104 protein-coding genes and 1 pseudogene (2 of these 105 only partly in view) are annotated in these 114112 nt (G+C 64.7%); 50 read left to right on the top strand and 55 right to left on the bottom strand.

Annotation, left to right across the window (positions count from 1 at the left end; translation table 11 throughout):
• The 3 genes from tssM (EJ071_RS33520) to tagH (EJ071_RS33510) form a co-directional block, all read right to left on the bottom strand.
• A protein-coding gene (tssM, locus tag EJ071_RS33520; RefSeq protein WP_189521323.1) for a type VI secretion system membrane subunit TssM crosses the window boundary here: on the bottom strand, positions 1-2725 show its 5' portion. 800 nt of this gene lie to the left of the window's left edge; 2725 of the gene's 3525 nt are visible here — the first part of the coding sequence; the start codon lies at positions 2723-2725; the stop codon falls past the left edge of the window.
• Between the two features lie 25 nt (positions 2726-2750).
• Entirely contained in the window at positions 2751-3995 is a 1245-nt protein-coding gene (gene tssL, locus EJ071_RS33515; RefSeq protein WP_348628120.1) for a type VI secretion system protein TssL, long form, read from the bottom strand.
• 544 nt (positions 3996-4539) lie between these two features.
• Positions 4540-5622: a type VI secretion system-associated FHA domain protein TagH gene (gene tagH, locus EJ071_RS33510; RefSeq protein WP_126101692.1), complete on the bottom strand. Its 1083-nt coding sequence runs from the start codon at positions 5620-5622 to the stop codon at positions 4540-4542.
• A 308-nt stretch (positions 5623-5930) separates the two neighbouring features.
• Here tagH (EJ071_RS33510) and tssI point away from each other — a divergent pair, with 308 nt between their 5' ends.
• From tssI to EJ071_RS33495, 3 genes are read left to right on the top strand one after another with little or no spacing between them, the layout of a single operon-like run.
• Positions 5931-8258 (top strand): type VI secretion system tip protein TssI/VgrG, encoded by a 2328-nt coding sequence (tssI, locus tag EJ071_RS33505; RefSeq protein WP_126101691.1) that lies wholly within the window; start codon positions 5931-5933, stop codon positions 8256-8258.
• A 17-nt stretch (positions 8259-8275) separates the two neighbouring features.
• On the top strand, positions 8276-8701 hold the full coding sequence (locus EJ071_RS33500) for a DUF6484 domain-containing protein (RefSeq protein ID WP_126101690.1): 426 nt from the start codon (positions 8276-8278) through the stop codon (positions 8699-8701).
• Positions 8702-8710: 9 nt separating this feature from the next.
• Positions 8711-9874, top strand: coding sequence for a hypothetical protein (locus tag EJ071_RS33495; protein ID WP_126101689.1), 1164 nt, complete (start codon positions 8711-8713; stop codon positions 9872-9874).
• A 1-nt stretch (position 9875) separates the two neighbouring features.
• On the opposite strand, the gene EJ071_RS33490 is transcribed toward EJ071_RS33495, so the two are convergent.
• From EJ071_RS33490 to tssA, 18 genes are read right to left on the bottom strand one after another with little or no spacing between them, the layout of a single operon-like run.
• A complete protein-coding gene (locus EJ071_RS33490; protein ID WP_126101688.1) occupies positions 9876-10925 on the bottom strand; it encodes a hypothetical protein in 1050 nt (349 codons plus the stop codon).
• Positions 10922-12010, bottom strand: a complete 1089-nt coding sequence (locus EJ071_RS33485) for a DUF2169 domain-containing protein (RefSeq protein ID WP_126101687.1) — start codon at positions 12008-12010, stop codon at positions 10922-10924. The genes EJ071_RS33490 and EJ071_RS33485 overlap by 4 nt, the downstream gene beginning before the upstream one ends.
• A gap of 3 nt (positions 12011-12013) precedes the next feature.
• Entirely contained in the window at positions 12014-12496 is a 483-nt protein-coding gene (locus EJ071_RS33480; RefSeq protein WP_126101686.1) for a hypothetical protein, read from the bottom strand.
• On the bottom strand, positions 12496-12918 hold the full coding sequence (locus EJ071_RS33475; RefSeq protein WP_126101685.1) for a hypothetical protein: 423 nt from the start codon (positions 12916-12918) through the stop codon (positions 12496-12498). Before EJ071_RS33475 ends, EJ071_RS33480 begins: the two co-directional genes overlap by 1 nt.
• A gap of 11 nt (positions 12919-12929) precedes the next feature.
• On the bottom strand, positions 12930-13790 hold the full coding sequence (locus EJ071_RS33470) for a DUF4150 domain-containing protein (protein ID WP_126101684.1): 861 nt from the start codon (positions 13788-13790) through the stop codon (positions 12930-12932).
• Positions 13791-13792: 2 nt separating this feature from the next.
• A complete protein-coding gene (tagF, locus tag EJ071_RS33465) occupies positions 13793-14332 on the bottom strand; it encodes a type VI secretion system-associated protein TagF (RefSeq protein ID WP_126101683.1) in 540 nt (179 codons plus the stop codon).
• On the bottom strand, positions 14314-17856 hold the full coding sequence (gene tssM / locus EJ071_RS33460; RefSeq protein WP_126101682.1) for a type VI secretion system membrane subunit TssM: 3543 nt from the start codon (positions 17854-17856) through the stop codon (positions 14314-14316). Before tssM (EJ071_RS33460) ends, tagF begins: the two co-directional genes overlap by 19 nt.
• The gene (gene tssL, locus EJ071_RS33455; protein WP_126101681.1) at positions 17856-19184 is read right to left on the bottom strand and encodes a type VI secretion system protein TssL, long form; all 1329 of its coding nucleotides are present in this window, start codon (positions 19182-19184) and stop codon (positions 17856-17858) included. The genes tssM (EJ071_RS33460) and tssL (EJ071_RS33455) overlap by 1 nt, the downstream gene beginning before the upstream one ends.
• 4 nt (positions 19185-19188) lie before the next feature.
• Positions 19189-20523, bottom strand: a complete 1335-nt coding sequence (tssK, locus tag EJ071_RS33450) for a type VI secretion system baseplate subunit TssK (protein WP_126101680.1) — start codon at positions 20521-20523, stop codon at positions 19189-19191.
• 37 nt (positions 20524-20560) lie between these two features.
• Entirely contained in the window at positions 20561-21013 is a 453-nt protein-coding gene (gene tssJ / locus EJ071_RS33445) for a type VI secretion system lipoprotein TssJ (RefSeq protein ID WP_126101679.1), read from the bottom strand.
• A gap of 3 nt (positions 21014-21016) precedes the next feature.
• A complete protein-coding gene (gene tagH, locus EJ071_RS33440; RefSeq protein ID WP_126101678.1) occupies positions 21017-22471 on the bottom strand; it encodes a type VI secretion system-associated FHA domain protein TagH in 1455 nt (484 codons plus the stop codon).
• Entirely contained in the window at positions 22471-23532 is a 1062-nt protein-coding gene (tssG, locus tag EJ071_RS33435) for a type VI secretion system baseplate subunit TssG (RefSeq protein ID WP_126101677.1), read from the bottom strand. The genes tagH (EJ071_RS33440) and tssG overlap by 1 nt, the downstream gene beginning before the upstream one ends.
• The gene (tssF, locus tag EJ071_RS33430; protein ID WP_126101676.1) at positions 23496-25370 is read right to left on the bottom strand and encodes a type VI secretion system baseplate subunit TssF; all 1875 of its coding nucleotides are present in this window, start codon (positions 25368-25370) and stop codon (positions 23496-23498) included. Before tssF ends, tssG begins: the two co-directional genes overlap by 37 nt.
• Before the next feature lies 1 nt (position 25371).
• A complete protein-coding gene (tssE, locus tag EJ071_RS33425; RefSeq protein WP_126102822.1) occupies positions 25372-26127 on the bottom strand; it encodes a type VI secretion system baseplate subunit TssE in 756 nt (251 codons plus the stop codon).
• Entirely contained in the window at positions 26114-26596 is a 483-nt protein-coding gene (locus tag EJ071_RS33420; protein ID WP_126101675.1) for an Hcp family type VI secretion system effector, read from the bottom strand. The genes tssE and EJ071_RS33420 overlap by 14 nt, the downstream gene beginning before the upstream one ends.
• A gap of 50 nt (positions 26597-26646) precedes the next feature.
• Complete coding sequence (gene tssC / locus EJ071_RS33415; RefSeq protein ID WP_126101674.1) at positions 26647-28152, bottom strand: type VI secretion system contractile sheath large subunit; 1506 nt, start codon at positions 28150-28152, stop codon at positions 26647-26649.
• A gap of 3 nt (positions 28153-28155) precedes the next feature.
• A complete protein-coding gene (tssB, locus tag EJ071_RS33410) occupies positions 28156-28692 on the bottom strand; it encodes a type VI secretion system contractile sheath small subunit (RefSeq protein WP_126101673.1) in 537 nt (178 codons plus the stop codon).
• A 6-nt stretch (positions 28693-28698) separates the two neighbouring features.
• Positions 28699-29895, bottom strand: a complete 1197-nt coding sequence (gene tssA / locus EJ071_RS33405) for a type VI secretion system protein TssA (protein WP_126101672.1) — start codon at positions 29893-29895, stop codon at positions 28699-28701.
• A 345-nt stretch (positions 29896-30240) separates the two neighbouring features.
• On the opposite strand from tssA, the gene tssH reads away from it, so the two are divergent.
• The 11 genes from tssH (at position 30241) to EJ071_RS33350 (ending at position 41510) form a co-directional block, all read left to right on the top strand.
• Complete coding sequence (tssH, locus tag EJ071_RS33400) at positions 30241-33078, top strand: type VI secretion system ATPase TssH (protein ID WP_126101671.1); 2838 nt, start codon at positions 30241-30243, stop codon at positions 33076-33078.
• A 91-nt stretch (positions 33079-33169) separates the two neighbouring features.
• Positions 33170-33658, top strand: coding sequence for a carboxymuconolactone decarboxylase family protein (locus EJ071_RS33395; RefSeq protein WP_126101670.1), 489 nt, complete (start codon positions 33170-33172; stop codon positions 33656-33658).
• Positions 33659-33717: 59 nt separating this feature from the next.
• Positions 33718-34515, top strand: a complete 798-nt coding sequence (locus EJ071_RS33390; RefSeq protein ID WP_245460375.1) for a sigma-70 family RNA polymerase sigma factor — start codon at positions 33718-33720, stop codon at positions 34513-34515.
• A 94-nt stretch (positions 34516-34609) separates the two neighbouring features.
• A complete protein-coding gene (locus tag EJ071_RS33385) occupies positions 34610-34882 on the top strand; it encodes a hypothetical protein (protein ID WP_126101668.1) in 273 nt (90 codons plus the stop codon).
• A 298-nt stretch (positions 34883-35180) separates the two neighbouring features.
• Complete coding sequence (locus tag EJ071_RS33380) at positions 35181-36383, top strand: ABC transporter substrate-binding protein (RefSeq protein WP_126101667.1); 1203 nt, start codon at positions 35181-35183, stop codon at positions 36381-36383.
• Positions 36384-36567: 184 nt separating this feature from the next.
• Complete coding sequence (locus tag EJ071_RS33375; RefSeq protein WP_126101666.1) at positions 36568-37434, top strand: branched-chain amino acid ABC transporter permease; 867 nt, start codon at positions 36568-36570, stop codon at positions 37432-37434.
• Between the two features lie 7 nt (positions 37435-37441).
• The gene (locus tag EJ071_RS33370) at positions 37442-38422 is read left to right on the top strand and encodes a branched-chain amino acid ABC transporter permease (RefSeq protein WP_126101665.1); all 981 of its coding nucleotides are present in this window, start codon (positions 37442-37444) and stop codon (positions 38420-38422) included.
• Positions 38423-38425: 3 nt separating this feature from the next.
• Positions 38426-39205, top strand: coding sequence for an ABC transporter ATP-binding protein (locus EJ071_RS33365; RefSeq protein WP_126101664.1), 780 nt, complete (start codon positions 38426-38428; stop codon positions 39203-39205).
• Entirely contained in the window at positions 39202-39924 is a 723-nt protein-coding gene (locus tag EJ071_RS33360) for an ABC transporter ATP-binding protein (protein ID WP_126101663.1), read from the top strand. Before EJ071_RS33365 ends, EJ071_RS33360 begins: the two co-directional genes overlap by 4 nt.
• Before the next feature lie 12 nt (positions 39925-39936).
• Entirely contained in the window at positions 39937-40683 is a 747-nt protein-coding gene (locus EJ071_RS33355) for an aspartate/glutamate racemase family protein (protein ID WP_126101662.1), read from the top strand.
• 119 nt (positions 40684-40802) lie between these two features.
• Positions 40803-41510: a GntR family transcriptional regulator gene (locus tag EJ071_RS33350; protein WP_126101661.1), complete on the top strand. Its 708-nt coding sequence runs from the start codon at positions 40803-40805 to the stop codon at positions 41508-41510.
• Between the two features lie 83 nt (positions 41511-41593).
• On the opposite strand, the gene EJ071_RS33345 is transcribed toward EJ071_RS33350, so the two are convergent.
• Positions 41594-42541, bottom strand: a complete 948-nt coding sequence (locus EJ071_RS33345; RefSeq protein WP_126101660.1) for a LysR family transcriptional regulator — start codon at positions 42539-42541, stop codon at positions 41594-41596.
• A gap of 83 nt (positions 42542-42624) precedes the next feature.
• On the opposite strand from EJ071_RS33345, the gene EJ071_RS33340 reads away from it, so the two are divergent.
• Positions 42625-43455 carry a class I SAM-dependent methyltransferase gene (locus EJ071_RS33340; RefSeq protein ID WP_126101659.1) on the top strand — a complete coding sequence of 277 codons (831 nt, stop codon included), beginning with the start codon at positions 42625-42627 and terminating at the stop codon, positions 43453-43455.
• Positions 43456-43468: 13 nt separating this feature from the next.
• Positions 43469-44029, top strand: coding sequence for a hypothetical protein (locus EJ071_RS33335; RefSeq protein WP_126101658.1), 561 nt, complete (start codon positions 43469-43471; stop codon positions 44027-44029).
• On the opposite strand, the gene EJ071_RS33330 is transcribed toward EJ071_RS33335, so the two are convergent.
• From EJ071_RS33330 to EJ071_RS33250, 17 genes are all read right to left on the bottom strand, one after another.
• Entirely contained in the window at positions 43995-45080 is a 1086-nt protein-coding gene (locus EJ071_RS33330; protein ID WP_126101657.1) for a Gfo/Idh/MocA family oxidoreductase, read from the bottom strand. The two genes, EJ071_RS33335 and EJ071_RS33330, sit on opposite strands and share 35 nt — an antisense overlap.
• 50 nt (positions 45081-45130) lie before the next feature.
• Entirely contained in the window at positions 45131-45895 is a 765-nt protein-coding gene (locus tag EJ071_RS33325; protein ID WP_126101656.1) for an ATP-binding cassette domain-containing protein, read from the bottom strand.
• A complete protein-coding gene (locus EJ071_RS33320; RefSeq protein WP_126101655.1) occupies positions 45892-46896 on the bottom strand; it encodes an ABC transporter permease in 1005 nt (334 codons plus the stop codon). The genes EJ071_RS33325 and EJ071_RS33320 overlap by 4 nt, the downstream gene beginning before the upstream one ends.
• Entirely contained in the window at positions 46893-47879 is a 987-nt protein-coding gene (locus tag EJ071_RS33315) for a substrate-binding domain-containing protein (protein ID WP_126101654.1), read from the bottom strand. Before EJ071_RS33315 ends, EJ071_RS33320 begins: the two co-directional genes overlap by 4 nt.
• A gap of 523 nt (positions 47880-48402) precedes the next feature.
• Positions 48403-49494: a sn-glycerol-3-phosphate ABC transporter ATP-binding protein UgpC gene (gene ugpC, locus EJ071_RS33310; protein ID WP_126101653.1), complete on the bottom strand. Its 1092-nt coding sequence runs from the start codon at positions 49492-49494 to the stop codon at positions 48403-48405.
• Positions 49487-50518, bottom strand: a complete 1032-nt coding sequence (locus tag EJ071_RS33305) for an ROK family protein (RefSeq protein ID WP_126101652.1) — start codon at positions 50516-50518, stop codon at positions 49487-49489. The genes ugpC and EJ071_RS33305 overlap by 8 nt, the downstream gene beginning before the upstream one ends.
• Positions 50518-51240, bottom strand: coding sequence for a ribulose-phosphate 3-epimerase (locus EJ071_RS33300; RefSeq protein WP_126101651.1), 723 nt, complete (start codon positions 51238-51240; stop codon positions 50518-50520). The genes EJ071_RS33305 and EJ071_RS33300 overlap by 1 nt, the downstream gene beginning before the upstream one ends.
• Positions 51237-52064, bottom strand: coding sequence for an alpha/beta hydrolase (locus tag EJ071_RS33295; protein WP_126101650.1), 828 nt, complete (start codon positions 52062-52064; stop codon positions 51237-51239). The genes EJ071_RS33300 and EJ071_RS33295 overlap by 4 nt, the downstream gene beginning before the upstream one ends.
• On the bottom strand, positions 52061-52879 hold the full coding sequence (locus tag EJ071_RS33290; protein ID WP_126101649.1) for a sugar phosphate isomerase/epimerase: 819 nt from the start codon (positions 52877-52879) through the stop codon (positions 52061-52063). Before EJ071_RS33290 ends, EJ071_RS33295 begins: the two co-directional genes overlap by 4 nt.
• Positions 52879-53955: a Gfo/Idh/MocA family oxidoreductase gene (locus EJ071_RS33285; protein WP_126101648.1), complete on the bottom strand. Its 1077-nt coding sequence runs from the start codon at positions 53953-53955 to the stop codon at positions 52879-52881. The genes EJ071_RS33290 and EJ071_RS33285 overlap by 1 nt, the downstream gene beginning before the upstream one ends.
• A gap of 3 nt (positions 53956-53958) precedes the next feature.
• Positions 53959-54780, bottom strand: coding sequence for a sugar phosphate isomerase/epimerase (locus EJ071_RS33280; protein ID WP_126101647.1), 822 nt, complete (start codon positions 54778-54780; stop codon positions 53959-53961).
• A 107-nt stretch (positions 54781-54887) separates the two neighbouring features.
• Positions 54888-55730 carry a carbohydrate ABC transporter permease gene (locus tag EJ071_RS33275; RefSeq protein WP_126101646.1) on the bottom strand — a complete coding sequence of 281 codons (843 nt, stop codon included), beginning with the start codon at positions 55728-55730 and terminating at the stop codon, positions 54888-54890.
• A 5-nt stretch (positions 55731-55735) separates the two neighbouring features.
• Positions 55736-56632 carry a sugar ABC transporter permease gene (locus tag EJ071_RS33270; protein WP_126101645.1) on the bottom strand — a complete coding sequence of 299 codons (897 nt, stop codon included), beginning with the start codon at positions 56630-56632 and terminating at the stop codon, positions 55736-55738.
• Between the two features lie 139 nt (positions 56633-56771).
• Positions 56772-58019, bottom strand: coding sequence for a sugar ABC transporter substrate-binding protein (locus EJ071_RS33265; RefSeq protein ID WP_126101644.1), 1248 nt, complete (start codon positions 58017-58019; stop codon positions 56772-56774).
• A gap of 111 nt (positions 58020-58130) precedes the next feature.
• Complete coding sequence (locus EJ071_RS33260) at positions 58131-59276, bottom strand: ABC transporter ATP-binding protein (RefSeq protein ID WP_126101643.1); 1146 nt, start codon at positions 59274-59276, stop codon at positions 58131-58133.
• Between the two features lie 84 nt (positions 59277-59360).
• Positions 59361-60311 carry a PfkB family carbohydrate kinase gene (locus EJ071_RS33255; protein WP_126101642.1) on the bottom strand — a complete coding sequence of 317 codons (951 nt, stop codon included), beginning with the start codon at positions 60309-60311 and terminating at the stop codon, positions 59361-59363.
• A gap of 3 nt (positions 60312-60314) precedes the next feature.
• A complete protein-coding gene (locus tag EJ071_RS33250; protein WP_126101641.1) occupies positions 60315-61115 on the bottom strand; it encodes a class I fructose-bisphosphate aldolase in 801 nt (266 codons plus the stop codon).
• Positions 61116-61277: 162 nt separating this feature from the next.
• Here EJ071_RS33250 and EJ071_RS33245 point away from each other — a divergent pair, with 162 nt between their 5' ends.
• Together EJ071_RS33245 and EJ071_RS33240 are read left to right on the top strand one after the other, a co-directional pair.
• Complete coding sequence (locus tag EJ071_RS33245) at positions 61278-62039, top strand: DeoR/GlpR family DNA-binding transcription regulator (protein WP_126102821.1); 762 nt, start codon at positions 61278-61280, stop codon at positions 62037-62039.
• Between the two features lie 268 nt (positions 62040-62307).
• The gene (locus EJ071_RS33240; RefSeq protein ID WP_126101640.1) at positions 62308-63456 is read left to right on the top strand and encodes a Gfo/Idh/MocA family oxidoreductase; all 1149 of its coding nucleotides are present in this window, start codon (positions 62308-62310) and stop codon (positions 63454-63456) included.
• Positions 63457-63503: 47 nt separating this feature from the next.
• On the opposite strand, the gene EJ071_RS33235 is transcribed toward EJ071_RS33240, so the two are convergent.
• Positions 63504-64526, bottom strand: coding sequence for a LacI family DNA-binding transcriptional regulator (locus EJ071_RS33235; protein ID WP_126101639.1), 1023 nt, complete (start codon positions 64524-64526; stop codon positions 63504-63506).
• 241 nt (positions 64527-64767) lie between these two features.
• Between EJ071_RS33235 and EJ071_RS33230 the strand changes: the two genes are divergently transcribed.
• From EJ071_RS33230 to EJ071_RS33220, 3 genes are all read left to right on the top strand, one after another.
• Positions 64768-65715, top strand: coding sequence for a sugar kinase (locus tag EJ071_RS33230; protein WP_126101638.1), 948 nt, complete (start codon positions 64768-64770; stop codon positions 65713-65715).
• Positions 65712-66998, top strand: coding sequence for a D-tagatose-bisphosphate aldolase, class II, non-catalytic subunit (locus tag EJ071_RS33225; protein ID WP_126101637.1), 1287 nt, complete (start codon positions 65712-65714; stop codon positions 66996-66998). The genes EJ071_RS33230 and EJ071_RS33225 overlap by 4 nt, the downstream gene beginning before the upstream one ends.
• Before the next feature lie 146 nt (positions 66999-67144).
• A complete protein-coding gene (locus EJ071_RS33220; protein WP_126101636.1) occupies positions 67145-67459 on the top strand; it encodes an EthD family reductase in 315 nt (104 codons plus the stop codon).
• A 21-nt stretch (positions 67460-67480) separates the two neighbouring features.
• Here the strand turns inward: EJ071_RS33220 and EJ071_RS33215 are convergent, their stop codons facing one another.
• Positions 67481-68020, bottom strand: coding sequence for an Lrp/AsnC family transcriptional regulator (locus EJ071_RS33215; RefSeq protein ID WP_126101635.1), 540 nt, complete (start codon positions 68018-68020; stop codon positions 67481-67483).
• A 48-nt stretch (positions 68021-68068) separates the two neighbouring features.
• On the opposite strand from EJ071_RS33215, the gene EJ071_RS33210 reads away from it, so the two are divergent.
• Both EJ071_RS33210 and EJ071_RS33205 read left to right on the top strand, forming a co-directional pair.
• Entirely contained in the window at positions 68069-69253 is a 1185-nt protein-coding gene (locus EJ071_RS33210; RefSeq protein ID WP_126101634.1) for an MFS transporter, read from the top strand.
• 60 nt (positions 69254-69313) lie between these two features.
• Positions 69314-69742: a GNAT family N-acetyltransferase gene (locus tag EJ071_RS33205; protein WP_126101633.1), complete on the top strand. Its 429-nt coding sequence runs from the start codon at positions 69314-69316 to the stop codon at positions 69740-69742.
• Here the strand turns inward: EJ071_RS33205 and EJ071_RS33200 are convergent, their stop codons facing one another.
• Positions 69743-70858: an anhydro-N-acetylmuramic acid kinase gene (locus EJ071_RS33200; RefSeq protein WP_126101632.1), complete on the bottom strand. Its 1116-nt coding sequence runs from the start codon at positions 70856-70858 to the stop codon at positions 69743-69745.
• A 215-nt stretch (positions 70859-71073) separates the two neighbouring features.
• Here EJ071_RS33200 and EJ071_RS33195 point away from each other — a divergent pair, with 215 nt between their 5' ends.
• The 8 genes from EJ071_RS33195 (at position 71074) to EJ071_RS33160 (ending at position 79142) form a co-directional block, all read left to right on the top strand.
• Positions 71074-71763: an SDR family NAD(P)-dependent oxidoreductase gene (locus EJ071_RS33195; RefSeq protein ID WP_126101631.1), complete on the top strand. Its 690-nt coding sequence runs from the start codon at positions 71074-71076 to the stop codon at positions 71761-71763.
• A gap of 213 nt (positions 71764-71976) precedes the next feature.
• Positions 71977-72807 carry a transporter substrate-binding domain-containing protein gene (locus tag EJ071_RS33190; protein ID WP_189521322.1) on the top strand — a complete coding sequence of 277 codons (831 nt, stop codon included), beginning with the start codon at positions 71977-71979 and terminating at the stop codon, positions 72805-72807.
• A 77-nt stretch (positions 72808-72884) separates the two neighbouring features.
• A complete protein-coding gene (locus EJ071_RS33185) occupies positions 72885-74174 on the top strand; it encodes a cation:dicarboxylase symporter family transporter (protein WP_245460059.1) in 1290 nt (429 codons plus the stop codon).
• Positions 74171-74968 (top strand): amino acid racemase, encoded by a 798-nt coding sequence (locus EJ071_RS33180; protein WP_126101629.1) that lies wholly within the window; start codon positions 74171-74173, stop codon positions 74966-74968. Before EJ071_RS33185 ends, EJ071_RS33180 begins: the two co-directional genes overlap by 4 nt.
• A gap of 206 nt (positions 74969-75174) precedes the next feature.
• Positions 75175-76026, top strand: coding sequence for a MetQ/NlpA family lipoprotein (locus EJ071_RS33175; RefSeq protein WP_126101628.1), 852 nt, complete (start codon positions 75175-75177; stop codon positions 76024-76026).
• 81 nt (positions 76027-76107) lie between these two features.
• Positions 76108-77199 carry a methionine ABC transporter ATP-binding protein gene (locus EJ071_RS33170; RefSeq protein WP_126101627.1) on the top strand — a complete coding sequence of 364 codons (1092 nt, stop codon included), beginning with the start codon at positions 76108-76110 and terminating at the stop codon, positions 77197-77199.
• Entirely contained in the window at positions 77180-77836 is a 657-nt protein-coding gene (locus EJ071_RS33165) for a methionine ABC transporter permease (RefSeq protein ID WP_126101626.1), read from the top strand. Before EJ071_RS33170 ends, EJ071_RS33165 begins: the two co-directional genes overlap by 20 nt.
• A gap of 286 nt (positions 77837-78122) precedes the next feature.
• Positions 78123-79142 carry an isopenicillin N synthase family oxygenase gene (locus EJ071_RS33160; protein WP_126101625.1) on the top strand — a complete coding sequence of 340 codons (1020 nt, stop codon included), beginning with the start codon at positions 78123-78125 and terminating at the stop codon, positions 79140-79142.
• 261 nt (positions 79143-79403) lie between these two features.
• On the opposite strand, the gene hpaH is transcribed toward EJ071_RS33160, so the two are convergent.
• The 5 genes from hpaH to EJ071_RS33130 form a co-directional block, all read right to left on the bottom strand.
• The gene (gene hpaH, locus EJ071_RS33155; protein ID WP_189521321.1) at positions 79404-80207 is read right to left on the bottom strand and encodes a 2-oxo-hept-4-ene-1,7-dioate hydratase; all 804 of its coding nucleotides are present in this window, start codon (positions 80205-80207) and stop codon (positions 79404-79406) included.
• On the bottom strand, positions 80204-81079 hold the full coding sequence (locus EJ071_RS33150) for a fumarylacetoacetate hydrolase family protein (protein WP_126101624.1): 876 nt from the start codon (positions 81077-81079) through the stop codon (positions 80204-80206). The genes hpaH and EJ071_RS33150 overlap by 4 nt, the downstream gene beginning before the upstream one ends.
• Positions 81080-81323: 244 nt before the next feature.
• On the bottom strand, positions 81324-82304 hold the full coding sequence (gene hpaD / locus EJ071_RS33140; RefSeq protein ID WP_126102818.1) for a 3,4-dihydroxyphenylacetate 2,3-dioxygenase: 981 nt from the start codon (positions 82302-82304) through the stop codon (positions 81324-81326).
• A 13-nt stretch (positions 82305-82317) separates the two neighbouring features.
• On the bottom strand, positions 82318-83835 hold the full coding sequence (gene hpaE, locus EJ071_RS33135; RefSeq protein ID WP_126101623.1) for a 5-carboxymethyl-2-hydroxymuconate semialdehyde dehydrogenase: 1518 nt from the start codon (positions 83833-83835) through the stop codon (positions 82318-82320).
• A gap of 36 nt (positions 83836-83871) precedes the next feature.
• Positions 83872-84258, bottom strand: a complete 387-nt coding sequence (locus EJ071_RS33130) for a 5-carboxymethyl-2-hydroxymuconate Delta-isomerase (protein WP_126101622.1) — start codon at positions 84256-84258, stop codon at positions 83872-83874.
• A gap of 221 nt (positions 84259-84479) precedes the next feature.
• Here EJ071_RS33130 and hpaR point away from each other — a divergent pair, with 221 nt between their 5' ends.
• Positions 84480-84884, top strand: coding sequence for a homoprotocatechuate degradation operon regulator HpaR (hpaR, locus tag EJ071_RS33125; RefSeq protein WP_245460374.1), 405 nt, complete (start codon positions 84480-84482; stop codon positions 84882-84884).
• A gap of 47 nt (positions 84885-84931) precedes the next feature.
• Here the strand turns inward: hpaR and EJ071_RS33120 are convergent, their stop codons facing one another.
• Both EJ071_RS33120 and EJ071_RS33115 read right to left on the bottom strand, forming a co-directional pair.
• On the bottom strand, positions 84932-85441 hold the full coding sequence (locus tag EJ071_RS33120) for a flavin reductase (RefSeq protein ID WP_126101620.1): 510 nt from the start codon (positions 85439-85441) through the stop codon (positions 84932-84934).
• Between the two features lie 12 nt (positions 85442-85453).
• The gene (locus EJ071_RS33115; protein WP_126102817.1) at positions 85454-86998 is read right to left on the bottom strand and encodes a 4-hydroxyphenylacetate 3-hydroxylase N-terminal domain-containing protein; all 1545 of its coding nucleotides are present in this window, start codon (positions 86996-86998) and stop codon (positions 85454-85456) included.
• Positions 86999-87089: 91 nt separating this feature from the next.
• Between EJ071_RS33115 and EJ071_RS33110 the strand changes: the two genes are divergently transcribed.
• A complete protein-coding gene (locus EJ071_RS33110; RefSeq protein WP_126101619.1) occupies positions 87090-87962 on the top strand; it encodes a helix-turn-helix domain-containing protein in 873 nt (290 codons plus the stop codon).
• Between the two features lie 58 nt (positions 87963-88020).
• Here EJ071_RS33110 and EJ071_RS33105 read toward each other — a convergent pair whose 3' ends face one another.
• The 4 genes and pseudogenes from EJ071_RS33105 to EJ071_RS33090 all read right to left on the bottom strand — a co-directional run bounded on the left by EJ071_RS33105 (position 88021) and on the right by EJ071_RS33090 (position 92117).
• On the bottom strand, positions 88021-89379 hold the full coding sequence (locus EJ071_RS33105; RefSeq protein ID WP_126101618.1) for an aminotransferase class III-fold pyridoxal phosphate-dependent enzyme: 1359 nt from the start codon (positions 89377-89379) through the stop codon (positions 88021-88023).
• Positions 89380-89403: 24 nt separating this feature from the next.
• Positions 89404-90068 (bottom strand): annotated as a pseudogene (locus EJ071_RS33100) (HAD-IA family hydrolase).
• Positions 90065-91315, bottom strand: a complete 1251-nt coding sequence (locus tag EJ071_RS33095; protein WP_126101617.1) for a Tm-1-like ATP-binding domain-containing protein — start codon at positions 91313-91315, stop codon at positions 90065-90067. The pseudogene EJ071_RS33100 and the gene EJ071_RS33095 overlap by 4 nt, the downstream one beginning before the upstream one ends.
• A gap of 28 nt (positions 91316-91343) precedes the next feature.
• Positions 91344-92117, bottom strand: a complete 774-nt coding sequence (locus EJ071_RS33090; RefSeq protein WP_126101616.1) for an IclR family transcriptional regulator — start codon at positions 92115-92117, stop codon at positions 91344-91346.
• 165 nt (positions 92118-92282) lie between these two features.
• Between EJ071_RS33090 and EJ071_RS33085 the strand changes: the two genes are divergently transcribed.
• From EJ071_RS33085 to EJ071_RS33075, 3 genes are read left to right on the top strand one after another with little or no spacing between them, the layout of a single operon-like run.
• Complete coding sequence (locus EJ071_RS33085; RefSeq protein WP_189521320.1) at positions 92283-93740, top strand: APC family permease; 1458 nt, start codon at positions 92283-92285, stop codon at positions 93738-93740.
• Between the two features lie 55 nt (positions 93741-93795).
• On the top strand, positions 93796-94983 hold the full coding sequence (locus EJ071_RS33080) for a cytochrome P450 (protein ID WP_126101614.1): 1188 nt from the start codon (positions 93796-93798) through the stop codon (positions 94981-94983).
• 2 nt (positions 94984-94985) lie between these two features.
• Positions 94986-96476 (top strand): aldehyde dehydrogenase, encoded by a 1491-nt coding sequence (locus tag EJ071_RS33075; RefSeq protein WP_126101613.1) that lies wholly within the window; start codon positions 94986-94988, stop codon positions 96474-96476.
• Positions 96477-96504: 28 nt separating this feature from the next.
• Here the strand turns inward: EJ071_RS33075 and EJ071_RS33070 are convergent, their stop codons facing one another.
• Entirely contained in the window at positions 96505-97407 is a 903-nt protein-coding gene (locus tag EJ071_RS33070) for a LysR family transcriptional regulator (RefSeq protein WP_126101612.1), read from the bottom strand.
• 102 nt (positions 97408-97509) lie between these two features.
• Here EJ071_RS33070 and EJ071_RS33065 point away from each other — a divergent pair, with 102 nt between their 5' ends.
• Together EJ071_RS33065 and EJ071_RS33060 are read left to right on the top strand one after the other, a co-directional pair.
• On the top strand, positions 97510-98496 hold the full coding sequence (locus EJ071_RS33065; RefSeq protein ID WP_126101611.1) for a zinc-dependent alcohol dehydrogenase family protein: 987 nt from the start codon (positions 97510-97512) through the stop codon (positions 98494-98496).
• An 85-nt stretch (positions 98497-98581) separates the two neighbouring features.
• Positions 98582-99280, top strand: coding sequence for a glutathione S-transferase family protein (locus tag EJ071_RS33060; protein ID WP_126101610.1), 699 nt, complete (start codon positions 98582-98584; stop codon positions 99278-99280).
• Here EJ071_RS33060 and EJ071_RS33055 read toward each other — a convergent pair whose 3' ends face one another.
• Positions 99281-100027 (bottom strand): IclR family transcriptional regulator, encoded by a 747-nt coding sequence (locus tag EJ071_RS33055; RefSeq protein WP_126101609.1) that lies wholly within the window; start codon positions 100025-100027, stop codon positions 99281-99283.
• Positions 100028-100188: 161 nt separating this feature from the next.
• Between EJ071_RS33055 and EJ071_RS33050 the strand changes: the two genes are divergently transcribed.
• From EJ071_RS33050 to EJ071_RS33000, 12 genes are all read left to right on the top strand, one after another.
• Positions 100189-101580: a transaminase gene (locus tag EJ071_RS33050; RefSeq protein ID WP_189521319.1), complete on the top strand. Its 1392-nt coding sequence runs from the start codon at positions 100189-100191 to the stop codon at positions 101578-101580.
• Between the two features lie 107 nt (positions 101581-101687).
• Positions 101688-102743: a substrate-binding domain-containing protein gene (locus EJ071_RS33045; protein WP_126101608.1), complete on the top strand. Its 1056-nt coding sequence runs from the start codon at positions 101688-101690 to the stop codon at positions 102741-102743.
• A 25-nt stretch (positions 102744-102768) separates the two neighbouring features.
• The gene (locus tag EJ071_RS33040) at positions 102769-104040 is read left to right on the top strand and encodes an ABC transporter substrate-binding protein (RefSeq protein ID WP_126101607.1); all 1272 of its coding nucleotides are present in this window, start codon (positions 102769-102771) and stop codon (positions 104038-104040) included.
• A gap of 93 nt (positions 104041-104133) precedes the next feature.
• A complete protein-coding gene (locus EJ071_RS33035) occupies positions 104134-104979 on the top strand; it encodes a sugar ABC transporter permease (RefSeq protein ID WP_126101606.1) in 846 nt (281 codons plus the stop codon).
• Positions 104980-104992: 13 nt separating this feature from the next.
• Positions 104993-105841 (top strand): carbohydrate ABC transporter permease, encoded by an 849-nt coding sequence (locus EJ071_RS33030; RefSeq protein ID WP_126101605.1) that lies wholly within the window; start codon positions 104993-104995, stop codon positions 105839-105841.
• A gap of 21 nt (positions 105842-105862) precedes the next feature.
• The gene (locus EJ071_RS33025; RefSeq protein ID WP_126101604.1) at positions 105863-106903 is read left to right on the top strand and encodes an ABC transporter ATP-binding protein; all 1041 of its coding nucleotides are present in this window, start codon (positions 105863-105865) and stop codon (positions 106901-106903) included.
• A 16-nt stretch (positions 106904-106919) separates the two neighbouring features.
• Positions 106920-107648, top strand: coding sequence for a hypothetical protein (locus EJ071_RS39760; RefSeq protein WP_245460058.1), 729 nt, complete (start codon positions 106920-106922; stop codon positions 107646-107648).
• The gene (locus EJ071_RS39755) at positions 107555-108196 is read left to right on the top strand and encodes a trehalase family glycosidase (RefSeq protein WP_245460057.1); all 642 of its coding nucleotides are present in this window, start codon (positions 107555-107557) and stop codon (positions 108194-108196) included. Before EJ071_RS39760 ends, EJ071_RS39755 begins: the two co-directional genes overlap by 94 nt.
• A 110-nt stretch (positions 108197-108306) precedes the next feature.
• Entirely contained in the window at positions 108307-109701 is a 1395-nt protein-coding gene (locus EJ071_RS33015; protein ID WP_126101603.1) for an SWIM zinc finger family protein, read from the top strand.
• Positions 109698-111134, top strand: a complete 1437-nt coding sequence (locus EJ071_RS33010) for a DUF5691 domain-containing protein (RefSeq protein ID WP_126101602.1) — start codon at positions 109698-109700, stop codon at positions 111132-111134. Before EJ071_RS33015 ends, EJ071_RS33010 begins: the two co-directional genes overlap by 4 nt.
• A 20-nt stretch (positions 111135-111154) precedes the next feature.
• Positions 111155-112234, top strand: a complete 1080-nt coding sequence (locus EJ071_RS33005) for an AAA family ATPase (RefSeq protein WP_126101601.1) — start codon at positions 111155-111157, stop codon at positions 112232-112234.
• Positions 112235-112237: 3 nt separating this feature from the next.
• Positions 112238-114112 carry the 5' portion of a DUF5682 family protein gene (locus EJ071_RS33000; RefSeq protein WP_126101600.1) on the top strand. Its footprint extends 384 nt past the window's final position, so the window shows 1875 of its 2259 coding nt (coding positions 1-1875); it begins with the start codon at positions 112238-112240; its stop codon lies off the right edge, out of view.

Below are 114112 nucleotides of genomic sequence, written 5' to 3'. Positions count from 1 at the left end.
AAATCTGCAGCTTCAGGTTCGCGTTGACGCGCTCCGTCTGCGAAGGCACGTCCGCCGCGAGCTTCACGCTCTGGTAGACGTCGTGGAAATTCTGCGTCAGCGCATCGAGCGGGCGGCGTCCGCTGGAGCCGCTCACCAGCGCCTGGAACGGCCTGAACTGTGCTTCCACAGTAGCGCCGGCGTTCTGCGTGGCGGACGAGCTTGTCCCGGCACGGCTCTGCGACTTGCCGCCGGCGATCTGCAGGCCGATGCGGGCCAGGCCCTTGGCCATAATAGCTGGATCCTGCTGTGGCGCGCTGGTCTCGGAGACGGTGTTATCCATCGTCAACGCGGTTTCATCCGCGATTGCGGTGAACAGCCGGTCAAGCGGCGAGCCCGGCGAGGCGGCGGCCGAAAGTGCGATATATTGCGGCTTGTCCTTCAGCATCGCCTTGAACTTCAGCCGGTCGAGCGCGCCGTTCCAGGCGGAAGCGAATTCCTTGCCGTAGCGGTCGATGAGCTCGGGGCCGAGCTTGGGCAGGTCCTGGTCGATGCCGCCCTGCTCGCCGCCACCGCCGAGAACCCATTGGTCGTCGACCAGCATTTGCGCCATGCGCGAGAGCTGCGGCAGGTAGAAGCCGTTGAAGCCGGCCCGGGTGTAGAGTCCGGGAACGCGAAGGTCGGAGAGCTCGCTGCCGTCCATGCGTTCGAACAAAAGCTGCGCCTCCGAACCGGCTTTCGCGGCAACGGAAAAGTCCTGGAGTTTTGCAGCGTAGACCGCCGATTTGATCAGCGCCGATGCGCGGTCGGCAAGGCTCATGCGTCCGAGCGAGCGCTGCGCCGCCTCGACCAATGGCTGGTTCAGATCGAAGACCGGGTCGTAGGCGTCGTCGAGCGTGAGCATGGCGCGCAGATGCTTTTCGAGCTGCGCGCGGCCCTCGCGGTTGTTCTCGCCTGGATAGCGGTTTTCCTCCCAGTCCTGCTTCATCCAGGAGATAATCAGCTCGTCGTCGACCTTCGGCGCCTTGCCGCCCAGCATCAGATAGATCTTCAACGGTTCGTAGAGCGCGATCGGATCGGCCATCTTTGCCTGGATCGTCCGTTCCGCCTGAACCAGGAGCCGCGAGCGGAAGCTTCGCTCCAGCGCCTGCCGGTAGGCCGTCTTGGACGCCGATAGAAGTCTCTCCCGCTGGCTGAGCCCAAAACTCTCCTCGACCGGCCTCGTTTGGCCGGCGGTTTCATATCCCGCCGGCAGGTTGCGCAACTGATCGAGCGGCCCGATGACGTTCTCGAGATCGACATCGGTCACCGTCGTGCTCTTGAGCAGCGAATCCGCACTGTCGCGATACTGCGCCATCGCCTGCCGTGTGGAGGCGATCAGCGATTTGTTGGCCGAGAAGCTGAGACCGAGCACGCCGAGCGCCGCCAAAGCCGCCAGCGCGATAGCGGCGAGGCCGCCAAATCTGGCGAGCCTGGCGCGCCGCTCCGCGGCCCTGTCGAAGGAGACCCAGCCGGCCTCCGGGAAGATCACCTTCGCCAGAAGATCATGCAGGAAGAAGCTTTTGCCGGTGCCGGAAAGATGCGCCTGGGAAGCGCTGCCGAAATTGCGGCCGATCGCGCCCAGCACCTGGTCGATCGGCGTTCCTTCCTGGGTGCCTGACGAAAAATAGAGCCCGCGCAGGCTGACATTGACCTGGCTTCGGGACGGGTCGAACAGGCTGGTGACGAAGCGCACGATGCGTACCCTCAGCGCGCCGAACTGCGCCGGGAAGCCGAAGATCGCGATGCGCGCCACCGGGTCGGCCTCGTCCTGGAGGCGGTCGGCGATCTCGTCCGCCAGCTGCCTGGCCAGCGCGTCGAACTCGGCCGGAGCCTCGCCGATCATGTTCCTGTTGCGGTCGGTGGTCTGGAACGTCGCGCCCCACACCTTGCGCCGGCGGGCTTCGTCGAAATCGCCGAAATAGTCCATGAAGCCGGAGATGAGATCGGCCTTGGTGAAGAGCAGGTAGACCGGGAACTGGATCTTCAGCGTCTCGTGCAGTTCCCGCAGGCGGCTTCTTATCTCGGTGACATGCGCATCGAGCTGCTGGTCGTCGAGGCCGATGAGATCGGCAAGGCTGATGGCGAGGATCACGCCGTTGATCGGCTGCCTGGTGCGGTATTTTTTCAAAAGTCCCAAGAAGGCGAGCCAGCTCGCCTTGTCGCGCTTGGCGTCCGACTCCTGCGTCGTATAACGGCCGGCGGTGTCGATCAGCACGGCCTCGTCGGTGAACCACCAGTCGCACGACCGCGTGCCGCCGACACCGGCCACCGGCTGGGCGTTGCCGGAGCCCGCAAGCGGAAACTTCAGACCCGAATTGACCAGCGCCGTCGTCTTGCCGGCTCCTGGCGGTCCGATGATGACGTACCAGGGGATGTCATAGAGGAAATTGCGCTTGCCGCTCGACTGCTTCAGCGACGCGATGGCCTCGCTCATGCGCGCCTCAAGCACCTGCGCATCGTCGTTCCGGTCGTCGCTGTGTACGATCGCTTTCTCGAGCGCCTTCTGCGCCTTGCGTCCTTGCCAGAGGCGGATGCCGTAGAAGAGCGCGAGCAGCGCGACGGTCACGCCGATGATCGTTGCCCTGAGCCAGGCCGGTCCGAGCGGACGGCTATCGGCAAAGCGGATCAGCGGTCCGGCATACCAGACCGCCGCCGCGAAACCGGCGAGCGCCAGCAGGCTGAATATCCTGAGCATCCAGCGCATCAGTGCCGCTTCCCGCCGCGCCCGCTCACAACGTCTCCTCCTTCGGGATCATCACGTCGACGCGGCGGTTCTTGGCGCGGCCTTCAACCGTGCCGTTGTCGGCAATCGGTTCGTCCTCACCCTTGCCGTCGACGCTCAGCCGCGACGGGTCTTTCAATTGCTTGGCCATCATCGTTTGGACGGCCTTGGCGCGAGCGACGGAAAGATCGAAGTTGGATTTGAACTGGCTCGATTTCTTCGGCTTGACATTGTCGGTGTGGCCGACGATGCGGACTGGCCCGGGCTCGGCATCCAGAGCCGCGGCTATATCGGCCGCAACGGGTTGGAATTGCGCCTTCAGCTCCGCCTGGCCGGGCGCGAACAAAAGCTGGTTGCTGACCTCCACGACGATGAAGTTGCCCTTTGTGCCGACCGTCAGCCCGCCGCCGTCGATCTCTTTGGCCAAAGCTGCGCGGATGCGGTCGATCTGTATGGTCGTCGGGACGGTAGACGGCGGCGGAGCGGCTTGCGCGGGTTCGGCCGGCGCCGCAACGCTGGCCCGCTCGATGGTGACCGGCGTCGACGGATTGAGCGCCAGCAATTCGCCGGCCGTCGCATCGCCCTCGTCGGTGATCAATACCCGCAACCCGAAGAACGCCGCCGTCACCAGCGTCGCGGCGGCAGCCGCGACCGCCCATAGCGGCAGCCGCGCCCTTGGCTTCGACAGCGTCGCCGCCATGCCTTGCCAATGGGGCGAGATGTCGTCCCCCGCACGCGGGCTGAAGTAGCGGATCGTGTCGTAGACGTCGCGCCGGATGCGTTCGAGAGTGTCCCGTTCGCCGGCCCGTTCGCGATACTGGCCTTCGAACCCGACCGACAGGCAGGCATGCATCAGTTCGAGCGGATCGTGATGACCCTCCGGGCTGCTTAGGATATTGTTCAGCGCCTCGTAGAAACCGGCGCCGGTGGGTTTGGTGTGGAAGACCTTTGCCACCAGACTGTGGCCGCTCCAGGCATCGTCCTTCGGCCAGGGCAGGTTGCCGACGAGATCGTCGGCCGTCTCGCAAAGGGCGAATTTCGCGATTCTGCCTTCCTCCTCGGCGATGCCGGCTTTCGCCAGCTCCCGGTCGAACGTCTCGATCGCTTCGGCGATGTGCTCCGCCAACGGCGCCGCTTGCCGCTCGACTGGCATTAGTCGCAACTGGCCGAACAGCACGAGCAGCGGCGCCGCAGCCGCGAGAATTGGATTTGCCGCGGCGTATTTCACGCCATCCGTGGCGTGGATCAGCATTTCCTGTTGCAACGCGGGCGTTGACGCAGCGGCTGCGGAACCTTGAACGACCATGGTTCCGGACGACCAGCCGGTCGGCATCTGCCGGCCGATGCCTGGGTCGAATACCGTCGATTCCCGGGCGGCCGGCGAAGCAGGCGCAACGCTGCCCGCAGAGTAGCTTTGAGGAGCCGCAGGCGACCGTTGTTTTGGCCTTGGCGCCCGGATGACAGTCTTGTCCGCCGGCCGGGAGGGATCGTCCTTCGAGCTCATCGGCGGTCCACCGTCGAGGTGCGGCGAACAGGTCTTCGGCGGGGAAAAAGAGCGGCTTCGCGCTTTTTATGCCAACATTTGGCGGCGGGCCGGATGGAAAGGCTCATCTCGCCGAAACATGACATTGCTGCACACGCCCCAAGTCACGCCGCTTTGCCCGCCTGGCAAGCTTCCGTGCGCCATTCTAGCCGCCCAAGCACCTAATTGAAATCGGGCAGCTGATTGGAATTGGAAAGCAGGATGCTCAAAGCGGCGTTTTCTTCTGTGAGACCGGTCACATAGCGCCGGGGTGCTACTTCTGCTTGCCGGCCTTGGCGTAAGCCTCGCTGAAATAGGCCAGGAAGACATCGAGCATGCCGTTTTCGTGCTTCTCCTCCATGGTGCGCCAGGTGGCGACGAGGGCATCCCACGCCTGGCTTTTCTTGGATGAAAAAGAAGCCGGCGGCAGCTTCCTGGCGATCGCCTCCGGCGACAGATCGTCGAGCAGCTTGGAGAGCGCCGCCTGCATGGCGGCGTAAGTGGCCAATTCGTGCGTCTTGAGATCCCGGAAGGCGTCCTCGACGCTGTGCGCGGCGTCGAGATAGCCGGCTCGGCGTTTGGCGAACATGATCTCCAGTATGTCGTCGGTGCCGGGAACGAATTTCAGCGGGTTGTTGTTTTCGGCGCCGATCATCGTGCGGTTCGCGCTTTTGGCCAGCACCTTGGCCGCCGCGCGTGCCTTGAGCAGCAGGGACAATTGCTCGACCGTGGTCCTGAGCACGGTGCCGATCTCGGCGGCCACTTCATGCGGATCGCGCGACTGAAGCAGGTCAGGCGGCATGCCGGCCGCCCTCGCGATATCCCGCAGCAGCCTGTCGGCTTCCTCGGGCCTGGCTGCCGACGCGGCCGGGGCCGGTTGCTGCAGCGCCGAGGACCTCGATACCGGAGCAGCCTGTCCGGTGCGCTGTTCCGTTGGACTGAAAAACGGCTCGTTGCCGAGGTCCAGCGGCCTGCCTGTCGATGGCGGCAGCTCGCGTTGCGTCGACCCGGTCCGGCCTTGCGGATGGTCGGTGGCAATGCGTTCCTCGTCGATCGAAACCGAAATGACATAGCGGCCGATCAGCACCCGGTCGCCAGGGGCCAGCCGGTGCGGACCGGCCATGCGCTGGCTGGAACCGTTGATGAAGGTGCCGTTGCGCGAGATGTCATAGAGCCAGAAGGAGCACGCCTGGAAGCGGACCTCGCAATGCCGGCCCGAGATGAACTTGTCCGGATCGGCAAGCGTCCAGTCGCAATTCTCGCGGCCGATCTCGAAGCTGCGGTCGCGGGCGCCATAGCTCGCCGCCGTGCCCGCGGGCAGCCTGTCGACATTGCTGATCTGGAGCGAGATGAACATCCGGAAGCGTCGCCGAACTTGGTAAATAGATACTTATTTCACGCAATTCCGGACGGAAGACCGCTGCGCGCTTTTCCCGGAATTGCACCGGCATTCTAGCATCTTGCGGGAACGGTGGGAGAGGAGCGTTTCACACCCATGCGTGGGGTATGGTTAAGCTGTCCCTGTTATTTGGCCGCGGTCAAACATGTGCTAGGCTGAATCCGTCCGGTGCGGTGAATTCGAAAACTTCCCGAACGTGATGCAGTTTACAGAGCGGGGGCTTCGATCCATCACACTGGCGGCCGCGTCCAGGAGGGGCACGACCCATGCCGAACGAACGTGCCACGGTTGTGCAGACGCCGGTTGGCGGCGATGTGCTGACCTTCACCCATCTCGTCGGGCGTGACGAGATCAGCCGCTGTTTCGCCTATACCGTCGGCTTCGTCTCGAAGAGCCATGATGTCGATCCGCTGAAGGTGCTGGGCGGCGTCGTTTCGGTCGAAGGAGAATCCGATCCGAAACGCTGGTTCAGCGGCCTCGTCTCGGAGTTCAAGCTCACCCGCATCGAGGACCGGCTGGCCTTTTACGAGGCCGTCGTCAGGCCATGGCTCTGGTTCCTCGGCAACACCACCGACTGCCGCATCTTCCAGAACATGACGGCGGTCGAAATCGTAGAAAAGATCTTCTCGAAATACGGCATCGCGAAATTCGAGAAGCGGCTGCAAGGCTCCTACCCCTCGCGCGAATATTGCGTCCAGTATGACGAGAGCGATCTGGATTTCGTGCAGCGGCTGATGGAGCACGAGGGCATCTTCTATTTCTTCGAGCATGACGAGGGCAAGCACACGCTGGTCCTCTGCGATGCGATGAGCAAGCTGAAGCCGGCGCCTGGCTACGAGAAGGTGCTCTATAATTTCGAGGGGCAGGCTTCGCGGCGCGATGTCGAATACATCACCGAATGGATTCCGGGCAGTTCAGTGCGGCCCGGCGCTTATGCCCACACCGACTATGATTTCGAAAAGCCGGGCGCCGATCTGATGGCGAAGTCCGCCCAGCCATTCAGCCACAAGGAGGCCGCCGGCGAGAATTACCGCCAGCCCGGAGCGCATCTCGATGTCGGGCGAGGCGACGCGATTGCCGGGGTTCGCCGCGAGGAACTTCAGGCGGTCCACCAGCGCAGCACGGCGGTGGGTACCGTGCGCGGGCTCTTTTCCGGCTGCAAGTTCAAGCTGGAAAGCTTTCCGCGCGACGACCAGAACCAGGACTATCTGGTGGTCAGCGCCGAATACCGCCTGTTCGATCCGGGCTATCGGACCCAGAACGAGGCCCATAGCGAAAACTTCAAGGTGGTGCTTGGCATGGCACCCACCAAATTGCCCTACCGCCCGCCGCGCATCACGCCGCGGCCGATCATGCGCGGCCCGCAGACGGCGACCGTGGTCGGTCCTTCGGGCGAGGAGATATTCACCGACAAATATGCCCGGGTGAAGGTCCAGTTCCACTGGGACCGCCTCGGCAAGAAGGACCAGAACTCTTCCTGCTTCGTGCGCGTGTCGCAAACCTGGGCCGGCAGCGGCTGGGGCTTCATCCAGATCCCGCGCATCGGCCAGGAGGTCATCGTCGATTTCATCGAGGGCGACCCCGACCTGCCGATCATCACCGGCCGCGTCTACAACGCCGCCGAGATGCCGCCCTATGGCCTGCCGGGCAATGCGACGCAATCGGGTTGGAAGTCCAATTCCTCGAAGGGCGGCGGCGGTTACAATGAGCTGATGTTCGAGGACAAGGCGGGGTCCGAGCTGGTCAATTTCCAGGCGCAGAAGGACCACCATCTGCTGATCAAGCACGACCGCAACAAGACGGTGCAGCACGACCAGTCCGACCGCATCGACCACGACGCCAAGCACTCCGTCGGCCACAACCTCGACGAGGATGTCGGCAACAACAAGACGGTCAAGATCGGCGTCGACCAGACCACCAACATCGGCAGCAATGATACCGAAACGGTGGGCAAGAACCGCTCGCTGACGGTCGGTGCCAACGAGACAATCAGCATCGGCGCCAATTCCACCGAAACGATTGGTCAGAACCATTCGCAGACCGTCAGCCTTGTGCAGACCATCACCGTCGGGGCGGCTCGTGTCGATACCGTCGGCGCGACCGAGACGCGTAGTGTCGGAGCGGTGCAGACGAACACAATTGGAGCGTCGCGAAGTGTCACGGTAGGGACAGGGCAGAGCCACACAATTGGCGCTGCCGATAGCTGGCAGATCGGCGCGGGCCAGACAGTGGACGTCGCCGCCGATCAGAGCTTTACTGTTGGCGGCGCTCATTCCTCGCAAGTGGGCAAGGCGCGCCTGGCCAAGATTGCGGCGGACGAGGGAATCGAGGTCGGCGGGGGCTATTCGCTAAAAGTTGCCAAGGCAAGCTCTGTCATAGTCGGCGAAGACGGCGTGATGAAATACGGCAAGAAGCTGTACGTCGAGGCGGCCGACGAGATTACGCTGAAATGTGGCGATGCCAGTATCGTTCTCAAAAAGGACGGCACGATCAGCCTCAAGGGCAAAGACATAAGGCTCGACGGTAGCGGCGACATCGACGTGAAAGCAGACGGAAAGACCAAGATCAAAGGCAGCAGTGTTCACAACAATTGAAAGAAGGCGGCCGTGCGATGGACGTAGCGGGGCGTATTGACGGCGTTGTCATAGGGTTGCTCATCGGCTTTGATGACGGCTCGCCGCTTGTCGTTTTCGTCGGCAACCCCAGCGACACGGCGGTCAGAGCCCGCAGCCTCGCTGTCCTCGACGGTTCTTCTGTCGGCTCGGAGGTGGCGCTGCTGTTCGAAGGGGGCGACCCGACCTGCCCCCTTGTTGTTGGACGGATAGTGGACCCACGCCCAGATCAGCGTCACGTCGAAGTGATGCGCGACGGTGAGACGGTGACAGTGGATGCGCGGCGCGATCGTATCGAGTTCAGATGTGGCCTGGCGTCCATCATCCTGGAGAAGAATGGGCGCATCTCAATTCGCGGTACACAACTCAACAGCCACGCGACCGGTACGAACTGGATACGAGGGGCGGCTGTCCACCTGAATTAGGTTGAGCCGATGCAGCGCCTTGCGACGATCCCAGCAATTGTCGACCAGCACGCGGAGGATGCCGCTTTCCTCTGGTCGCGCCGACGCCGGGAAATTGATGGACCGCTTTTGAACGAAATCGATATTGGCCGTATCGACCAGAGGCTCGATGCCGATCTCGAAGGCCTGTTCGCATCGGGCGAAGCCGCGTGGGCAGCGGCGAACGCCCGCTTCTCCGATTATCCGCAAGCCCCCGAACTGTTTGTCATGGCCTGTCTGGCCCTCCACTGGGAAGAGGAAACGAAGCTCGCCAAGGTGTTCGAGGCCGCCGCGGCGCTCGGCGAAACCGGTATCAATGCTATTTCGGGCGCTATCGCCCGAACGCCGCGGGAAAAACTTCGTTCCTTTGTCGCCAGATGGATCGATTCCAAAGAAGCAATGCTCAAATGCATTGCACTTGCGGCGCTTTGGCATCATCGGGCCGATGCCGGGCCGCGCCTGGGCGAACTGGCCGCGAATGGCCATGCCGAGGTCCGGGTCAGGGCACTCCGGCTGGCCGGTGCATTGCGCCGCCGCGATCTCCTTCCCCAGGCAATAGAGCGCCTCGCTGCCGGCCAGCCGAAGGAACGGCTAGCGGCCTCGCTCGCCGCCTGTCTGCTTGACGCCGGCCGCACGGCTTTGCCTGTCCTCGACGAACTGCTCGCCCATACCGATATTCTCCCCGGCGAGGTTTTCGACATCCGGCTGCTAGCCTCGGCGGGAACTTCCGCGAAAACCTGGCTTCAGGAGGGCCTCAACCAACTTTCGTTACGGCGGCCGGCACTGGCTGCCACCGGAGTGCTCGGCGACAGATCGATAGTCCCATGGCTGATCGAACGCATGCGCGAACCTCAGTCCGCTTATGGCGCGGGTCTAGCCTGGCGCGACCTCTTCGACGTCGATTTCAACGATACAGACCTGTTCACTGTCGATCCCGCGTTACTTGGAAAGCCATTCGCCGACATCGAGGAGTCGCCGCTTCCGTTCGCGGATCGAGCGAAGGCATGGTGGGACGAGGGACGGGGACCAGGCAAACACAAAGTATTCCACTCGATGCGCAAACAGCGGCTCGCTGCCATTAGGGCCTCTTTCGAGAACCCCGACCTGCCCTTGGCTAACTGGCGACGGACCCAGCGCTTCCCGGCCTGGATGTAGCTCAGCCGAAATTGACCCGGCTGACCAACGCGGCGGCGCGCAATCCGGCTTCGGAGGCGATCTCGCACATGGCCACCGGACCGGGCGCATAACCGGCAGTGAAACTGTCTGCTGCCACAAGCAGCGCCAAAGCTCCGCTGGCTGCTCCCACGTCGCCAACGGTCATTGCCGGATAGGCAATCGGCAGGATTTCGCGGCGTGTACGGTAGAAGCGAGACCGCGCTATGTTCGCCTCCCATCCGCTATATCGCTCTCCGTTGCCATTGCTGACTACAAAGACGATATCGGGCTCTCGCGGGCCATTGCCAGCTCCATTTAGCGTCCCCTGAAGCGCGCCGAGCAGCGCCTTGCCCTGGCTGTATCGCTCAGTAAGGACGCTATCGGCTTCCTGGGCAAAACCGGCGCCGTGGATGGAGGCGACACCCGGCGACTTCGGATCGGGCCTTGATTGCAGGCAAACAAAGGCGGCTGCTTCTCCCGGAACAACGCCTTGAGCATTGTCGGAGCCCTTTAGCCGCCCCGCGGCACCCAGCCGCGCGATATCCTTGTCGTTGACCAGGCTATCGACTCCGCCGAGCAGGATGCGCTCGACGTCAGGCCGCGCAAGCGTTTCGGACAGTTGATCGAGCACCCCGATGCTAGCTGCTGCACCGCCGTCGATCGCACGCGACGCCTCGTGGAATGGGCCACCGCATGCCTGCATTACGGCATTTAGAAAGCCGGACGGATCAATCTCTTCGAAGGCGGGATGGTTCCTGAACTTCTCGGGCAAAACAAGCATCAGCAAGGTGGTGCGTGGATCCGCCGCTGGCGATGCAAGCGCGTCCATGATGGCGCGCGCCGCCATATTCACTAGCCAGTCCCAATCGGTGGCTCTCAATGACCAGTGAGTAGGAATGCGCGAGACAGTTTGCGACGCACCCATGGGTTCGGACAGCAGGAACTCTTCATAGGCGGAGAGCCCAGCTCGGATCGCGGCCAGCGTTTGCCTCCGATTCAAGCCGCCCGGTGTCACTGCGCCGCCGCCAGTGATGTAGAGTGGCCGTTTCATGGTAGCCATGCCAGACGATTGGTAATGGTACCGTCAGTCCCGCGCAGCGCGAAATAGTCCTTGCCTTTTTGCTTCGCCGCAATCAGCGCTGGCGTGACATGGCCAAAGACGACTTCGCGTAGCGCGGGCCGGTTGCGCCGCGTCGCCACAGCTACCCGCGCCTTCAGCGTCACCCGAAATATGTCAGGCTCGATGATGATCGTATCCGCTTTGAAAATTTGGTCCTCGACGCGGTCATCGAAGATCAGGCGGATGGGCGCGACGACGCGTGGGAGTTTGAAGTTCCACCGGCCGCCTGGAGTGAGTCCTATCAGGGTGACCTGATCGCCGCCGTTGAGATTTGGCAGTTGCTGGTCCGACGGTGCTGCGAGATTGTAACGCGGATCGAAATCCTTCGGAGGTAAGGGCCACTGGGTGTCGATCCAAGCCTGATCATAAGTCCCAGCCAACGGCAGACGCGGCTGCCAGCCGCGTCCGAGCGTTGCGAAGCCTGCCGGCCGCGGCTTGTCCAAGGGACTCATGAATGGCTCGGCCGGGTAGGTTATGTTTGGCGCTTGCGTCTTGACTGCTGGATCAGCCGAGCGGGCATGCGCGAAACCCACTCCCAGCGGATTGCGAGGATCAGTCTTCAGGTCGGCCGTGGTACCGCCATAAGCGCGTTCGTAGACGATAGGCATCCGCGTGAACGGATGTGGAGCGCTGTAGCTGCCGGCATCGTAGATGCGGTCACCTACAATATTGAGCACCTTTTGCAGTGGTCCGAGCTTCAGTCCCACTTGCATTTCTCGAACCGACTTCCCGTGCGGCGCGTATGCGGTGCCGTTGACGATGACGTCGACGCCCGGCTTAAGCACCGCGATATCGGCCTCATAGCGCGTCGAAGAAACGGCCGGATCGCCGAAAAAAACATCGCTGAGCGTCACCGGCATTTGTTTGTCAGCCGGCTCCAAGGCGCTCGTTTCGTCCACACCTTCGAAGCTCGCCGAGAAGAGCCCGAGGTAAACCTCCTGTCCGTCGGCATCGGGCAATGTGTAAGATCCGACCGCGAAGGGCGTGCGATTCTCCAACCAGACAGCAAAGCTCATTGCTCAGCACCAGGCTTTGTTCTTGTCCATGCCTATCGGCCAGTACGGCATACACGCGATCAGGCGCACCAGTTCCTTCTTCTTGGCGTCGATCAGCCATTGCAGGAGCAAGGTTTCGGGATAGACGATCTCTTCGGAACTCTTGTTGGCGTCGCAGCAATCGAGCCAGTAGTTGCGTACGATCCAGACTACATTCCCATGCGCGGCTGCGCCGGCGGCACGCTTGTTGAACGCCGAGCGAATAGCCTCTTCACGATTCAATCCCAGTTGTTGCTGCGCCCTGACCGTGTCGGCCCACCAGGGCGCCGCGATCTCGTAGGCCGTCTGGATATCTTCCAAGTAGCCATCGAAAAGGTCCTGGTGCCGCTGAGAGCTCTGAGCGAGCTTGCGCGCCGCGATTTTTGCATCCCTCGGCTCGACGCAACCGGGCTGGCGCAGCAGGCGGTGAATGCCGCGATCGGTCTCAAAATAGGTGATCAGGGCCATTAGGTGATCTCCTGGTCTTGGTCTAGCCCGATCGGCAGGAAAACGAAGCCGTTGACCACCTCGACCAAATCGGGCGCCTTACTGGGAATGTCATCGATCAACAAATCTATGTGGCCGACATAGCGCGGGCTGTCGCCGAGGTCGTCTATACCCCATTTTTCCTCGGCCGATTTCTCGGCCTGCTCGACGAATTCATGTTCGTTCTTTCGGTTTAAGTTCTCCACCTCGAAATAGTACGTCCGGAAGGTATGCAGAAAGCGCGGATGCCCAGAAATTCCGGTCGGCCAGACCAGTGAGATCGCCTCGGAGGTGTCCGTTGCAGCTATCGCGCCCCACCAGGCTTTGACTTCAGGCAACAGCCCCCGCAGTTCGGCGATGTAGCGCTGCTGGATATCGTCGTAGCTCTTGGCGATCACGATCATGGTTCACTCTCTCATAGCGTGGCCGCGTAGGCTTCCGCCTGACTTCCTTGACTTCGATAATGCGCCTCACAGTGAGGTTTGACCCGGCTTGCGCGTTCGAAGTACTTCTTGAAATCGGCAAGTTTCATGTTGCATCCGCCGAGCGCCCAGGCCACACACAGCGGTGGCTGATGGTCGTGGGTCATATGGCCTGGGCCGCGCGCCATGTCTTTTCCGTGGGTAGGATCCTCGTACCGTTGGATCGCTCCCGTGCTTGATCGTGTGGTGCGCCAATGAGCCCGCGACACCCGTTTGTCGTCCCGGGCGCATTCCCAGCACGGTTTGTTCCGAACAGCCTTCTTCTGAGCCGGGGAAGGATCCTTATCCGGCCGGTGGACCTTCGCATCGTAAGGCTTGCTCGGACAGGGACCGGGCGGGATGCCCTTGCGTCTGAGCAGTGCCTTGAAGGTATTGATCGCCGTCTGGTCGATACAGTTGGGCAGATCGCTTGCCGTGTTCTGAGCCATCATGTCGCCATGACGGTCGACCCCCTTGCCCTCCGCCTTGACCGTGAACGACCACAGTTTGAAGACGCCTTTGCCCTTGATTTTGTGGGTGATTACGCCCGCACCGAGTCCCTGCGTCGCTGGTTCGTTGCCGGTACTAGTTGAAATCTCTGAAGAATTCTCGATCGCCGTAGGCTCGCCGTCGATCTTGACGCTTTTGGTGCCGTTCGACAGGTCGGAGGAGGATAGCATGTTGACGTAGGGCACCGGAACCGGGCCTGCAGGCGGTGACGGCGGCGACAGACAGACGTCGCCGGGCGCAATGCCCTTGCCATTGCTGCCCTTGTGGAAGAAGCCCATGTTCTCGGCAAAGACGGTAATGGCCATGATCAGCTTTCCTCCGCCGGCAGGGGCACCGTGCGCATTATGGGCAGGCCGTTCTCGGCTAGATCATGAATATCTTCAAAATGGCACTCGTGGACGTTCCAGTTGTCGCTCCAAAAGACGATCTTGGGCTCCACGTGGTTGGTAGGCGGCGGCTGAACAGCGTTGATCCGCTCGGCGACCACGGCGCTCGTCCAGTAGTGCGACACCGCATCACCTGCGATCTTGGACACGGCATCGAACCATTGGTCGTCCATGCGGGGCGATCGCCCGACGGTGGCGACCACGAATGGATATCTGCGCCCAACGCGATCCTCGCTCATCCGCCACGCGCCGGCGCAAGGCTGGTCGCAGAAGATGCCGGCCGGCACCGTGAAGCGCCAGACACGCGGATCCAATTCCCCCTCGTCGGGCCGTGCGCGCAATTCCATCGACATCCACCGGTCCCAGCGGTCGATGAAAGTGCGCGGCAGGTTCGCGGCCACGAAATCTCCGGTCGCTGGGATCTTGCCGTAGAAGCCGGTGTTCATATCTGCGGCGGACATGTGAACTTCTTGAACATCTCGAGCGTGTACGGGTTCTCGACGCTGGCCGCCTTGAGCTCGAAATCGGCGTACATGCCTTTCGTGCCGAGCCGTAGCGTGTAGACGTCGGTGAGCTTGGTGCCGGCGAATTTGCCGCCGCGCAGCATCCTCAGCCACGCCCAGCTGCCGGTCTCGTTGAGCATCACCTCGGGCGAGCCGTCGACCGGCTGGAAGGCGAGCGAGATCACTCCCGTCCCGTCCTTGCCGGGCCACGTCATCGGCTGCGGCCTCGTCGCATTGTTGTAGTAGACGAGGTTCTGGCCATCGAGGTTGAGCGTCACGCGCCCCACGTTGGGCGACAGGTCCTTCGGCTCCAGCGTGAAGTTCATCACCGGGCCGGTGCCGCCGGGAAAGAGGTCGTCGCGGATGTGTCTTGCCTGCTCGAACGCCGCCAGCGCCGCCGGGTCGAGGCCGAAATCGGCGCGCCATTTCCACGGCTGGCTGGCCGTGTCGACATAGTTGATCAGATGGTCGTTGATGAAGGCGTCGATCAGGCCGGCGGGACCGAAGAGCCGCTGGAAATCGCGCACATTCACGTCCACCGCGCTCTCTGGGCTGAACGGATATCGGTTGTTGAGCGCGGCCTGGCAGAAGGGCAGGATGTCGGCGCGCCAGATGGCGTTGAGCTCGTTGGTGACGGCCTTCTGCGACAGGCCGCTGGTGTCGCCGGCAATCCCGCCCAGCCAGTCGTTGATGGGCGAGGGCAGGATCTGCGCCTGCCGGGCCACCGCGCCCGTCAGCTCGGCGAGGCCGCCCTGCTTTTTGATGGCATCCTGCGGGTCGGGATTGGCTGTCACCGTCTGCAGCACGTTGGATAGCGCCGTCAGCGCCACCACCGCGGCGTCGAGCGCCGGCGGCTGGCCGTCGACCTGGGCGATCGTGCCCTTGAGCGGCTTGAAGTGCTCGGCAACCAGGCCGCCGGTCATGTCGACCTGGTCGGCCGAGCCCGCGCGGGGCAGTAGTTTCGCACCCGTCTTCACCACCTTGCCCAGCTTGCCGAGCTTGGAGAGCAGCTTCGAGCCGGTCTTGGCGGCGGCGCCGCCCTTGTCGTCGGCCGGCGCTTCGTCGGACCGCGTCAGGTCGGTCTCCTGCACCACCGCCGTCAGCAGACGCTTCAGCGCGGAATCGGCGCTCGAAAGGTCCTTGAGGTTTTCGCTGGCGACATTGAGGTCGCTCAGCGGCGCCAGCCGCATGTCGCGCAGGAAGCTGTCCCACTGCGCGATATAGTCGTCGTAATAGAGTTTTAGAATGTCTTCGGACAGCGCCGAGACCGAGGTCTCGGAGTTCTCCGAGCAGCCGCCGGCGAATACCGCCCGGTCGAGCGCCGCCTGCGCGGCCACATCTTCGACCCGGTCGAGGACGGCGTCGTGGAAACCGGCATAGGTGAAGGCGCCGGGAACGCCGACGCGCAGCGTCTTGTCGGACCGGCGCGCGAACACTTTCGCGCCGTTCGGTCCGGCGAAATTGGCCGGCACCCATTCCTTGACGGCCGCCACTTCCGGATCGGCGAGCAACTGCTTGTAGGCGCGCTCGGGCAGCGAGATCGTGCACACCGTCTTCAGCGCCTCGGCGACCAGCTCCTTGTCCGGGGCGATGTAGCTGTCGTCGACCGTCATGCGGCGGATCGCGGCAAGCTGGTGCTCTTCGGCGTCGGCGGTGGGGAAGGGCGGGGCGGGCGCGAATTCCGGCAGGCTGTTCACCCACCAGTTCTGCACGAAGTCGGTGTCCATCTGCGACAGGCCTGTCATCATGCGATAGGTCTTCAGCGCGCCGAGCATGAAATCCGGATCGCGGATCTGCCGCCACATCGTGGCTTCCAGCAGCGCGACCATATGCGGCTCCAGCACGTTGCGCAGCGCGTGGTCGTAGGTGTCGGTCTGCGCGCGCACGAGCTCGGCCGAAGCGGTTGGTCCGAGCAGGTTGTGAACCGCGTCGGGCGGCGTGGTGCGGGCCGTGGCCACAGCGTCCATCGCGGCCAGCGCTCCGTCCATCGTCGGCTGCTCCACCGACGCCGGCGTGGCAGCGACTTCCGTCAGCGGCGCCTGCAGCGCCTCGAACTGGCCGGCCTGCTCGGCGATGGCATTGCGGTTGTCGAGATAGGACCAGGTGAACAGTCCGCCGGCAAGCAGGGCGGCAAGCGCGCAGGCGGCCGCCGCGCCGCGCCAGATCCAGGCGCGGCGGCGCTGCGCCAGCGGATCGAACGTGCCCAAGCCGGCTTCCTTGAAGATGACTTCGGTCAAAAGATTCCTGAGGAAGAAGCTGCGCTTCTCGACACGCGGCGCCAGCATCGCGCGGCGCGGCGGCAGGCCGAAGGAGGAGGACAACGCCGCGGTCAGCCGGTCGATCGGCGCGCCTTCCTGCGTCGCAGACGTCAGATAGAGGCCGCGCAGCCAGGCCGCCTCTTCGTAGCGGCTTTCGCCGAACATCGCCTCGACCAGCACCTGGACCGGCTCGGAAAGGCTTGCGAGCTGGGCCGGGAAACGGAAGATTTCCGCGCGGGAGCCAAGCTTGTCCTCGTCCTCGAGGCGCGGCACCAGCCGACGTTCCATTTCCGTTGCGAGCGTGGCGAGCTCCTTCTCGATGGTCTTGGCGTCGACGCGCGCGTCGAGCGCGAAGGTCGTGCCCCAGACCTGCTCGCGGGCGGCCGTCGACAAGCCGCCGAAGAAGGCTTCGAACCCTTTGATCAGGTCGGCCTTGGTCAGCATCAGGTAGACGGGAAGGCGGATTTCGAGGCGGTCGTTCAGCTCGGCCAGCCGGCGGCGGATCTTGCGGCCATGCGCCTTGATGGCTTCGTCGCCTTCCGAGAGTACGTCGATCGACAGCGCGACGATGACGCCGTTGAGCGCCCGCCGCCCGCGATGCTTCTTGAGCAGATCGAGGAAGCCCAGCCATTCGGTCGCGTCGACATCCGGTTGGCTTTCCTGCTGGACATAGCGGCCGGCGGTGTCGATCAGCACCGCGTTCTCCGAGAAGAACCAGTCGCAGTTGCGCGTGCCGCCGACGCCTTGGAGATCATCGGTGAGGTCGATCGGGAAGTTGAGGCCCGATTGCCGCAACGCCGTCGTCTTGCCGGTGGCCGGCGGCCCGACAATCACATACCACGGCATCTCGCGCAGGAATTTGCGGCCGCCGAGCTTGCGCCGCTTGAGCTCCGCCATGACCTCGCCGAACTTGGCGCCGACCGCCGCGACGCTCTCCTCGCCCGGGGTGAGCTGCTTTTCCTGGACAGGCGCGGCGATCTCGGCGACGAACATGCGGTTGGCGCGGATCGCGCGACGCTGTGCGATGATAAGCCAGATCAGCCACAGGATGATCAGCCCCGCGATGATGGCGATGCGCACATTGTCGGATTCGAACGGTGCATAAGGGCCGACCTGAACGATGGGGCCGAACACCCAGATCAGCAGCGAAAGCAGCGCGATGCCGATCAGCGTCCAGAGGAAGCGCGAGGTCAGAACGGCCCAGAGGAAGCGCAGGATGAACATCAGAGCCTCTTCTCGACCAGGATCTCGACACGCCGGTTGAGCGCGCGGCCCTGACGCGTAGAGTTGTCGGCCACTGGATCGGTATCGGCGCGGCCTTCGGAATGGATGCGCTCCTGCGGCACGCCGGCCTGAACCAGAAGGTTGGCTATGGTCTCGGCGCGTGCTTCCGACAGCCGCTGGTTGGACGAAAGCGGGTTGGATTTCTGCAGGCGCACATTGTCGGTGTGGCCGACGACGGTGACGTTTCCGATTAGCTCCTGATTGGCGAGGATCACCTTGGCGATCGACTCGACCAGCGGTTCGTAGCCTTGTGTGAGCGTCGGCCGCGACGACTGGAACAGCTCGGGGTTGGAAGACTGGATGACCAGCTTGGCAAGCGACACACTCTCGGTGCCGCTCAGCGCTCCCTTGAGGCTATCCGGCGCCTCGGCCTTGAATTCCGGCAGCAACGCGAAATCGACCGGCTGCGGCGGTTCCGGTTCGGGTGCATCGGGCTTGGGCGCGGCGCGGGTAACCTCGCCTCGGGAGGGAGGCGGCAGCGTGCGCACCAGCGCGGTAAGCTCGACCGCCTGGCTGCTCAGTCCCATCGACAAGCCGATATAAGCGGCGGCCGCGATCACCACTGCCGCCAGCGCCATCACCCAGATCGGCACGATGAAGCGCTGCGGCTCGTCGGAAGCGATCACGCCTTTCCAGTTCGGCGACACAGGCGCGTCTTCGGCGTCGGCATTGCGCAGGAAGCGGGCCGCCGCCACGCGAACGGCGTTGAGCGAGCGGTCGCCGGCGCGGCCGGGCACGCGATATTTGCCGCGGAAGCCGAGTGCCAGGCAGTAATATTGCAGCTCCAGCATTTCACGGTCGCGGTTCGGGTGCCGCTCCAACTCGTCGAGACGCGAGAAGAACTGCGTGCCGGCATCGACGTCGCCGCGCAGCATCACGACCAGCGGCTGGCGCGGCCATGCGCTGGCGCCGCCCCATGGCGTGTTGAGCGCGAGGTCGTCGAGCAGAGCCGCCACCGCCCAGGCGGCCTGGTCGGCCCTTTCGAGCGAGGAGCCGGCTGCCATCGCGGCATCGCGCGCCCGGACCAGTTCGTCGAGCAGCCGCGTGCGCATCACTTCAGGGTTCTCGGGCGCGAGCGCGCTTTCGAGCTCGGGGGCGAATTCGAGCAACGGCGCGAATGTGTTGATCAGTATGTTGGGATGGGCGCGCGCCAGCTTCACCGGCGCGGTTGGCATCAGCGGCGCCATCGGCCGCGGCGACGCACCCGTCAGCCTGATGCGCGTGCGTTCGCGATCCTCCGACAGTCCGAAAGGATCATCCCGGCTCATGGCCTCACCTGTTCACCGAATAGCAGTCGACCTGCGGCTCGCTCGGCAGGACACCGGAAACGCCGATAACGAAGCCGGGGGCGTCGAGCAGCGAGGCCCAATGCTCGCTCTTCTGGTCCAGCTCCAGGCACAGCCGGTCGCCGTCATAGGGGATCTCCCGCGGCTGCGAATGCAGGGGCTTCAGCGGAATGCCGGGAAGGCGCGACTTCCACAGGCCTTCGAATTGGTCGGCGGCGCCGACGGTCGCCTGGTTGACGAAGATTTTTCGCAACGCGTCTTCGGACAATTCCGATCCGACCCGGATGACGATGCGGCTGGCGACCAGAAGCTTCGGGTTGTCGATGCGCACCTTCCAGACATTGGTCGCGTGCCGCATGACCGGCAGCGCGCGCGATTTCGGCTCGATGTAGCGCAGACTGAGGATCAGCGAGCGCAGAGCATCCGCAAGCGCCATATAGGCCGGGCCGGGCGCCATATGGTCATAGGCCGGCAGTTCGCCGAGCCGGCGCGAGCTGGAGCCGTAGGTCGCCATTTCGCCGGCAAGCCCGGCAAGCTCGAGATAGAGCTCGGCCGGATGGAAGACGTCCTGCGCCAGCATATGCGCAAGCCGCGGCTTGGCCGCATTGGCGAGGTGGAGCATCAACAGATCCTCGACGCTGCGGCCGGGGCCGCCCATCACCATCTTGCCATGCGCCTCGGCGATCTGGTCGAGGCCGGTGACGACCTCCTGCAGCAATTGCCGGTACCAGGCGACCGCTCCGGTGATCAGTGTCGGCGGCAGGAAGCTCTCGTCGAGCGAGACGCCGCCGTCGGCGCGAACACCCTTGATGTCGGCGATCGGCAGCGCGGTATAGCCGCCGACCGATTTGCCGGGCGCGAGCAGCACTGCCTGCGGCCGGGCGATCTCGATCTCTTCCGGATCGGCACCGCCCTGCACGGCATCGCGCACCGAAACGATCCTACCGTGATAGCGCGCGCCGGTCGACGCGGCATGCGCCGGATCGAAACCGACGCCGCCGGGCGGTTCGAGCGGCAGCGCGACCAGCACCGGCCCGGCGCCGGTGTCAGCCGTGACCGGCAGCGGCTTCGGCGCGTCCATGGTTTCCGGGATGGCAAAGGGCGTGCCGTCCGGGAAGATGCCCCGCGCCGACACGATGGAGACCTGGCCGGCGTCGAGCAGCGACTGGTCGAGCGTCAGCTGCTGGAAGCCGAATGTTTGGAGCTGGCCGGCCTGCAACGCGCCGCGCACCATCCCCTCGAAGAACCGGTCCTGCTGCTGGAAGTGCTGGGTCCTCAAGAAGAGCCCCTCGGACCACAGCACCCTGTTTGCGTCGCTCATGCTGCCACTCTCTGCACTGCCGTCTGTTGTGTCGCCGTCAGGCGGAAATTCCGCCGCTGCCGAGGCTGACGTTGACGGTGAATTTCGACCCGGGCGATACCGACTTGGTCGTGCGCCAGTTGCGTCCGCCGGGCTCGCGGATGAGCGCGACGAAGCCGAGCGCCGTCGCGTTCGGCTCGACGGTGATGGTCTTGGCAGCGGTCTTTCCCGGCGCGACGGAGATGGTGTCGGATCCGATGAGGTCGGCCCCGAGCGCCGAGCCCGCATCGCCCTGCAGCGCGAAATAGTCGGCCGAATTGAACTTGCCGGTGCTGGCAAGCCGCATCACCAGCACGGTCACCGGTCGATCGCCGCCGCCCGGTCCCGGATTCATGCCGGCGCCACCGCTCACATTGACCGAGATGACCGATGGTTTCGGCGGGCCGCTCTGGCAAGCCGCAAGCAGCCCCGTCGCGCCGAGGGCAACGATGAATTCGCGTCGATCGATCATGTCCTACTCCTCTTCGTAAGCATCCCTGAAGTCCGCGCCGATCTCGCCCAGGAAGCTCGATTCCGCGCTTTGGGCGATGTCGCGATGGCGTTTCTGGTAAAGCTCCCACAGCTTGGCGTTGCGCCCGCCCGAAAGCAGGTTGCCGATCGCGGAATTGGATTTGAGCTCTTCCTCGATCGCAGCCGGATCGAAGCGGTCGATCATGCGCCGCAGCGCCGCCTGCACGCCGCGCCAGGCGCGCACATGGTGCTGCGCGAGATCGCGCACGGCGTCCGAGATCGCCGCTTCGCCGGACAGAAAGCCCGGGCTTCGTTCCGAGATGATGGTGACGATGACGTCCTCGACCGTCGGCAGGAATTTGAGCGGATTGACCTCCGATGCCCCGACCATCGTTTGGGCGACGCGTGCGCTGCCCTTTTCCTCGGCGCGCTTGCGCAGGAGCTGCATCAGGCCATCGAGCATCAGCCGGTATTCGCGGCCGAACTTCTCCATTTCGGCGACCGCGTCGCGGCCGGGAAAATCGGCTTCCTCGACACCCATGCCGCGCAGGAACGCGGTGCGCAGCGCCATCTCCGTCGAAGGCGCCGCGTGTGCTGGGCGGGACTGCCTGGGGGCCGGAGCGGAGCGCAGCGGAGGCTCGACCGCTTGGCTTGGCACATCCCAGGGACGAGCGGCCTGCGGCGGTTCGGCTTGTCGTTCGCGCTGATCAGCAGGGCCCGTGCCGTTGCTTTGAGCAGGTGTCGCCGCCGGCCCGAACCCAAAATCGTCATCGAAGCCAGCCGATTTCGACGCGGGCTCCGCCGTGCCGCCACGAGACGGCATCTCATCGAAACCGAACGGATCCGATGGGCGGGGCGCTGCGGCATCGTTGGGTGCCGGTGTCGCCACCGGGTCCAGGCTAAACGGGTCATCGAAGGCGGGCGAATTGCGCTGGTTCGAAGCGCGATCATAAGCGCCGGACACAGGCTGCTCGAACGGGTCCGGCAGGTCGGCCGGACGCGGCCGCCGCGGCTCTTCCTCGACCTTGGCCGAGAAGAAGTCGTCGCCGCCGATGCTGGGCGGCTTTCGCGCTTCCGGCGACGACGATTGAAGTGTGGAACGATTAGCTGCCGGCGCCTGGCCGGCCGACGTCTGGCTCGCTTTGGACTGGACCTCGACATAAAGCACGTAGTCGCCCAAGCGGAGCCGCATGCCGCTTTGCAGTCGCGTCGACCTGCCGGCGCCGAGCGGGCTGTCGGAATCGTCTATGAACAGCCCGCTGCTCGATGTGTCGGTGACGAAGTAGCCGTCATGGCCCCCGCTGATCTTACAATGCGCGCGCGAGACGAACATGTCCGGATCGTCGATCTGCCAGCCGGCATCGGCGCTGCGGCCGATCACCAACTCGCCCTCGTCAAGCTTGGTCTGTCTCACCACCTGGGAGCGTGGACCCTGTTCGAGCGTCAGCAGCAGGCTCATCAGGCTGCCTCCGCCATTTCCGGCCGCCAGCCGACGATCGTGCGCAGCTTGAGGTCGTCGGCGTCACCCTTCTCGGCGGGGCGCGCAAGCCAGGACGTTCGGCCGAGCTGGACGGTTCCGATCTTCGGCGGCGGCACGGCGTCGCGCGCAAGCACGATGCGCAAATCGACATCGAGCGCTTCGCCGATCATGTCGCGCACCGCTTTCTTGAACAGGGCAAGGCGCCGCTCCCCGGGCAGGAACGACTTGAAGTCGTCGAGGCTGAGCGGGCCGACGCGCAATTCGATCCGGCTTTGACGGCTGAAGACGCGCGGGCCGATCGTGGCGCCGCGCCCGAGCGCCGCATAGGCCTTGCCGACGCGGCTCTGCAGCGCCGCCGGAATAGTGATCCAGGCAGCGACGAATTCCTTGATCTCTACCGGCACCTTGAAGGCTGTGGCGAGGAACAGCGTCAGCCGCTCGGCGCCGTCGACCTGGTTGGCGAGCGATCCGGCCTGGCGCAGCCGAACCATGTCGAGTTCTGAATCCTGGGTGCCGGGAAGGCCTATCCCCGCCATCGCTTCCAGCATGGCGCGGACGCGTCCGCCGACGGAACGTTCGACCTGCACCGCCGGATGCGCGTCGGCCCAGGCGCGGTAGTAAAGCGCGATTATCCGATGCTGGAGGATGTTGACGAAGTCGACGAAGGTCGTGTCGCTGGTCTGCTCGGCATCGGCGCCGCTGAACCAGCGCTGCGACAGCCGGTCGAGCACCCAGCGCGTCAGATGCAGCGGCATCGGTCCTTCAGGTCCGAGCAGCCCGAGATTGGCGACGGTCACCCGCGCCGGAGCCTTTTCGCTCGCCTCCTGGAACTTGACCACGTCCCTGGCCGAAAAGCTCAAGCGCACATGCTGGCCGAGCCGCGCCGGTTCGCGATTGGCCTGGCCAGAATAGCCGAACAGTCCGCCCCCCTGCTCCAGACGACGCATCAGCTCAAAAAAGTCGAAGCCCTCCGAGAGAGCAGCTTCGCTCGGGGCAGGCTTCGCTAGATCAGGTAGCGATTGCCGGGCGTCATCGGCCATGGCACATCCTCCTGCTTCTGCAGCAGCCGCGTGCGGGTCCGCACGAAGCCGTTTATACCGGCATGGCGGGCAAACAACCGCGCCAGCAGGGCCGAAAGCAGCAGCGTGCTTTGCCCCGCCAGCACCGACTGGTCGACATGCAGCGTCACCTCCGTGCCCCGTCCGAAGCACATCGGACCGTCGATCTTGAGCCGTTCGATGACCGGACGAGAGTCGATGCGCGTGATCGAATGGACATTGCGGGCAAGGCTCGGATCGCCGCGGTCGGCATAGAGGTCGAGCAGCGCATGCAGCGGATCGACACCGCGGCCTTCCTTGGCGAGGCTCAGGAAGTTGAGCGAGAGCTGCGCCACCAGCCGCCAGGCGAGATTGTCGGCGCGGGATTCGCCTTCGGCGCTCGCCGGCAGAGACGCCGGGATCGCCGGCTGCGGCGGCCGCAATGCGCCGAGCAGCCTGACCGCTTCGACCGGGTCGGCCGTCTCCAGCGTCAGCGTCGGGGTGTCGTCGAGGATCGGCAGGTCGCGGTTGGTGCAGAGCGCCATGACGTCGAGGCGCTTGAGCGGCCGGTTCGCCGGGTTCCCCGTGGGACGCGAGACCGCGAGGAACACGTCGTCGCCCGTATAGGAGGTGCGGGTCAGGCCGTCGCGCCGCTCGTCTTCGGTGGCTCGGCGCGGGCGCCGCTCGGTCGAGTAGACCCAACCGCTGCCACGGTTCTGTCCGAGGCTGAACAGCTCCGGAATTTCCGCCTCGCTGCCTTCAGCGTCGGCATCCTCGACCCGGGTGAGCCGAAAAATCTCGAAGTCTCGCGCCCGCGTCCGGTCGGCATGCACCACCTGCCGCGTCCTGCGCGGATCGATCTCGATGACGTTGCATTCCCGCTCGAAGAGATTGATGAGCGGCGTCGCGAAGAGCTCGAAATCGGCCGGCGTCACATCGGCGAGCTCCGGCACCGGGCGCCGGAACAGGAAGATGATCTCGATGCCCGCCTCGCACTTGCGCACCACCGGCTGCAGGCCGGCGACCCGCACATAGTGGAAGCGCTCCGGGATCATGAAATATTCGCGCAGCAGCCTGTATCCCTCGAAGGTCGGGCGGGTGCGCGGCATCAACGCCTCGTCGTCGCGGATGCCGACCATTTCGGGCTCGGGCAGGGCCGAGAGCGGATTGGTCTTGCCTTCGGCCCGCGCGCCGACGGCCGAGCCGGCGCCGAAGATCGCGTCGAAGATGAGCGGCGCCTTGGTGCGCCCGGCGAAATACAGGTCGAGACGGTCGAGCGACAATTCGCTGAGCTTGCCCTTTCCAGTCCGGGCGAACGCGATGCGAAAGGCCGCTTCGCCGCGCACGCCGCCGATCGGTGCGATGCCGGCGGCAGCCAGCGCGCTGCGATCCTGGAAATAGCTGACAGAGGTGATCGAGATCGGCCACAGCGTGACCTCTTGCGCGGTGGTGAAGGTTGAGCGCGTCGAAAGCCCCGGATGCAGGCCGGAGACCAGCCGCGTGCCGCGCGCGACGGTGTGGCCGGCGATCATCGATTGCACCTGCTGGCCGGGCTTCAGAACAGCCATCGCCGTTGCCGGCGCCGGCGTGACCAGGTCCGGATAGAGCACATCGAGCACGGCGCGCGAGAAGCGCGAGCGCTCCGCATCGACCTTCAGTCGCGTGCGCGCGGCGAGGAAGGCCACGCCATCGAGCAACCGTTCGACATAGGGGTCGGGGCAGGGGACGGTGTCGAGGGAAAGATTGCGGGCGACCGCCGGGTGCATGTCGGCGAATTCCGCGGCGAGCGCGCGGATATGTGTCAGTTCCTCTTCGTAGTATTCCACGAAGACCCGATCCATCTCAGGTCTCCCTGAATTCGGTTCGCGCCAGGCCGTTGTCGAGGTTGACCGTAGTGCGCAGCCGCATGCGTTCCGGCGTCGGCGTCATGATCAGCACTGCGTCGATCTCGATCTTCAGACCGACGGTCTTGTCGCCGAGGGTGACGTTGACGGTGGTGGCGCTCTCCTTGAGACGCGGCTCGAAGGTGGCGAGCACCGCGCGGATCTCGCGCGCCAAAGTATCGCGGTCGAAATCCCGCGACGAGCGGCCGGAAAACGACGGCACGCCGTAGTTGACGACGCTGCGGCGCACCTCCGGAAAGTCGGCGAGCGGCGGCAGTTCGTCCAGGGGTTGTTCGTGCTCGGCATCGGAAAGCAGCGGCACGGACTCGAAGCGCTCGGTGTTGAACAAGGCCTCGATGTCGCGCCGGACGGCTTCCCTGAGCACGCGTGCCGACACCACCACGCCGCGGCTTTCGATCTCGGCGCGATGCTCGGTCTGGAAGATCAGCCGCTGCAGGCGCCGCTTCTGATCGGGGGTGAGTTCCGCATCCGCATCGATGGCGCGGGCGCTGCCGGCAAGAAGAGCCTCGACGCGCTCGGCGCCGAGTTCTTCTTCCAGCAACCGGCGCAGCCCGTCGATCTCCGAGGTCAGGCCAGGCAGGTCGTTGACGAGGCGGTCCCACAGGGAGGGCTGGACCGCCTCGCGCTTTGCCCGCGAACTGCCGGCAAGCTGCGCCTTGTTTGCGCCGGGCCGTTTGGCCTCACTTGCCGACATAGACATCCATTTCGATCTCGTCGTCCTTGTCATAGACGAACTTGATCTTCTTGTAGGCGAAGCTGACTTCTTCCTCGATCAGGTCGGCCTCATCGGCGGCCTGCCGCATGTCGTATTCCATGATCGAGGCGTCGGTGAGCGTCACGACCAGATAGTCGCTGGTCTCGCCGTCGATGGTGCGGCGGGCCGAAAACACCACTTCGTCGAGCGCCTTGTTCTCGAACAGCGCCTTCTTCAGGTAGGGGGAAGACTTGTCGTAGTGCTTGATGAATTTGATCATTCCCATTGAAACACGACCGCGCCGCGACAGCGAATTGGGGTCGTAGGGCGCGACCATCTTGTAGTCGACGCCATGGATTTCGATCTCGTCTTCATGGCCGTCGCGCTTGCTGGGGCCCTTGATGTCCGGCACTTTCAAAAAACCATCGATCTTCGTCGAAGGCCCATCGGTTCTCACTGTTGTCGGCATTGTCTTTCTCCACCGCTTTCAAACGAAACAAGATGACTATGCTTGCGAGTTCAGCCCTTCACTGACGGCAGTTCCGACACCAGCCGGAGCGAGGCATTGATGCCTTCCAGCTGGTAGTGCGGACGCAGGTAGAAACGGGCATTGTAGTAACCGGGCCGGCCTTCGACGCTGTCGACCTGGACCTCGGCCGCGGCAAGCGGGCGCTTGGCGCGCGCCTTGTCGTCGGCAAAGGCTGGATTGGCCAGCACGTACCGGTTGATCCATTCGGTCAACCAGATCTGCATGTCGGTGCGTTCCTTGAACGAGCCGATCTTGTCGCGCGCAATCGCCTTGAGGTAGTGCGCGAAACGCGACACCGGGAAAAGATAGGGCAGGTTGGCGCTGAGCCGCTCGTTCGACTGCGCGTCGGGATCGACCAGACGGCCGGCGCGCGTCTCGTCGTCCTGCAATGAATGCGCGCCGATGAAGGCCGCGAGATCGGTGTTCTTGCGGTGCAGGATCGGCATCAGGCCGAGCTTGGCGAGTTCCGCCTCGCGCCGGTCGTCGATGGCGACCTCGGTCGGGCATTTCATCGCGATCGATCCGTCGTCGGTCGGGAAGGCATGCACCGGCAGGTTGAGCACCGTGCCGCCGTTCTCGACGCCGCGGATCTGCGTGCCCCAGCCGTAAAGCTTGTGGCTGCGGTTGATGTTCACCCCCATCGGGAAGGCGGCGTTCATCCAGACATATTTGTTGTGGTCGCCGCCCACCTCTTCCTCGAAGGTGAAGCCCTTCACCGGAACGGTCTCGGTGCCGTAGGGCAGGCGCGCCAGCACCCGCGGCATGGTGAGGCCGATATAGCGGGCATCCTCGCTCTCGCGCAGCGACTGCCACGAGGCGTAGGCCGGGTTGTTCACGATCATCTGCAGGTCCTGCGGGTTCGGCAGTTCCTGCCAGCTGTCCATGCGGAACAGGCGCGGCGAGGCGGCGGCGATGAAAGGCGTGTGCGCCGAGGCGCAGACGCCCGAGATGTTGCGCAGCAAGCCGACGTCGCGCGGATGGTTGGAGAATTCGTAGGCGCCGATGATGCAGCCGATCGGCTCGCCGCCCAGCATCGAATACTCGTCCGTATAGACCTTCTTGAAGATCGGGCTCTGGTCCCACATCTGGCCTTCATAGTCTTCAAGCGTATCGGCCAGCTGCTCCTTGGAGATGTTCATCACCCGGATCTTGAGCTTCGTATCCGTCTCGGTGTTGTTGACGAGATACCAGAGGCCACGCCAGGTGCCCTCCATCTCCCGCACTTCCGGCGCGTGCAGGATCTCGTTGACCTGCGTCGTCAGCATCTTGTCGATGCCGGCAATCAGCGACTTGATCGACTTGATCGCATTGGACGAGATCGTGGTGGTCTCGGAGCGCGATTGCGCTGCCAGCGCCAGGTTGCGCACCAGCTGCTGCAGCTTTTCGCTGTCGTCCTTCTTGACCTTGAAATCCTTTTCAAGGAGTCCGCTGAATTCGCCGAGATCTATTGCTTCCGCCTCGGCGGTGGCGGCTGCGGTCTTTTGCTGTTCAGCCATGACTTACTCCTCGCCCTTGCCGTCATCCATCGCCTGGCTGGCGATCTTGCTCAGCAGCGGCTCATTGTTCAGAAGCTGCGCGATGCGCTTTTCGGCGTCGACGCGGCCGTCCATGAAGCCGAGCAGTTCCTCGAGCTGGCGGCGCATCTTGAGGATCTCGGCCAGCTGCGGCACCTGCTCGGCGATCTTGTCCGGCGCGAAATCGCCCATCTTCGAGAAGGTGAGATCGACCGCGAGCTCTTCGTCGCGCTCGGCGCCCTCGGCCTGCGGCAGCGTGTTCTTCACCCGCGCCTTCACGCGCGGCCCCATGGCCTCCATGAATTTGGGGAAGCGGTTGGCGTCGGTTTCGACCAGGGTCCGGTCGAGAACCGACTTCATCGCTTCCTTGGTCTGTGAAGCGCCGGAAAGATCGGCCATCACGGCCATGACGAACGGCAGTTCGATCGTCGTCGGGCTGCCGTAGGTCTCAACGTCGTAGGCGATCTGCACGCGCGGGGCGCGGTTTCTTTCGATGACCTTCGCTTTGCTCTCTGCTGGCATGCTTTTCTACCTTTCATCCTTCTGGGCCGGCTTCTTGGGATCGGGGACACCGGCAAGCTGCCGGAACTCCTTCAGCCCCGACGGGGCGAGATCTTCCATCAGTTCGACGAAATCCATGTGCACCATGCGGCGCACGCGGCGGGCGAGATGCGGTATCGGGCTGGACGGCTCGGTGCGGTCATAGAAGGCGACGACCAGGTCGAGACATCTGACGACATCATCGCGCGAGGTGATCCGGTCGGGCAGTCTGGCGCCCGGTTCAGCATGGCTTGCGACACTTGCCATCGCTTCGGCTCCCATCGCTTCGGCTCCCTCGGCTTGATAACCGTTTCGGGCTGGCGCAGCCGGTTCCGCCGGCTGCTGGGCTGGCTTTGCGGCCCCGTTCGCCGCGACGCCGGCGGCCGAATTCCGCTCCAGCGTCGTCAGCAAACGCTGCAGGAACCGTTTCAATTCCGGGATGGCGGGGCCATTGCCGTCGATACGCTTGTTAAGGGCGGCATCGACCTCGTCGAGGGCGGCGATGGCCGCGCGGGCGTCAGCGAGCAGCGACGCCATCGCGTCGCCGGCCTGGTCGATCTGTGCCGCGCAGCCGCTGCGCACCCGGTTCAAGAGCTGGCTATGAGCGCTCGCCAGTGCCGCTTTTTCGGATGCGCCCAGCCCGGAAGCCGCTTCCTGCAGCCTGACGCGCTCGTCGAGCGCGCCCTGTTCGAGATCGCGTCCGCTGATCGGTCCGACCTGGCGCGGCGAAAAGAAGATCGTCTCGCGCAGGTTCGCCAACAAGCCTTCCTGGCCATTCTGGAGATCCAGCAGCGCATTGATGCGGCGCAGGGCGGCATCGCGCGGCGGCGCGTTCGGCCGCAATGCCGGATGCATGGTGTCCCAATGTTGGTCGAAGGTCCTGGCGATAAGCGTCAGGCCCTGCGCCAGGCCGGCCAGCCCTTCTTCGTTGGCGAGCGCGCGCGCGACGATGACCAGCAGGCGCAAATCCCGGCCGCGGGCGCGCAGCTCTTCCGCTTTTTCGAGGACAGCCGCCCAGTCGACCGGACTGGATTGCGAGGTAGGCTTGTTGTTGCCGTCATGAACGACTTTGACCTGGGGCTCGGTCAGGCGCTCCAGCTCGTGGAAAGCCGGGTCGTTGCGCAAGTCCTCTCCCGACGGATTCTCACCGTTCAGAGGATTCAGCCAGAGTGCGAGATCAATCACACTAACCCCCAGCCAGCGGCCCTGAGACCCCTATGTGACGCGACGTTATCACACGGTCTCACTCTACCACAATTGAGCAGCTGCTCAAAAACTAACGGAAGCTAAACGCGACCGTCTTCTTTGGCGAAACCCATGGCGCGATTGCCGGACCCGGTATGTGAAATGGCTCGCATAGCCCGGACAGTAATCCGGTGTTTGTTGGATGAGTTTGCAAGGCTTGTGTAACCGGGCGGTGCCGCCCGGATGGATCCAAGCGCCTTATTCGTCACACGGCCCATCACACGGCTTTGTCAAGTAGCCGCTTATATGGCAGGGTATTGTCGGCAGATTGCGGGAGCAGGTTCGATGGAACAGCGCCGGTCATCGCAGAGCTTCAAGCGTAAGGAACTGGTCGCCAAGCTCAACGCCACGGGGGTGCGTGCCTTCAAGGCCGCGGCCGACACGGCCAAGCTGCGCGGCAATCCCTATGTCGAGCTCGTCCATTTCATCCAGCAGCTGGTGCTGTCCGAGCGCTCGGATGTGCAGATGATCATCGCCGATGCCGGGCTGGATGTCAGCCGGCTGACAGCCGACATGACGCGGGCCATCGACAAGCTCCCCTATGGCGCCACCTCGGTGGAGGAATTCTCCGACCACATCTTCCACGCCATCCAGGAAGGCTGGAATCTGGCGACGCTGGAGTTCGGCGTGGAAGAGGTGCGCAGCGCCCACATCCTGCTTGCCTGCCTGAAGACGCCGGTACTCGAAGGCCTGGTGTCGAAGATCAGCGCCGAGTTCGACAAGATCGATGCCGACGGCGTCATTTCCCGCTTTGCCGATGTCACCGAAGGCTCGCTCGAAGCCGGCTCACCTCCCGCAGCTGCCGCCACGGAGACGCCGATGAAGCGCGGCCCGGGCGGGGATTCGGCGCTGGCGAAATACGCCACCGACCTCACCCAGCGCGCCCGCGACGGCAAAATCGATCCGGTCGTCGGCCGCGATCCCGAGATCCGGCAGATCGTCGACATCCTGATGCGACGCCGGCAAAACAACCCGATCCTGACCGGCGAGGCGGGCGTCGGCAAGACGGCGGTGGTCGAGGGTTTTGCGCTGCGCATCGCCCAGGGCGACGTGCCGCCGACGCTTCAGAACGTCAGCGTGCGCATGCTCGACGTCGGGCTGATGCAGGCGGGCGCCAGTGTCAAGGGTGAGTTCGAGAAGCGGCTGAAGGCGGTCATCGACGAGGTCCAGGCCTCCGAGGTGCCGATCATCCTGTTCATCGACGAGGCGCATACGCTGATCGGTGCCGGGGGTGCCGCGGGTACCGGCGACGCCGCCAATCTCTTGAAGCCGGCATTGGCGCGCGGCGAGCTGCGCACCATCGCCGCGACGACCTGGGCCGAATACAAGCAGCATATCGAGAAGGACCCGGCGCTGACCCGCCGTTTCCAGGTGGTCAAGATCGACGAGCCGTCGGAAGCGGTGGCCGTGCTGATGCTGCGCGGCGTCGCCGGCGTGCTGGAGCAGCACCACAAGGTGCAGATCCTGGATGAGGCGATCGAGGCGGCGGTCGCGCTTTCGCATCGCTACATCCCGGCGCGGCAATTGCCGGACAAGGCGGTCAGCCTGCTCGACACCGCCTGCGCACGGGTGGCGATTTCGCAACATGCGACGCCTGCCGAAGTCGAGGACATTCTGCGCCGCCGCCAGGCGCTGGAAGTGGAGAGCGGCATCATCGGCCGCGAAGCGGCGATCGGCATCGACGTTGCCGACCGGCAAGCCAGGGTCGACGCCGGGCTGGCGGAAACCGAGACGACCTTGGCCGCTGCCCAAGCGCGCTGGGACCGGGAAAAGGCGCTGGTGGCCGAGATCCTCGACCTGCGCGCCAAATTGCGCGGCGAAGGCGTCCCGCTCGATGCGGCGGCGGCCGAGGAGGTGGGTGAGGAAACCGCTGCGGCCGAACCGGCCGGGTCCGAAGCGTCAAAGGCGCCTGAGAGCAAGGCGGCTGACGCCGAGTCCGTGAAATCCAAAGGCTCGAAAGCCAAGGCAGCCAAAAGCGAAGCGGCCACAACCGAGGCGCCTGTCGCAGAGGCAATTGCCGAGGGATCGGCGAATTTCGCCGCCGACCTCGCGCGGCTGCGCGAACTGATGGCGGAACTCGCCGCGGCGCAGGGCGAGACGCCGCTGATCCTGCCTTCCGTCGACCGCAATGCGGTCGCCGCCGTGGTGCAGGACTGGACCGGCATCCCGACCGGACGGATGCTGTCCAGCCAGACGGAGAAAGCGCTCAGGCTTGCCGCCACCTTGTCCGAGCGCGTGGTCGGCCAGGACCACGCGATGGAAATGATCGCCAGGCGCGTGCAGACCAGCCGTGCCGGCCTCGGTGCCCCGGAAAAGCCTGTCGGCGTGTTCCTGCTCTGCGGCCCGTCCGGCGTCGGCAAGACCGAGACCGCGCTGGCGCTCGCCGAGACGCTCTATGGCGGCGAGCAGAACCTGATCTCGATCAACATGTCCGAGTTCCAGGAAGCGCATACCGTCTCGACGCTTAAAGGCGCGCCGCCCGGCTATGTCGGCTACGGCAAGGGCGGCATCCTGACCGAGGCGGTGCGCCGCAAACCCTATTCGGTGATCCTGCTCGACGAGGTCGAGAAGGCGCATCCGGACGTGCACGAGATCTTCTTCCAGGTCTTCGACAAGGGCATGATGGACGACAGCGAGGGCCGGCGCATCGATTTCAAGAACACGCTGATCCTGCTCACTTCGAATGTCGGCTCGGACGTCATCATGGACCGCACGAAGAACGGCACCGCGCGGGCCGGGATCGACGATCTCGACACCGCCTTGCGCGCGCCGCTGCTGAAGGTGTTCCCGGCCGCCTTCCTCGGCCGCGTCGTCACCATACCTTACTATCCGCTCTCGGATGCGATGATCGAGGCGATTACTCGCCACCAGTTCGGCAAGATCGCGCGGCGACTGAAGGCGACCAACGATGCCGAGCTGGTCATCGGCGACGGCGTCATGGACCTTGTCAAGGCGCGCTGCACCGAGATCGAATCCGGCGGGCGCATGATCGACGCGATCCTCACCAACACGCTGCTGCCGGAGCTGAGCCGCGGCGTGCTCAACCGGTCGCTCGAGGGCACGAAGATGACCAAGGTCACCGTCGGCGCTTCGGCGGAAGGGTTCACTTATTCGTTCGAGTAACGGGGCTCAGGCGCGCAGAAAATTCGGCGCCATGTCACATTGGCGGGTGCCTCGCTCGTCTTGAGGTCGGAACCAACGAAAGGAACCGACCATGACTGCCAGACTTGACCCCCTTGCCGCCGCCCCGTCGCTGATGAAGGAGTGGCACCGCGCCTCTCTAGCCATCGCGTCGAGCCTCGATCCGGCACTAGCCGAGCTCATCGAGATCCGCTCCTCCCAGATCAACGGGTGCGCCAACTGCATCAACATGCACACGACCTATGCCCGCGAACGCGGAGAGACCGAGCAGCGCGTCTACCTGTTGGCGGCCTGGCGCGAGGCGCCGTGCTATACCGACCGCGAGCGCGCCGCGCTTGGCTGGACCGAGGCGTTGACGCGGATCAGCGAAGGCCATACGCATGAAGCCGCTTATGAGGCGCTGAAGGACCATTTCACCGAGGAGGAACGCGTGAAGCTCACCTTGATGATCAACATCATCAACGGCTGGAACCGCATCGCGGTCGGCTTCGGCGGCTTTGTCGATCCGGCGGCGGTGAAGGCCGGCAACGCGAAGGCCGTCAGCAAGGCGGCCGCCGCTTGACGGCGGAGCCGACATCTGAGGGCGCGGCGGCGGCTTTCGAGCCGCTGCGCCCGAAGCTCATGCGGGTCGCCTACCGCATGCTGGGCTCCGTCGCCGACGCGGAGGACATGGTGCAGGAGGCCTTCCTCCGATGGATGAGGGCCGACCGCGCCGCGGTGCGCGAGCCCGAGGCTTTCCTGCGCCGCACGGTCACCCGCCTCTGTCTCGATCAACTCAAATCCGCCCGCCGCCAGCGCGAGACCTATGTCGGCTCCTGGCTTCCCGATCCCGTCGTCGAAGAAGACCAACCGGATGACGTCACCTTGCCGCTGATGCTGGCGCTGGAGCGCCTGTCACCGCTCGAGCGGGCGGCCTTCCTGCTGCACGACGTGTTCGGGCTTCAATTCGAGGAGGTCGCGGCGGAGATCGAGCGCGAGCCCGCCGCCTGTCGCCAGCTCGCCGCCCGCGCCCGCAGCCATATCCGCGAGGCGCGGCCGCGCTTCAAGGTCGAGAAAGAGCGCGGCCTGAAGCTTGCCGAGGCCTTCTTCAACGCCTCGCGCAGCGGCGACATGAAGGCACTGGGCGCGATGCTGAGCGCCGATGTCAGCGCTTACGCCGACGGCGGCGGCAAGCGTCCGGCGGCTATTGCGCCGGTCTTCGGCTTCGATGCCGTGATCAAACAGTACGAGACCGTTGTCGCCTGGCTTCAGGACAATCCCTCGCAGCTTGTCCGCTTTGGCTTCATCAACGGCTTGCCCGGTTTCGTCACGCTTGAGGCCGACGGCGAACTGCAGACGACCGCTCTCGACATCGAGGACGGGAAGATCGCGGCCATCTATGTGATGCGCAATCCCGACAAGCTGAGGCATCTGCATTAGCAGAGCCACTTGCAAGCCAGCCGACGGAACCTTTGTTGCGCTGGCGATTTTGGCTATATGCTTGGGTACCAGATGGCCAGAAGGGTTGCTGACGATGACGAAATACCTTGCAGTCTCCGCCCTCGTTCTGGCCACGGCCGCTGCCATGTCCGCCCCGGCGTTCGCTGGCCACCGGCATCATGATCGCCCGGTCGAGCGTGAGCGCTATGTTCCGGCCGAAGGCGACCTCATCGACATCCTGTTCGGCGGTCCTCGTTACTATGACGCCATGCTGGTCACCACCGCGGCGGGCGCCTGCTCCTACCATCGGACAGGGCCGGACGCGAACGCGTTGAACAAGATCAACGACCATCACTGCGGAAAATAGGAGCCGCTTGCGGCAGCTCTTACATTTCGCGCGGCCGGCTCGACAAGTCGCGACCACCGCTATTTTGTGATCCTGGAGATCCTGATCGGGTTTGCCGAGGCGCTGCGCTCGTCGGACCGCCAACTTCTGCTGCCGCCGTTTCCGATCGGGCGGTGGGTCGTCCCACACATTCGGCTCAAACATTGTATACAAAACATAAGAAAGATGTTGACAATATGCCGCAGTAGGTTTCCCTTAGGCTATCCGCGCAGCCTACGAGCAAAACACAAAGCGCGATAACCAAAGGGGAACTGCAAAAATGATCAATCGACGCTCGACTCTGAAATCGATGGTGCTTGGCGCCGTCTCGGCCCTGGCCATCGCCGCCGTTGGCATGCCGTCCGCACAGGCCGAGAACAAGGAGCTGAAGATCGGCTTCGTTGGCGTCACCAGCGGCCCCGCCGCCGCCTGGGGCACCTCGAATGTGCGCTCGATGCAGACGCGCGCCGCCTGGCTCAACGAAAAAGGCGGCGTCAAGATCGGTGACGATACCTACAACATCAACATCGTCACCTTCGATGACCAGAAGGACCCCAAGCGCGCCATCGCCGGCATGGAGAAGATGGCGCAGGAAGGCATCCACTACGTGGTCGGACCGAATGTCGACGACGGCGCCGCCGCGGTGCGCCCCGTCGCCGAGGCCAACGGCATCATCTATTTCCCTTATGCCTTCCCCAAGGCGCTCTACCAGAAGCCGGCCTCGAATGCCGTGCTCGGCATGATCGCCAACTATCAGTCGGGTCCGGCGATCTACAAATATCTCAAGGAAAACAAGGGCGTTAAGACGATCGCCTTTGTCGCGGCCAACGAATCCGACCCACTCAGCCAGCGTGACAGCGGCGTCGAGGCGGCCAAGGCGCTCGGCCTCGAGATCGTCGCCCAGAACGACACCTACCAGAACGACACCCGCGACTTCACGCCGGTCCTGACGCCGATCGTCGGGCTGAAGCCCGACCTGCTGGTGCTGTCGGGCGTGGCGCCCGCCAATGCGCCGCTGCTCATCCGCGCCGCCCGCGAGCTCGGCTATGAAGGCCTGATCTCGACCGAGACGGCGCAGGATGCCAAGGTTCTGGAGGAAGGCGCCGGCGAATATGCCAACGGTTTCATCTCCGTCGGCGGCGCCTCCACGCCGGAGATCGCTTCTGACGAGATGAAGGAGTTCGTCGCCCGCTACACCAAGATGTTCGGCGAGTATAATGACGAGTCCAACACCAAGGTCTATGCGCTGGAATATATCCTCGAAACGCTGAAGGCTAACCCCAAGGCCATCAGCGATGTCGCGGAATTCAAGAAGACGATGGACACCTTCTCGGCGCCCAATCCCTATCTGAAGGGCGACGCCAAGCTGAGCTATGTCGGCACGACGTCGTTCGGGCAGAAGCGTCAGCTCGCCGTGCCGATGGTGGTCAACGAGTACAAGGACGGCGCTTTCCAGACCCTGTTCGTCGGCTCCGTCGACTAAAGCATGTCTCCCGAAAGTGGGAACCGGTTTCGGGACAAAGACATGTGTAAAATCAAAAACCTAAAGCGCACGGAGCGAATCTGAAGGATCGCGACGCGCTTTAGGGTTAGGTTCCTAGGTTGCTTCCTCCCGCACGCCGGGGTCCGGACGGTGTTCCGGGCCCCGCGGAAGATCGAAGGTGTCCATGGAACAGGTCATCGCCAACGGATTGTATCTCGGTGCCCAATACGCGCTGATCGCGCTCGGGCTCACCCTGATCTTCGCCCTGATGAACGTGCTCAATTTCGCCCACGGACAGATGTACGTGCTGGGCGGATTCATCACCTACACCGTCTACGGCCAGCTCGGCCTGCCTTTCGTCGTGGCGCTGCTGGCGTCCGGCGCGACGCTTGCCGTCATCGGCGCGCTGATGGAGAAGTTTCTCTTTCGAACCGTCATCAGGCGAAGCCACCGCGAGGAGAGCACTATGCTGCTCGCCGCCGCGACGGCGTTCTTCTTCGACGCCGTCATCCTGCTTCTCTTCGGCGAGAAGCAGCGCGGCGTGCCCAAGATCGTCAAGGGCGTCTTCAACGAGGCCGGCATTATCATGCCTTACGACCGCCTGGTCGTCGGCGCACTCGCCATCATTTTCATCGCGGCTTTCGTCCTTTACATGCAATACAGCCGGGTCGGTCGCGCCATGCGGGCGCTCGCCCAGGACCGCGTTGCGGCCCAATTGATGGGGGTGCGGGTCGATCGCTATTCGATGATCGGCTTTGCCATGGGCGCCATGCTGGCGGGCGTCGTCGGCGGTCTGCTGGTCACCATCACCGGCGTCAATTCCGGCATCGGCGGGCCGATCTCGATCAAGGCTTTCCTGATGGTGATGATCGGCGGCGCCGGTGTCGTCGGCGGCGCGATCGCCGGCGGCTTCATCCTCGGCATGATGGAATCGGTCGGCCTGACCGCGCTGCGCGAATATGGCGACGTCACCTACCTCGTCATCTTCGCCGCCCTAATGGTGTTCCTGTCGATCCGCCCCAACGGGCTGATGGGCAAGCCGTGGGGTTGACCGCGCCATGACCCGCAATCGCAACATGAAAATCGCTTCGGTCGTCGCCTTCCTGGCGGTCGTCTTCATCGCCGTGCCGGCCGCGATCTCGTTGAGCGGCCGCCTCGACCTCTACTATACGCTGACCTCGGTGGCGCTGCTCAGCATCGCCAGCGCCGGCGTCTGGCTCACCTTCTATATCGGCCGCATCAACATCGGCCAGGGCGCCTACGCGCTGATGGGCGGCTACGTCTCGGCCATACTGGTGATGAACCACGGCTGGTCCTTCTGGCTGACGCTGCCGGTGGCAGGTCTCTTCTGCGCCGCCGCAAGCGTGCTGATCGGCCTGCCGATCCTGCGGCTGCGCGGCGTCTATTTTGCCATGGTGACGCTGACGCTGACCGAGGTCGCGCGGCTATTGGCGCTGGCGCTGCCGATCACCAACGGCGCCAAGGGCATCGTCAGCATCCCGCTGCCCGGCGCGTTGTCGGTGTTCGGCCTGACGATCATTCCTGATTTTTCCACGCTGCAGAATTCGCGGCTCGCTTTCTACCTGCTGGCAGTCACGATGATGGTGGTCTGCTTCGCGGTCATGTACAGGTTGGTCCATTCGCGCATCGGCAAGCTTTGCCAGTCGCTGCAGCAGAACGAGGAATTGGCCTCCTCGATCGGCGTCAACATCGCCTATCTGCGCGTCATCGCTTACGCCGTCTCGTCGTTCTTCGGCGGCGTCGCCGGCGCGATCTTCGCGGCGATCTCGCAGTCGATCTATCCGTCGAGCTTCACGGTCACCGATTCCGTCAACTTCATGCTGAACTGCTTCCTTGGCGGCCTCGGCTATGTGTTCGGGCCGATGCTGGGCACCCTGGTGCTCTATTTCGGCTGGGACCTCTTGTTCCAGACCGGCCAATTCCAACTCCTGATCTATTCCGGCCTGATGATCGTCCTGATGCTGGTGCTGCCCAACGGCCTGCTCAGCCTCACGGTCCCGACCAGGAAGAAGGCTTGAGCCATGGCCGAAATGCTCGAAGTTTCCGGCATCACCAAGCGCTTCGGCGGTCTGGTCGCGGTCAACAACGTCTCCTTCTCGGTGCGCGAGAAGGAGATCCTGTCGGTGATTGGCCCGAACGGCGCCGGCAAGTCGACGCTGTTCAAGCTGATCTCGTCGTTCCTCAGGCCGACATCGGGCGAAGTGCGCCTCAAAGGCGAGCGCATTTCCGGCATGGCGCCGCACATCGCTGCCCGCAAGGGGGTGGTCCGCACTTTTCAGGAAACGACGATCTTCAAGAACATGAGCGTGCGCGACAACGTCATCATCGCGCACCATCTGCGCTCGAAGGCGAACCTCGCCGGCTTCTTCCTCGGCACCGGCGCGGCGAGAGCCGACGAAGCGGCATTCGGGCAGTCCGCCGACGAGATCCTGGCGCTGCTCGGCCTGGCTTCGCTCGCCAATGAGATCGCCCGCAACCTCCCGCACGGCCATTTGCGGGCGCTGGGCATCGCCATCGGCCTTGCCACCGATCCCTCGATCCTGCTGCTCGACGAGCCCTTCGCCGGCATGAACCATGAGGAGACGATGCGCATGGTGGCGATGGTGCGGCGCCTGCGCGATCTCGGCCTCACCATTCTGCTCGTCGAGCACGACATGCCGGCCGTGATGAAGATCTCGGACCGCATCGTGGTCCTCAATTTCGGGCAGAAGATCGCCGAGGGAACGCCGTCGGAAATCCAGGCCAACGACAAGGTGATCGAAGCCTATCTCGGCAGCGAAGACGAGGCGATCGGCCTATGAACCAGATCCTGAACTTCGCCGGCGTCGAGCTCTACTACGACCACGTCTATGCGCTGAAAGGCGTCTCCCTCGAGGTCAACGAGGGCGAGACCGTGGCGCTGATCGGCGCCAATGGCGCCGGCAAGTCGTCGATCCTGCGCGCCATCACCGGCCTCAACCGGATCAGGTCCGGCGAAATCCACTATAACGGCAAGCGTATCGACGGCGCCGCTCCCGACGCGATCGTCAAGATGGGCATCGCCATGGTGCCGGAAGGACGCCGCGTCTTCCCTTATATGACGGTCAGGGACAACCTCCTGATGGGCGCCTTCACCCGTTCCAGCAAGGCCGAGATCGCGGCGACGATGGAGATGGTGCTGGGACGCTTCCCGCGCCTCAAGGAGCGCTTCTCGCAGGCCGCCGGCACGATGAGCGGCGGCGAGCAGCAGATGCTGGTCATCGGCCGAGCGCTGATGGCAAAGCCGAAACTGCTCTTGCTCGATGAGCCGTCGCTGGGCGTCGCGCCCAAGCTCGTCCAGGACATCGCCCGCTCGATTGTCGCCATCAATCGCGACGAGAAGGTCAGCGTTCTCCTGGTCGAGCAGAATTCCCGCATGGCGCTGCGCATCTCGCAGCGCGCCTATGCGCTGACCACCGGCAGCGTCGCGCTGAGCGGCAACTCCGCCGAATTGCTGACCGACGACCGGGTCAAGCGTCTTTATCTCGGCGGCGAGATCTGAGGCTGATTTTTAATGCGCATACTCGTCATCAATCCCAACACGACCGCATCGATGACCGACAAGATCGGCAAGGCGGCGGCGAGCGTCGCGTCAACGGGGACCGAAATCATCGCCGTCAATCCGACCGACGGTCCGCCGAGCATCGAGGGCTACTTCGACGAGGTCTTCGCCATACCAGGCATCATCGCCGAGATGGGAAAGGCGCCGGCGGCCGACGCCTATGTGATCGCCTGCTTCGACGACACCGGGCTCGATGCCGCGCGTTGCGCGACGGAAGCGCCGGTCATCGGCATCGGCGAGGCGGCATTCCATCTCGCCAGCCTCGTTGCCGGCAGGTTCAGCGTCGTCACCACGCTTGCCCGCTCGGTTCCCGCGATCGAACACAATCTGGCGAAATACGGGCTTGCCTCGCGCTGCGCCAAGGTGCGCTCTTCGGAGGTCGCCGTGCTCGACCTCGAACAGCCGGGCTCGAACGCGAGGCACAAGATTTCGGACGAGATCGCACGCGCCATTCGCGAGGATCACGCGGAGGCGATCGTGCTGGGCTGCGCCGGCATGGCCGACCTCGCGCACAGCCTGTCGCAGCAGCATGGCGTTCCGGTCCTCGACGGCGTCGTCTGCGCGGTTACCCTGGCCGAGAGCCTGTTCAAGGTGGGCTTGAGGACATCGAAGGTAGGCGGCTATGCCGCCCCGCGCGGCAAGCGTTTCGCAGGCATATTTGCGTCTGCATCGCCGATGGGCGCTGGTTCGCTGAGCTAGCGCTGGCCCTAGGAGATCGGATGCCTCGGGATTGACCGGCGCGCGAGCGCCATTAGATTGGACTGGCCGCTGGCGATTTGGGGGCAGATCAGGCCGGATAGGGCCTGCGCATTGAAAGCATGTTGACGGTACTCAGGGAAGAAGATCGCGACGACAAGCCGGCAGCGCGCTGGTCGCCGATCTACTATGGGCTGAGAGACGCCATCGTCAGCCATCGCCTTGCCCCGGGCACCAAGCTGCCGGAGGACGAGCTGGCCTCGATCTATTCGGTGAGCCGCACCGTCGTCCGCGCCGCCCTGCAGGCCCTTGCGCATGACCGGCTGGCGCGGCTGGAGCCCAATCGCGGCGCCTTCGTCGCGCAGCCGTCGAAGATCGAGGCGCGGGAGGTGTTCGAGGCACGCGCGCTGATCGAGCCCAAGGTCGCGGCCCTTGCCGCCAGGACGGCGGTGCCGTCCGACATCGCGCAACTGCGGGCTCACCTCGAGAAGGAGCACGAGGCGCTGCATGACGGCCGCGACAGCGACGCCATCATGCTGTCGGCGCGCTTCCATGTCGGCATCGCCGAGATCGCCGCGCATTCGGTGTTCACCAACTTCGTGCGCGACCTGGTCTCGCATTCGTCGCTGATCATCGCGCTCTACTGGAAGCGCCGCGACGCAACCTGCGAGAAGCACGCCCACCACGCGCTGGTCGATGCGATCGAAGCCGGCGACAGCGCCGATGCCGCCGCCTTGATGAACAGCCACCTGGTCGACTTGCTGTCCGGGCTCGACCTCACCGACAAGGTGGAGAAGTCGGACAGCCTGGCTGATTTGCTGCGGGCATAGCGAGCGATGGTGTTGGTATCCGGCCGTGGACCGATATGATATCCGGGACCATAAGTGTCTTCGATCAAGCCCTGTCCGATACCTCAGGCCTGCCGTCCGTGTGATTGTTTGCGGGAAGCATCGCCGCCTTGCGAGCGGATATGATCGATGAACGCGCGCAGCTTGGGCAGGACCTGATGCCGTTCCGGGTAGTAGAGAAAGACACCCGGCGATGTGACTGCGAATGTCGAAAGCAGCATCTCCAGGCGCCCTTCCTCGATCGCCGAGCTGGCAATTGGACTGGGCACCTGGGCAAGTCCGGCGCCCTGGATCGCGGCCCCAAGAAGCGTGGGGTAGTCGTGCGCGATGAGCGGTCCGGCGACGATTGCCTCGATCGCCTTGTTGCCTTTGGCAAAGCGCCACGGCGCGACCGAACCGTTCGATCGGCGCAGGCGCAGGCAGGCGTGGTGGCGCAAATCCTCGATGCGCTCCGGTGCCGTTCGGTGGCGTAAGTAATCGGGACTGCCGACCACCACCATCGGGAAGGACGGCGTCAGTCGAACCGCGACCATGTCGGCCGCGATGAGATCGCCCATTCGGATGCCGGCGTCGAACCCCTCGGCGGCGAGGTCGACGAACTCGCCGCTTGCGACGATCTCAAGCTCGATCTCGGGATAGACCTGGCAGAAGGACGCGATCATCGGTTCCAGCAGGGTTGGCACCACCGCGGGCGGTACCGAAAGGCGCAAGAGTCCGGCCGGCCGTTGGCCGATGTCGCGCGCGGTCTCGCTCGCGGCTATCAATTCCTCGAACGCCGGCCGTGCGCGCGAGAAAAAACGCTCGCCGGCTTCGGTCAGGCCGACGCTGCGTGTCGTGCGTGTGAAGAGCGCGGCGCCGATACGCGCTTCCAATGTCCGCACCGCCTGGCTGATCGCCGATGGCGTGACACCAAGCTCCGCCGCCGCCTTGCGGAAATTGCGGTGCTTGGCGACGCTCAGGAACGCTTCGACGCCGTCGAGCGCGCCATGCCGGACTGTGAAGTTCTGCTTCATGACCCATCGACATTATCGCGGATAGTTGCCGGGACAAAGCGGTCGTATCCCTGTTGTGATTGGAAGCCTGAAGGGAAGTGGCAATGACAGACGATTTGAATGGCGTTCGCGATCACTACCGCGCAGCCGGCCTGGCCGAGCGGCTGAAGGCGGCGCTGGCCGTCTTGGGGCCGGAGGAGCGGCGGCTGAAGCCCGAGCAACTGGCGAGCCTCGACCAGTTCCACACGCGCGGGCTCGCCGCGACTGCGGAGCTTGCCAAATTGGCCGGCATCACGGCCGACATGTCGGTCCTCGACGTCGGATCGGGAGTGGGCGGGCCGGCCCGTTTTCTCGCCGCGACCTATGGCTGCGAGGTGACGGGCGTCGACCTAAGCGAACCCTTCGTCGAAGCCGCTGTCTATCTCACTGAGCGGACGGGGCAGGGCGCAAAAGTGTCGTTCAAGGCGGGCAGCGCGCTGGCGCTGCCTTTCGGCGACGGCGGCTTCGATGTCGTGCTGCTGCAGCATGTGGCGATGAACATCGCGGACCGGCCGCTTCTCTATCGCGAGATCAGGCGCATGCTGAAACCGGGCGGGAAATTCGCCACCTTCGACGTCGTGCTCAACGGCGGCGACCCGCACTATCCGGTTCCCTGGGCGAAGACCCCGGCGGAAAGCTTTCTGCTGTCTGCCGCCGTGACCTGCGAGGCGATCGAGGCCGCCGGGTTCCGCATGCTTGTCCAGCAGGACGACACCGCGGACGCCAAGACCTGGTTCGCGGCGCTGCGCGCGTCCGGGCCGCCGCCTTCGCTGAACCTCGGCGTCGTCATGGGCCCGGGTTTCGCGGATTTTGCCGCCAATCTCGGACGCAACCTGATGGAAGGCCGGCTCGGCGTCCTGACGGCGGTGTTCGAAGCCGTTCCAGTCAAGAGCTAAGGGGAGACGAAAAATGTCGCCGGCGATGATCTTCAATATCCATCTCGTCCTGGGTTACGTGCCGTGGCTGCTTTGCTTCGGCGCCTATATCTGGCCAAGGCTCAAGCTCATGGACCGCGTCGAGGCGCAGCGCGCCATCGCCACGCTGCACAGCTTTCGCTTCTTCGGGCTGGTCTTCCTGCTTCCCGGCGTGGTCGGCCCGAACCTGCCCGCAGGCTTCGCCGTCTTCGCCGCCTATGGCGACTTCGCGACCGGCTTGCTGGCCATGCTGGCGCTGCTGGCGGTGAGGAGACCTTCGATCTTCTGGCCGCTCGTCGTCGCTTTCAATCTTGTCGGAGTAGTCGACCTTTTCGTCGACTACTATCACGGCACTGTGCTCGATCTACCGGCCCTGGCGGGGCAACTAGGCGCCACCTACGTGATCCCGATCGTCTATGTGCCCCTGCTGATGATCACGCATGCCGCCGCCCTCTATCTGCTGGCGCGCCCGCTGTCCAAGGCGGCGCCGGCCGCCGACGATAAGGAAGCAGGAGGCGGCCTCAGTTCCCGCCGCTCTCCTTCATCCGCTCGATGATCTCGGCCATCAGCGCCAGATCCCGGCGTGAATCCGCGAGGTCGGTGAGCGGCTTGGTGCCCTCCATGATGTGGCGGTGGAAAGTCTCGAGCTCGTTGGAGAACGCGTCGCCGTAGAGCGGCCCGAACGCCTTCGTCACCGGACCGAGCGGGCCGGCTTCCGTCACCTCCAGCCGCGTCGGCAGGCTGCGGATATAGGGCGTGTCGTAGATGATGCGCACCCGCTTGGTGTTCGAGCGCACCTCGATCATGGCGTCGAACAGGCCGAGATCGTCGACGACCGCGTCGTAGAGGCAGGCGAAATGGCCGTAGTCGAAGGTCACGCTTGTATTGGCGCCGCCATTGGTGCGGTGCGCCGCCACCACGCGTTTCGGCTCGCCGATCAGCCCGCGCATCGCCGAAATGTGGTGCGAGGAAAGCGCCGTCAGCCCGCGATAGGCGCGCACCAGGTCGGTCGAAGCATCCGGCCCCACAACCTCGCGGATCAGCGCGTCGCGTTCCTTGGCGCCGCGCGAAAGAATCGCCGGGTCGATGTCGTTCGGATAGAGGATGTTCTGGCTTTTTTTCAGGAAGTGCCGGCCCTCCGAGATGAGGTCGAAGATGCGGACATGGGTAATGTCGCCATGCGCCGGCAATTCTTCCCGCGCCGCCAGATAGGCCGGGGCGTAGCGGCGCATGTAGCCGACGAAGATCGTCTTGCCGTAGTCCTTGCTCAGCGCCAGCAGATCGTCGATCTCGCGCACCGTCAGGCAGGCGGGCTTTTCGAGCAGGATATGCTTGCTGGCTGCGATCGCGGCGCGCACGAAGCGGCTGTGCGTGTCGTCGGAGGAGAGCACGAAGACCGCGTCGATGTCGGGCGAGTTGATCAGCGCATCCGCGCTCTCATAGGCCCTGGCGGTCGCATACTCCGATGTGACGAGCGACACCAGGCCCGGCGAGACGTCGTGTACGCCGGCGATGACCCATCGGTCGCGCTGGTCGGCCAACACCGGCAGATGGATCGACTGCGCGACCTCCCCAAGACCAACAAGCCCGACACGGATCAGCGCCACGGCAACACTCCTATTTCACGCAATTGTTTCAGGTTCCGCGGCACCGCCCGTCACGCCGCCCCGGTCACCAGGGCCACGAGCTCGTTGCCGGTCGTTTCGGAGGCGCGCACCGTCGCCACCATCTTGCCGGCGCGCATCACCCAGATCTGGTCGGAGAGGCGCCGCACCTGATCGAAATTATGGCTGATCAGGATGACGCTCACGCCTTGCTCGCGCAGCTTGCGGATGAGCGCCTCGACATTGGCCGTCTCCTGCACGCCAAGCGCCGCCGTCGGCTCGTCCATCACCACCAGCTTGGCGCCGGAGCCTGCGGCGCGGCAGATCGAGATCGCCTGCCGCTGTCCGCCTGAAAGGCGCCGCACGCGCTGGCTCACCGAGGGCACGTTGATCGACAGCTTCGACAGCATCGCGCGTGCCTGGCTCTTCATCGCCTTGCGGTCGAGCAGGGCGAACGGGCCGATGTGGCGCACGATCTCGCGATTGAGGAAGAGGTTCTGCGCCACCGTCAGCTCGTCGATCAGCGCCAGGTTCTGGTGCACCGTCTCGATGCCGGCCTTGCGCGCCTCGTCCGGATTGGAGAACGGATGCTCGCGGCCGTCGAAATAGATCGCGCCGCCGTCGGGTCGATGCACGCCGACCAGGCAGCGGATCAGCGTCGACTTGCCGGCGCCGTTGTCGCCGATCACCGCGGTAACCTCGCCGCGGCGCGCCTCGAAGCCGACATCGGTGAAGGCGCGAATGCCGCCGAAATGCTTGCTCAGCCCCTGGCAGGCAAGGATCGCTTCGGAGGATGCGATGTGATTGACGGCGCTCATTTCTGGTACCGCATGATCAGCGCCGCCAGCACCACGATGACGCCAACGGCAAGCGGCTGGTAGAAAGCCGAGACGCTGAGCAGCGTCAGCCCGTTGACGAGCGCTGTCAGCATCAGCGCGCCGATGGCCGGCCCAAGGATGCTGGCGCGGCCACCGAACAGGCTGACGCCGCCCAGCACCACGGCTGCCACCGAATTCAACAAGAGGCTGGTGTTGATCTGAGGCTCGGCCGAGCCGATGCGCGCAACCAAGAGAATTGCGGCGATGCCGGCGCAGAAGCCCGAGATCGTGTAGGCGGCGATCTTGACCCTGTTGGTGCGGATGCCGAGCGCGGCAGCGCTTTCGGCCTGGCCGCCGGTGGCCAAGAGATGCACGCCGAAGCGTGTGTGATAGAGCGCGATATGGGCGACGACGACTGCCACGATCGCTACCCAGACGGGATAGCCGAACGGCCCGAAGGAGCCGGAAGCAAGCTTGAGCAGAAAGGTCGAGCCGACCATGGTCGGCTCGCCGCCGGACAAGATCAGGCCGAGGCCGGTGATGCCGGAAAGCGTGCCGAGCGTGACCACGAAATCGGGAATGCGTCCGGCGGTGATCAGCACGCCGTTGAGCAGGCCGATCGCGCTGGTGGCGACGACGGCGAGCACGCAGGCCGCCAAGACACTCCAGCCGGCGGCGTTGACCAGGCCGAGGATGAGGGCGCCGAGCATCACGGAAGCGGCGAGCGACAGGTCGATGCCGGAGGTCGCGACGACAAAGGTCTGGCCGATCGACAGCACCACCAGGATCGCCGCCGCGAGCAGCAGCGCTTGCAGATTGGCGATGCTGAGGAAGACCGGCTGGGTGATGCCGAACAGGATGACGAGACCGACCAGACCGACGACGGATGCCCAGTCGGCCCAGAAGGAAGGATCGAGGAGGAGAGCCGCAAGGGAGGGACGGCTCTCCTCCATCGCGCCCGCCTGTGGGCTGGCGGGCGCGTTGTCTGTCGGAAGGCTCACTTCAGCATCTCGCGGAAGGGATCGGGATAGTCGCCGCCGGGCCGCGGGAAGTTCTTGAGCGATGCTTCGGCGTTGTCCTTGTTGATCAAGAGCACCGGCGCCGGCACGTTGGCGGGCAGCTCCTTGCCCATCGCCGCCGCCTTGCAGGCCTCGACGCCCATCGCGCCGACAACGTAAGGATATTGGGCCACGGTTGCCGAAAGCTCGCCCGCGGCGACCGACTTCAGCGCGTCGACGATGCCGTCGAGGCCGATCACCTTGACGTCCTTGCCTGAGGTCTGCACGGCGCGCTCGACGCCGAGCGCCATGATGTCGTTGGCGGCGAAGAAGCCGGCGAGATCGGGATGCGCCTGCAGGATGTCGGTGGCCGCCGTCAGCGCCTTCTCGCGGTCCCAGTCGGCGCTCACCATCACCACCACCTCGAGCTTGCCTTCGACGGCCTGTTTGAAGCCCTTGATGCGGGCATTGGAGCCGACGTCGCCGACAATACCGGCGATCAGCGCGACCTTGGAGCCCTTTGGCACCAGCTTCAGCATTTCCTCGCCGGCCAGTGCGCCGGCGGCAACGTTATCGGTGCCGATATAGGTGGAGACGGCGAAGCCCGCGGCCTTGGCCTGCTCGGCATCGATGGTGCTGTCGATGTTGACGATCGGCTTCTTCTTCTGCGCGACCGGCACCAAAGCCTGCACCAGGTTGGAAACGCTGATCGGGTTGGTCAGGTAGCAATCATAATCCTGCATCGCCATGGCGGTCAGCTTGTCGGCCTGGCCGGTCGCGTCGCCCATATTGGCGGCAGCCTGAACGGTGACGCCGACGGCGTCGGCCTTGGCCTGCTCCTCGATGCCCTTTTGCATGTACTGGAAGAAGGGGTTGTCGAGACCTTTCACGATCGCCGCGACCTTCGCTTCTCCCGCATAGGCCGGCGCCGAGATGATGGTGGCAAGCAGGCCCGCGCCAAGCGTCAGGCCGTTGAAGATGCGCATGGATATTCCTCCTCCGAATTTTTGGTTGTCGCCTCGTTTTCCGCGAGTGCGAATGCCTGACGTGACATAATGACCCCGGCACTTGTCCTGCGGAAGTCGTGACCGGGCGCCGACCGCGACCTGCGCTGGCTGCGATCCCCCGGCTCGGGTTTTTCCATGTCAGGCATTGCTCCTCCCAGAGCGCTGGCCTAGGCCTCACCAGCATTTCCGCATGCTTTAGAAAAATTTGACATGCGTCAAGAATTAAAATGATGCGCTGTGCATTTTGATGTGCTGCGGTGCAGCAGGGAGGAAGGGAGCACCGTGGTTTTCGTCATCCTCGGGCGGAGCAAGGAACGAAGCGACGCGGCGCAGATCCGAGGATCCATTCCGTTCCCTTGACCCACCGCGGGGATGCAGAATTTTGCGCCTGCGGCCGAGGAAAATACCTGCACGGCCGCGACGCTCGAAAGTCACGGCATGGATTCCAGGTCCTGCGCGACGGAGCTTCGCTCCTGCTTCGCCCTGGAATGACGAGGAAAGCCTAGGCCGTCCCAAGCGGCCTCAGCGCCGGCCCTTGCGGCCGGAACAGATGGCAGGTGGAGGGCGCGATATCGAGCGCGATCGACGTGTGCAGCGGGGTCGCGTCGCCGCCTTCGGCCTGCACCACCAGCGTGACGTCAGGCGCGGTCTCGACATGGAAGATGGTCAGGCTGCCGAGCCGCTCGGCAAGCGCAGCCTGTCCCTTGAACGGCCCGCCGGGCGCGACTTTGAGGTGTTCCGGCCGCATGCCGAGCAGCAGTTCGTCGCCGGCCTTGGTGCCCCCTGCCTCGACCGGCACGGTAAGCGTCTTGCCGCCGGGCAGGCCGACGCCTACGCCGTCGGCTCCGGTTGATGTCACCTTCACCTTGATCAGGTTCATCTTCGGCGAGCCGATGAAGCCGGCGACGAAAATGTTGGCCGGCCGGTTGTAGAGGTCGAGCGGCGAGCCGACCTGCTCGATCGTACCGCCATTCAGCACCACGATCTTGTCGGCCATGGTCATGGCTTCGATCTGGTCGTGCGTGACGTAGATCATCGTCGCCTGCAGTTGCTCGTGCAGCCGCATCAGCTCCAGCCGCATACTGACGCGCAACGCCGCGTCGAGGTTGGACAGCGGCTCGTCGAACAGGAACACTTTCGGGTTGCGCACGATGGCGCGGCCGATGGCGACGCGCTGGCGCTGGCCGCCGGACAGCGCCTTCGGCCGCCGGTCGAGCAGATGCGCAAGCTGCAGCACGTCGGCCGCTTCCTTCACCTTGCGCTCGCGCTCCGCCGCCGGCACGCCGGCGATCTTCAGCGCGAAGCCCATATTCCCGGCCACGCTCATATGCGGATAGAGCGCGTAGGACTGGAACACCATGGCCAGTCCACGCTCGGACGGATCGATGTCGTTGGCGCGTGCGCCGTCGATGGTGAGGTCTCCGGCGGTGATCTTCTCCAGCCCCGCGATCATGCGCAGCAAGGTCGACTTGCCGCAGCCGGACGGGCCGACGAAAACGACGAACTCGCGGTCCGCAACGTCGAGGTCGATGCCTTTGATGATCTCCGCCGATCCGTAGGATTTGCGCACGCCGCGCAGCTTGAGCTCAGCCATGGCTTGCCTCCCTGGCGCCGGACAGTCCGCCCGCTTTCGTCTCCTCGTCCTGCACCATCGCCAGCGCCGTGCCCGGCTCGCCCTCCCAGAGAATCAGGCTTGCAGCGCCGACAAGGCCGGCGCGGTCGCCGAGTTCGGCCGGCACGATCGGCACGTCGCGATAGGCCTGCATGGCGCGCTCGTCGACGGTTGCCCTGATGCCGGGCGCCAGAAGGTCAAACCCGTTGGCAAGGCCGCCGCCCATCACGATCAGGTCAGGCGAGTAGAGATGCAGGAGATTGGTGAAGCCGATGCCGAGCCACCGCGCCTCCGCTTCGACAAGCTCGCGCGCTGTGGCGTCGCCGGCACGCGCAGCCTCGACGACGTGGCGGGCGGAGACGTCGCCGTCATTCGATAGGCGCCGCAGCAGCGAGTTGTCGCCGGGCTTGGTGAGCCGCGTCGCCCGGCGCCCAAGCGCCGTGCCTGAAGCGACCGCCTCGAAGCAGCCGACATTACCGCAGAAGCAGCGGTCGCCTTCGCCGGTGATCGTCATGTGGCCAATCTCGGCCGCCAGCCCGCGCCGTCCATGGTAGATATGGCCGTCGGCTACCACCCCGCCGCCGATGCCTGTCGAGACGGTGACGAAGACCAGCGAGCCGGCGCCGCGGCCGGCGCCGAAGCGCCATTCGCCGAGCGCTGCCGCGTTGGCGTCGTTCTCCAGCCGCACCGGCAGGCCGAATTGTCGGCTGAGAATGTCGATCAGCGGCACATTGTGCCAGCCGGCGAGCGTCGGCGGCCCGATGACGATGCCTGCCTTGGGGTCGAGCGGCCCCGGCGCGCACATGCCGATGCCGATCACCTTCGCCTGCGGATGCTCCTTGAGCAGTCTGTCCGCCAGCGCGATGATCTGGCCGATCACCGCTTCCGATCCGGCGCCGGCCAATGTCGGCGCCGATACGCGCGCGGCTACGTCGCCGCTGCGCTCGACCAGCGCGCCGCGCAGCTCCGTGCCGCCGAGATCGAAGGCAAGTGCGAGCGTGCTCATCAGGCGGCGGCTTTCAGTCCGTGCAGCCAGGCCATGCGCTTGGCGAGATCCGGATCGCCGAACGCGAGCGAGCCCAGCACCACGGTGTCGGCGCCGGCCGCGCGCAGCAGCGGCACCGTCTCATGGCGGATGCCGCCATCGGCGGCCAGGATGATGTCCGCTTCGCGGCCGGTTTTTCTCATCAGAGCGCGCGCTTCGATCAAGCGCGGGCAGGCTTGGTTCGACAGGCTCTGGCCCTTGACGCCGATCGAGGTGCCGAGAAGCGTCACGAAGGCGACGTCCGGCAGGAAGGGTTCGATGGCGGACAGCGGCGTCTCCAGCCGCAGCACCACGCCGGCCTCGGCGCCGAGTTCATGCGCCAGCTTGACCGCGCGCAGGCCGGCCTCGCCGTTCTCCGCATGGATGGTAACGAGGTCGGCGCCGGCCTCAATGAACTGGCGCGTCTGCGCCTCGACGATTTCCGCCTCGACCATCAGATGCACATGGATGGGCTTCACCGTCAGCCTGGCGATGCGCGCCACCATGTCGGGGAAGAACAGGAAGCCGGGGGTAAAGCGAGCATCCGCCACGTCGATGTGATGCAGATCGGCATGGGCCTCGATGCGCTTCAGGTCGCGCTCCATGTTGGCGAGATCCGCCGACCACAGCGAGAATTCGCCAATGAGCCTGTTACGCGGCAGTGCGGCTATTGCCGCGGGTCCGGAGAGGGGTTTGGCGGTCATGACGAAATGAGGCTCCGGGTATTCGAGTGGGACTGGAGGAAGGAACTGATCTGCTCATGCAGTTCGCCGAAATGCTTCGCGCTGTCGCGCGCCTTGGGCGTGATCTCGGCGAAGACCGCGTCGGGTATCGCGGCGGCAATTGTGTAGGCGGTCGACAGCGGGTGCACGGCATCGATTTCGTTTCCGATGACAAGTGCTGGAATGTCGAGCGCGGCCGCGTCGCGTTCGGAAACGCCGGGTCCGTCGCCGGCGATGTTGGCCAGCACTTGCGCGAAGGCCTTGGCGTCCGGCCGGTCGAAATAGCCGAGCAGCGAGGAAAGATTGTCTGGCGCCTCGCGATAAAGCCGCGCGGCGGTCTCGGATTGCGCGAAGATCGTGCGCCCCTTGTCGGTCCCGTGGTCGAGGATGAGCTCGGCAACCTCGGCAATCGGCTGCATGTTCGGAGGCGCCGGCGAGAACGTCCATGCCGGCCGCACCAGGATCAGGCCAGCGACTCGCCGTGGATGAAGGCAGGCGAGGCGCAGCGCAATCGCAGCGCCCATCGAGACGCCGCCGGCGACGAAGCGGTCGAGGCCGGCCTGATCGGCGGCGGCCAGAACGTCATCGGCGAACATTTCGAACGAGAAAGGCCGCCTCTCGCCGAGCCCGGAGCCGCCATGGCCGCGGCATTCCAGCGTGATGCGGCGGAAGCCGGCGGGAAAAGTCTGGGCGACCTGCGCCTCGCCGCCGCCGAGCCCGTGCTGGAACAGCACCGCCAGGCCCTCACCCGTGTCGGTGGCCAGCAGCGTCGCGCCGTCGCGAAGAAGCGTTTGGCTCGGCATCATACCAGTCCCTTGAGGAAACGGGCGACGTCCGGCGCCTCTTCGGCCGAAAGCCCGTGCGTCACCAGCGGTCCATCGAAGCCGGTGGCCTTCAAGCGAGCGATGAAGTCGGCGAAGTCGATGACGCCCTGTCCGGCCGTGGCAAAGCGACCGTCGGCGAAACGGTCCTTGGCGTGCGCCAGGGAGACATGACCAGCCGTGTGCTCCACCGCCTCGGCAACGACGGCGCGCGCCGTCTCCGCATTCGCCTGTTCGAACAGATTGGCGGGATCGAGCACGATGCGCAGCCGCTTCGAGCCTATCTCGGAAATCAGCCGCATCGCGTCGTCGGCCGAGGTGACGATATTGGCCTGCTCCGGCTCGATGCCGAGATCGACGCCGTGGCGTTCGGCAAGCTGAAGCGCCTTTTCCATTTCGCGCGCCATGTCGGCCCAGGCCGAAGGATCGGCATTGTCGGGGTGATGCGCCCACTGGTCCTCGACATTGCGCGTCCCGGTGCAGAGCGTGACAAGCGGGATCGAAAGCCTCGCCGCAGTCTCGATGATGACCGCCAGCCGGCGCAGCCCGTCATGGCGCACCCGACTGTCCGGATGCGCCATATTGTAGGTGCCCGACAGCGCGACGAGGCCGACGCCGGAAGCCTTGGCGGCGGCATCGATTGTGCGGATCGCTTCGTCCGGAACCGCGTCCGGCATCGACGGCAGGCCTGCGCAGGCAAGATTGAACTGGGTGACCGCAAAGCCGGCATCGCGCACGGCCACCAGCACGCCGGCCGGCTCACTGCCCGGGAAGGTTTTTGCGAAGACCCCGACCTGCATCAGACCGCTCCCGTCACGCCGGCGATCTCGACGCGTTCGCCGCTTTCGACCGAGCGGGCGATCGCCACCATGGCGCGGATCGAGGCGAGCCCGTCCTCGACAGTGGCGCCGCGCTGCGGCTTGCCGTCGAGCACGGTCTCGGCGAGACCTTCCAATTGGCGGCGGAAGAAATGGCCGTCGGCGCCAAGCGGCCTTCGCGATGTCGTATCCTTCTCGTGAAAAATGTCGACCTCGCTGGCGCGGAAATACCAGGGATTGAAGGTCTTCGCGATCACCGAGCCGTTCTCGCCATAGAGCTGGAAGCCCTCGTGCCAATCCATGCGCACGGCGACGGTCAGGTCGAGATGGCCGAGCGCGCCGTTGGCGAACTCGGTCTCGACGAACCAGCAATAGGCGCCGAAGCGCTCGTTGAGCCGTGCGCGGACGGCCGTTATCTCGCCGCACAGGAAGCGCGCCGTATCGACCAGATGCGAGCCATGCGCCAACATGAAATACTGCCTCAAGTCAGCCTTCGGATTGCCGGACGGCTTCCTCGCCAGCTTGCTAGTGACGGGCAGCGGCTGCACCGCATCGGTGTTGGTGTAGCGGTGCGTGGAATCGCAATACCAGGCCTTCAGCGCCAGGATCTCGCCCATCTCGTCGCGGGCGAAATCGCGCGCTGCTTCCAGCGCCGGATCGAAGCGCTTCATGTGCCCGACCTGCAGCACCTTGCCCGAGCGCTTGACCGCTTCGACCAGCGTCTTGCCTTCCTCGACCGAAACGCCGATCGGCTTTTCGCAGAGCACATGCTTGCCGGCTTCGAGCGCCTTGATCGACATCGGCACGTGATAGGCGTCCGACGTAGCGACGATCACCGCCTCGAGCTCCGGATCGGCGAGCATCTCGTCATAATCGCCATACATCTTTTCCGGTTCGTAGGTGGCGCCCATGCGCGCGAGCAGGTCCGGCGCGGCGTCGCAGATCGCGTAGAGATCGGCATTGCTCGCCTTCACGCAGGATTCCAGATGCGCGAACTGCGCGATCGGCCCGCAGCCGAGCACACCGACACGAAGGCGACGGTCTTGTTTGCGGATCATCGTTCAGGCCCCGTAGCCGCGCATGGTCTGGCGGTTGGTCTTCACGGCCCCAGCCGGATCGGCGGCGGCCGCCTCGGACTCCTCCTCCAGCACCAGCCAGCCGTTGAAGTTGGGCGCGGCGCTAGCGATCTCGATCACCTTCGCCGTGTCGCAGACGCCCTTGCCGAGCATCGCCCAGGTTCCGGTCGCGTCGACGTCCTTCAGGTGCACATAGCGGATGCGGTCGCGATAGGTGGTGAGCGTGTCGGCCATGTCCTTGTGCCCGCGCAATATGTGGCCGGTGTCCGGCACCCAGCCGGCCAGCGAGGCGTCGATCAGGGAGAAGATCCGGTCATAGTCGGCACGATCGAAGAGCAGCGTGTTGTGGTGCGAGCTCGGATGCACTGCGACCTGGACACCGGCCTTGCGGCCGAGTTCGCCGGCCTTGTTGTAGACTTCCGCCGCGATCGCGAACTTGTCGTCACGCGCGCCGTCGGAGACGACGGTCGCCGAGCCCATCGACACCAGCGCGCCGGGAAAGGCGGCGGCGAAATCGATCCAGCGTTTGGCGGTGTCGAGGTCGGCGCCGATCTTGTCCTTCAGCGTGAAGCCGCTCTTCGAACCGAAGGCGAAGGAGACGAGCGTCAGGCCGGATGACCGCAGCGCCGCGGCGAACTCTCCCGGCTTGCCGGCGTAGCGGCCGATCATCGTGTCGGTGATCTCGATGCCGGCATAGCCGCCATCGGCGATCGCCTTGAGCAGGTCGTCGGGGCCGCCGGCAAAACGGTCTCCAAGCATTTCCCAGGTGAAGGTCTGGCAGCCGACTTTGAGGTATTTCACGTTCATCCTTTCATTCCTTGATTCCACCTGCGTAGGCCCTGCCAGCAGAGAAGGTCCAATCCATCGATTTCGATCCGCGGCCTAGACCGTCAGTTTTCCGTGGGATCGACATCCTACTTGACCGAGCCCGCTGTCATGCCGGCGAGGAAGAACCTCTGGGCAACGAGGTAGATGAGCAGGAGCGGTAGCGAGCCGAGCACGCTCATCGCCATCATCTGGTTCCATTCGAAGGCGTGCTGCCCCATCAACAGTTGGATGCCGATCGGCACGGTGCGCATGGATGTTGACTTCGTCAGCGTCAGCGCAAAGAGAAATTCGTTCCAGCACAACAGGAAGGTATAGACGGACGTCGCCACGATACCAGGCAGTGAAATCGGCACGATCACCCGCCAGAGCGCTGTCCAACTGGTGCCGCCGTCGACAGCCACCGCTTCATCGAGATCGCGGGGCAAGGTGTTCAGATATCCCGTCATCAGCAGGATCGCGTAGGGCAGCGTAAACACCAGATAGGTCAGGATCAGTGCGACGTAGGTGTCGAAGATGCCGTAGGAGACGACAAGCCCGAAGAAGGGGATCAGAAGCGTGATCGGCGGAATCGTCTGCGTGCTGATGATGAGTGTGTTCAGGCTGCCCTTGCCGCGGAAGTTGAAGCGGCTGAACCCATAGGCCGCCAGCAACGCGATCAGCACCGTCAGCACGGTCACCGCTCCAGCCACGAAGTAGCTGTTGAAGAAGAAGCGCAGCTTTACCGGATCGCCAAGGATGGCTGCATACGCCTCCAGCGTGAAGGCCTTCGGCAGGATGGTTGGTGGCAGGGCAAAGATTTCGGTATTCGATTTGAACGAACTGCTCAGCATCCAGTAGATCGGGAAGGCTGCGAAAAAGAGCCCCGCTGCAAGCGCTGCATGGAGCGCGACGGTGATCAGCCTGTCTTTCGGCGTGTGCCTTTTCCTCATGGTGACTACCGAGCCTTTTGATAACGGATGTAGAACAGCGTAAGGCCGAGCGAGATCAACAAGATGACCACGGCGCTCGCCGACGCCTGCGACAGGTTGTAGCTCGAAAATGCCAGCTTGTACGTGTAGGTGCTGAGGACCTCGGTCGAGTAGATCGGGCCGCCGCCCGTCGTTATCCAGATCAACGGAAAGACCTGCATGGTCCAGATGAAGTCGAGCAGCGAGATGCTTATGATGATCGGCATCAGCTGCGGGATGGTGATGAAGATCAGCTTCTGGTAGGCCTTCGCCCCGTCGATATCGGCGGCCTCGTAGAAATCCTTGGGAATGCCCTGCAGGCCTGCGAGCAGGCTGACCATGAAAAGCGGGTAGCCCGCCCAGATATTGGCGAAGGTGACGGCATGCAGCGCGGTCTCGGGCGAGGAAAACCACTCGACCTTGGAACCGATGATGCCCATCTGCATGAGAATGCTGTTCACGACACCGTTCGGCTCAAGCAGCAGGCGCCAGATCACCGCGATGATCACCGCGGTGAACAGCCAGGGCAGTATGTAGAGCACGCGCAGGATATTGCGCAGCCTCGGATTGATGCGGTCGCTGTTCAGCATGAGCGCGAAGACCATGCCGATGGTCATGTGGAAAACGACACTCATGCATGTGAAGTAGAGCGTGTGCCACAGCGAGGCCCAGAACACCGGATCGTCGAAGATCGCCTGGTAGTGTTTCAGTCCGGCAAAGGATGGGTCACGACGCAGCACCGCGCTGTTCTGGAAGGAATAGCCAATCACCGTCACCATCGGCAGGAGCATCAGAAGGCCGATAATGAGCAGCGAGGGCGACAAATAGAGGTAGGGTGCGACCGCTCGTTTCAGCTTGTGGTGGGAGCGCTTTTGCCGGGTCATATGCCAACCTTGGGATACGCCTTCAAGAGAAGGTAAGCTTCGGAAACAGGGCCATCTCAAATTGCCGATCCGTTGTTGCCGGGTGGCCTGCCCGAAGTCGGGCCACCCGGTCGAAGATAGCAAACGGGGAACAGGCCGATCAAAATTTCGCCATCCAGCCCTTCTGGGCGGCCGCGGCCGCCTGTTCCGGAGATTGCCCGCCGGTGAGCATCTTCTGGGCTTCCACGTCGAACTGGGTCATCAGGTCTTCAGCCACCGGCAGGCCCGTGAACTCGTTGGCGAGATAACCGGTCTTGAAGATTTCGAAAGCCTTGCCGAAAGCCTTGTCCGAGGTCACGAAATCGGGCTTGGCGTTGACGTTGCCCGGGAAGGCGTTTGCAAGCGACACGAGCTTGGCGTTCACCTTCTCGCTCATCAGGTACTGGACGAGTTTCCAGGCCTCTTCCTGATGTTTCGAGCCCGCTGAGATGCCGATGCCCCAGGAGGCATAGGGAAGGCCGCGCTTGCCGCTGTAGTTCTCCACGACCGGGACCGGGATGAGGTCGAAGTTCAGCTTGGGATTGCGTTTGCGGATGAGGTTCACATGCGCGAGCGAGTCGATCATCATCCCGACCCGGTCGTTGACGAACTCCTCGACCTTTTCTTGTTCGGTCTTGGTGGCGATGCCGGGCGAGATGGTGCCGGCGTCGTTGAGCGATTTGACGAAGGTGAGCATATCCACCACGGGTTTGCCCTCGAGGGCGGGCTTGCCGTCCGCCATCATGGATTGACCCGATGCCCAGACCCACGACATCATGTCGTTCTGGACACCGGACGGCGTTTGCAGCGACAGCGGCAGCACCCAGCCATACTGGTTCTTGTCGGCATGGGTCATCTTCTTGGCGGCTTCGAGGAACTCAGCGCGGGTCGACGGCAGCTTGGTGACGCCCGCCTGGGCGGCGAGGTCCAGATTCACGAAGACCGGATAGACGAACGAAGCCACGGGAAACATCACCGCCTTGCCGTCAACCTTGATGATATCGGCGACCTGGCTCTTGTCGAAGCCGCTCGCATCCATCATCGGGTTCATGTCGGCCAGCGCGTTCTGCGCGTTCAGATTGTTCACCCAGGCGCCGTCGAGACCGACGACGTCGCTGAGCGTTCCGGTTGCCGCACCGACCGAAATCTGGTCTCGCGTGGTCGCATAGGGGCCGCTGACCAGCGTCACCTTGATGCTGGGGTTTGCGGCCTCGAAATCATCCATGATTTTCCGCAAGGAGCCGGCCGGTAATTCGGGCTCCCACCACTGGGTGAATTCCAGCGTCGTGTCCGCCATGGCGCCGGTTGCGCCGAGCAACCATGCGGCCGCGGCCATTTTCAGCATCGCGGGTCGTATCCGAAACGTCATTTTCTCCTCCTTCTTTAAGATCGGTCGCACAATGCGGACGATCGTCTGGTTTATTCAGAAGTCTTCATTCGCAGGCGCCTCGCTCTCGCCTGCCGGCTCTGCCGCAGATCTTCAGATCGCCAGATGCGTCTCGGGATCGAAGAAATGGAGCTTGGTATCATCCAGGGCCAACCGGATTTCCGAGCCGGCGTGGACCACGCTGACCGGTTCGAATTTCGCCACCGCATTCGACGCCAGGCCGAAATCCTGCGCCGCGTCCGGGTCGCCGGAGTCCACCCGGACCGCGCCGATGTTCAGATGGACGATATGTTCGGACCCGAGTTCCTCGATCGAGGTCACCTTTGCCGGTATCGTCTGATACTTGCGGCCGGATTCCAGGCTGCTATCATAGAGATCCTCCGGTCGGATCCCGAACACGACCTTGCGCCCCGCATACGACCTCAAGCCCGGCCTGCGCACGAAGGCTGCATCCTGCAGCCGGATGGCGAAGGTGCCGGACATCAGTTCGTCGCCCGTCAGGGTCGCCTCGAAAAGGTTCATCGAAGGAGACCCGATGAAGCCGGCAACGAAGGCGTTCACCGGCGATTCATAGAGCCTCTTGGGTGTGTCGACCTGCTGCAGCACGCCGCCCTTCAATACCGCGACCCTGTCCCCCATCGTCATCGCTTCGGTTTGGTCGTGGGTCACGTATATGGTCGTTACGCCGAGTTGCTTTTGCAGGCCGGTGATTTCGGCGCGCATTTGCACGCGCAGTTTCGCGTCCAGATTGGAAAGGGGTTCGTCCATGAGAAAGGCGGCCGGCTCGCGTACCATGGCGCGGCCCATGGCAACCCTTTGACGCTGTCCGCCTGAAAGGTTCGCGGGTTTGCTGTCCAGCAGAGACGTCAGCTGAAGGGTTTTGGCGATCTCGTCCACGCGCTTCTTGCGCTCGGCCTTCGGCTTGCCTGCCAGCCGCATCGAAAAGGCGATGTTTTCGAACACCGTCATATGTGGATAGAGCGCGTAGCTCTGGAAGACCATCGCGATGTCGCGGTCCTTGGGCGGCATGTCGACGACGTCCACTCCGCCGATGCGAAGGCTGCCGCTGGTGATGTCCTCCAATCCCGCGATCATTCGCAACGCGGTGGATTTGCCGCAGCCGGACGGCCCGACGAGAATCAAAAACTCACCGTCCTCGACCGACAGGTTCAATTGGTCGATTGCGTGAAAATTGTTCCCGTAGGTCTTGCAGATATTCTCAAGAATGACTTCTGCCATCTTCCTCCCTCCACAAGTCTAAGCCACTGATTTTTATAATTATCCTCGGCTTGTGTTCACCTGTGAGATATTTCCTCGGATAGGCTATGTTCCTGTATCGAGCTGCGCATGTTTCAGTTCGACTGCTGACGGAGCGCCCGTCGATGCCAGGAGTTCCGTGACCTGGTCGTCGGTCGGAAGCGCCTCGCGCCCGCCACGCCCCGTTATCGAAAGAGCCGCCGCCGCGGCCGCGAATGCGACCCGGCCTGCGATGTCGGCTCCGCGCGTCAATGCATGGGCATAGGCGCCGTGAAAGCAGTCGCCGGCGCCGGTCGAGTCGACGACGGCAACCCCGTGCGGAGGCAGGTGCCAGAGCCCTGTCTCGTTGCGTCCGCGATAATAGACGCCTCTGCCGCCATCGGTCAGAACCACGGCGGACCGCGACGGCAACCACAATGCATCGAGCATCTCGGCGGGCGATCGGCGGCCCGTGGCAGCCCGCGCGAAGCCGAGGGGGAGAATGAGATGGTCGCAGAGCGCGATCAGCCTCTCGGTGACTGGCCCGCCGCTCCATTCGATATCGCCGAGGATCGCAAGGCCGAGATCGCGGGCCCGAGCCACGACATCCAACGACCGGATCGCGTAGCTATCGACGATCAGGACGGTCGCGCGGCCGAGGACCTCGTCCGGAAAGTCCGGCGCGGTGCCCAGCATCGCGTCGTCGTCATACGCGATGAAACGCTCCCCATCCGAGCCGACGGTGATCCGCGAGCGCACCGGGCATGCGTGCGGGTGGCGCGGCGCGAATGCGGTTTCAACGCCGCTCGCAACGAGATCGCACAGCGTGGCGTCGTCCGCGGCACTGCCCAGCCATCCGACGAACCCGGCGGTTCCGCCGAGCCGCGCGACGGCGGCAAGGGCTGTCGCGACATTTCCCCCGAAAGCGCGGGCGCTTTGCAGAACCTTCCCCTTGCCCGCCGACAACGGCTGATCGACATAGACGATGTCGTCGATCGCGATAGCGCCGAAGCCGAGGATTGAAGGGACGGTGGGCATCGGTCAGGCACCCGCCTTCGCCAGGGCGTCTTCTGCCGAAAGCCCGTCATGGATGACGCCCCGGAAGGCAAGCGCTGCCTTCTGCGGATCGCCATGCCCCCAGAGATTGCGGCCCACCACGGCACCGCGCGCGCCGGCACGGATGGCGTCCGCCGTCTGCTGAAGGGCGCCGAGCAGCGTATCGGTCTTCGGACCACCCGCGATCACAACCGGAACCGGGCAGGTCCGGACGGTCTCCCGGAACGACTCGAAATCGCCCGTGTAGCCGATCTTGATCACGTCAACGCCGGACTCGTAGCCGATGCGCGCCGCATAGGCGATCTCGTCAGGGGTGAAGACGATCTTTGCTCCGTCGGTGAAATCGCGAGGGTAGATATGCGCCACCACCGGCATGCCGTAGCGGGCCGCCGCATTCACCGAATCGGTCAGCCAGCGTATGTACTTGCCCTCGGTCGCGCCACGCACCGGGATGGCCACGGCCAACGCATCGGCGCCCGCGCGTACCGCATCCTCGGGAGTTGCAATCAACTCACTGATGCGATCGTCCGGGGTGAAGCAGCCAGCCTGGATCACCAGCGAAGCCTTGCCCGCGTATTGCGGCCACAGATGGCGGGCGGTGCCAGGCTGGATGCTGACGTAGTCGGGTTTGCCCACCATGACGCGCGCGAGCGCGCCCGGCAGGTCGGCAAGACCGCCTTTGCGCACGTCGCCATAGCCGACAAAGTGGTCGACCGCGCCTCCAAAAAGATTCCCCGATGGATGCGAGAAGAGGCGTGCAAGACGCACCTTGGTTCCTAGGCTCATGAGTGCAAAATTCCCCAATCGTTTGATTTCGAAATCCTGAACTCAGTGTTTGCGAAAGAAATGAGAAATGCAATCTTTCGAAAGCTTTCGAATTCGCGTATTTTTGGCAAGGTGAGCCGAGGCCGGAGCGGTTGCTTGGCGCAGGGAGGCAAGGGCAGGGCAATGTTGTCGGAGCAGAGACGCCAATCGATCCTGAGCGAGGTGCAACGCAGCGGACAGGTTCGCACGAAGGACCTGTCGGACGGTTTTGGCGTGTCCGAGGTCACGGTGCGCTCCGACCTCGAGATACTGGACCGCAAGGGACTGCTGACCAAGACCCGTGGAGGGGCGGTGACCCGGACCACCGATTCGACCACGGCCGCGTTCGCCCGGCGGATGCAAACCAACCTCGATGCAAAGATGCGCATCGCCCGGGCGGCGGTAGACCTGTTCGAGGACAACCAATCGGTCATCTTCGACGGCGGCTCGACATTGATGCAGGTTGCCATGCAGTTACCGCCGCTCAGCAATGTCGTGGTCGCGGCCACGGCCATGAATATCGTGCAGCATCTGATGCATCGTCCCGGACTCGACGTTCACATGATCGGCGGCCGGGTCTATCCCGACACGGTGAGCACGCTGATCACCGATGCCGACACGGCTCTCGGCGGCTTGGTGGCGCATCAGGTCTTTGTTGGAGCGCATGCGATAGACTCGTCGCTGGATGTGGTCGACGTGAACGAAGACATGGCGCGAACGAAGCGAAACCTCGTTCGCATGGCCCGGCGCGTCGTCCTCCTCGCGGATTCGAGCAAATGGGGCGTCAGCGGGACCTCCAAGGCATTTTCGCTGTCGGCCGTCGATGTGGTGATCACCGACGATGGCCTGCCCGGTCCGATGCGCAGCCAGCTCGATAGGATCGGGGCCAAGGTGATCTATGCCTGAACCCGTCGCGGTCCCTGACCGCGACGACAAAATCCAATGCGCGCATGACCCACGGGCTTGGTGCCGGCCGTCGGCCGTTTTTTCATGTCAGTCATTTTCTCCTCCTCAAGGCTGGCGGCCTCCGACGCTGCGCCAGCGTTTTCACATGCTCTATAAAAATTTTACGCGCGTCAAGATTTAAAATGCGCTATAGCGAGTCACGAAAATTGTCCGCCGCCATTGCGGCGGGCTGTCTCGGGCGCTGCCGCATTGGGAGGTCGAAAGGAAAATGCAAGCAAAATCAGGGGAAAAGCTCGGCATCGGCGTTGTCGGCTGCGGTAACATATCGATGACCTATCTGCGCAACGCGGCACTTTTTTCCGGTGTGGAATTGCGCGCCTGCGCCGATATTTCCGCCGACATGGCCGCCTTGCGCGCCAAGGACTATGGCATCCGCGCGCTCGGCGTCGATGCGCTGCTCGCCGATCCGGAGGTCGATCTCGTCCTCAACCTCACCATTCCCTCGGCGCATTTCGACATCTCGTTTTCGGCGCTCTCGGCCGGAAAACATGTCTTCACCGAAAAACCTCTCGCGACCTCGGCCAGCGATGGCCGCCGGCTGGTCGCCGAGGCGGCCAAGCGCGGTTTGCTGCTGGGCTCGGCACCCGACACCTTTCTCGGCGCCGCCGGGCGCCGGGCGCGCCGGCTGATGGACCAGGGCGCGATCGGCCGCGCCGTGACCGGCACCGCCTTCATGATGGGGCGCGGCATGGAGCACTGGCATCCCAATCCGCAATTCTACTACCAGCCGGGCGGCGGTCCGGTCTTCGATATGGGGCCTTATTATCTGACCATGTTGGTCAACCTGCTCGGTCCGGTCGCCCGCGTCATGGCGATGGCGACGCGTGGCCAGGAGGAGCGGCTGATCACCGCCGAGGGGCCATACAAGAACACCAGTTTCAGGGTCGGCACGCCGACCAACATCCTGTCGCTGCTCGAATTCCGCTCCGGCGCCACCGTCGCCTTCGGTGCGTCCTGGGATGTCTTCAGGCACTCCAACCATCCGATCGAGCTGCACGGCACGGAAGGCTCGCTCAGGCTGCCCGACCCCGACACCTTCGGCGGCACCGTCTCGCTGTCGGCGCGCGGCGACGACTGGAAGGATTTTGCCAGCGAGAACGAGCTCTACGGCGCGCGCAACTGGCCCTATGCCGGGCCGGACCGCGCCAACTACCGCATGCTCGGCGTCGCCGACCTGGCGCGGTCGCTGGCGGAAGACAGGAGGCCGCGCGCATCCGGCGAGCTTGCGCTGCACGTGCTGGAGATCATGGAAGCGATCCTCGCCTCCGGCGAGAGCCGCAACTTTGTCGCCGTCGTCGGCACGGTCGACCAGCCGCCGCTTCTCGGCGAGGATGAGGCGGCGAGCCTGCTTGCCTGAGGCGCCGCGTTCGCCCCGTGAGAGTTCGAGCGGGCTTCCGGCCGATATCAGGCCGACTGACGCATCACCAGCGTCGCGTCGAGGTTGACCTTCGGCGCGACGGTCGTGCCGTCTTCGTCGAGCAGGGTAAGCAGCGTTTCGACGCTGCGGCCGGCCATCGCCGCAAAATCCTGCGCCATGGTGGTGAGCGCCGGGCAAGTGTAGCGGCTGAGCGGATGGTCATCGTGGGCTGCGACGCGCAGGTCGCAATCGGCCTTTCGGCCCACCTTCAGCCCCTTCGAGAAGGCCGCCGCCATCACGCCGAAGGCGAGGCGGTCATTGGCGCACAGGATCGTCTTGCCCGGCAGGCCGCCATTGCCGAGCATCTTCTCCGTCTGCTCGTAGCCGATCCGTTCGAACTCCCACGTGTAGTCCTCGATGTTGCCGAACACGGCCGGCTCCTGTCCGAGCCGCTTCATGGCATCGATATAGCTTTCCACCCGCTCGCGCGAATTGTGGTTGACGTGCGGGATGTCGAAATAGACCGGGGCGTCGCCCGAGCGGCAAAGGTAGTCGACGATGGTCGACATGCTCTGCACATTGTTGTTGCCGACGAAAGGCGTGTCGCCTTCGAGATAGGTGTCGAAATAGACGATCGGGATCGCCTGCGTCAGCTTCTCGATCGCCCGCTGGTCCGAACGCCGTCCGAGCGGCGCAATCAGCGCGCCCGAAACCTTCAGCGACAGGATGGTTCGAGTCGCTTCCGCCTCGAGCTCGCTCGACCCGTGCGAGGAAATGACGATCGGCCAATAGCCTTCGTCGCGCAGCCGGAGCTCGATGCGGCTGACCATCTCGGAATAGAAGGGATCGGTCACCGTCGGCACGACGATGCCGATGCTGCGGGTGCGCTTGCGGTTGAGATTGCGCGCGAACAGATTGGGCTGGTAGTCGGACGAGCGCAGCGCATCCTCGATGCGTTTTCTCGTCGCCGGCTTGACGCTGGTCGGATCGTCGAAATACTTCGACAAAGTCGGCCTGGAGACGCCGCAGGAACGGGCAAAATCCTCCATTGTCTTATGCGTCATCGGCATTCAAATCCTCGCGACATGGAATCTTGCTCCCATGCGCTACCCGGTGCCTACATACGGTGCGCCGGCGCGCGACTGCAAGCTGAAACTTTACAGACAACTTTGCAAGTTTCAACGCGCTTTGTGAAATTATTCCACGCGTAAATTTATTAATTGACGTGAAAAACCCAAGGCCGTATTCAATTTTTGATATCTGCGGTGATCCAGAGAACGGACTCCGCGGACGAATGCCGGGAGGACATGGATGAAGAAGGTGGTCTCAGCCGGCGAGATCCTCGTCGAGATCATGGCCGAGCGCATCGGCCAGAGCTTTCTCGAGCCCGGACCGCTGGTCGGACCGTTCCCATCCGGCGCGCCGGCGATCTTCATCGGCCAGGCGGCGGCGCTCGGCCAGCCCGCCGGTCTCATCGGCGCCGTCGGCAACGACGATTTCGGTCAAGTGAACATCGACCGGCTCAGCGCGCTCGGCGCCGACGTTTCGGCGATCGCGGTCCATGAGGGCCATGCCACCGGTACCGCCTTCGTCACCTATCGGCCCGATGCTTCCAGGCATTTCGTTTTCAACATCCGCAACAGCGCCGCCGGCCTGCTGGAGATGGACGACGCGGCCAAGCGACTCTTGGCCAGCGCCGACCATGTCCATGTCATGGGCTCCTCGCTGTTTTCCGACGGCGCCACCGAAGTCGCGCTCGCCGCGATCGCGGCGGTGAAGGCCAAGGGCGGCACCGTGTCCTTCGATCCCAACATCCGCCGCGAGATCATGCAGGCTTCCGGCATGCGTCAGGCGCTCGACAAAGTGCTGGCGCAGACCGATGTCTTCCTGCCCAGCGGCAACGAGTTGTTTCTATTTTCCTCGGCGGGCGACGAGCAGGGCGCGGTTGGCGAACTGTTGGGGCGAGGCATCTCCTGTGTCGTGCTGAAGAAGGGTGCGGAAGGCGCTGCCTATCACGACCGGCAAGGCACGGTCGCAATGCCAGGCTTTGCCGTCGAGGAAGTCGATCCGACCGGCGCCGGCGATTGCTTCGGCGCCGCCTTTGTTTCCTTCTGGCTGCGCGGCGGCGCTCCGGTCGAGGCGCTGCGCATCGCCAATGCCTGCGGCGCGCTTGCCGTCACCCGCAAGGGGCCGATGGAAGGCATTCACCGGCTCGCCGATGTCGAGGCCTTTATCGCCAAGGCAGGGCCACGCGCATGAGCGCCGCCACGACAAGATTCGCAGGGATCTCCGCGCGCCGCCTGGCAGGCGGCAAGGGCGGCATCGCTTCGATCTGTTCGGCGCATCCGCTGGTGATCGAAGCGACGCTCCGCCATGGTGCAGCGCATGGCACCGATGTGCTGATCGAGGCGACATGCAACCAGGTCAACCACGAGGGCGGCTATACCGGCATGACGCCGGCCGCTTTTCGCGCTTTCGTCGAGGCGCATGCAGGCAAGACCGGCTTTCCGCACGACCGGCTGATCCTTGGCGGCGACCATCTCGGCCCGAATCCGTGGAAGCACCTGCCCGCGGCGCAAGCGATGCGGAAGGCTGCGGCAATGATCGACGCCTATGCCGGCGCCGGCTTCACCAAGCTGCATCTCGACACCAGCATGGCCTGCGCCAACGATTCCGTCGCGCTCGCCGACGAGACGATCGCCGCGCGCGCGGCCGATCTTGCGGCGGCCGCCGAGGCGGCGGTCGCGCGCACCGGAGGCCAGAAACCCGTCTACATCATCGGCACCGAAGTGCCGGTGCCCGGCGGCGCGCTGGAAGCGCTCGATCATATGCATGTGACCGAACCGGCCGATGCGCTGCGCACCGTTGAGGTCCATCGACAGGCCTTCTCCCGCCTCGGCCTCGATGCCGCCTTCGCCCGCGCCATCGGTGTCGTCGTCCAGCCCGGCGTCGAGTTCGGCAATGCCGACATCATCGCCTATGCGCCTCAGAAGGCGACGAAGCTGGTGGCATCGCTGGAGAGCATGCCGCAATTCGTCTTCGAGGCGCATTCGACCGACTATCAGCCGGCGGAAGCGTTGGCCGCGTTGGTGCGCGACGGCTTTGCCATCCTCAAGGTCGGCCCCTGGCTCACCTTCGCATTGCGCGAGGCGCTCTATGGCTTGAGTTCCATCGCCGATCAGCTGGCAGCCCACCCATCGCGCGAAAACCTGCCGGCGGCAATGGAGCGCCTCATGCTGGCCTCGCCCGGCAATTGGCAGAAGTACTATCCGGGCACGCCCGACGAGCAGCGCCTGCAGCGACATTTCTCCTTCAGCGACCGCATCCGCTACTACTGGCCGTCTCCAGACGCGCAGCATGCCGTCGAAGCGCTGCTGGCCGCACTTGGCGACCGGGAGATTCCGCGCCCGCTAATCAGCCAGTATCTCGGGCATCTCGATGCCGAGGTCGGCGCCGGCCGGATCAAGCCGACCGCACACGAGCTTCTGATCGGCAGCATCACGCGCGTCCTCGACATCTATCGCGACGCCACGAACCTGTAAGACCGGTCGGTTGCAGCAGCTGCGTTGGTCGTTGCCACGCTCGGCAAAGCACGGACCTTCAAGATCTTGCAAAAAATCTTCTACGTCGCGTTCCGTTTCGATCCTTCGGGTCGTCCTTGGTGTGTCCGAACGGAAGGAGCATCACAATGGCCCGGATGGTCGTAATCTACCCGACACCGAAGGACGTGGAGGCATTTGACCGACATTACTTCGAAATCCACGTACCACTCGCCAAGAAGATTCCAGGTCTCAGGAAATACGAAGTCAGCGACGGCCCCATCGCGACGCCGGTAGGAAGTTCCAATATCCATCGGATTGGAACGCTGTATTTCGACGACCTTGCGGCAATCGAAAAGGCGTTCGCAAGTCCGGAGGGACGGGCGGCCGGGGCGGATCGCCGAATCTACGCACCTGATGACTCGGGCGTCCAGATGTTCCTTTTCGACAACAGGGAAGTCTGACCCGGATCGTCTGACAGCAGTCTAGTACACCGGCGTCGCCATATGCCGGGGCGCCGGCCATTCGGCCGTGATCTCGGGCTGCACCGGCCGTTCGAGATAGGTCGACAGCACAACATAGCTCCGTGTCGAAACCACCCCGGGTGTCTCGTAGATGCGCGACAGCAGACCTTCGAGCGCGCGTGTGTCCTCGGTGCGCACCTTGAGCAGCATGCAGGTATCGCCGGCGACCGAATGGATTTCCTCGACTTCCGGGCATTCCGAAATCGCCATCAGCTCCGGTGTCTTGCCCCAGCCTCTTGTGTCGATATGCACGAAGGCAAGCAGCGGCTTCTTCACCGCCTTCGGATCGATGATCGCCGAGGTGGCGCGGATGGCGCCGCTGCGCCTGAGCCGCTTCACCCGTTCATGCGCCGCCGGCGGCGACAGGCCGACGCGCTCGCCGAGCTCGGCATAGCTGATGGTCGCGTCATCGACCAGCGCACCTAATATTTTTCGGTCGATCGGGTCGACCTCGCGGGCAGGTTGCCTGTTCCGCTGAACGTCATCTGTTTCTGCGTCCATATGGAAGTTCTCCATTGATGCTGAATTCAATTCGGCCATTATGGAGATATGTCGAACAGTGATCAATCAGCAATTCTGACTGCGGCGCCGCGCGCGCCCATCCCGGCGGCCGCTTATCTGCTTACCGGCTGCATCGCCGTCATCGGCTCCAACTCGCTGGTTCTCGGACCGATCGCGCCCGCTGTCGCGGCATCGTTCGGGACAAGCGTGCCCGCGGTGATGACGGCGGCCGCCGCCTTCGGCCTTGGCACATCGGCCAGCGCGCTTTTTCTCGCCCGCTACATCGACAGGATCGGCGCGCGCCGGATGCTGCAGGGCGCTTTGCTTTTGCTTGCGCTGGCGCTGGTGGCAAGCGCGCTCGCGCCGACGGTGACGGCGCTGGTGGCGGCCCAGCTTGTTGCCGGCGTTGCCGCTGGCATCGCCATGCCGGCGATCTATGCCAGTTCGGCGGCGATCGCGCCGCCCGGCCGCGAGAGCGGTACGATCGGCGTCGTGTTGACCGGCTGGACGCTCTCTATGGTCGCCGGCGTCTCGCTGTCAGCCGTGCTGGCCGATCTCATCCATTGGCGCGCCGTCTTCGCCACTGTCGCGCTTCTCGCCGGAACCGCCGTCGCAGGTCTGACGATGAGCTCGCTGCGCGACACCAGGAAGAGCGGTCCCGCACCTTCGCCGCTTGGCGCGCTGGCCGTGCCTGGGATCATTCCGCTTCTCATCGCCTGCGGCGCCTTCATGACCGCCTTTTACGGCGTCTACGGCTATCTCGGCGACCACCTCCACAAAGACCTCGGCGAGCCGGTCAGCGCCAACGGCCTCGCGGCAATCGCTTACGGCCTCGGCTTCGGCGCGGCCGCATTGCTCGACGGCATCATCGACCGTCTCGGCGCGCGTCGCGTCATGCCCGTCGCCTATCTGCTGGTCGCCGCCGTCTATGTCGCTATGGCCTTGGTTAGCGGTGGCTTCGGCCCGCTGATGGCGACGATCGCCGCCTGGGGCCTGGCCAACCATTTCGGGCTTAACGTGCTTGTGATGCGACTCACCGCGCTCGATCCCGCGCGGCGCGGCACCATCATGGGCCTGAACAGCGCGGTCACCTATCTCGCGGTCACCGTCGGCACCGCCGGTTTCGGTCCGCTCTACACAGGCCTCGGTTTCGCCAACTGCGCCCTGATCGCCGTCCTGCTGATGCTGGTGGCGGCATCGGCCGCGGCATGGCGCTCGGGTAATCGCCAATAGGCTTGCGTCTTCGCTCACTCCTTCGCTAAGGCTGGCTTCCGAACCGCACCCGGAGCGACGATGAAGACGACGCTCGAGATTACCGCCGAGCCCTTGCCTCGGGACCTCGCTTTTCTCGGCGAGAGCCTCACCGCTTTCAATGACGGCGATGTCGGCGCTTCAGCCCGGAAGGCGCTCGCCGTCTTCGTGCGCGATGATGCCGGAGCGATCGTCGCCGGCATATCCGGCTACACCGCCTGGGGCTGGCTCTATGTGCAGTGGCTCTGGGTCGATGAAAAGCTGCGCGGCCGGCGCATCGCCGCCGGCATGCTGGATGCCGCCGAGCGGGAAGCGCTGGCGCGCGGCTGCAAGGCCGCCTGGATCGACACTTTCAACCCGACCGCCGCCAAGGTCTATCAGCGCCAGGGCTACCAGCCGTTCGGTACGCTTCCCGACTTTCCGGTCGGCCGTAGCCGCATCTTCCTGCAGAAGCATCTGGCTTCAACCTGATCAGCCGGCCAGTCGGCCGCCGCGCATCGGCTGCGGCACGCCGGTGGTGCTCGGAAAGCTGATTGGCAGGCCGCGCAACACGCGCACCGCCAGGAAGGCGAAGCATTCCGCTTCCACCGCATCGCCCTTCCACCCTAGCGTCTCGGCCTGGACCACTTCGACGCGAGCGCGGCTCTCAAGCATCGCCATCATCGTCGGATTACGGCGGCCGCCGCCGCTGACCGCCAGCCGCTTCGGCCGGCGCGGCAACAGGTCGAGCGCCTTGCCGACAGCCGAGACGGTGAAGGCCGTCAGCGTGGCAGCCCCATCCTCCGCGCCGAGCCCCTCGGCCATCGCCGCCGTGAAATCGAAGCGGTCGAGCGACTTCGGGTAAGGTTTCGAGAGATAGGGATGCTGCAGCAGCCGCTCGAGCCTTGCCTCGTCGACAGTGCCTGCGGCTGCGAGCTTGCCGTCGCGGTCCATCTCGCCGAGGCCCTTCGACTTGATGAAATCGTTGACCGGCGCATTGGCCGGTCCGGTGTCGAAGGCGACGATTGCGTCCTTGCCGTCCCACCAGGTGATGTTGCCGACGCCGCCGAGATTGAGCACGGCGGTGTCGCCGCTGGCGTCGGCCTCCTTGAGCAGCGCCGCGTGATAGGCGGCTGCGAGCGGCGCGCCTTGCCCGCCGGCGGCCACATCGGCCGAGCGGAAGTCATAGGCAACCTTGGTGCCGAGAAGCGAAGCCATCAGTCCCCCGTCGCCGAGCTGGCGCGTCCGGCCGATCCGTCCCGGCTGAGGGGCACGATGCAGCACGGTCTGGCCGTGGAAACCGACGACGCCGATATCGGCCATGCTCATGCCATGGCTCTCGACCAGATCCCTGACCGCGGCTGACTGAGCGCGCGTCAGCGCCTCCTCGGCCTCGCGGAAGATCGCCGGCTCCGGCCCTTCGAAATTCCAGGCGCGCGCCTGGCGCAGCGTCTCTTCGAGCATGCTGCGGATCGATTGCGGGTACGGCGCAAGCGTATAGGTGCCGAAGTCGGCGATGCGCTCGCCATCGGTCTTGATCAGCGCCACGTCGATATTGCCGTCGAGCACCGTGCCGGTCATCAGCCCGACGGCCCAGATTGGTTCCATGGTCGCTCCTCGAATCGCCGTTGAACCACGTGTCGGACGGATCGGTCCGACAGGCAAGTCTTTCGCCGCAGTCAGCGAAGCCCCGCATCCCTTCACGGCTTTTTGCGTCGAACGGTGAAAATCGAGCAACGCCGTTCTTGCCTCCTGCCGCGGAAGGCGCGAGCCTGTGCGACCGTCGGCACCGGCCGAACGTCACATCGCAAGGAGGAAACGACATGGCAGCCAATGTCGCGGTGATCGCAGGCGCTGGATCTGGCCTCAGCGCCTCGCTGGCGCGGCTCCTCGGCGAGGAGGGCTATCGCGTCGTCCTTGCCGCCCGCAATATCGACAAGCTCGCGGCGCTGGTTGAGGAGACCGGCGCGCAGGCGGTGGAAACCGACGTGTCGGATGCCGCCTCGGTGGCACGGCTGTTTGAGGCGGCCGACAAGGCCGGCCCGCTCGAAATTGCCGTCTTCAATGCCAGCGGGCGCACGCGCGGCCCGATCGCCGAGCTCGATCCCGCGGCGGTCAAGCAGGCCCTGCTCGTCGGTGCCTATGGCGGCTTCCTCGTCGGCCAGCAGGCGGCGCGCCGGCTCGTTGCGCGCGGCTCAGGTTCGATCCTGTTCACGGGCGCGACCGCAAGCCTCAAAGGGTTCTCCGGCTCGGCCGGTTTCGCCATGCCGAAATTCGGGCTACGCGGACTGGCGCAGTCGATGGCGCGCGAGCTCAGCCCCAAAAACATCCACGTCGCGCATTTCATCATCGACGGCCAGATCGAACCGCCCGGACAGGCGGCCGATCCCGATCGTCCCGATCGCCGCCTGTCGCCCGACGCAATCGCCGAGACCTATCTCGCGGTCCATCGCCAGCATCGCAGCGCCTGGAGCTTCGAGGTCGAACTCAGGCCGTGGGTCGAGACATTCTGACGATCCATGCCCGGTAGCGCGATCGGCGGACGTTGGACGGTGCTTGCGCGGCTCTCGATATATTAGAGAAATTGCATGTTCAGCGATGCCGATGTTGCTGTGTCTACCAGTATATTTAAAGCTTTAAAGGATACGTTTGTTTAACTTCGTCGTGCATACTGCGAATTGGTCAGATCTGTTTGTCCGGCTCTCTTGCACGAATTGAGAACGCGCATGTCGCTTACACGTCGTACCTTGCTTGCGGCCGGAGGCGGCGGGTTGCTGATCGCGCGGGTGCGATCAGCAAACGCTCAGGCGGAGAACGCCCCGAAGCCTGCCACGGGCAACAATGCGCTGCGCATCGCCATGCCGGCTTTCGCTTCCGATCCGTTCTTCCCGGCCGACGGGGCGGGGGACAAGGGCATCGACATGGAACTGGCTCGCGGCATAGCCGCTGAGCTTGGCGTCGAGCCGGTGTTCGATCGATCGGCCGTGACGTTCGACGGCATGGTGAAACAGCTGATGTCCGGCCAGGCGGACATGGCGATCGGCAAGCTCAGTCGCACCCTTCAGCGCGGACGCTCGATCCTCTATTCGCGACCCTATGCCATGCTGCACCAGGGGCTGCTCGCCAACCGCCTCAACCTGGCGCGCATTACGCAGGGCAAGCCGCCGGAACAGATCATCCGCGACTTCTCCGGCGATCTCGGCGTGATCGAGGGCTCCTCATTCGCCACCTATGCGGCCACGACCTTCCCGCACGCGCAGATCCGTCGCTTCGCGGGATGGAATACGGTTGTCGATGCGATCCGGAGCGGCATGATCGACATGGCCTATCGCGACGACTTCGAGATCAAGAAGCTGATGGTCGACGATCCGTCGATGACCGTCGTGGCGCGTTCGATCACGCTGACGGACAAGGTCGACACCATCGCGATCGGTGTGAGGCCGGACAATCCGCATCTCGCGGCCTTTGTCGACCTCTATCTCGATCTCGCGCGCGGCCAGCAGGTTCTCAACACCGACGAGATCATCGCGCGCTATCGCCAGGGGAGCAAAGCCTGACCATGGCCGTCTCCGAACTAGCCGCGCCCCTGCCTTTCGATTGGCGCCTGGCGGCGAGGCGCATATTGCGCTCGCCCGTGACGACGATCGCGATGATTCTGGCCGGGATCCTGTGCGGTCTCTACTATCCCGGGTTTTCCCATGCGATCAGCCCTGTCGCGCAGGTCTACTTGAATTTCCTCAAGATGGTCGTGCTGCCCTACCTGGTGTCGTCGGTCATCTTCTCCATCACGGCGATGGTCCAGGACCCGAAATCCGTCCGTTACCTGGGCAAGGTCGGCATAGCCGTGCTGGTCGTCTCGTTCCTGGCCGTGCTGGTGAGCGGCACATATTCGCTCATCCTGCAGCCCGGCCAGATCGAGAATCCGCAGTCGCGCATCGAGCTCGGCGAGTTCATCAATTCCCAGGGCAGCGTATCCACCGATCTCGCATTTCCGTTCCAGCCGCCGCCGTCCAACGGGAACGCAAACGGGGAGCATTCGATCCTGCTCGACCTGGTGCCGAACAACGTCTTCAACGCGCTCGCCTCCGGCCAGACCATTCAGGTCCTGCTGTTCTGCCTGCTTTTCGGCCTTGCAATGGGCAAGATCCCCCAGCCCTCGTCCATGAGCCTGTCCCAGGCGCTCAATGCCGTCTACCGGGCCTGCACGGTGCTCACCAACTGGTTCGTCTGGGGACTGCCCTTCGCAACCTTCGTCCTGATCGCCGACCAGACCGCCTCGACCGGAACCAAGCCGCTCACGTTGATGGGCGGCTACCTGCTGGTGATGGGTCTGTCCTGCCTCACATTCCTCGCCGTTGCATTTGCAATTATCGCCATCCGGTCGCGACGCAGCTACTGGGCCACGATCAAGACCCTCCAGCCCCTTCTCATGGTGGCGATCACCACGCGCTCCACGGTCGCCTCGCTGCCGTGGGTCATCAACCTGTTGAGCGAGCGGCTGAGGTTCAGCCTGGTGGTCGTCGAGCTGCTCGTGCCGCTGCAGGCGGCCTTGCTGCGGACCGGCCCCGCGCTTCTCTACACCTCAGGCACCCTGTTCATCGCCCAGCTCTACGGCCATCCGCTTGGCGTGCCCGACCTCCTGCTCGTCGGCATTGTTTCGGCGCTTCTCGCGCTCACGACCGGCGGCATGGGCAGCCTGCTCATCCTGTCCCAGATGTCCATCGTGTGCGGTTACCTGAAGCTTCCCTTCGAAGCGGCGTTCGCCCTGTTCGTCGCGGTCGACGCGGCCGTGGATACGCTGATGACGCTGTCCAGCGTCAGCACCGTCGCGGCGAGCACGGCGATGATCGCGCCCAGCCACAGGGAGGGGGCGCAGACTGTTGAAGCCGTCTCGGAAGTGCCCGAAGCCGAGCCCGTCCGATGATCGACGACAGCATCCGTCCTGAGCTCGGCATCATAGGCGGTCTCGGCCCGCTTGCATCGGCGGACTTCTACTTCAAGCTGACCCGGATGACCGAGGCGCTGCGCGACAACGAACATGTGCCGGCCGTCATCCTCAGCGTGCCGCAACTGCCGGACAGGACCGAAGCGATCCTCAGCAACCATGATGGGCCGCTGGCGCCTCTGCAAGCCGCGGTCGCGACGCTCGATGCGCTCGGCGTCGCCTGCATCGCGATGCCGTGCAATACTGCCCACCATTGGTACGATCAACTGGCTGCGAACTCGCATGCGGAGATCATCCACATCGGCGACGCGGTGGTGGCGGAAATAGGTTGCAGCTTGAACTGCGGCCGGATTGCGAACCTCGCAACCCGAGGCACGCTCGTCTCCGGTTTCTACCAGGACAAGATATCGGCGGCGGGGTTCGAGCTCTGCCTTCCCGCAAACGCGGAGTTTCAGGAACGCGTCGATAGCGCGATCGCCCTCGTCAAGGCCGGCTCGATCGCCGATGCGGCGGCCGAGACAGAGCGCGCGCTTCATCTCGCGCAATTGGCCGGCGCCGATGCCGCGCTGCTCGGCTGCACCGAACTATCGGTGGTGGCCGCCAGCCTCAATGATGCGAACGGATTGATCGTCATCGACAGCAATGCGGCCTTGGCGCGAGCCTGCCTGACACGATTGGGCTTTGGCGTTCAGGAAGCCAGAGGTCTGCCGACCGTATCGAGGCTGCCGGGGCATGACCCCTTGCCCTGGCGCGCCGCGCAACGGGCTTCATAGCCGCTGCTTCGACCGGTCGAAGATCGAGCATCTGCTCGCCGGCGGCCAGCATTCTCCAAGTCACAAAATCTTTGAGAGAATATTTTCTACGTTCCGTTCGATAGGAAATGCGCTTCTTTGCCCAAGCGGGCAGCATTGGTGATGCTGATATCGAGGCTTCGCATTCCGCCAGGCCGAAATGATTTCAGGATCGCAAGGAACGCATCATGTCCGAACGTGGCAACGCTTCAAATTCTCTCGCTACGGCATTCACCAGGCGCGCCGGACTTGCCGCGCTTCTCGCCGCCACATTTACCGTCATTGGGCTCGCCGCGCCGTCGCCTTCCTTCGCCGAGGACAAGAAGGCGATCAAGGTCGGCATCATCAGCGGCGAGGACGAGGATGTCTGGCGCGTCGTCACCGCCGAGGCGGCCAAGAAGGGGCTGACGATCGAGACGGTGGTCTTCAACGACTACACCCAGCCCAACGAGGCGCTGGAGCGCGGCGAAATCGACGCCAATGCCTTCCAGCACAAGCCCTATCTCGACAACCAGATCAAGACTCAAGGCTATCACATCGTGCCGGTCGGCTATACCGGCGTCTGGCCGATCGGCCTCTATTCGAAGAAGCACGCTAAGGTCGACGGCCTGCCGGAAGGCGCCGTCATCGGCCTGCCGAACGATCCCTCCAATGAGGGCCGCGCGCTGCATGTGCTGGAGCATGAGGGCCTGATCAAGCTGAAGGACGGCACCGGCATCCTGGCGACGACCGCCGATATTGCCGACAACCCGAAGAAGCTCGAGATCAAGGAACTCGACGCCGGCATCGTCGGCCGCTCGGTCGACGATCTCGACGCCGCCGTGGTCAACACCGACTGGGCGCTGAAGAGCGGGCTTTCGCCCGAAAACCGCATCGCGCAGGAGGCGGTAGCCGACAATCCGTACCGCAACTTCATCGCCGTCAAGGCCGGAGCTGAGAACGAGCCCTGGGTGAAGACCCTGGTCGCCGCCTATCAGAACGACACCGTGAAGGCCGAGTTCGACAAGGTCTATAAGGGCACCGGGATCAGCGCCTATTGATCGGCGCCTGGCTGGCAGGAACGGGCACCGCCGTTGAGCGGGCCGCCGTCGCGTTTGCGAGGCGCTAAAACGGATAGAGAGATGAACCAGCATGTCACGGCCGAACTGGCCGATCCGGTCCACATCCCGCCCACGGGGCTGGAGGACGTCGTCCGCCTCGTCGGCCTGAAGCGCCGCTTCGGCGCGACGGCCGCGCTCGACGGCGTCTCGCTCACGGTGCGCAAGGGCGAGATCCTCGGTATCATCGGCCGCAGCGGCGCCGGCAAGTCGACGCTGATCCGCTGCTTGAACGGTCTGGAGCGTCCGGATTCCGGCGAGGTCTTCATCGAGGGCCGCGAGATCAGCCGTCTAAGCGAGCGCGACTTGCAGCCGCTGCGCCGCCGCATCGGCATGGTGTTCCAGCACTTCAACTTACTGTCGGCGAAAACCGTCGAGGAAAACGTCGCGCTGCCGCTCAAGATCGAAGGCCGGCCGCGCACCGAGCGCATGGCGCGCGCCGCCGAACTGCTGCAGCTTGTCGGCCTGTCGGAGAAGGCCAAGGCCTATCCAGCCTCGCTGTCGGGTGGGCAGAAGCAGCGTGTCGGCATTGCCAGGGCGCTCGCCGCTCGTCCAGCGCTCCTGCTCTCCGACGAGGCGACATCGGCGCTCGACCCGGAGACGACGCGCTCGATCCTGGCGCTCCTCAAGGACATCAATTCCAGGCTCGGCCTCACCATCCTGCTTATCACGCATGAGATGGAGGTGATCCGTTCGATCGCCGACCGCGTGGCGGTGATCGATGCCGGCCGGATCGTCGAAGAGGGCGCGGTCTGGCAGGTCTTCGCCAATCCGAAATCCGAGATCACCAGAAGCCTGCTCGGAGGCATACGGCCGCAACTGCCACTCGAGATCGCGAGCCGGCTAGCCACTGGCGAAGGCGCGGAAACGATCCTCAGGATCGATGTGGCGGGCGAAGCGGCGCGTGGTCCGCTGCTGTCTGATCTCAGCGCCAGCGTGCCTGGCCCGATCCGCCTCGTGCATGGCGGCATCGATCATGTCCAAGAGCAGCCTGTCGGCACACTGTTTCTCGCCGTCCCCGGCGCCGACGCCGCGCGTCTCGCGCGGACAATCGCATTCCTCAAAGACCGCGGCGCGCGGGTGGAGGTGCTTGGCCATGTCGCCGGTCCTGTTTGAACTCCTGCTCCGCTCGATCTGGGAGACCGTGCTGATGACCGGCGCTTCCGGCCTGATTTCGCTGGTCTTCGGCCTGCCGCTCGGCCTGGCGCTGGTCGCCACCGATCGCGGCGGCATCGCCGAAAACCTGTGGGTGAACCGCATCCTCGGCGCTTTGATCAACGGCTTCCGCTCCGTCCCTTTCATCATCCTTCTGGTGGCGCTGATCCCGGTGACGCGGCTGATCGTCGGCACGTCGATCGGCACCTGGGCGGCGATCGTGCCGCTGTCGATCGCGGCGACGCCCTATTATGCCCGCATCGCCGAAGTGTCGCTGCGCGAGGTCGATCACGGTCTGATCGAGGCGGCGCGCGCCATGGGCGGCAACCGTTGGACGATCGTCCGCGAGGTGCTGGTGCCGGAGGCGCTGCCCGGCATCGTCGCCGGCTTCACGGTGACGCTGGTGACGCTGGTCGGCGCCTCCGCCATGGCCGGCGCCATCGGCGCAGGCGGTCTCGGCGACCTTGCCATCCGCTACGGCTACCAGCGCTTCGAGACCAGCGTGATGGTCGCCGTGGTCGTCGTCCTGATCGTGCTGGTCTGCGGCATCCAGTGGATCGGTGACCGGCTGGTGGCGCGGCTGGATCATCGCGGATGAGCGACGCGCGGCAAGCGGTGGTCGCATCGAACGTTATTTGCCGCAAAGCCCGTGAATTGAGCGCCGGCTTGCTCCGTTTGCAGCGAGATTGGTTGGTGCGTTTCTTCACCCGCAATGCCGCGCATGTCATCGTGCGGCGGGGTCGCCAGCGCAATTCCAGGAAAAGTGCGCAGCGGTTTTCCGTCCGGAATTGCGAAAAACGCCAGAGCAATTCCAGGAAAAGTGCACAGCGGTTTTCCGTCCGGAATTGCGAAAAACAAAGAGTTGCCGCAAGAGGAACCTGTCCATGGCCAGAATAATTCCGGTGCTCGATCTCGACCGCCTGGAGCAGGGCGCGTCGGAACGGCGGACTTTCTTGTTCGATCTGCGCACGGCAGCTCGAGATGTCGGCTTCTTCTACCTCAGCGGCCATGGCATAAGTCAGCCGGACATCGACGCTGTGCTCGATGCCGCGCGAAGTTTCTTCGTCTTGCCGGAAGCCGACAAGCTCGCCATCGAGATGGCGAAGTCGCCGCAGTTCCGTGGCTACACGCGCGCCGGCGGCGAACTGACCAAGGGCAAGGCCGACTGGCGCGAGCAGCTCGACATCGGCGTCGAGCGCGCGACACTTCCGCAAGGGCCAGGTGTGCCGGCCTGGACACGGCTGCAGGGCCCGAACCAATGGCCTGCAGCGCTCCCCGATCTCAAGCCTGCGCTGCTTGCCTGGCAGGCCAAGGCGACCGAGGTGGCGATCCGCCTGCTCAAGGCCTTCGCGCTCTCGCTTGATCAGCCGGAAGACGCCTTCGATCCGATCTATCGCGGCGAACCGAACCACCGCATGAAGATCGTGCGCTACCTCGGTCGCGACGCCACCGGCGACGACCAGGGTGTCGGTGCGCACAAGGACGGCGGCTTCCTCACCCTTCTTCTTCAGGACGAGAACAAGGGGCTGCAGGTCGAATATGACGGCAGCTGGGTCAATGTGGATCCGATTCCGCAAACGCTCGTGGTCAATATCGGCGAGCTGCTCGAGCTGGCCTCGAACGGCTATCTGAGGGCAACCGTGCACCGCGTCGTCACGCCGCCGGCGGGTGTCGAGCGGATCTCGGTGCCGTTCTTCTTCAGCGCCCGTCTCGACGCGACCATCCCGCTGCTCGACCTGCCGGAGGAACTGGCGGCCGAAGCGCGCGGCCCGGCCAGCGATCCCGATAATCCGCTCTTCCGCAACGTCGGAACCAACGTGCTGAAGAGCCGGCTGAGATCGCATCCGGACGTCGCGCGCCGGCACTATGCCGATCTGCTGGAAAAAGCAGCGGCCGCCAGCTGAACATTTGCACTGCCCGAGCGAGATTTTTTCGCGTTTTGGGCAGTTTTTGGAATTCTGTTCGTCGCAAACGGGTCGGCCAAAGCCCACATAACGGGTGTCGTCCGGTGTTTTCCTCCCATTGCGCCGGACGATGTTCCCCTCTGAAGGTTATGACCTTCATTTCTTGGCCGGGCCGCTTTTCGCGCCCGGCCTTTTTCTTTCCAAAAGTGCGCGGCGGTTTTCCGTCCGGAACTGCACAAAAAGAAGAGAAGATTAACGGGATCAGGCGAAGGCGATGCGGATCGCACCAAAAGGTCCGAAATCCGCGAGGATCTGGTCGCCATGTCGGCATTCGACCGGACGGATGAAGGAACCCGACAGCACCACCTGGCCGGCCTCGATCCGCATGCGGTACTGGTGGAGCCGGTTGGCGAGCCAGACGATGCCCTTGGCCGGATGATCGAGCACGCCGGCGCCGAGCCCGGTCTCCTCGACCTCGCCATTGCGCGACACGATGGCGCCGATCCAGCGCAGGTCCGCCTCGCGCGGTCCGGCCGCGCGGCCGCCGACGACGATGCCTGCATTCGCGGCGTTGTCCGAGATCGTGTCGAAGAAGGTGCGGATTCTGCCGGTTTCCTTGTTCATCCGCTCGATGCGGGTGTCGAGGATTTCCAACGCCGGAGTGACATGATCTGTCGCGTCGAGCACATCGTCGATGGAAACGTCCGGGCCGGCGAGCGGCGCCTTCATGACGAAGGCGATCTCGGCTTCGATGCGCGGCTGGATGAAACGATCGGCCGGCACCCTGCCGCCATCCTCGAAGAACATGTCGTCGAACAGAATGCCGGAATCCGGGATGTCGATGCTGAGCGCCGACTGCATCGCTTTCGAGGTTAGGCCAATCTTCCAGCCCTTGACCGTGAGCCCCGATGCGACCTTCCGCTTCACCAGCGCCGCCTGCACGCGATAGGCGTCATCCATCGTCGCATGCGGAAAATCGAGGCTGAGCAGCCTGATCTGGCGGCGACCGCGTTCGGCTTCGAACAGCCTGCGGGCGGCGTCCTCGATTTGCTCGTCGGTCATCATCGGGCGGTTCCCTCGTCGACGACGCCGTTGCGCAGCAGGCCGATGCCGTCGGCTTCGACCTCGATGACATCGCCCGGCTTCAGCCAGATCGGCGGCTCGAAGCGCGCTCCCGCGCCGGTCGGCGTGCCGGTCACGATGACGTCGCCGGGCACCAGCGTGGTGAAGGTCGAGATGTAGTTGATGATCTTGCGGAAGGAAAAGATCATGCGCCCGGTGCGGTCCTGCTGGCGCACCTCGCCGTTGACGCGGGTGGTGAGGCCGATATCGGCGATCTGCGCCTCATCGGTGAACGGCACCAGCCATGGCCCGATCGAGCCGCTGCGGTCGAAATTCTTGCCCTGCGTGACGTTGAACTTGGCGTGGCGCACCCAGTCGCGGATGGTGCCTTCATTGCAGAGCGAAAGCGCCGCGATATGGCCGAGCGCATCGGCCTCCGAAATGCGGCGGCCGCCCTTGCCGATGACGATGACGATCTCGCCCTCATAGTCGAGCTGCGAAGAGTCCGGCGGCCGCACCAGCGGCGCGCCGTGGCCGACGAAGGAACGCGGGAAGCGGATGAACAGCGACGGGTTCGAGGGCGCTGCCTGCCCGTCCTTGTATTCCTCGTTGCGGTCCGGATAGTTGACGCCGACACAGATGATCTTTTCCGCGGAGGGGATCGGGATCTCGTAGGCGATGTCCTCGACCCGGAAGTCGGCGGCAAAACTGTGCGCTTCATCTGCCAGTTTCCGAAGTGCACCGGCCTCGATCGCTTGGCGCAATGTCGGCCATTCGCTGTGGCGCGCCGAAAGGTCGACGACGCCCTTGCCGGTGATCGCGCCGTAGCGCGTCTTGCCGCCGGCGGTAAAGGTGGCGAGACGTCCCGCGCTCATGCTGATGCTCCGCAGTGGGTTCTGTTGGCCAACCGGAAGCGTCGAGCTCTACGGCGCCCCCCTCTGTCCTGCCGGACATCTCCCCCTCTTGGGGGGAGATCAGCAGAATTCGCGGCCGGCGCTTTTCTTGCAGCGGTGAAAATTGGCGAAGGCGGAGGTGACATCCAATCTCCCCCCTTGAGGGGGAGATGTCCGGCAGGACAGAGGGGGGCGCGAAGGAACGCGAACATCTCCCAATAGCCTATCAAGGCGCAATAATCGGCGATGCTGCCAGATCCGACTGGCGCGGCTTCACGCCGGCAAAGAGGCTGCCTTCCTCGAACCAGCTCCTGGGCGCCGGCGCGCCCCACAGCGTCTGGCGCTGCGGATCCTTCAGGTCCCACTTGATCGGCTCCAGGTCCGGATCGACCGTCTGGTAGTCCGAGCAATAGATCTCGATGCGATGGTTGTCGGGATCGCGGATGTAGAGGAAGAAGGCGTTGGAGATGCCGTGCCGTCCAGGTCCGCGCTCGATGTTCGGCAGCCAGCCGGTGGTCGCCATCAGGTCGAGCAGGTCGATGATGTTGAGCGGCGTCGGCACCCAGAAGGCGACGTGGTGCAGCCGTGGGCCAAGACCGTTGGTGAAGGCGATGTCGTGCACGCCGCCCTTGCGGTGCGTCCAGGCGGCCCACAGCTTCCCGGTCTCGGCATCCTCTGTGTATTCGGTCACGCGGAAGCCGAGCTCGTTGTAGAAGGCCACCGCTTCATCGACATTCGGCGAGAAGCAGTTGAAGTGGTCGATGCGCAGCGGCTTCACGCCCTTATACAGCGCGTATTTCTGGTGGATCGGCGGCAGCCGCTCCATCTTCGAATAGAATTCGAGCGGAATGCCGTGCGGATCGCGCGTGCGGAAGGTGCGCGACTGATAGGGACGCTCGACCCATTCCACCGGCAGGCCCTTGGCCGCGAAGAAGTGCGCTGCCTTGTCGAGGTCCTCGTCGGAAAAGACCTTGAAGCCGAGCTCGCGCGCTTCCGGCGTCGTCGCCTTGCGCAGCACGATGCAGTGATGGCCACGCTCTTCCAGCGCGCGCAGATAGATCGCGTCGCTGGTCTCGTCGGTCACCTGCAGGCCGAGCGTGTCGACATAGAACGCGCGGGATTTGGCAAGGTCGGTGACGGCCAGCTCGACATGGGAGAGCCGCACGATATTGAAGGCAGGGTAGAGGTTGGGTTGAGGCAGGGCCATCATGTGTCTCCGGTCAGCCGCCGAGCTTCTGGATCGAATGCGGCGCCGTGGCGAACGCGATGTTCTTGGTTTCCATGTAGAAGTCGAACGACCAGTCGCCGCCGTCGCGGCCGATGCCCGAACTCTTGACGCCGCCGAACGGCGTCGGCAGATGGCGCACATTCTCCGAATTCACCCAGATCATGCCGGCGTCGAGCGCATCGGTGAAGCGCAGCGCGCGGGTGACGTCCGAGGTCCACAGATAACCGGTGAGGCCATACCGCGTGTCGTTGGCCAGAGCCAGCGCCTCGGCCTCGTCCTTGAACGGGATAGCGGTCAGCACCGGCCCGAAGATTTCCTCCTGGGCGATGCGCATCTTGTTGGTGGCGCCGACGAACAGCGTCGGGCTGACATAGCAGCCGCCGCCGGGGCCGGCGAACTTGCCGCCGCCGGCGGCAACCACCGCGCCTTCCGATTTGCCGATCTCGATATAGGACAGCACTTTTTCTTCGTGCATCGGATGGATGAGGGGACCGACCACGGTTTCGGGGTCGAGCGGATGGCCTATTCTGATGCGCCTGGCCTTCCCCGCCACCAGATCGGTGAACTTGTCGTGGACGGACGCTTCGACCAAGAGGCGCGAGGACGAGGTGCAGCGCTCGCCGTTCAGCGAATAGATCATGAAGACGGCGGCGTCCGCGGCGCGCTCCAAATCGGCGTCGGCGAAGACGATGACCGGGTTCTTGCCGCCGAGCTCGAAATGCACCCGCTTCAGCGTCTCGGCGCCCTGGTTCATGATCATCGAGCCGGTGCGGCTCTCGCCGACGAAGCCGATCGCCTTGATATCGGGGTGCTCGGTCAGCGCCCGGCCGGCGTCTTCGCCAAAACCGTTGACGAGATTCCAGACGCCCTTGGGGAGCCCTGCTTCCTCGGCGATCTCGACCAGCAGCCGGGCGGTGAGCGGCGATAGCTCCGCCGGCTTGTGGACGATCGTGCAGCCGGCGGCCAAAGCCGGCGCGATCTTCCAGGTCGAGAGCATGAAGGGCGTGTTCCACGGCGTGATCACGCCGACCGGGCCGATCGGCACGCGCGTCGTCATGTTGAGCTGGCCTGGCGCCCTGAGCGAGCGGCCGTCGCGCGCTTCCGGCGCGCGGTCGGCATAGAAGCGGAAATTCTCCGCGCCGCGCAGTGCTGCCTTGGCCATGAACTTCAGCGATTGGCCGGTGTCCATGCATTCGACGAAGGCGATCTCCTCCGCCCGCGCGACGATGGCGTCGGCGATTTTGTGGAGCAGCTTCTTGCGGGCGTCGCCCGAGATCGCCGCCCAGTCCTTGAAGGCGGCCCGGGCAGCCTTAGCGGCGCGGTCAATGTCGGCGGCCTTGCCACGCGCGACCGTGGCAAGCGGCTTGAGGTCGACGGGCGAGAGCGTCTCGAAGGTCGAGCCGTCGGCGGAGGGCACCGCCTCGCCGCCGATCTGGTTGAGCACGCCGTCTGTGCGGAAGCGTTCGAGATAGGCCTCGGCTTTTCTCAGATTGTCGTCCAGTGCCGCCATGGGTCTTTCCTGTTCTCGATTATTTGCCGCGCCCGTTTACTTGCCACGCAGGCGCGGATGGATGGCGTTCTTCTTCCAGCTGAGTTCGGCGTCGATCTCGCGGATCTCCAGCGACAGCGCGAAATGCGGCGTGGCGAACAGCGACCCGAGATGATCCGTGACGACCGCGAAGATCGCCTCGCCGGCGCGCTTCTTCTCCTCGGCGCTGCGGCCCTTGCCGATGCGGAAATTCATGTCGATGAAGCCGTTCTCGGGCAGCCGGTCGGCGATCGCGTAGGCCTCGGCGCGGAAGGCGCGCACTCTCACCGCGCCCGGCTCGAACAGGCCGGTTTCGAGGATGGTGCGCGAGACCAGCGCGCAGAGCTCGCCCATGTCGACCTTCGCGTCGAGATTCGCCGAATATTCGATCGCCATGTGCGGCAAGGGTTCCTCCACCTTGTAATTAACATGTGAATTACATCTTGACGGCCGAATGTCAAGCGTCGTTCTCTATGCCAATGCAGCTTCCGGGGTGGGATTGCCGCTCCCGGCAAAATCGCGGATATAGCTGCGACCCGAGCCTTAATATTTGCCGCGAGTCGTACTGGATTGGATTTTTCGGAGACCTGATTTTGCTACCGCCCAGCACTCGCCGTTCGCTGCCGATGGCTCTGCTTCGCGCCCGCGAAGTGATCATGGCGCATTTCCGGCCGATGCTTGCCCGCCACGACATCACCGAGCAGCAATGGCGCGTGCTGCGTGTGCTTGCGGAGACAGGGCCGTTGGAAGCGACCGAGCTCGCCAACCGCGCCTCGATCTTGCCGCCCAGCCTGACCCGCATCATCAAGGCGATGGAGGAGCGGGAGTTCATCACCCGCAACAAGGTCAAGGACGACGGCCGCCGAGCGCTGCTCGCCATCAGTCCGGCCGGCGTGGCGCTGATCGAGGAACTGGCGCCCGAGCGCATCGCCATCTACGACGCCATCGAGAAGCGCTACGGCGCCGAAGAGCACGAGCGCCTGCTGGATATGCTGGAGAGCCTGATTCAGTCGGAATCGACGGAGGGGTGATCCTTGGCGGGACTTCCCTTCTCCCCTTGTGGGAGAAGGGAAGATGCTCACCCCCCAAAACTCCCCAGCGCGCTCGGCTGCATGTAATTGCGTCCGACATAGAGCAGCGCCGCCTCGTCGCTGCCGTGGCGGATGTCGACCACACGGCCGAACATCACATTGTGCGTGCCGACCTTGTTCACCGCGCCGATCTCGCAATCGAAGCTGACGATGGCATCGAGCAGCGCCGGCATGCCGGATGGCATGGTCTGCCAGCGCGCGGCGCTGTAACGCTCGGCCATGTCGCGGATCGCGCCGGCGAACTTTCCCGCCAGATGCATGTGCGACTGGGTCAGCACGTTGACGCAAAAACGCTGGTTGGCGAGGAACATGCCGGTCTGCGCCGAACGCTCGTTCATGCAGACCAGCAGCGTCGGCGGATCGTCGGAGACGCTGCACATGGCGGTCGCGGTAAAGCCGCCGCGCCCGGCCGGGCCGTCGGTGGTGACGATGTTGACCGGCGCGCAGACCCGCGCCATGGCCTCGCGGAATTCCAGCCTCGCGACTTGTGCCTCCATCGCCTGCCTCCGTCAGTTGGCCTGGGCGGCAAGCGGCGGCAGCCAGCTATCGCCGGTCCAGCCCTTTTCGTCATAGTCGGCCATGCATTGGTCGACGAGTTCCTCCATCTGCTTCAGCCGACCGCCGCGCTCGGCGCCCTTCAGCACCTGCAGCCGCACCTCTTCGGGCGCGCCGGCATAGTTGAGCTCATAGAGCGCATGACGGCCGCCGAATTCGGTGCCGGTCGCGTCCCACAAAAGCTTCATGATCTTGATGCGCTCGACATGGCCCATGTCGTTCGAGCCGCGCACATATTGCGCGAGATAGCGGTCGATCTCCGGGTTGTCGAAGTCGCGCGCCGAGGAGGGCAGGTAGATCAGCCCCGAGGCGATCACCCGGCGCACCGTATCGATGACGCGCGGATAAGCCTCCGACATGAAGGTGCGATAGGCGAGCGCCGCCTCGAGATTGGGCAGCACCGCGCCGTTCGCCCATGGAATGGGATTGTGCGCCATCGCGTTGGAAAAACTCCAGAACATGTGGCGCAGCGCAATCACCTCGCCGAGCGCCGCCTGGTTGCCGCGGAAGGCGTCGCCGCCGGTGGCGCGCAAGGCCTTGGCGAGCAGGCCGGCGAGGAAGTCGAGCTTGACGGCAAAGCGCGTGCAGCCCTGGAAGCAGTAGCCGTGCATGAAGCCCGACGCCGGATGGAAGGACAGGATTTTTTGCGCATCGCGCAGCACCAGCACGTCCTCCCAGGGAATGAAGACATTGTCGAGCACCAGGATCGCGTCGTTCTCGTCGAAGCGCGACGACAGCGGATAGTCGAAGGGGTGGCCGACGCTGTTCGCCGTCTGCTCGTAGGAGACGCGGCAGAACATCTTTATGCCCGGTGCGTTCATCGGCACGATGAACATCACCGAAAGCGACGGATCCTCGGTGACCGTCGCCGAGCTCTGCGCCAGGAAATTGTAGTGGGTCAGCGCCGACGACGTTGCGACCACCTTGGCGCCGGACACCCAGATGCCGGCGTCGTTCTCCTTGGTGATGTGCACGAACACGTCCTTCACCTGCTCGGCCGGCTTGTGGCGGTCGATCGGCGGATTGACGATCGCGTGGTTCATGAACAGGACCGCTTCCTGGGCGCGTTTGTGCCAGGCTCGCGCATTGTCCTTGAACGGCCCGTACCATTCGGCATTGGCGCCGAGCGTGTTCATCAGCGCCGCCTTGTAGTCGGCGGTGCGGCCCATCCAGCCGTAGGTCATGCGCGCCCAATGCGCGATCGCGCTTTGCTGCGCTGCAAGCTCGGCAGCGGAGCGGGCAACTCGGAAATATTTGTGCGTGTAGCCACCCGAGCCGGTGTCGGTCGGCGAGGTCAGGACCGGTTGCTGATTGGGATCGTGCAGCGCATCGTAGAGGCGCGCCAGCGAACGCACCGAATTGCGCATCGCCGGATGGCTGGTGACGTCGGCCACCCGTTCGCCATTGATATAGACCTCGCGCCCGTCGCGCAGGCTCGCCAGATATTCGGTGCCCGTGAACGGCCGCGACGTGTCGGCACGGAAATCTTCCGATCGCATCATCATCCTCCCTTAACATGTTAAGTTTAGCGAATTTGACCGCCGCGGGTTATGGACAAAATCCAAAATAGGTTGGATTTTTTCCGGCGTCATGACCCAGTCCCTTATTCCCGAATTCTTCGTTTACGGCGAACCGGCGCGGGCCCTTGATGTCGGCTTTTTGCACGTCGAAACTGTGCTGGCCCGCGCCTCCGTGCATCGCGGCCGGGTGCTGGCTCACAAGCATCCGCAGATGGCGCAGGTCACCTTCTGGACGAGTGGTCGGGGCATCTACCGGATCGAGGATGAAACCTGGAGTTTTTCGGCACCGACGGTGAGCTTCATGCCGAGCGGCGTGGTGCATGGCTTCGACATCGAGCCGGGCACGGACGCGATTGTCGTCTCGGTCGCGGATGCGGCGCTTGCTGTGATCGCCGAACATTCCGCGCTGCCGCTCGACCAGCCGGTTTTCGTCACCGGACGGGGCGAGGCAGCGCTTTGGCAAAGGCTCGGCGACACAGTCAGGATGATCCAGGCTGAATATGCCGAGGCGCAACCCGGCGCGGAAAAAATCCTGCCGCCGCTGGTCGCCGTCGCGCTGTCGCACATCGCCCGCCTCGATGCGCAATCGCATGCGGTGACCGTGCCGGCCGCGGTTGCGCTGGGCGGCCGTCTCAGGCGGCTGATCGACCGCCACTTCCGCGACGATTGGCCGGTCGAGCGGTATGTCGAGGAACTCGGCACCACCAGGCATCTGCTCGACAAGGCTGCGCATCAGGTGCTGGGCTCCGGCGTGCGTCAGGCGATTGGCGAAAGGCGCCTGGTCGAGGCCAAGCGTCTGCTGCTGTTCACCATCCGCACGGTCGAGGACATCGCCTACGAGACCGGCTTCAACGATCCCGCCTATTTCTCACGCTTCTTCCGCCAAGCGGTTGGGGTGTCGCCGGCGGCATGGCGGAGGGAGCGAATAGTGAGTAGCGAATAGCGAATAGCGAGTAGGGGAAAAGCTCGGTCCCTATTCGCTACTCGCTATTCCCTATTCGCTAGGCTGCCGCAGCAGCCGCCAATCCCACATCCAACCCTTCCGCGATCTTCGCCACATCTGTCGCCGAAATCACCAGCGGCGGCGACAGGATGACGGTGTTGCCGGAGACGCGCAGCATGACGCCGGCGCCATAGGCAGCGTCGGCGACAGCGGTCATCGTCTTCTTGTCGGCCGGCTTCTTGGCGGCGCGGTCGGAGACGAGCTCGAGCGCTGCCATCAAACCCTGGTAGCGGACGTCGCCGACCAGCGCGTGCTTCGTCTTCAACGCTTCGAGCGCCTTGCCGAGCTCGACGCCGCGCGCCGCGGCGTTCTCGTTGACGGCGAGCCGCTTCGTCTCGGCGAGCGCCGCAAGGCCGGCCGCGCAACCCACGGGGTGGCCCGAATAGGTGTAGCCATGGCCGATCGCGCCGAAGCTCGTCTTGTCGGTCTCGAAGACGTCTGCAACCTTGGCGCCTATCAGCGTGGCGCCGAGCGGGAAATAGCCAGAGGTGACCGCCTTGGCGATGGTCATGAAATCCGGCTTCACGCCGGAGAGCCGCGAGCCCGCCCAGGCGCCGGTGCGGCCGAAGCCGGTCACCACCTCGTCGGCGATCAAAAGGATATCGTGGCGGTCGCAGATCGCCCGGACCATCGGCATGAAGCTTTCATGCGGAACGATGACGCCGCCGGCGCCGAGCACCGGCTCCATGATGAACGCGGCGATCGTGTCGGCGCCCTGGAAGGCGATCTCGTCCTCGATCGCCCGCGCGCACAGCTTTGCCAGCTTTGCCTGATCGGTCTCGTCGAACGGGTTGCGATAGGTCCACGGCGCCGGCGTATGGAAGACGCCGGGCAGCAGCGGCTCGTAGTTGCGGCGGAAATTCGCGTTGCCGTTGACCGAGGCGCCGCCGAAATGCGTGCCGTGATAGCCCTTCTTCAGCGCCAGGAATTTCGTCCGGTCGCCCTGGCCGCGAATTTTCCAATATTGGCGCGCGAGCCTGAGCGCCGTCTCGACCGAGTCCGAGCCGCCCGAGGTGAAGAAGGCGCGCACCATGCCTTCCGGCGCGAACCATTCGGTGAGGTCATAGGCAAGCTCGATAGACGGTCCGGTGGAGGTGCCGCGAAAGCCGGAGTAATAGGGCAGGGCGTCGAGCTGGGCGGCCATCGCCTGCTTGATCGGATCGCAGCTGTAGCCGAGGTTGACGTTCCACAAGCCGCCGACGGCGTCGAGCACGGTGCGGCCCTCGGCATCGGTGACCGATACGCCTTCGCCCTTCATGATGATCTTCGGCGGCGTCGCCCGCATTTCGGCCGGATGCGCCATCGGGTGCCAGATCGGCTTGGCGTTGTTTTCGGTGAGGAAGTTGATGTCACGCATCGGGAGGGACTCCGGTTTTTCCGATTAGGAGAGCATCAGGCCGAAAGGACTGAGCGCCTCGGCATAGCTTCGCGCCGGCTCTGCGACGTCGAATTGAACGGTGGGCATGCCGGCGGCAATCGCGCCGTCGACATTGCGCTTCTGGTCGTCGACGAAGACGCAGGCCGCAAGCGGCACCTGCAATGCCTCGCCGACCATCGCATAGGCGCGGGCGTCGGGCTTGAGGATTTCGTGTAGGTCGCGTCGACGATCGCCTCGAACAGCGCAAGCAGCGGCAGCCGTTCGCGAAAAGACTTGCCGTAGAACAGGTCGAGCTCGTTGGAGAGGATGGCGAGCCGCACGCCGGCTTCATGGGCAATGTGGATCGCCCGCTCAGCCTCCGGCCGCACCACCGCCTGCGGTTCGGCGCCGCGCGCCCGCTGCACGAAGGTCGACATGTCATGCCAGTCTTCCCCGACCAGCCGGCCGACCTCGCGCGTGCGCGTCTTCCAATAATCGCGCTCGCTGATCTCGTCGGCCTGCATCGAGCGCCACAGCGCATCGGAGGCCGGGTCGAACGGCCCGCGCCAGTTGAGCGTGCCGGGCTTGAGCCCGAGCGCGCGCTCGGTCAGCGCATGCGTCTCGAACAGCGTGCGTGTCACGACGCCGCCGAAATCGAGCACCAGCGCTTTTGGCTTCGCCTCGCTCATGCCGCTTGCCTGCCGGGCGGAACGATGCCTCCGGCGACCCAGCGGTCGAAGATCTCCAGCGCCTTGGCGCTGAAGGCGGCGTCGTTGATGTGGCCGGCGATTTCATGCAGCTCGGCATTGGCGGGCACGCTCATGCGCATTTCGGCGACAAATGCCGAAAGCGCTTCCGGCTCATAGAGCGGCTCGCCTTCCTTGTCCCATTGCTGGATGCCGCCGACAGGCAGGATGAAGGCGGTCGGGCCGGTTGCCGTACTTAGCTTCTCGCCGATGGCGCGCGCGATTTCCTGGCGCGTCGCGCCGTCCGACGTGACGGAGGCAAGCAGCCGGTTGTGCGCATGATAGGGCCGCTCGGTGAAGCGCGACGGCACCGCCTGCCAGGTCGGAAAATCCACCATGTCGATGGCGCCGGGCGCGACGATCTGCGGGATGCCCTGCCGCCCAGCATTCTCCAACCGGTCGCTGCCCGAATTCACCACCGAGCCGGTGAGCTGGTTGGCAAGCTCCTGCAGGCTGAAGTCAAGCACCGCGACGAAACCCTTCTGCGCGGCAATCGCTTCCAGCGCCCGTCCGCCCATGCCGGTGGTGTGGAAGACGATCACCTCATAGCCGCGCTTTTCCAGTTCCGGCTTCAGCGTCACCATATATTGCAAGCAGCTTTTTCCCAGCGAGCTCATGCCGATCTTCGGCCGCGATACATCGGGTTTGACCACAGCCTGCGCCGCGCCTACGACCGCGCCGCAAGCCTGCGACAGCACCGCCTTGCAGGCGCTGTTGAGGCCATAGAGGCCGCCCGCCCACAAGATCATCATCAGGTCCGTGGCGATGCGCTCGGGCGGCAATAGATGCGAATAGGCGATTGTCGAGACGACGAATTTCGGCACGCCGAGCGGCAGCGCAAGCGCGACGTCGAGCGCGAGGTCGGTGCCCATAGAGCCGCCGAGCGCGATGACGCCGTCGATCTCGCCCTTGTCATGAAGCGAGCGGGCAAGTCGCGACGCGCCGAGCGCCATCAGCGTCATTGCCGAGTTCTCGTCGCCGCTGGCGATGATCGCTTCGATAGTCGTGTCGGCGGCGCGGGCCACGGCATGCCGGTCATGCTCCGGCCTGTAGGGCGGATCGCCAAGCACGCTGACGTCCATCATCACGGCAACGCCGCCGACCGCCTCGATGCGCTCGCGCATGAACAGCAGTTCGTCGGTCTTGGTGTCGCCGGTGCCGATAACCAGGATTCGGCGTGTCTCCTCCACGTCAGGTCTCCTCGCAGTTTCTTGTTGGTTATGATGCCCGCTTCTGGCCGGGCCGATTTTGCCGCCCGAACAGCCGTTCGCCGATCTCGCGCGCCGCCGCCGCGACGCTGGCGCCGTAGCGCTCAATGTCGCCCTTGTGGATGCGCACCCGAGGCGCGGCGATGGCGATGGTGCCGATGGCAAAACCATCGGCGCCGAGGATGGGGGAGGCCACGCTGAGCACGCCTTCCTCATAGCCCTGGGAGCCGGTCGAATGACCCCGAGCGCGAGCAGCCGCAATATGCTCGGCGAGTGTCTCCACGTCGCCGATCGTAAAGGGCGTGAATGCGGGCAGCGGCCCGGTGAGAATGCCTTCGCGCACGCGCTCTTCCGTGAAGGCGAGGAAGGCGATGCCCGACGCCGTCGCATGCATCGGCAGCATGTCGCCGAGCTGCACGCTGACACGGTTGGCCTTGGCCGATTCGATGACTTGAACGGTGATCAGGCCGCGCTTCGAATATTCCGAGAGATGCACGGTCTCGCCGGTCTCCGCCGCCAGTTGCTCGACGACCGGCGCCGCCATGCGCAGGAACGGAAACTGCGCCTCGCGCATCAGCGCCAGCCGCGCGATGCCGGCGCCCAGCCGGTAAAGACGCGTGGTTTCGTCCTGTTCCACCAGCCCATGCGCAATAAGCGAAACCAGCAGGCGGCGCGTCGTCGCCTTGTCAAAGCCGGCGCCCTTGGCAAGGTCGGCGAGCGCCGTCTCGGGCGCGCGGCTGCCCAGCATTTCCAGCAGCGAAATGGCTTTGCCCACCGTGCTCATCGCGTGCCCGATCCTCCATCAGATACTTAACGTGCGAATTAACTTGACAGCAAGTCGATTCCTTTGCAAGTCTAATATCGAAATGCCGTTGCAAATAATGAAATGATCATCGGCCCACCAGAAGGCCTTCGGCATCTCAGGGACACTTGGTTTCCGCAGCGCGGAATGGAGGGAAAAATGACCACACTTGAAGCCGGCGAAGTGAACCGGCTGAGGAAGAACAGCCTCGGCGTCGGCGCCATCACTTTCATGGTGATCTCGGCTGCTGCCCCGCTCACGGCTGTCGCCGGCGGCACGCCGCTCGGCATGCTCATGGGCAACGGCGCCGGCTTTGCCGGCACCTATCTCATTGTGACGCTTTTGCTGCTGCTATTCGCGGTGGGCTATGTCGCCATGTCGCGCCACATCGGCAATGCCGGCGCCTTCTATGCTTATGCCGCGCGCGGCCTCGGCGGTCTCGCCGGCGGCGCTACCGCGCTGATCGCCATCCTGTCCTATAATGCCATGCAGATTGGCGTCATGGGCCTGCTCGGCGCCGCGACCGCCGGCCTGTTTGCCGGATGGGGCGTCACGCTGCCCTGGTGGGCGTGGAGCTTCATCGCCATCGCCATCGTCGCCATGCTCGGCTACCGCCAGGTCGACCTGTCGGCCAAGATCCTGACGGTGCTGGTGCTTGCCGAATATGTCGTCGTGCTGATCCTCGACCTGACGATCCTCAAGACCGGCGGCGACAGCGGCCTGTCGGCCGCGCCCTTCAGCTGGAGTCAGATCACCAGCGGCGCGCCGGCGATCGCCATCCTGTTCTGCTTTGCCGCCTTCATCGGCTTCGAGGCGACGACGATCTATGCCGAGGAAGCGCGCGACCCCAAGGTAACCATTCCGCGCGCCACCTATTTCTCCGTCATCCTGATCGGCCTCTTCTACATGATCACCGCATGGCTGATGGCGGTCGGCGCCGGTGTCGACAAGCTGCTGCCGTCGCTGCAGGGCCTGCAGGACCCGACCACCTTCCTGTTCGGCCTGTCCGACCGCTATGCCGGAACGCTGCTCACCCACGCCATGAGCATCCTCTTCGTCTCCAGCCTGTTCGCCGGCGTGCTGGCCTTCCACAACGCGGTCGCCCGCTACATCTATGTCGCCGGCCGCGAGAAGCTCTTGCCGCAGACGATCGGCGTCACGCATTCGGCGCATCAAAGCCCGCATGTCGCGTCGGTCATCCAGACGGTGCTTGCGGCAATAGTCGTCGGGCTCTTCGCCGTGCTCGGCCTCGATCCTGTGCTGGCGCTGTTCTCATGGCTGACCAACGTCGCCACGCTCGGCGTCATCGTCATGATGGCGGTGGCCTCGCTCGCCGTCGTGATATATTTCCGCGCCAATCCGTCGAGCCAGGAGAACGCGCTGAAGACCACGATCCTGCCGGCGCTGACCTTCATCGCCTTCGCCATCATCATCTATCTCATCGTCATCAATTTCGGCAGCCTGTCGGGTGCCGGCGGTTTCCTCGGCGTCTTCCTGCCGGCGCTGGTGCTGATCGCGGCCGTGGCCGGCCTGCTCCTCGCGAGTGCTTTGAGGAGCCGCGATCCGGTTGCCTTCCAAAGCCTTGGCAAGCCGCTGAAGGATTGATGGACAGAAGGGGCGGCGCTCGTCGCCGCCCTTCCCAGACAGCAGGAGCAGCGACATGAGCTTTGCCGAGAGCATCACCGTCGAGGCGCTGGAGGCCGATCCTTATCCGATCTATGCGGAGTTGAGGCGCAGCGCGCCGGTCGCCTTCGTGCCTGCAGTCAACCTCTGGTTCGTCACTCGCTGGAAGGACGTCGAGAGCGTCGCGAAATCGCCCGACATTTTTTCCGCGGTCGTCGGCACCTCGCCCGTCGAGCGCTCCTTCGGCAAGCCGACCATCCTCACCACCGATGGCGACGTGCACAAGCAGCTTCGCCAGGGCGTCGATCCGAAATACCGGCCGCGCACCGTCGCGGCCTATGCCGGCGAGCTCGTGCGGTCGATCGCCGAACCCTATCTCGACAGGATCGCCGAACACGGCTCGGCCGAACTGATGGCCGACTATTTCGAGCCGGTGTCGACGCTGAGCCTGGCGCGCTCGCTCGGCCTTGCCGATGTCGACATGCCGACCTTGCGGCGCTGGTTCTATGGCCTCGCCCAGGGCGCCATCAATTTCGAGAACGATCCGAAGCGGCAGGAAATCGCCGACGCAATCAGCGCCGAAGTCGGCGCCGCCGTCCAGCCGACGCTAGAGCGGCTCACGCGCGAGCCCGACGACTCGGCGCTCTCGCACATGCTGCATGACGGCATGCCGGAGGGCTCGACCCGGCCGATCGATTTCCTGATGCCGACCATCAAGGTCATCCTGCTCGGCGGCATGCAGGAGCCCGGCCATGGCGCCGGCTCGATTCTTGTCGGCCTGCTCACCCATCCCGAACAGTTGCGCCGGGTGCTCGACGATCTGGAGACCTTCGTGCCGAAGGCGGTCGACGAGGGCCTGCGCTGGGTGGCGCCGATCGGCACGCAGACGCGCCAGACGACGCGGCCCGTCGAGCTTGGCGGCGCGACAATTCCCGCCGGCGCGCCGGTCGCGGCATTGGTTTCCTCGGCCAGCCGCGACGAGAGCCGCTTCAGCGATCCCGATCGATTCGACATCGGCCGCGAGGAGGGCAACCACGCCGCCTTCGGCTTCGGCCATCATTTCTGCTCGGGCCGTTTCTTCGCGCGCGAGCAGATGTGTCTTGCGCTACGCTTGCTGCTCGAGCGCTTTCCGGATCTCAGGCTGATGCCGGGCAAGAAGCCGGTCTTCCGCGGCTGGGAGTTCCGCGCGCCGGCGACACTTCATGTAGCCTTTGGAGCCGATTGACGATGATCAGCCAGGACACCATCGATACGCTGCGCAAGGCCGACGTCGGCGCGCGGCACCTGTTCATCGATGGAACCCAGGTGGACGCGCAGGGCGGCGCCAGCCTGCCGGTGATCTCGCCGATCGACGGTCGCCCCTTCGCCAGTATCGCCGATGGCGGCGCAGCCGATGTCGACCGTGCGGTGGCCTCGGCGCGCAAGGCGTTCGCGAAAGGCTCGTGGTCGCGCGCGGCCCCTGCCTTTCGCAAGAAGGTGCTGACGAAATTCGCCGAGCTGGTCGAGAAGCATGTCGACGAGCTCGCCGTGCTCGGCGTGCGCGACAACGGCACCGAGATCAACATGGCCTACAAGGCCGAGCCGCTTTCAGCCGCCGGCACCATCCGCTACTACGCCGAGGCGATCGACAAGGTTTATGGCGAGATCGCGCCTACTGTCGAGAACGTGCTCGGCCTGATCCACAAGGAGCCGCTCGGCGTCGTCGGCGTCATCGTGCCATGGAATTTCCCGCTGATGATCGGCGCCTGGAAGATCGCGCCGGCTTTAGCCGCCGGCAACGCCATCGTCGTCAAGCCGCCGGAGATCGCCTCGCTCACATTGCTGCGGCTGGCGGAACTCGCCGCCGAGGCCGGCCTGCCCGAAGGCGTCTTCAACGTCGTCACCGGCCGCGGCTCGGTCGCCGGCGAGGCGCTCGGCCTGCATATGGATGTCGACGCCATCGCCTTCACCGGCTCCGGGCCGGTCGGCCGCCGCCTGCTCGAATACTCCGCGCGATCCAATTTGAAACGCGTCTTCCTCGAGCTCGGCGGCAAGTCGCCCAACATCGTCTTTGCCGATGCGCCGGACCTGAAGCAGGCGGCGGTGGTGTCGGCTAACGGTATCTTCCGCAATTCCGGACAGGTGTGCGTTGCAGGTTCGCGGCTGCTGGTCCAGGCCTCGATCTACGACCGCTTCATGGACGAGCTTCTCAAGGCGACCGCGAAGCTGAAGGTGGGTGATCCGCTCGATCTCTTAAGCGACATCGGCGCGGTGTCGAGCGCCGAGCAGTTGACCAAAAATCTGGGCTTCGTTTCGAAGGCCATGGAGGAGGGCGCTCGGCTCGTCACCGGCGGCGAGCGCATCCTGACCGAGACCGGCGGCACCTACATGGCGCCGACCATCTTCGAGAACGTGACTGAGAACATGCAGCTTGCCCGCGAGGAAGTGTTCGGCCCGGTGCTCGGCGTCATGCGCTTCGACACCGAGGAGGAGGCGGTGCGTCTCGCCAACGCCACCGTCTACGGCCTCGCCTCCGCCGTGTGGACCTCGAACCTGTCCGCCGCGCATCGCATGGTCCGCGCCATCAATGCCGGCGTCGTCCACGTCAACACCTACGGCGGCGCCGACATCACCGTGCCGCTCGGCGGCGTCAAGCAGTCCGGCTTCGGCCGCGACAAGTCCCTTCACGCGATCGAGAAATACACCGACCTCAAGACGGCGTGGATCAGTCTCGCTTGACCCTTCGCGGCGGGTCGGCCTGATGCCGCTACGACATCATTCTCGGCAATCCCGCCGCCAGCGCGTCGACCGCCAGTCGCACCTTCAGCGGCAGATGCGGCGTCTGCAGCCAGAGCGCGTGGCAGTCGTAGAGATAGTCCGACTGGTCGGGCAGCAGCCGGATGAGCCTGCCTGCTTCGACGCGCTGGCGCACCAGCCAGTATGGAAGCCAGGCCAGGCCCATGCCCTCGGTCGCCGCATCGGCGATGGCGTCGAGGTCGTCGAACCGAAGCCGGCCGGCCGGCGCGATCTCCGTTACGGAGCCGTCGTCGCGCGGGAACAGCCATGGCTGCAGCGCCTGGCCGAGCCGCCGGTAGATGATCGCCTGATGGCCGGCGATATCGTCGAGCCGAAGCGGCTGGCCGAACCTCTCAATGTATGACGGCGAAGCGCAGACGATCATTCGCTGGCGCGCGACGCGCCGCGCGATGATGCCGGCCCTGTCATCCAGCGTTCCGGTGCGGATCGCCAGGTCAAGACCGTCCTCGACAAGATCGGCGAAGCGGTCGCTGAGCGACAGGTCGAGCTCCAGTGCGGGATAGTACCGGGCAAGCGCGAGCAGGATCGGCGTGACGCAGTGGCGGCCGAAATGCGCCGGCATCGTCACTCGCAGTTTTCCGCGCGGCTCGGACAATTGGTCGGCGGCCAGCGCATCGGCGGCTTGCGCCTCCGCCAGCACGATCCGGCAGCGCTCGTAATAGGCGCGCCCGAAATCGGTCAGGCTCTGCCGGCGCGTCGTGCGGTTGATGAGGCGCGCGCCAAGCCGCTCCTCAAGGAAGCGGACATGCTTGCCGACCATCGGGCCCGACAGGTCGAGCGCCGCCGCGGCGGCCGCGAACGAGCCGAGGTCGACAGCCTTGACGAACACTTCCATGCTTTCGAGGCGATCCATATTCAAAACCAATCGTTTCGACTGTCCTGCCTGCCGCGCGATTTATCGCATCCCGATGCCTCTGCATAGTCCATTCCATCAACTGGATTTGGAGTTGCATGGATGGCAAGGGTTGTTCGCTTTCACGCTCACGGTGGGCCGGAGGTGCTGCGCATCGAGGATGTCGAGGTTCCGCCGCCGGGCTCCGGCGAGGTGCGTATCCGCGTCAAGGCGCTGGGCTTGAACCGCGCCGAGGCCTCGATGCGCAGGGGCGCCTATATCGAGACGCCGGCGCTGCCGTCAGGCCTTGGCCTCGAGGCGTCGGGCAGCGTCGAGGCGGTCGGCGACGGCGTCGATGGTTTTGCGCCGGGCGATGCCGTCAGCGTCATCCCGCCGCGCTCGATGGCGCGCTGGCCGGCCTATGGCGAGCTCGTCACCTTTCCGGCCGAGCTCGTGGTCAAGCATCCGCCGTCGCTCGGCTTCGAAGCCGCCGCCGCGACATGGATGCAATATCTCACCGCCTATGGCGCGCTGGTCGATGTCGCCCGTCTCGGCCGTGGCGAGCCTGTCGTCATCACCGCAGCGTCGAGCAGCGTCGGGCTGGCCGCGATCCAGATCGCCAAGGTGATCGGCGCCGTGCCGATCGCCGTCACGCGGATGTTGGCCAAGAAAGAAGCGCTGCTCGATGCCGGAGCCGCCCATGTCGTGGCCTCGCAGGAGCAGGATCTCGAAGCGCGGCTGAAGGCACTCGCACCGCAGGGCGTGCGCGTCGTGCTCGATGCGGTCGGCGGTCCGATCTTCACGCCGCTGGCGGCGGCGATGGCGCGCGGCGGCATCCTCATCGAATATGGCGGCCTCAGTCCCGAGCCGACGCCGTTCCCGCTGTTCGAGGTGCTGGCGAAGACGCTGATGCTGCGCGGCTATCTGGTGCACGAAATCACCGGCGATCCGGAGCGGCTGGAAGCGGCTAAACGCTTCATCCTCGACGGCCTCGCGTCGGGCGCGCTGAAGCCCTTGATCGCCAAAACTTTTCCGTTCGACAAAATCGTCGAGGCGCACCGCTTCCTCGAATCGGGCGAGCAGTTCGGTAAGATCGTCGTGACGGTTTGAGGCCCAAGAAAGCGAGGCGGGTTGTCGGAAACCGCGTCGGTTGTTCGTCCTCTGGCCGCAAAGCGCAATCAAGAGGAGCCTGCCGATGACCCCCACCATCACCGCCTTTGAACGATCGCCCGATCGCGGCCGGGGACAGGCGCGCGACATGCGCGTTCGCTGGGCGCTCGAAGAAGTGGGTCAGCCTTACGATGTCCGCCTCGTTTCGTTTGAAGAGATGAAGCAACCAGCTCATCTTGCGCTTCAGCCTTTCGGGCAGATACCCACCTATGAGGAGGGCGGCCTCGTTCTGTTCGAGACGGGCGCGATCGTGTTGCATATTGCAGAGCATCACGCCGGTTTGCTGCCCGACGACGCGAATGCCCGGGGACGCGCGATCAGCTGGATGTTCTGCGCGCTGAACACCGTGGAGCCGCCGATCCTCGACCTGCAGATCGCAAAGTTCGCGGAGCGCAACGAGAGCTGGCACGAGCGGCGTCTGCCTATGGTCCACGATCGCATCCGCGACAGGCTCGGCGAACTTTCCGTTTGCCTCGGCGACGCCGACTGGCTCGATGGCGACTTCAGTGCCGGGGATATTCTGATGGTGACGGTGTTGCGCAGGTTGAACATGTCAGGCCTGCTGGGCGAATTCCCGAACCTCGCCGCCTACGTCGCCCGCGGCGAAGCGCGGCCTGCGTTCAAGCGCGCTTTCGATGCGCAGTTGGCGGTTGCCATGGCGGCGTCGGGCTGGAGGAGGCACAGGACGAAGCGCTCCAGCGTCATGCCTTCGCGGCTGAGATGATCATGCCTCGCCGGTCAGCCGAGCCGAGATCAGCCGCGCCGCTTTGATTGCGGCTCCGCCCTGGCTGGCCGCGACCGCGTCGTCGACGCGCGAGACGGGGGAGGCAACCGACAGCGTGCCGATCGGCTGGCCGTCGGCGCCGAGGATCGCGGCGCCGACACTGTGCACGCCTTCCTCATAGCCCTGCGCGCTGCGCGAATAGCCGCTGGCGGCGGCGAATGCGATGGCTTTGGCCAGCGTGTCAGGCCCGGTCATCGTATGCGCGGTGAAGGCCTGCAAAGGCCTTTCGAGATAGGCGCTGACCACTTCCAGCCGCGAGGCGGCGAGGAAGGCGATGCCCGAGGCTGTGCCGTGCAGCGGCAGCACCTGACCGACATCGACATTGACGCGGTTGGCCTTGGCCGACAGTTCGACATGGACGGTGAGCAGCGCGCCGGCGCTGAATTCCGACAGGTGCACGGTCTCGCCGGTCTCCAATGACAGGTCTCGCACCACCGGCGCCGCGACCCGCACGAACGGAAAATGCGCGTCGCGGATGCGGGCAAGCCGCGACAGGCCGGCGCCCAGCCGGTAGCGGCGACTCCGCGGCTCCTGCTCGATCAGCCGGTGCGCGGCAAGCGCCATCAGGAGGCGCCGGGCGGTGGCTTTGTCGAGGCCGGCGCGCCGGGCGAGATCGGACAGCCCGATCTCCGACTCCTGCAGCGTGAACAGTTCTAGCAGCGACACCGCCTTGCCCACCGTGCTCATTGCGTATTCTCCGAGATACTTCGCATGTGAATTAACTTGACAGGCGCCGCTCCTGCCTTCAGTGTGTCTATAACATACAAAACAACGGTTCAAATAATGAACCGTCATGGGAACAACTACGCGTCGCAAATTTTGCGCGTCAGGGAGAGTTCAGCGCCGTGATGGCCGCCAGCAGAACCGATTTGCAACCCGCGACGATCGAAGACCTGCTCGACCGCGAGCAGGCACGATTCCTCGATACGCATCCGCGCTCGGCGGCTGCCTGGGAAGAGGGCAAGAAGCACTTCCTCTATGGCGGGCCGTCGCATTGGATGCGGCGCTGGGCCGGCGGCTTCCCGGTCTATGCCGCTTCGGCCAGAGGCGCCCATATCCGCGACATCGACGGCCACGACTATGTCGACTTCGCGCTCGGCGACACGGGTGGCATGTGCGGCCACGCGCCGGAGGCGGTGACGCGCGCAGCGCTGCACCAATTGCAGAACGGCACGACCATGATGCTGCCCACCGAGGACAGCCTCTGGGTCGGCGAAGAGCTTACGCGCCGCTTCGGCCTGCCTTACTGGACGCTGACCACGTCCGCCACCGATGCCAACCGTGGCGCCATCCGCATCGCGCGCATGATCACCGGCCGCGACAAGGTGCTGGTCTTCTCCGGCTGCTACCATGGCGGCGTCGAGGAGGCGCATGTCGAGATCCGCGACGGCAAGATCGGCATGCGCAACATGATCCATCCGAACGGTGTCGACCATTCCGCCGTCTCCAGGGTGGTCGAGTTCAACGATGTCGCGGCGCTCGAGGAAGCGCTGTCGCATGGCGACGTCGCCTGCGTGCTGACCGAACCGCTGATGACCAATTTCGGCATGATCCCGGTCGCCGACGGTTTTCATACAGCGCTTCGCGAGATCACGCGCCGCACCGGCACGGTGCTCGTCATCGACGAGACGCACACCATCTCCAGCGGTCCCGGCGGCTATACCGCGCTGCACGGGCTGGAGCCGGACATTCTCGTTGCCGGCAAGGCGATCGCGGGCGGCTTTCCGGCCGGCATCTTTGGCGTCGCGCGGGAAATCGCCGAGCGGCTGTGGAAAATCGTGCCGATGGTCAATCCGCGCGTGCGCCAGTCGGCGCATCTCGGCATCGGCGGCACGCTAGCCGGCAACGCGCTCACCGTCGCCACCATGCGCGCGGTGCTGGAAGAGGTGCTGACGCCGGCCAATTTCGAGCTCATGATCGCCAACGCCTCACGGCTTGCCGAGGCCGCGCGGAAAATCATCGCCGACAACAAATTGCCCTGGCATGTGACGCAGGTCGGCGCCCGCGCCGAGATCATGTTCATGCCGAACCCGCCGCGCAGCGGCGCCGACGTCATTGCCGGGCGTCGAGGCGATCTCGAGACCTTGCTGCACGCCTTCTACATGAACGAAGGCATACTGGTGACGCCGTTCCACACCATGTTCCTGATGTGCCCGGCGACCTCGGCGGCCGATGTCGATCGCCACACGGAAGTCTTTTCCCGCTTCGTCGATCTTGTCCGCGGCGCGGGCGTCGTCTGAGACCATGGCGAACCCGTTCGAACTCACCCTTACGCAAAAATTTAAAACGTTTGCAATTCGGCAAAAGCCGATTACAAACGTTTCAACATCGCGTTCGGGAGGAACGATTGCCGGCCCGTGTCACCACGCTGAAGGAGCTTGCCGCCAGCCTCGGCCTGTCGATCACGACGGTATCGAGGGCGCTTGCCGGCCATCAGCAGATCGCCCTGAAGACGCGCGAGCGTGTCGCCCAGGCGGCGCGCCAGGCCGGGTATGTGCCTAACACCGCGGCGCGCACGCTGGTTTCCGGCCGCAGCGGCTTCGTCGGCCTGGTGCTGCCGATCCGCGGGCCGAACCTGGTCGATTCCTTCCTCGGTGAGTTCGTGACCGGGCTCGGCGAGGGGTTGGTGGCGCATGGCTCGGACCTCATCCTCGCCACCGCCGCGCAGGACCAGGCCGAGCTTGCCGTGCTGCGCCATGTCGTCGAATCCGGGCGCGCCGACGGCGTCGTCGTCACCCGCATCGCCGAGGTCGACGAACGTCTCGACTATCTGCGCCGGCGCAGCTTTCCGTTCGTCGCGCATGGCCGGCTGCTCGACAGCGATTTTGACTACAACTGGCTCGACACCGATGGCGCCCATGCCTTCGGCGAAGCCTTCGACATGCTTTACGATCTCGGCCACCGCCATTTCGGCCTGGTGACGATTTCCGAGCCGATGACCTTTCGGCATCTCAGGCAGGATGGTCTCGCCGCCGCGATCGCCCGACGCGGCGATCCGGCGGTGCGGCTCGATGTGGCGACCGCACCGCGCTTCGATCGCGGCGCCCGCATCCAGGCCGTCAACCGGATGCTGAAGGCTCCAAATCGGCCGACTGCGATCATCGCCTTGTTCGACGAGCTGGCGCTGACGGTGATGGAAGAGGCGGCCCGCGCCGCCCTTACCGTCCCACGCGACCTTTCCGTCATCGGCTTCGACAACATCGTCGCCTCGGCCTATGCGCCGCCCGGCCTCACCACGTTCGATGCCTCGATCCGCCAGTGCGCGCGCGAGATCGCCGACATGCTGCTCACCGTCGTCGCCGAGAAACCGGCCGCGCCGCTGACCCGGCTGATCCGGCCGACGCTGGTTCCAAGGGCAAGCCATGGACCGGCGCCGCTGACAAAGAAGCTGACGCCGGCATGACGGCGTCAATCCAGGGAGGAAGAGCATGACCAATATTTTGAAGAAGCTGTCGGGTGCGGCGCTGGCGCTGTCGCTTGCCGTTGGCGGCGCCCAGGCCCAGCAGGTGCTGTTCTGGTCGACGCAGGCGCGCCCGGTCGAGGAAACGCAAAAGATGCGCGATGAGGTGCTGAAAGGCTTCGGCGGTCCGGTCGACTATCAGGTCGCGGAGGACGGCCCCTGGCTCACCCGACTGCAAGCCGAACTGCAGGCGGGCTCCGGAACCATCGGCGTGCTCGGTGGCCTGCATGGTGATTTCTCCACCGTCGGCGCTAGCCTTGTCGATCTCTCCGCCGTCGACGTTGGCGGGGTCAAGATCAACGAGGCCTACAAGAAGCTCGGCATGCTCGGTACCGGCGAGCAGAAATATATACCGTGGATGCAGGCCACCTATCTGATGGCGGCGAACAAGCAGGCGTTGCAATATCTGCCGCCGGGCGTCGATCTCAACACCATCACCTACGACCAGCTGATCGAATGGTCGAAGAACATCGCCGAAAAGACCGGCTCGCCGAAATTCGGCTTTCCGGCCGGTCCGAAGGGGCTGAAGCACCGCTTCTTCGAGGGCTTCCTCTATCCGTCCTACACCGGCTCGATGGTGACCAAGTTCCGCTCGCCCGAAGCCGAGACCGCCTGGAACAAGTTCAAGGAGCTTTGGCAGTACACCAATCCGAACTCGACCAACTACGCCTTCATGCAGGAGCCGCTGCTGAGCGGCGAGGTGTGGATTGCGTTCGACCACGTCGCCCGTCTCGCCGACGCCTTCAATCAGAAGCCCGACGAGTTCGTCGCCTTCCCGGCGCCGGCCGGTCCCGCCGGTCGCGGCTTCATGCCGGTGGTGGCCGGCGTCGCCATTCCGAAGACCTCCCCGGACATCGACAAGGCCAAGGCGCTGGTCGCCTATATGCTGAAGCCGGAAACGCAGATCGCCACGCTGAAGGCGACCAATTTCTTCCCTGTGGTCGATGTCAAGCTTCCCGACGGCATGCCGGCCTCGGTGAAGGCGTTCGGTCCGGCCATCGCCACCATGACCGGCGCTCGCGACGCGCTGCCGGCACTGCTGCCGATGGGTCTTGGCGATCTCGGCGGCAAGTTCAACCAGGTCTACACCGACAGCTTCGAGCGCATCGTGCTCGGCGGCGAGGATGTGCACGGCGTGTTGGAACAGCAGGCGGCCGCGCTCAAGGCGATCATCGACCAGGCCAAGGCGCCGTGCTGGGCGCCAGACAAGCCGTCCGAGGGCGCTTGCCCGGTCGACTAGTCGTCACCAGAGATCCTCCCAAGGGGTGCCCGGAGTTTGTTGCGCTCCGGGCGCCCGGACCGCGGCCCTCGACCGCAGCGCAAAGGACACACCATGAACGGCAAGGCTCTGCCCTACCTGCTGCTGATGCCGGCGACGCTGTTCCTGTGCGTCTTCTTCCTCTATCCGTTCGCACTCGTCGCCTTCAAGGCGGTCACCCGCGACGGCGCCTTCACGCTCGACAATTTCCGCACCATGGCCGGCAGTTGGAAGTTTCCGGCCACCGTCCGCAACACGCTGCTGCTTGCCGCAATCGTCGTGCCGATCCAGCTTGCCATGGCGCTTCTGATGGCGAGCGTCGTGTCGCGGCTGGAGAGCGGGCGCAGTGCAGCACTTTACATCTTCGCCATTCCGCTCGGCATTTCAGACCTTGCCGCCGGCCTGATCTGGCTGGCCATCTTCGACCAGTCCGGTTTCCTCAACACGCTGCTTTCCGGCCTAGGCATCGTCGATCGCCCGATCATGTTCCTCGGCTACCAGAGCAAGCTGACGATCTTCATCGCCGTCGCGCTGGCCGAGATCTGGCGCGCAACCGCCATCATGATGGTCATCCTCGTCGCCGGCATGGGGCTGATCCCCAAGGAATATTACGAGGCGGCGGAGGTGTTCGGCGCCGGCCCATGGAAGCGCTTCGTCCGCGTTACCCTGCCGCTGTTGCGCCCCAGCCTGCAGACGGCGATCATCTTGCGCGTCATCCTCGCCTTCGAGGTCTTCGCCGTCGTCGCCGCCCTTGGCGGCACCAATCTGCCGGTGCTGATGGGCGAGACCTACAACTGGCAATTCACGCTGCAGGACCGCAACGTCGCCGCCGCCTCGGCGCTGCTCATCCTCGCCATCTCGATCGGCTTCACGCTGTTCTTCCTGAGAGTGCTGCGCGTGCCCAAGGAGGCACGGATATGAAGGAGGCGCGCATATGAGTGCTGTCGCCGAAGCGCCTGTCACGGCTGCAACCGTCGATGCTCGCAAAGCCGGCGACTGGCTGCTCGTCGCCACCACCATCCTGCTTTGTGTCTGGGTGCTGCTGCCGATCTACTTGTTGATCGTCAACGCGCTTTCGTCGCCGCAAGACGTGACTACCTTTCCCAAGCGCTTCTTCCCGTCCCTCGATCTCGGCAGCCTGTCCTTCTTCATCAACTTCGCCGGCGTTGCCAGGGCGCTGTGGAACTCGGTGCTCGTCGCCACGCTGACGATGATCCTGTCGATCGGCTTCGGCGCGCCGGCAGGCTACGCGCTGTCGCGCTTCGACTTTCCGGGCAAGGGCGCGTTCCGCTTCCTGGTGCTGATGACCAGGGCCTTCCCGTTGCCGTTGTTGGCGCTGCCGCTGGCGGTGATGTTCATCCGCACCGGCCTCGACGACACCGCGATCGGCCTGGCGCTGGTGCACACCACGCTGGCGCTACCCTTCGCGGTGCTCATCACCTTCTCGCTGTTTTCCGGCATACCGGTCGAACTGGAGGAAGCGGCTTGGACGCTCGGCTGCACCCGATGGCAGGCGTTTCGCAAGGTGATCCTGCCGCTGGCGCTACCCGGTATCGCAGCCTCGGCGGTGTTTGCTTTCACCATCTCCTGGAACGAGGTCTTCGCCGCCGCGGTGCTCACCATCGAGAACCGCACGCTGACCGCCTTCCTGCTGCAGAGCCTTGGCGAGTCGCCGCTCTATCTCAAATTCGCCGGCGGCGCGGCGCTGGTCGTGCCGGCGCTGATCTTCATCTTCGCCGTCAGGAAATATCTCTTCGCCATGTGGGGGATCGCCAACCGATGACGCGCCAGACGGAGAACGCTCATGGCTGAAATCGCCATCAAGGGAGTGGCCAAGCGCTTCGGCGGCTTCACCGCGCTGCATCAGGTCGACCTCACGGTTGCCGATCAGGAGTTCATGGTGCTGCTCGGTGCCTCCGGCTGCGGCAAGACCACGCTGCTCAGGATCGTCGCCGGGCTGGAGACGCCGAGCCAGGGCGAGGTCTGGATCGGCGGCCGCCGCGTCGACCATTTGCCGCCGCGCGACCGCGGCATTGCCATGGTGTTCCAGAACTACGCCGTCTTCCCGCATCTGACCGTGTTCGAGAACATTGCCTTCGGCCTGCGCATGAAGAAGCTGGGGCAGGCCGAGGTCGAGCGCCGCGTCGGCCGCACCGCCGAGCTGATGCATATCGAGCAACTGTTGAAGCGCTATTCCGGCCAGCTGTCAGGCGGCCAGCGCCAGCGCGTCGCCGTCGCCCGCGCACTCGCCATGGAGCCGGACGTCATCCTGATGGACGAGCCGCTGTCCAACCTTGACGCGCTTCTGCGGCTGGAGATGCGCGCCGAGCTCAAAGGCGTGCTCGCGGCCTCGAAGACCACGACCATCTACGTCACCCACGACCAGGTCGAGGCGATGAGCCTCGCCGACCGCATCGCCGTCATGCATCAGGGCCGCATCGTCCAGGCTGCCTCGCCGGTCGAGGTCTACCGCAATCCGGCCGCGCGCTTCGTCGGCTCCTTCATCGGCAACCCGCCGATGAATTTCCTGCCCGCGTCCAAAGCCGCGAACGGCGACTGGAACGTAGCCGGGCTGACGCTGCCGGGACCGAAGTCGGACAGGCAAGCGATCGAATTCGCCATCCGGCCCGAGGACGTCGATGCCGGCGACGATGGGTTGCAGGCCACCGTGCGCGTCATCGAGCCGCTCGGGCCGCACACGCTGGTCACTTGCGATGTCGAAGGCGGACTGTTCCGCGCCGTGCTGGACTCCAGCGCCGCCGTTGCCGTGGGCGACCGTCTGCGGCTCGCCCCCAAGCCCGATCGCATCCGCTGGTTCGACCCCGAAACCACCAATGCCCTCTGAAAGACCTCGAGCCGCCATGACAGCCACTGCCGCCCAAGACATCATTGCCCGCGCCGTCGAGGTGCTGAAGGAAAACGACCACGGCGACTACACCATCCCGACGAAAGGCCTCTACCCGTTCCAGTGGAATTGGGATTCCTGCCTGACGGCGCTTGGCCTCGCCCACTATGACGAAGCGCGGGCCTGGACCGAGATCGAGACCCTGTTCGCGCATCAATGGCCCGACGGCATGGTTCCGCACATCGTCTTCCATGTCTGGAACGATGGCTACTTTCCCGGGCCCGAGGTCTGGCGCACCGGCCGCCCGACGGCGACTTCCGGCATCACGCAGCCGGCCGTCGCCGGCTTTGCCGTGCGCCGCCTGTTCGACAGGGCGCGCGACAGGAAATTGGCGGTCGAGCGGGCCTGCAGGTTGCTGCCCAAGATCGACGCCTGGCACCGCTGGTTCTATGAGAATCGGGACCCCAAGGGGGAGGGCTGGTCGCGATCATCCACCCCTGGGAGTCCGGCCGCGACAATTCCATCGACTGGGACCAAGCCTTCGAGCGCGTCCCGACCGAAGGGGTCGAACCCTACATCCGTCGCGACATCCTGCATGCCGACCCGGCCCATCGCCCGACCCAGGCGCAATATGATCGCTATCTCTGGCTGGTGCAGCATTTCCGCGGGCTGGGCTGGGACAACGCCCTGCTGCACGACGCTTCGCCATTCCAGATCGTCGATCCCGGCTTCAACGCCATCCTGATCCGCGCCGCGGCCGATCTTGCCGATCTCGCCGAGGCGCTGGGCGACACCGGGATCGCCAAAGCCAATCGCGCCCGCGCCGAAAAGGGCATCGCTGCGATGGAGCGCCTGTGGAGCGAGGCGCATGGCCAATATCTCTGCCTCGACCGCCTGACCGGCAAGCTTGTCGACAGCGCCTCCGTCGGCGGCGTCCTGCCGGCCTTCGCTGCCATCCCGCAGGCGCGCGCCGCAGCGATCGCCGCAACCATCGAACGCCTGGCCGGGAAGGCGCGCCACATCGTGCCCTCGCACGATCCCAACGACCCGCGTTTCGACGCCAGGCGCTACTGGCGTGGCCCGGTCTGGCTGGTGGTCAACTACATGATCGCCGACGGCCTTCTCGCCGCCGGCCACGCCGAGGTCGCCCGGCGCATCACTGGCTCCAGTCTCGACCTGATCACCGAAAGCGGCTTCGCCGAATATTACGACCCGCTCACCGGTGAACCGCTCGGCGGCGGCCGTTTCACCTGGACGGCGGCGATGGTCATCGAGTTTTTGCGCGGAATGTAAGCGCGCGTTCATCGAGCCTGTAAACTTTGCGGCGGCGGGAGCTACACCGGCGCGCCGCAAACGGCTATCAATCGTCGCGATATCATGCTTCGGGGTCATGAGGGGGCGGCTTGCAGCTGGATCTGAAAACAATCGAGGCTTTAGCCCCCGACCAGGCCTCGCTTGGCGCCGCCGCCAAGCTGACCAAGCGGTCGAACTGGCCTCGGCTTGAGGCACACGAACAGCTGCCGCTGATCTGGGGCGAATGCCAGGGGTCCGGCTCGAATCCCTATCGCGTCGCGTTCGACACGTCCGATCACGGCTACAAATGCACCTGTCCGTCGCGCAAGTTTCCGTGCAAGCACATCCTGGCGCTGATGTGGATCGGCGCCACGGCGCTCGACAGCTTCCAGCGTGTCGATCAGACGCCGGACTGGGTGAACGATTGGCTCGGCCGGCGCCGCAAGCCGGGGCAGCCGCCGGCGCAAACACGTTCCGAAGCCAAAAGCATCGACGAGGCCTCGCGGCCTGAGGAAAGCGCCCCGGTCGAGGACGCCGCCGCTGCCGAACGCCGCGGGGCGGCGCAGCGCAAGCGGGCCGAGGATACGCGAAGCGCGGTTTCTGCCGCGCTCGATGAGCTCGACCAGTGGATTGCCGACCAGCTTCGGCTCGGCCTCGCCGGATTTGTCGATGCCAGCAGCGAGCGCTGCCGGCGCATCGCCGCACGGCTTGTCGACCTGAAGGCCACGGCGCTCGCCGGGCGTATCGACGAGCTGCCGGCGCGGCTGATGGCGCTGCGCAGCGAAGAGAGGCCGGATGCCGCGATCCGCGAGCTCGGCAAGCTGGTGCTGCTCGCCAAGGCCTGGCGCGCCGCGCCAGACGACGCCGAACTGAAACGCCTTGTCTCGACATCGGAGACCCGTGAGCAGATCCTCGCCAACCCCGATGCCGTCCAGGTCGAGAGCGACTGGGAGGTGCTCGGTGAGAAGATCGAGACCCGCCGCGACGGCCTCGTCAGCCATGCGACCTGGCTGCTCGATCTCAGGAGCCCAACCCCGCGATTTGCCGTGCTGCTCGATTTCTTCCCGGCTTCGGCAGGCCGGCGCTCCGGCGCCTTCGCGCCGGGAGACCGCTTCAAGGCAAGGCTGGTGTTCTATCCCTCGCGCAACCCGCTGCGGGCGCTGATCGCGGAACGATTGGGCGATGTGACGCCGGGCGCGTGGCCAGCTTTCGCTGAAGCCGCTACCGGCGATCCGCTGGCCGCCTATGCCGCCTTCCAGGACGGCGCGCCTTGGCTGTCCGACTGCCCGGTCATCCTGCCGGCCGGCGCGATCGCGCTGGACGAAAAGGATGGCGCCTGGTGGCAGGCGGCGAGCAATCCGCATGGCATTGCCTTGCCTGTCGCGGGCTCCGTCAATCAGACCTTGCTCGGCCTCGACCTTGCCGCGACAGCGGCGCTCTGGAACGGCGCCAGGCTCGAACTTCTGGCCTCGCAGAGCAGCATCGGGAGGCTCGATCTGTCGTGAATGAGCTCGAACAGGCAGGGCTGGCAAGGTTGCGCGACGGCTGGATTTCGGGCGGCGCAATGTTCGAATTGGCCCCGGTCGAGTGGAAAGGGGTCGCCACCGCTTCCAGCCCGGACGAGCAGGAGCGGCGGCTGTTGGCCATCGCCGCTCAGGCGCTCGATGTCGCGCTTCGCCCGGCGGCGCCGAAAACCTTGAAACGGCGCCCGCCGTTGCCAGTGCTTGCCTTGCCGATGCTCCCCGACCGGCTGCGGCCGTCGCTGCGTGCGGCATTGAAATATGCAGCCGATGCCAAACGCAAGGCGCGGGTCATCGGACTGGTCGCCTCCCGCGGCTTTGTCGCCCATCCGATGGATTGGATGCCGGCCGCGTCAGACCAAACCGCGCCGGATGTCTATGCGCCCTGGATCGACTGGCAGGCGAGCGCCGAACAGGGCCGGCGGGGCGAACAGGACGAATTGAGCGCGGAAAATTGGGCTGACTTCTATCCGGCGGCGCGGCGCGTCGCGCTCGCCACGATGCGTAGGAGCCAGCCGGCTGCCGCAAGGCTGCTGATCGAGACCAAGGCACCTGCTGAATCGGCCGAAGTCAGGCTGTCGCTGATTGAGCTCATCCGCATCGGTCTAGGTTCCGAAGATGCGCCGTTCCTGAGAAGTCTATCCGCCGACCGGTCCGGAAAGGTGCGCGAGTTGGCCGGCCGTATGCTGGCAATGCTGGGCGAGCATGGCGAAGGCGGTCCGGACGTTCCCGTGGCCGAGCTCGCCGGCTTCATCGAGGAAGGCAAGGCCGGCTTCATCCGCCGCCGGACGACGTTCGGCCCGGCGAAAACCAAATCGCATGCGCAGGAGCAGCGCCGCGCCGAACTGTTCGAGCTCTGCAATCTGGTCGATCTGGCGACGCGGTTCGGCGTGACGGAGTCCGAGTTGATAACCGGCTGGCAGTTCGGCACCGACAACAATGCCGATATCCTTCTCTCGCGCATGGTCGCCGCCTCTGGCAGTGACACTGCGGTGGCGCATATGGCCGACATGCTTGTCGCAGAAGGTGGCAAGCATGTGTTTCGCGCGCTTCAATTGATGCCGCGCTTGGACAGTCGCCGCAAACGTGTGCTGGTCCGGTTGATCCTTAAGCAGGCGAACTATCTCGGAATGCTTAATCTGGCGGAAAGCCTCGACGCTGGCTGGCTGGACTGGGACGACCTGACGAATGGGCAAGTGCTCCCAGCGTTGCGTTCCATCATTGGCGGAAACGACGATGCTATGCGGCAAGGAGTTCACGACTTGCTCGAGATGATGGGCTTTCTCGCTACGGCAACAGCTGCAACGAGACTGACCGAAGATTTAATTGCAGCCGGCCTGCCGCCCGCATCCCCCTCGCTCGGCCTGCTGCGGCTCAATGCGGCGCTGGCCGAAAGCCCTTCCCAATCCGACAGATGAATCAACCCGGAGAAGATCGCATGAACGCAGCCATCCGCCTCCCGGCCGAGCAGGTCTATGCCGCCGAACTGCTGGCACTTGCGCAGGATGACGACCGGCAGAAGCCTGCCGGCTGGAGCCTGTCGCCCAAGGCCGTGCTCACCTATCTGATGGGCGGCAAGGCGAGCAACGGCACGGTGATTTCGCCGAAATATGTCGGCCGCCGGCAACTGATGGAAACCGCGGTGGCGACGCTCGCGACCGACCGGGCGCTGCTTCTGCTTGGCGTTCCCGGAACGGCGAAATCCTGGGTCTCGGAACATCTCGCCGGCGCCATTATGGGCAACTCGACGCTGATCGTGCAGTGCACCGCCGGCACCGACGAGAACCAGATCCGCTACGGCTGGAACTATGCCCAACTCCTCGCGAAAGGCCCGAGCCGGGAGGCGCTGGTGCCGACGCCGCTCTACCGCGCCATGCAGGAGGGCAAGCTTTGCCGCCTGGAAGAGCTGACCCGCATGGGCTCGGACGTGCAGGACACGCTGATCACCGTGCTGTCGGAAAAGATGATGCCGGTACCGGAGCTCAACACCTCGATCTACGCGCAACGCGGCTTCAACATCATTGCCACCGCCAACAATCGCGACAAGGGTGTCAACGAGCTCTCCTCGGCGCTGAAGCGGCGCTTCAATGTCGTGGTGCTGCCTCTGCCTGAGGACATGAACGAGGAAGTCTCGATCGTCTCCAGGCGCGTCGGCGAAATGGCCGGCGGACTGGACCTGCCGGTGCCAAAAAATGTCGGCGAGGAGATCGCGCGGGTGCTTACCATTTTCCGCGAGCTGCGCTCCGGCGCGACCGCCGACGGCAAGGTGACGCTGAAGGCACCGTCGGGCTCGCTCTCCACCGCCGAGGCGATCGCTACGATGATCAGCGGTCTCAGCCAGGCGGCGTGGTTCGACGGCGGCGAGCTCCACGCCGAAGGCCTGGCGCCAAGCCTCGTCGGCGCGATCGTCAAGGATCCGGTCCAGGACAAGGTCGTGCTGGAGGAATATCTGGAGACGGTGCTGAAGAAGCGCCCTGACTACGCCGCCTATTACGTGGCGCTGAATGAAGCCATCTGAGCCATGACGCAGGGCCGCATCAGCTATTTCGGCATTCGCCATCACGGGCCCGGCTCCGCCGAGAGCCTGGTCAAGGCGTTGCAGGAATTGCAGCCGGTCGCCGTGCTGATCGAAGGGCCGACGGATGCCTCGCCGCTGCTGCCACTGCTCGCCAGCCCCGACATGAGGCCGCCGGTGGCGCTGCTCTGCTATCCGGAAGACGATCCCGCGGCGACGAGCTTCTGGCCGTTCGCCGAATTCTCTCCGGAATATCAGGCGGCCCTGTGGGCCGTCGCCAACAAGGCGGCGTTGCGCTTCATCGACCTGCCGTCCGCGGCGCGGCTTGCCGAGAAGGGGCCTGAAGGCTCGACAGACGCCGATGCCGCCGAGGCGGAGGTCACGGAAGGGCAGGGCGAAGAACCCACCCGCATCAAGGATCCGATCGGCACCCTGGCGCGCGCCGCCGGTTACGAGGACGGCGAGAGCTGGTGGTCGGACATCATCGAGCAGAACCCCGAGCCCGGCCCGATCTTCGCGGCCATCGCCGACGCGATGACGACGCTGCGCGAAGGCGAGGGTGCGATCGGCGGGTTCGAGGCCATGCGCGAAGCGCATATGCGCCTCGAGATCGCCTCCGCGCGAAAGGAGTTCGACGGGCCGCTGGCCGTCGTCTGCGGCGCCTGGCATGTGCCGGCCTTGCAAGCGGCGCATACGCAAAAGAGCGACCAGGTGCTGCTCAAGGGCATCGGCCGGCGCAAGACCACGATGACCTTCGCGCCATGGACCGGACCACGCCTGGCGTCGGGCTATGGCTACGGCGCCGGTGTCGTCGCGCCCGGTTGGTGCAAGCATCTGTGGCAGACGCGTGGGCAGGATGATGCCTCGGTCCTGTGGCTGTCGCGCATCGCCATGGTGCTTCGAGCGAAAGGCCACATGATCTCGACCGCGTCGCTGATCGAGGCGGAGCGTCTGGCGCGAGCGCTCGCCGCCATCCGCGAACGGCCGAAGCCGGGCTTCGAGGAATTGCGCGACGCCTCGATCGCGGCTCTCTTCAACGGCGAGGCGCTGCTGTGGAGGATGGTCGAGGCGGAGTTGCTGCTCGGCGCCGATGTCGGTGAGATTCCGTCCGACACGCCGCTTGCGCCGCTGATCGACGACCTGCAGCGCAACCAGAAGGCTGCGCGACTGAAGCCCGAGGCGTTGGAGCGGGAACTTTCCGTCGATCTCCGGAGCGAGAGCGGGCTGTTCCGCTCGACGCTGCTGCACCGGCTGAACGTGCTCGGCGTGAATTGGGGCAGGCTGACGGACATCGGCCGCAGCCGCGGCACGTTCCGCGAGCGCTGGATGCTGGCCTGGCAGCCGGAATACGCCGTTCGCCTGGTGGAGAACCTGGTCTACGGACCGACCATCGAGAAAGCCGCCAACGGCCGCCTGATCCAGATGATCGGCACTGCTTCGACGCTCGATGCTTTGGCCACGCTGGTCCAGAACGCGATCACCGCGGCCTTGAGAGAGGCATCCGCGGCCGGCCTTGCTGCACTGGAGGAAAAGGCGGGGCACAGCAGCGAATGCCTGGAGCTGCTGGCCTCGGTGCCGCCGCTCGCCGACATCATCCGCTATGGCGAAGCGCGCAAGACCGAGACGGAGCGCCTCGCCGGCCTGCTGGAACGGCTGATCATCGAGGGTTCGATCGCGCTGCCTTATGCGGCGCGGGACCTCGACGCGCAGGCCGCCGCGGCGCTGATGGGTGCGCTGCGCAAGGCCGACGAGGCGATCAAGCTGGTGGAGCCGGACGAGCATGTCCTGGAGGCCTGGCGCAACGGGCTTGCAGCCGCGCTGGATTCGTCGCGCTCGACGGCGCTCGTTGCCGGTTGCGCCGCGCATCTGCTCTACGAGGCC

It is taken from the genome of Mesorhizobium sp. M1B.F.Ca.ET.045.04.1.1 (genome assembly GCF_003952465.1).
GTDB lineage: Bacteria > Pseudomonadota > Alphaproteobacteria > Rhizobiales > Rhizobiaceae > Mesorhizobium > Mesorhizobium shonense.
This window is presented reverse-complemented; position numbering and strand designations above follow the sequence as displayed.

Coding starts and splice junctions, on each gene's coding strand:
- tssJ (WP_126101679.1), bottom strand. CDS start 21,013: ATGATCGATCGACGCGAATTCATCGTTGCCCTCGGCGCGACGGGGCTG.
- EJ071_RS33200 (WP_126101632.1), bottom strand. CDS start 70,858: ATGGAACCAATCTGGGCCGTCGGGCTGATGACCGGCACGGTGCTCGAC.
- ugpC (WP_126101653.1), bottom strand. CDS start 49,494: ATGGCTGAGCTCAAGCTGCGCGGCGTGCGCAAATCCTACGGATCGGCG.
- EJ071_RS33085 (WP_189521320.1), top strand. CDS start 92,283: ATGGAGGGAAAAATGACCACACTTGAAGCCGGCGAAGTGAACCGGCTG.
- EJ071_RS33315 (WP_126101654.1), bottom strand. CDS start 47,879: ATGCGCATCTTCAACGGCCTGACGCTTGGCGCGGGCCTGCTTGCCACC.
- tssC (WP_126101674.1), bottom strand. CDS start 28,152: ATGGCTGAACAGCAAAAGACCGCAGCCGCCACCGCCGAGGCGGAAGCA.
- tssE (WP_126102822.1), bottom strand. CDS start 26,127: ATGTCGGCAAGTGAGGCCAAACGGCCCGGCGCAAACAAGGCGCAGCTT.
- EJ071_RS33070 (WP_126101612.1), bottom strand. CDS start 97,407: ATGGATCGCCTCGAAAGCATGGAAGTGTTCGTCAAGGCTGTCGACCTC.
- EJ071_RS33490 (WP_126101688.1), bottom strand. CDS start 10,925: ATGAAACGGCCACTCTACATCACTGGCGGCGGCGCAGTGACACCGGGC.
- tssL (WP_348628120.1), bottom strand. CDS start 3,995: ATGCTGATCCACGCCACGGATGGCGTGAAATACGCCGCGGCAAATCCA.
- EJ071_RS33255 (WP_126101642.1), bottom strand. CDS start 60,311: ATGCCCACCGTCCCTTCAATCCTCGGCTTCGGCGCTATCGCGATCGAC.
- EJ071_RS33195 (WP_126101631.1), top strand. CDS start 71,074: ATGGCAGCCAATGTCGCGGTGATCGCAGGCGCTGGATCTGGCCTCAGC.
- tssB (WP_126101673.1), bottom strand. CDS start 28,692: ATGCCAGCAGAGAGCAAAGCGAAGGTCATCGAAAGAAACCGCGCCCCG.
- EJ071_RS33190 (WP_189521322.1), top strand. CDS start 71,977: ATGTCGCTTACACGTCGTACCTTGCTTGCGGCCGGAGGCGGCGGGTTG.
- EJ071_RS33340 (WP_126101659.1), top strand. CDS start 42,625: ATGACAGACGATTTGAATGGCGTTCGCGATCACTACCGCGCAGCCGGC.
- EJ071_RS33350 (WP_126101661.1), top strand. CDS start 40,803: ATGTTGACGGTACTCAGGGAAGAAGATCGCGACGACAAGCCGGCAGCG.
- EJ071_RS33305 (WP_126101652.1), bottom strand. CDS start 50,518: ATGAGCACGCTCGCACTTGCCTTCGATCTCGGCGGCACGGAGCTGCGC.
- EJ071_RS33265 (WP_126101644.1), bottom strand. CDS start 58,019: ATGACGTTTCGGATACGACCCGCGATGCTGAAAATGGCCGCGGCCGCA.
- EJ071_RS33260 (WP_126101643.1), bottom strand. CDS start 59,276: ATGGCAGAAGTCATTCTTGAGAATATCTGCAAGACCTACGGGAACAAT.
- EJ071_RS33235 (WP_126101639.1), bottom strand. CDS start 64,526: ATGCCGATGACGCATAAGACAATGGAGGATTTTGCCCGTTCCTGCGGC.
- EJ071_RS33090 (WP_126101616.1), bottom strand. CDS start 92,117: ATGAGCACGGTGGGCAAAGCCATTTCGCTGCTGGAAATGCTGGGCAGC.
- EJ071_RS33150 (WP_126101624.1), bottom strand. CDS start 81,079: ATGAGCGCGGGACGTCTCGCCACCTTTACCGCCGGCGGCAAGACGCGC.
- EJ071_RS33285 (WP_126101648.1), bottom strand. CDS start 53,955: ATGATCCGCAAACAAGACCGTCGCCTTCGTGTCGGTGTGCTCGGCTGC.
- EJ071_RS33055 (WP_126101609.1), bottom strand. CDS start 100,027: ATGAGCACGGTGGGCAAGGCGGTGTCGCTGCTAGAACTGTTCACGCTG.
- EJ071_RS33160 (WP_126101625.1), top strand. CDS start 78,123: ATGGCCAGAATAATTCCGGTGCTCGATCTCGACCGCCTGGAGCAGGGC.
- EJ071_RS33495 (WP_126101689.1), top strand. CDS start 8,711: ATGCAGCGCCTTGCGACGATCCCAGCAATTGTCGACCAGCACGCGGAG.
- tssM (WP_126101682.1), bottom strand. CDS start 17,856: ATGTTCATCCTGCGCTTCCTCTGGGCCGTTCTGACCTCGCGCTTCCTC.
- tagH (WP_126101678.1), bottom strand. CDS start 22,471: ATGAGCCTGCTGCTGACGCTCGAACAGGGTCCACGCTCCCAGGTGGTG.
- tssG (WP_126101677.1), bottom strand. CDS start 23,532: ATGGCCGATGACGCCCGGCAATCGCTACCTGATCTAGCGAAGCCTGCC.
- EJ071_RS33390 (WP_245460375.1), top strand. CDS start 33,718: ATGCGGGTCGCCTACCGCATGCTGGGCTCCGTCGCCGACGCGGAGGAC.
- EJ071_RS33005 (WP_126101601.1), top strand. CDS start 111,155: ATGAACGCAGCCATCCGCCTCCCGGCCGAGCAGGTCTATGCCGCCGAA.
- tssL (WP_126101681.1), bottom strand. CDS start 19,184: ATGAGCCGGGATGATCCTTTCGGACTGTCGGAGGATCGCGAACGCACG.
- EJ071_RS33245 (WP_126102821.1), top strand. CDS start 61,278: ATGTTGTCGGAGCAGAGACGCCAATCGATCCTGAGCGAGGTGCAACGC.
- EJ071_RS33470 (WP_126101684.1), bottom strand. CDS start 13,790: ATGGCCATTACCGTCTTTGCCGAGAACATGGGCTTCTTCCACAAGGGC.
- EJ071_RS33165 (WP_126101626.1), top strand. CDS start 77,180: ATGTCGCCGGTCCTGTTTGAACTCCTGCTCCGCTCGATCTGGGAGACC.
- EJ071_RS33050 (WP_189521319.1), top strand. CDS start 100,189: ATGGCCGCCAGCAGAACCGATTTGCAACCCGCGACGATCGAAGACCTG.
- EJ071_RS33080 (WP_126101614.1), top strand. CDS start 93,796: ATGAGCTTTGCCGAGAGCATCACCGTCGAGGCGCTGGAGGCCGATCCT.
- EJ071_RS39760 (WP_245460058.1), top strand. CDS start 106,920: ATGACAGCCACTGCCGCCCAAGACATCATTGCCCGCGCCGTCGAGGTG.
- EJ071_RS33105 (WP_126101618.1), bottom strand. CDS start 89,379: ATGCGTGACATCAACTTCCTCACCGAAAACAACGCCAAGCCGATCTGG.
- EJ071_RS33215 (WP_126101635.1), bottom strand. CDS start 68,020: ATGGACGCAGAAACAGATGACGTTCAGCGGAACAGGCAACCTGCCCGC.
- EJ071_RS33035 (WP_126101606.1), top strand. CDS start 104,134: ATGAACGGCAAGGCTCTGCCCTACCTGCTGCTGATGCCGGCGACGCTG.
- EJ071_RS33325 (WP_126101656.1), bottom strand. CDS start 45,895: ATGAGCGCCGTCAATCACATCGCATCCTCCGAAGCGATCCTTGCCTGC.
- EJ071_RS33300 (WP_126101651.1), bottom strand. CDS start 51,240: ATGACCGCCAAACCCCTCTCCGGACCCGCGGCAATAGCCGCACTGCCG.
- tssI (WP_126101691.1), top strand. CDS start 5,931: ATGCCGAACGAACGTGCCACGGTTGTGCAGACGCCGGTTGGCGGCGAT.
- EJ071_RS33170 (WP_126101627.1), top strand. CDS start 76,108: ATGAACCAGCATGTCACGGCCGAACTGGCCGATCCGGTCCACATCCCG.
- EJ071_RS33060 (WP_126101610.1), top strand. CDS start 98,582: ATGACCCCCACCATCACCGCCTTTGAACGATCGCCCGATCGCGGCCGG.
- EJ071_RS33065 (WP_126101611.1), top strand. CDS start 97,510: ATGGCAAGGGTTGTTCGCTTTCACGCTCACGGTGGGCCGGAGGTGCTG.
- EJ071_RS33290 (WP_126101649.1), bottom strand. CDS start 52,879: ATGCAGGTCGGGGTCTTCGCAAAAACCTTCCCGGGCAGTGAGCCGGCC.
- EJ071_RS33175 (WP_126101628.1), top strand. CDS start 75,175: ATGTCCGAACGTGGCAACGCTTCAAATTCTCTCGCTACGGCATTCACC.
- tssF (WP_126101676.1), bottom strand. CDS start 25,370: ATGGATCGGGTCTTCGTGGAATACTACGAAGAGGAACTGACACATATC.
- EJ071_RS33500 (WP_126101690.1), top strand. CDS start 8,276: ATGGACGTAGCGGGGCGTATTGACGGCGTTGTCATAGGGTTGCTCATC.
- EJ071_RS33180 (WP_126101629.1), top strand. CDS start 74,171: ATGATCGACGACAGCATCCGTCCTGAGCTCGGCATCATAGGCGGTCTC.
- EJ071_RS33120 (WP_126101620.1), bottom strand. CDS start 85,441: ATGGAGGCACAAGTCGCGAGGCTGGAATTCCGCGAGGCCATGGCGCGG.
- EJ071_RS33220 (WP_126101636.1), top strand. CDS start 67,145: ATGGCCCGGATGGTCGTAATCTACCCGACACCGAAGGACGTGGAGGCA.
- EJ071_RS33230 (WP_126101638.1), top strand. CDS start 64,768: ATGAAGAAGGTGGTCTCAGCCGGCGAGATCCTCGTCGAGATCATGGCC.
- hpaR (WP_245460374.1), top strand. CDS start 84,480: ATGGCTCTGCTTCGCGCCCGCGAAGTGATCATGGCGCATTTCCGGCCG.
- tagF (WP_126101683.1), bottom strand. CDS start 14,332: ATGTCCGCCGCAGATATGAACACCGGCTTCTACGGCAAGATCCCAGCG.
- EJ071_RS33335 (WP_126101658.1), top strand. CDS start 43,469: ATGTCGCCGGCGATGATCTTCAATATCCATCTCGTCCTGGGTTACGTG.
- EJ071_RS33270 (WP_126101645.1), bottom strand. CDS start 56,632: ATGACCCGGCAAAAGCGCTCCCACCACAAGCTGAAACGAGCGGTCGCA.
- EJ071_RS33210 (WP_126101634.1), top strand. CDS start 68,069: ATGTCGAACAGTGATCAATCAGCAATTCTGACTGCGGCGCCGCGCGCG.
- EJ071_RS33420 (WP_126101675.1), bottom strand. CDS start 26,596: ATGCCGACAACAGTGAGAACCGATGGGCCTTCGACGAAGATCGATGGT.
- hpaH (WP_189521321.1), bottom strand. CDS start 80,207: ATGATGACCGACGAGCAAATCGAGGACGCCGCCCGCAGGCTGTTCGAA.
- tssK (WP_126101680.1), bottom strand. CDS start 20,523: ATGAGCGACGCAAACAGGGTGCTGTGGTCCGAGGGGCTCTTCTTGAGG.
- EJ071_RS33475 (WP_126101685.1), bottom strand. CDS start 12,918: ATGATCGTGATCGCCAAGAGCTACGACGATATCCAGCAGCGCTACATC.
- EJ071_RS33240 (WP_126101640.1), top strand. CDS start 62,308: ATGCAAGCAAAATCAGGGGAAAAGCTCGGCATCGGCGTTGTCGGCTGC.
- EJ071_RS33275 (WP_126101646.1), bottom strand. CDS start 55,730: ATGAGGAAAAGGCACACGCCGAAAGACAGGCTGATCACCGTCGCGCTC.
- EJ071_RS33205 (WP_126101633.1), top strand. CDS start 69,314: ATGAAGACGACGCTCGAGATTACCGCCGAGCCCTTGCCTCGGGACCTC.
- hpaD (WP_126102818.1), bottom strand. CDS start 82,304: ATGGCCCTGCCTCAACCCAACCTCTACCCTGCCTTCAATATCGTGCGG.
- tagH (WP_126101692.1), bottom strand. CDS start 5,622: ATGTTCATCTCGCTCCAGATCAGCAATGTCGACAGGCTGCCCGCGGGC.
- EJ071_RS33480 (WP_126101686.1), bottom strand. CDS start 12,496: ATGGCCCTGATCACCTATTTTGAGACCGATCGCGGCATTCACCGCCTG.
- EJ071_RS33280 (WP_126101647.1), bottom strand. CDS start 54,780: ATGAACGTGAAATACCTCAAAGTCGGCTGCCAGACCTTCACCTGGGAA.
- hpaE (WP_126101623.1), bottom strand. CDS start 83,835: ATGGCGGCACTGGACGACAATCTGAGAAAAGCCGAGGCCTATCTCGAA.
- EJ071_RS33250 (WP_126101641.1), bottom strand. CDS start 61,115: ATGAGCCTAGGAACCAAGGTGCGTCTTGCACGCCTCTTCTCGCATCCA.
- EJ071_RS33375 (WP_126101666.1), top strand. CDS start 36,568: ATGGAACAGGTCATCGCCAACGGATTGTATCTCGGTGCCCAATACGCG.
- EJ071_RS33030 (WP_126101605.1), top strand. CDS start 104,993: ATGAGTGCTGTCGCCGAAGCGCCTGTCACGGCTGCAACCGTCGATGCT.
- EJ071_RS33385 (WP_126101668.1), top strand. CDS start 34,610: ATGACGAAATACCTTGCAGTCTCCGCCCTCGTTCTGGCCACGGCCGCT.
- EJ071_RS33380 (WP_126101667.1), top strand. CDS start 35,181: ATGATCAATCGACGCTCGACTCTGAAATCGATGGTGCTTGGCGCCGTC.
- EJ071_RS33365 (WP_126101664.1), top strand. CDS start 38,426: ATGGCCGAAATGCTCGAAGTTTCCGGCATCACCAAGCGCTTCGGCGGT.
- EJ071_RS33040 (WP_126101607.1), top strand. CDS start 102,769: ATGACCAATATTTTGAAGAAGCTGTCGGGTGCGGCGCTGGCGCTGTCG.
- EJ071_RS33485 (WP_126101687.1), bottom strand. CDS start 12,010: ATGAGCTTTGCTGTCTGGTTGGAGAATCGCACGCCCTTCGCGGTCGGA.
- EJ071_RS33395 (WP_126101670.1), top strand. CDS start 33,170: ATGACTGCCAGACTTGACCCCCTTGCCGCCGCCCCGTCGCTGATGAAG.
- EJ071_RS33345 (WP_126101660.1), bottom strand. CDS start 42,541: ATGAAGCAGAACTTCACAGTCCGGCATGGCGCGCTCGACGGCGTCGAA.
- EJ071_RS33025 (WP_126101604.1), top strand. CDS start 105,863: ATGGCTGAAATCGCCATCAAGGGAGTGGCCAAGCGCTTCGGCGGCTTC.
- tssH (WP_126101671.1), top strand. CDS start 30,241: ATGGAACAGCGCCGGTCATCGCAGAGCTTCAAGCGTAAGGAACTGGTC.
- EJ071_RS33225 (WP_126101637.1), top strand. CDS start 65,712: ATGAGCGCCGCCACGACAAGATTCGCAGGGATCTCCGCGCGCCGCCTG.
- EJ071_RS33355 (WP_126101662.1), top strand. CDS start 39,937: ATGCGCATACTCGTCATCAATCCCAACACGACCGCATCGATGACCGAC.
- EJ071_RS33110 (WP_126101619.1), top strand. CDS start 87,090: ATGACCCAGTCCCTTATTCCCGAATTCTTCGTTTACGGCGAACCGGCG.
- EJ071_RS33360 (WP_126101663.1), top strand. CDS start 39,202: ATGAACCAGATCCTGAACTTCGCCGGCGTCGAGCTCTACTACGACCAC.
- EJ071_RS33075 (WP_126101613.1), top strand. CDS start 94,986: ATGATCAGCCAGGACACCATCGATACGCTGCGCAAGGCCGACGTCGGC.
- EJ071_RS33295 (WP_126101650.1), bottom strand. CDS start 52,064: ATGATGCCGAGCCAAACGCTTCTTCGCGACGGCGCGACGCTGCTGGCC.
- EJ071_RS33370 (WP_126101665.1), top strand. CDS start 37,442: ATGACCCGCAATCGCAACATGAAAATCGCTTCGGTCGTCGCCTTCCTG.
- EJ071_RS33115 (WP_126102817.1), bottom strand. CDS start 86,998: ATGCGATCGGAAGATTTCCGTGCCGACACGTCGCGGCCGTTCACGGGC.